The sequence below is a fragment of the Brevundimonas sp. DS20 genome (assembly GCF_001310255.1).
Lineage (GTDB): Bacteria > Pseudomonadota > Alphaproteobacteria > Caulobacterales > Caulobacteraceae > Brevundimonas > Brevundimonas aurantiaca.
Window position 1 is genome coordinate 2,162,470 of the sequence record NZ_CP012897.1, and the last position, 110,123, is coordinate 2,272,592.

The window sequence follows — 110,123 nt, forward strand, 5'->3', positions numbered from 1 at the left end:
GCCCAAGAGCTTCAGATAGGCGTCCGCTGCGGCCAGGACGTCGGCCGCCGCATCCGGGTCGGCCTTGCGGTCCAGCAGCCACAGGGTGGCGTCCTCCACCGCCTCGACGGCCGTTGCGAACCGTTCGACCGGCTTGCCGGCATAGAGGCCAGAGAGGTCGGCCAGCGTCGTCTTCATGTCGGCGATGAGGGCCTTGGCCGCCTCGCCCCCGTCCATCGACAGTTTGCGCCCGACCAGATCCATGGCCTGGATGCCGTTGGTGCCCTCGTAGATCGGGGCGATTCGGGCGTCGCGATAGTATTGAGCCGCGCCCGTCTCCTCGATGAAGCCCATGCCGCCATGGACCTGGACGCCCAGGGAGGCGACTTCGCATCCGACGTCGGTGGACCAGGCCTTGGCGATCGGGGTGAACAGGTCCTCGCGGGCCTTCCAGCGGCGGCGCGCCTCTTCCGTTTCGGCATGACGGGCCAGGTCGGCGGCGACGCCGGTCGACAGGCACAGGGCGCGAGCGGCCGCGGTCTTGGCCTTCATCACCCCCAGCATCCGGCGCACGTCCGGATGATCGAAGATGGGGGCGTTGGCTTCTCCGGTCCAGACCGACCGACCCTGGCGGCGGTCCAGCGCATAGGCCAGGGCGTGCTGATAGGCGCGTTCGGCGATGCCGACGCCTTCGACTCCTACGGCCAGGCGGGCGGCGTTCATCATGACGAACATATGGGCCAGGCCCTCGTTCGGACGTCCGACCAGTTCGGCGCGCGCGCCCTCATAGGCCATGACGCAGGTGGGCGAGGCGTGGATGCCCAGCTTGTGCTCGACCCCGACGGGACGGAAGGCGTTGCGTTCGCCCAGGCTTCCGTCGTCCTTGACGAGGAATCTCGGCGCCAGGAACAGGCTGATCCCCTTGGGCCCCTTGGGCGCGTCGGGCAGGCGCGCCAGGACCAGATGGATGATGTTGTCCGTCGCGTCGTGATCGCCCCAGGTGATGAAGATCTTCTGGCCGTGGATGGCGTAGGTCCCGTCGCCGTTCGGCGTCGCCGTGGTGATCAGAGAGCCCAGGTCCGAACCGGCGCCCGGCTCGGTCAGCACCATGGCGCCGGTCCATTCGCCGCTGACGAGCTTGGTCAGATATTTCGCCTTCTGCTCTTCCGTGCCGACCTGCTCCAAGGCCTCGATGGCGGCGAGAGACAGCATTGGACACAGGCCGAAGGCCATGTTGGCGGCGTGGACGGTCTCATAGGCCGCCAGCTCCAGGGCCTTGGGCAGGGCCTGGCCGCCCGCCTCGACCGGGGCCGACAGACCGGTCCATCCGCCGGCGGCGAACTGGCGATAGGCGTCGGCGAAGCCGGGAGCGGCCGTGACGGCGCCGTTGGCGTAGAGCGAGCCCTTCTGGTCCCCGATGCGGTTCAGCGGGGCCAGCACCTCCTGCGAAAACTGTCCCGCCGCCTCCAGCACGGCCGAGGCGACGTCGGAATCGTAATCCGGAAAGGCGCCGGTGGCGGCGACGTCCGCCATGCCGGCTACGGCCTCCAGGGTGAAGGCCAGATCACGAACGGGGGCGCGGTAGCTCATGGGTTTCCTCAATGTCCTTTCCGGCTTAAGTGCCTCGCCGAAGCCCCCCGTCGCAAGAGAGACTTGGCGCAGGCGGGGCAGTCGGGGCACAGTGACGCCCTGCCGCGAGGGAAGGGAAGTCGCCATGGCCGAGCCGCGCAATCGCTATTCGTCGGTGTCACTGGCTTTGCACTGGATCATCGCTGCGGCGATCCTGGTCCAGGTGCTGCTGATCACCGCCCATGAGAGCACGGAAGGACCGCTGTCCGGGCAGTTCGTCATGCTGCACAAGTCGCTGGGCGTGTCGATCCTGATCCTGACCCTGGCCCGCATCGGCTGGCGACTGGCGCACCCGGCCATTCCCTTGCCCGCGCAGATGCCGCGCTGGGAGCGGCTGGCGGCGCGCGCCACCCATGTCCTGTTTTACGTCGTCCTGATCGCCATGCCTCTGTCGGGCTGGCTGGCCACTTCGGCGGCGGGACGCGACTTCGCCTGGTTCGGCCTGTTCGACTGGCCCCTGTTGCCGGTGGGCGGCGGGCGCGAGGCCGCCGGTCGGTTCATGGACGTCCATGAGACGGTGATGAAGGGCCTCTACGTCCTGATCGCCCTGCATGTGGCCGCGGCGCTGAAGCATCAGTTCATCAACCGCGACAATGTGCTGCATCGGATGATCCCCCTGATCCCGCGGCGGCCGTGAGGGACGCGGGCGACCCGCCGGATCAGGCCGCCGCCGCCCTGCGACGCGGCGAACTGATCCTGCTGCCGACCGAGACGGTCTATGGCCTGGGCGCCGACGCCGCCGATCCGCGAGCGGTGGCCGCCATTTTCGAAGCCAAGGGAAGACCTCGGTTCAACCCCTTGATCGCGCATGTCTCTGACGCCGCCGCCGCTGAGGCGATCGGCCTCTTCGACGCCGCCGCCCGTTCCCTGGCCCAGGCCTTCTGGCCGGGGCCGATGACGCTGGTGGTCCCGGTGCGGGATCGGACCCGCGTCTGCGATCTGGCGCGCGCCGGGCTGGACAGCGTCGCCGTGCGCGTTCCCGGCCACGCCCAGGCGCGGGCGGTGCTGTCGATGTTCGGCGGTCCCGTCGTGGCGCCGTCGGCCAACCGCTCGGGCCGGCCCAGTCCGACGACCTTCGCCGACGCCGTGGAGGAGACCGGCTTCGCCGTCTCGGCCGCCGTGGACGGCGGGCCCTGCGCCGTCGGTCTGGAAAGCACCGTCGTCTCGGTCCTGGAAGGACGGGTCGCCCTGCTGAGACCCGGCGCCGTCACCCGAGCAGAGATCGAGGCCGTGGTCGGCCCCCTGGACGAGGGTGGCGACGGGCGACGCTCGCCGGGCCGGCTGGCCGTCCACTATGCGCCTGACGCCCCTGTGCGGATCGAGGCGACCCAGCCGCGTCCGGGCGAAATCCTGCTGGGGTTCGGGCCGGGCGTCGGCGACCCCCGCTGGAGTCTCAGTCCTTCCGGCGATCTGCGAGAAGCCGCCGCTAATCTGTTCAAGTTGTTCAGAGAAGCAGACCGAGCCAAGCCGGCGGGCATAGCCGTGGCGCCCATTCCTTCCTCCGGACTGGGCGAGGCGATCAACGACAGGCTTCGGCGAGCGGCGGGCTTCGTCGGCTAACCGAACCGCGCCTGAAGATCGACGCTGGAGCGGCGTCCGACGCTGGCGAGACAGGTCTCCAGCCAGTCGTCCGCAGCCGCCCGGCCACGGGCTTTCAGGTCGGTCAGGAAACTCCATTCCGTGTTGAACTTCGACCTCAAGGACAGGTCCGACAGCCAACCGTCGGCCTCGATGGCGTGCAGTCGCAATTGTCGATAGGGCCCCGAGCCGTGTTTCAACTGGCCCTGGCTGATCATTTCGCCGGCCATGGCGATGGCGCGCAGCTCGGCCAGGAGCGGCGCGTTGAAGAGGATCTCATTCAACCGATCGACGATGTCGCCCGCCGCGCGGGGCGTCTCGTCGCGCACCATCGGGTTCAGCGTCACCAGCAGCACGTCGTCCGGCGTATCATCCCCCGTCAGGGGCCAGAGCGGCGGATTGGTCAGATAGCCGCCGTCCCAGTACGGCTCCCCCTCGATCTCGACGGCCTGGAACAGGTGCGGCAAACAGGCCGAGGCCATCAGGACGTCGGCGGTGATCTCGCTGGACGCGAAGATGCGGGCCCTGGCCTGGCGCACGGCCGTGGCGGCGACGAACAGTTTGACGTCGGACCCCTGGACCGCCTGAAAATCCACGGCCGTCTTCAGAACCCGCTTCAGAGGATTGTGGTTCAAGGGATTGAATTCATACGGGCTCATTGACAGAGCCAGGGTTTCTCCGGCGCGCCAGAGCGGCGTGTCCTTCAGCCAGTCGGGCGCCTGGGCCGGATTCCACAGGGCGCTGTCGCCGAAGACGTTGCGCCCCCCCGACTGATTGATCTCGCGCCACAGCCGGTCCAGGGCGGCGCGGGCGTCGCCGCTCGCCAGGCCGGAAATCAGGGCGGCGCCGTTCATGGCGCCGGCGGACACGCCCGAGACCGCGCGGATATCCAGCCGATCGTCTTCCAGCAGTCGATCCAGCACCCCCCATTGGAAGGCGCCGTGCGCCCCGCCGCCTTGAAGCGCCAGACAGAAGGGCCGCCGGCCTGTCGAAGCGGCGGCGAGGTCCGTCGGCTCGGCGGTCTTGCGTTTGAAGATCGCCATAGGTCGGCCCTCGCTGGGATGATCTTATTGAGCGGTCCAGCCGCCGTCGATCGAGAAACTGGCGCCGTTGGCCGAGGCGCCCAGGTCGCTGACCAGATAGAGGAACAGCCCCGCCAACTGATCCGTCGTGACGAACTGTTTGGTCGGCTGGGCGGCCAGGATCACGTCGCTCATGACCTTTTCAGGACTGATGCCGCGGGTGCGGGCCTGGTCTTCGATCTGCTTTTCCACGATCGGCGTATGGACGAAGCCGGGGCAGATGGCGTTGCAGGTGATGTTGTCCTTGGCCAGCTCCAGCGCCACCGTCTTGGTGAAGCCGATGACGCCGTGTTTGGCCGCGACATAGGCCGATTTGAAGGGGCTGGCGACCAGGCCGTGGGCCGAGGCCATGTTGACGATCCGACCACGCCCCTGGGCCTTCATGATCGGGATGGCGGCGCGGGTAGCGTAGAAGGCCGAGGACAGGTTGATGGCGATGATCTGCTCCCACTTGTCGGTGGGAAACTTCTCGACCGACTCCACATGTTGAATGCCGGCGTTGTTGACCAGAATGTCCAGGCGGCCGAACTCGCGTTCGGCGAAGGCGACCATGTCGGCCACCTCCTCGCCGCGCGTCATGTCGGCGGGGTGATAGCGCACCCGCGCGCCGGAAGACGCCTCAAGCGCGGCGCGGGTGCGCTCGATCTCGGCCGGATCGCCCAGGCCGTTCAGGACCACGTCGCCGCCCCGCGTCGCCACCGCGCGCGCCAGGGCCAGGCCGATGCCCGAGGTCGAGCCCGAGATCACCGCCGCCTGACCCTTCAGATCGCCGATGTCGCGGAAGTCAGGGGACTGGGGCGAGGTGGACATGGATGCGCCTTTCGTTCTTTCGCGAGAGACTAGCGGGGGCGCCCGGCGAAGATCAAGAATTTCCCGACCTGATGAATATCCATTCGGTCTCGGTCGAGGCCGCCTTGTCGAAACCGTAGCCGTTCCGATCAAAAGCCTTCAGATCCTCGACTCGTTCCAGCCGTTCGTCGATGGCGAAGCGGCTCATGGCGCCGCGCGCCTTCTTGGCGAAGAAGGAGACGATCCGCGTTTCGCCGTTCTTCTCCTCGCGGAACTGGGGCGTGACGACCGGTAGTTTCAGAGCCTTGGCGTCGACGGCGCCGAAATATTCCTGGCTGGCCAGGTTGACGACGACCGGATCGGGCGATCCCTGGGCTCTGAGGTCTTCGGCGTCGGCGTTCAGCTGTTTGGAGATCCGATCGCCCCAGAAATCATAAAGGCTGGAGCCGCGGCGGGTCTTCAGCCGCGTGCCCATTTCCAGCCGATAGGGCTGGATCCGGTCGAGCGGACGCAGCAGCCCATAGAAGCCGGACAAAATCCGCAGATGGTCCTGGGCGAAGGCCAGGGCGGCGGCGTCCAGCTCTCGCGCCTTCAGCCCCTCATAGACGTCGCCGGCGAAGGCGAAGGCGGCCTGGACGCCGTCCGTCGATTCCGGATCGAACGCCCTGAACCTTTCCAGATTCAAGGTCGCCAGATCATCCGAAATCCCCATCAGGCGACGCAGGTCGGCCTTGGTCTGACGCCGCGCCGTCGCCGCCAGGCTGGCGGTGTCTTCCAGAAAGCGACGCTCCGTGCCGGGCAGGGCCGGATCGGCCGGCGAGAAGTCGAGCCGTTTGGCGGGAGAAAGAAGGATCAGCAAGGGACGGCTCCGTGATGGCGCCGCTCACATAGGCCGCTTCTGCGAAGATTTGAACGGGCGAGGCCGGAATGCCGCGGCTCAGCCGCCGAAGCCGCCCTGATCGAGGAAGGCCTGCTCTTGCGGCGTCGTCGCGCGGCCCAGGGCGAGGTTGCGGTGGGGAAAGCGGCCGAAGCGCACGATGATGTCGCGGTGCAGGCGGCCCCATTTCTCCAGCTCGGCGTCGCCGGCGACCAGGGCCAGGTAGCGGTCCTGATCCTCGAGCCGTTCGGAATGTTCGAAGGGCAGCAGGAGGAAGTTCTTCAGCTCGGGTTCGACCCGGAGGTGCCAGCCGCGCGCCACCGCCTGTTCGGCGAACATCAGCGCCAGGGGATCGGTGGCGAACTGATGGGCCGTGCCGCGGAAACTGTTCCTCGGATACTGATCCAGCAGGATCAGCAGGGCCAGGGCGGTCTCAGGGGCCTCGATCCAGTCGTCGCGTTCGCGCCGGGCGGCCGACAGGTGCAGATCCTGGCCGCGCGACCGAAACTGGGCGTCGAAGGCCTCGTCCTTGGCGAACCACTTTTCGGGCCCGGTCTCTTTCCAGAAGGCGACGACGTCGAATGCGGTTATGAAGGGGGCCATGACCAACATCTTAGCCAATCCGCTGCCCGTCTTCCATGACCGCGACTGCGACCTTTCGATCATCCGCGGCAAGCGCGTGGCCATGATCGGCTACGGCAGCCAGGGACGCACCCATGCGCTGAACCTGCGCGATTCGGGCGTGACCGACATCGTCGTGGGTTTGAAGGCGGGGTCGAAGACGCGGGCCGTCGCCGAGGCCGACGGATTTACGGTGATGACGGCGGGCGAGGCGGCGGCGGGGGCGGACGTGGTCGCCGTCATGACCTCGGACGAAGCGCACCGCGACCTGTGGCGCGACGAGCTGGCGCCGACTGTGCGGCCCGGCGCGGCCCTGGTCTTCGCCCACGGCCTGTCGGTGCGGTTCGGCCTGGTGGAGCCCCGCGCCGACCTGGACGTGATCCTGGCCTCGCCCAAGGGGATCGGGCCGCGCATTCGCGACCTGTACGAGGCCGGGGAGGGGGTCTTCTGCCTGTTCGGGGTGCATCAGGACGCGACGGGCGGGGCCCATGCGCTCGGCCTGTCCTATGCCGCGGCCCTGGGCTGCGGACGCAAAGGCATTCTGGAGACGACGATGCGGGACGAGTGCGAGAGCGATCTGTTCGGCGAACAGGTGGTGCTGTGCGGCGGGATCGCCGAACTGATCGATTCGGCCTTCATGAAACTGGTCGAGGCCGGCTATCCGGCCGAGGTGGCCTGGTTCGAATGTTTCTACGAGGCCAAGCTGGTCACCGACCTGATGTACGAGCGCGGCATAGCCGGCGCCTTCGCCAAGATCTCCAATACGGCGGAGTACGGGGCCTACCGCACCGGCCCGCGCGTGATCGGCGCCGAATCGCGCGCCGCCATGGATCAGGTCCTGGCCGAGGTTCAGGGCGGAGGATTCGTGCGGGATCTGATGGCGGACTATGACGCCGGCTCGCCCGACCTCATGGCGCGGCGCGCGGCCCTGGGGCGGCGGCCGATCGAGTCGGTAGGGGCGCGTCTGAACGAGGTGGCGCGCCTGGCGCGGGAGACGGCGGCGAACGACGACTGAGGCGCGGGAGATGACTCGTCATCCTGTGCGTCCTCATCGACGCAATGCGGCGGACGGGCCGGCCCTCGGGTCGAGCCCGAGGGTGACGATCACTAGAGGGATGAGAGAGAATGGTCGGAGTGAGAGGATTCGAACCTCCGACCCCTGCGTCCCGAACGCAGTGCTCTACCAGGCTGAGCCACACTCCGACCGTGGGGGCTGGGCCGCAAGGCGTCGCCCCGAAGTGAGGACGCGGCTTATAGCCATGGGTTTCGGAGGCCGCAAGCGTCCATTTCGACCTTCTTCGCAGGCGGCGAAAATTGTCCTGAATGGGGGTGTTGCATCCGAAAACGGTTTGGCCTATCTGACCGCCTCCGCCGCACGAGAGTGCAGCGGACGCCGGACCTGCTGGGGAATGGTGTAATGGTAACACTCCGGTTTTTGGTACCGTCATTCTAGGTTCGAGTCCTAGTTCCCCAGCCACCGCCCTCACTGCATTTGAGCCCTTTTGACCTCTCCTGAGGGAGGTGGGTTTTACACTGGGTTTTACAGTTGGCCTTCTGTTCTGCCCTTCCTGAAGCCGGGCGATCATACCCAATCCGATAGCTTCCCCTGTGACGTAGCGCCGGGCGATCTCCTTCACACGCTGCAACTCCCACCCCAGGATCGTGGCCACGTCGTCGAGCGGCAGGCCGGCGAGGATGTAGTTCGTCGCCGCGGTGCCTCTCAGGTCATGGAAGCGCAGTCCATCCAGACCGGCGGTCGCTTCCGATCCTGAACGCGTCTGCGCCGCTTCCTCAGCATCATTGCGGGCGCGTTGTACGCCGCTGTCCAGACCGCGGCCTGGCGGTGTCCACGGTTCACCGTCGGAGGTGGACAGCACGGTCGGGCAACTGCCGCGCTCAAGGGAGCCCAGTACCTCCCGGACAGCGTCCGTGATCGGAAGGACCACGCTCTTTCGGCCCCGGCTTTTGCCGGTTTGCCAGATGATGGCGTTCTCCTTCACCGCCGCCCAAGGCAGGGCGATGAGGTCGTTCTTGCGCAGACCCGTGACCGCAGCCAGTCGGATCGCCGCCGCGATTGGCGGGTCAGCGTAGGCCAGGATGGTCTCCAGATGCTGCGGCTCCCAGATTATGTCGGCCCGGTTGACCTTGTAGATGCGCGGGAAGTTCGCGACGGGATTCGTAGCCAACTCACCCCGGTTCACGGCCCAGTTCAGAACCAGTGACAGCGCGCCCAGAAGCTCGTCGGCGGTCTTGGGCGTGTTCGCTCGCTTGTCGCGCCAGGTGAGCAAGAAGGATCGCGCCTTAGGTGAGGGCGGCCAGCGTTAGATCACCCAATTCCGTCCGTACGAGGTCAAGATGTTTGCGGCGATCCGTCTTGGTTCGAAGAGCCAGTGATTTGTCCTGGTTCATCAGGTCGAGGTAGCGCGTGATCAAGCCGTAGAGTGTCGGCTCGTCGGTCGCGCTTTTCTCGGTCTTGATCTGCGCGCGATAGGCCTCCATCGCCGCCGGCGCCTTTCGGGCGACCTCTCGCGCGAGGGAGCGCAGGCTGGAAGCTTGCGCCGCCAGGATTTGCGGACCGCCGCGCCACGCGTACCAGTATTCAAAAACCCGGTTCGCCTTGGCGCGCTTGATCCTATGGACCCCGGGCAGCATCCGGGTGATCGGCAATGAAGCGGGCGAGTTCGGCATCGGCCTTGTTCACGTTCAGTTCCGCAGAAGAATCCAGTCCGGCCAGCCGGTCAAGATGGGCGTCCAGAACCTTGCGGTCGTATCGATGTCGTGTTCCGAGCCGCACGTGCCCGAACGATAGTTTGCGGACGCTGGCCGCTGGCAGGCCCAGGTACTCTGCGGCCTCCTTTTCAGTGAAGAGCCGAGGCTCGGTCATGTGACGCCTCCTGAGCCGCTGCGCGAGGATCGCGAGAAGCTGAGTCGAGCGCGATGTGCAGACAAGCGCTACCCGTAGGTTTCCGGTAGCCACAGTGACGTGACCCCCTGAAACTCCTCCAGGAATAGCTAGAGTCCGCCCAACGAAGGACGGACAGAATGAAGCGATCGAGGTTCACGGAAGAGCAGATCATCGGGATCCTGCGGGAGCAGGAGGCCGGTGTAGCGACGGCGGAGGTGTGCCGACGCCACGGGGTCAGCTCGGCGACCTTTTACAAATGGAAGGCCAAGTTTGGCGGGCTCGACGTGTCGGAGGCTCGGCGGCTCAAGGCGCTCGAGGATGAGAACGCCCGGCTGAAGCGGATGCTGGCGGACGCGATGCTGGACAACGTGGCCCTGAAGGACCTGCTGGGAAAAAAGTGGTGACGCCCGCCGGCTATCGCGAGGCGGCTGGCCATCTGCAGGCCGCCTACGAGATGAGCGAAAGGCGGGCGTGCCGTGTTCTGGGCGTCGATCGGACGAGCGTGCGCTATCAGGCGACGCGCCCGGACGACGGCGCTCTGCGCGACCGGCTGAAGGCCCTGGCCCAGGAACGTCGACGGTTCGGCTATCGTCGCCTGCACGTGCTGCTGCGGCGCGAGGGCCATGCGGTCAACAGGAAACGGGTCCAGCGGATCTATCGCGACGAGCAACTGACGGTGCGCCGGCGCGGCGGCCGGAAGCGAGCGATGGGCACGCGGCGACCGCTGGACCTGCCGCTGGCGCCCAACCAGCGCTGGTCGCTGGACTTCGTCGCAGACCAGCTGACGGACGGGCGGCGCTTCCGCATCCTGACGGTGATCGATAACTGTACGCGCGAGTGCCTGGCGCTGGTGGCCGACACCTCGCTGTCGGGCGCGCGGGTCGTGCGGGAGTTGGACGCCGTCATCCGGCAGCGAGGGCGGCCCGACACCATCGTCAGCGACAACGGCACGGAGTACACCTCGAACGCGGTCCTGGCCTGGGCCGACGACACCGGCGTCGGCTGGCACTACATCGCGCCGGGCAAGCCCCAGCAGAACGGCTTCAACGAAAGCTTCAACGGGCGGCTGCGTGACGAGCTGCTGAACGAGACGCTGTTCCGCTCGCTGCCGCACGCTCGCGCCGTGCTGGAGGCGTGGCGACGCGATTACAACGAGCAGCGTCCGCACTCGAAGCTCGGGTGGCTGACGCCGCAGGCTTATGCAGAAGCGCTCACCGGACACATCGGCCGGCCTGCTGCGCTGGTTGATGGCTGCGCAGACCGGCCTCTTGCCAACCCAGCCGATCACAGCTCAGATCAACCTAGGACTCTCGTTATGGCTGGATGAGAAACGGGGGTCACGTCAACAGACTTTTACGAGCCTGACCGTTTGACGCGTGCAGCCAGACGCCTTCCTTGCGACCTGTGGTGACGGGACTGAGCTTCGGGTGATCGTCGCGTTTTAGGCCTCGTCGAACCCGCCGCGCAGAATGCTACAGGCGCCAGACGTCACTCCGCGTTGACTGGTCGTCCGATGGCGGGCCGATCGGCAAGCAGGACTTTCGGCGCTCTGCCTTCTACAGCCGGACGCCCTTAAGCCGTAGGGCGTTGGAGATGACGCTGACAGACGACAGCGACATGGCCAGGGCGGCGATCATCGGACTGAGCAGCAGGCCGAAGGCCGGATAGAGGACGCCCGCCGCCAGAGGCACGCCGAGCGCATTGTAGCCGAAGGCGAAGCCGAGGTTCTGGCGGATGTTGCACACCGTGGCGCGCGACAGGCGTCGCGCCCGGACGATGCCGTTCAGGTCGCCGCTGAGCAGGGTGACGCCCGCGCTCTCGATCGCCGCGTCCGAGCCCGCGCCCATCGCCACCCCGACGTCTGCGGCGGCCAGGGCGGGCGCGTCATTGACCCCGTCGCCGGCCATGGCGACGCGACGGCCTTCAGCCTTCAGGGCTTCGACCACGGCGGCCTTGTCGGCGGGGCTGACGTCGGCGCGGACCTCATCAATGTTCAGGCGGGCAGCGATGGCACGGGCCGTGGTTTCGTTGTCACCGGTCAGCATCAGGATGCGAACGCCCTCGGCGTGCAGGGCCGCGACCGCCTCGGCCGTGGTCGCCTTGACCGGGTCGGCCACAGCCAGCAGGCCCGCGGGCGCGCCGTCCACGGCCACGATGACCACGGTCGCTCCATCGGCGCGCAGGGCGTCGGCCGGGGCGGACAGGCCGGAGGCGTCGACGTCTTCGTCCTTCAGGAAGCCGACTGAACCGATCAGCACGCGGCGGCCCTCGACCAGGCCCAAGGCCCCGCGCCCGACGGGGCTGTCGAAGTCCTCGGCGGCGGCGGGCGTGATCCCGCGCGCGGAAGCGCCCTCGGTGATGGCGCGGGCGATGGGGTGCTCGCTGGCCCGCTCGACCGCGGCGGCGAGGCGCAGCAATTCGGCCTCGTCGAAACCGGGCGCGGGCTGGACGGCGGTCAGGGCGGGGCGGCCCTCGGTCAGGGTGCCGGTCTTGTCGACCACCACTGTGTCGACAGAGGCGAAGGTTTCCAATGCTTCCGCGTCGCGGATCAGTATGCCCGCCTGGGCGCCGCGCCCCACCCCGACCATGATCGAGATGGGCGTGGCCAGACCCAGGGCGCAGGGGCAGGCGATGATCAGCACGCTGACCGCCGCGACCAGCGCATAGGCCAGACGCGGCTCCGGCCCGATCACAGACCAGACGATGAAGGCCGCGACCGCCGCCAGCACCACGGCGGGCACGAACCAGGCGGAGACGCGGTCGGCCAGCCGCTGGATCGGCGCGCGGCTGCGCTGGGCCTTAGCCACCAGGGCGGCGATCTGGTTCAGCAGGGTGTCGGCTCCGACCTTCTCGGCCTCCATCACGAAGCCGCCGGTGGCGTTCAACGAGCCCGCGATCAGATCGTCGCCGACCTGCTTCGTCACCGGCAGGGATTCACCGGTGACGAGCGACTCGTCCAGCGATGCCCGGCCTTCGATCAGGCGGCCATCGACCGGGACTTTCTCGCCCGGCCGCACGCGCAGGCGGTCGCCCACGGCAATGTGTTCGACGGCGATCTCCTCGTCCGTTCCGTCCAACCGGATGCGCAGGGCCTGTTTTGGCGCCAGGTCCAGCAGGGCTCGGATGGCGCCGGAGGTACGTTCGCGGGCGCGCAACTCCAGCAGTTGGCCCAAGAGCACCAGGGTGACGATGACGGCGGCGGCCTCGAAATAGAGGGGCGGCTGGCCGTGCATGTCCTTGAAGGCGTCGGGGATCAGGTCGGGCGCGACGACCGAGGCCGTGCTGAAACCCCAGGCGACCAGGGTCCCGAGCGCGATCAGGGTGAACATGTTCAGGTTCCAAGTCCTGACCGAGGTCCAGCCGCGCGCGATGAACGGCCAGCCCGCCCACAACACCACCGGCGTCGCCAGGGCGAACTGGACCCATCCGCTCCAGCCGTGGGGTAGGGGAATGTGCAGACCGAGCAGGTGCGAGCCCATCTCCATCACGAACAGGGGGACCGTCAGGACGGCGCCGACGACGAACCGGTGGGTGAAGTCGGCGATCTCGGGATTGGGGCCGGCGCCGGCCGTGGCGTCTTCCGGCTCCAGCGCCATGCCGCATTTTGGACAGGCTCCCGGGCCGATCTGGCGCACCTCGGGGTGCATGGGGCAGGTGTAGATGACGCCGGGCTTGACGGGTTCGGGCGCGGCGGGCGTCAGGTATTTCGCCGGATCAGCGACGAACTTCGCTCGGCAACCGGCCGAGCAGAAGTGGAACTCGTGCCCGTCGTGCGTCGTATGGTGGGTCGTCTTCGCCGGATCGACCGTCATGCCGCAGACGGGATCCTTCGCTGTGGCGTTGGTCGAGGATTGGGCGTCGGGGCCCTGGGAATGACGGTGATCGTGCGGGCTATGGTCATGCGACATGGGCGATCCTCGACCTTAACTATGGACCGCAATTATACCCCCATAGGGTATTTTGCAAATGGGTGATCCACGCTATGATCCGACCATGCATCACCACGACAAGCCCGCGCTGACCAAGCGTTTGAACCGCATCGAGGGCCAGGTGCGCGGCGTCTCGCGTATGGTGGAGGACGGCCGCTATTGCATCGACATCCTGACCCAGGTCCGGGCCATTAAGGCCGCCTTGGGCCGGTTCGAAAACGAGATGCTGAAGGGGCACCTCAGCCACTGCGTCGAGGACGCCATCGTCTCGGGTGACCCAGCGGAGCAGCGTCGCAAGATCGAGGAGATCATCGCCCTGTTGGATCGGGTAGGTTGATTGGCGCAATGCGCGCCGTTAGCGCACACTTTGTTCCGGCTCGGCTGTCTTCTGACGCATCCGATACGAGCGCACTTTTCGAATGCCGAAAGCGCGCGACCCGGATGTTTTCCGACGGTCACTGAGGTCCTGAAGACGGAGATATCGGCCCCTTAGAGCCGATATCCGATCCGCAGGGCTATCAACAGGGATGTGAAATGCCGGGGTCAGCCTTGGGGAAATCCCCTGGCACGCGGGCAATCACCTTTATCTCGAAATCGAACCCTGCCAGCCAAGTGGCTCCGATGGCGGTCCAGTTGGGGTAAGGCGGTCCGCCGAGAAGCTCTGCTCGGACAGCCATCACCGTCTCCAGTTGGGCGTCTGGGTTCGTGTGGAAGGTGGTCACATCGACGATGTCGTCGAACCCGCAGCCGGCGGCGGTCAAGACTCCTTCGAGATTTGCGAACGCCCTTCTGACCTGATCCTCAAACGAAGGCTCGGGCGAGCCGTCTTCGCGACTGCCGACCTGTCCGGACACAAAGACGAGGTCACCGGACCGAATGGCGGCGGAATAGCGATGAAGATCGTAAAGGGCGTGACGATTGGGTGGGAAGATCGCTTCGCGGTCAGACATTGGAGTTACGTCTCGGTTGTTGAGGTTTTGCGCCGAGCTTGTCGGGGCTGATCGAAGGTAGGAGACGTCGATTTGATCGGTTAGACGTTCAATTCCGCACGAGTTGATGAAATAATCCCACGAATGGCCCGCCCGTCGCTAAACGATCTGATGACCTTTGCGACGGTGGCCCGCCTTCGCAGCTTTCGGCGGGCGGCGGATGAGCTGGGCGTGGCTCCCTCGACGCTCAGCCACGCCTTGCGGACGCTCGAGACACGTCTCGGTGTGCGCTTGCTGAATCGGACAACGCGGAGCGTCTCACCCACTGAGGCGGGAATCCGTCTGCTCGAAGGCCTGGGCCCAGCATTCGACCTGCTTGACGACGCGTTGGAGAGCGTCGCTCCATTCCGCGGGCAGGTGCAGGGCGTGGTCCGTCTGAATGCACCGCGTCTGGCCGTGGCGATGTTTGTCCGCGACATCCTGCCGAAGATGGCCGAACGGTTTCCCGAGGTGACCGTGGATATCGTCGCGAAGGATCGTCTCGTCGATATTGTAGAACAGGGTTTCGATGTCGGCGTACGGCCGCATGACATGATCCCCAAGGACATGATCGCGGCGCCCATGCCTGCCGGGCTTCGATACGTGTGCGTCGCGGCTCCGGCTTATCTCGAGCGCGCCGGCACGCCGGACACGCCGGAAGCTCTGAATCGCCATCGCTGCATCGGCCACCGATTGCCGAGCGGCAAACCCTATCGCTGGGAGTTCGAGCGCAACGGAACTCCGCTAGCGCTCGCTATCAGCGGCCGTCTGGTCCTTGATGACGAGGCGCTGATGGTGGACGCCGCCGTCGCTGGTTTGGGCATCGCCTACGTTCCAGAGTTTGCGGCGTCCGGTGCGCTGACGCGGGGACGTTTACGCCAGGTCCTTTCGGACTGGATGCCGGGCGAAGAGAGGCTGGCGCTCTACTTCCCTGGGCATCGGTCTATCCCCCCTGCGTTGCGCGCTCTGCTGGATGTCGTCAGGGATGTCGGAGCCAGCCGAAAGCCTGGCGCGGCCTGGGCTTCAGCCCGCGATTGATGCGACGGACCATGGGGATCGTGCTCGGTGATGATCGGCGGATCCCTCAGCTTTAATGCGGTGCGTCCGGGCCAATGATCTCATGGGGCGCTGGCCGCCATGACGCCTCCGGCTGCAAGAACCGGAGGCGTCTTAGGGATCACGCTGTGGCGCCGCCGTCTGCGGTCAGGACGGAGCCGGTGATGACGCCGGCGGCCGCACTGGCCAGGAAGGCCACGGCGTTGGCGATCTCGGCCGGCTCGGCGAAACGTCCCAGCGCCGTCAAACCACGCTGGAACTCAGCGCTCTCGCCGTCCGCCGGGTTGGCCTCGGTATCCGTCGAGCCGGGGGCGACCAGATTGACCGTGACGCCCTGTGGCCCCAGTTCGCGGGCAAGACCACGCGTCAAAGACAGAAGCGCCGACTTCGACATGGCGTAGGCGGTCACGCCCGGGAACGGGACGCGATCCCCCAGGCTGGAGCCGATAAAGATGATGCGTCCGCCCGAGGTCAGATGCGGGATGGCGGCCTTGGAGAACAGCACCGGGGCCCGGACGTTGATGTCCATCATCGCCTGGTAGGCGTCCACATCGAGATCGGCGATCAGGCCATTGAAGCCCACTGCGGCGCTGTTGACGAGGATGTCCATCCCGCCAAGTGCTGTGACGGCCTCCGCGACGGACCGTTCAATCGCCTTGGGGTCGGCGCTGTCGGCCTTGATGGCGAAAGCCCTGCGCCCCTTGACTGCGATCGCGCCTCTGACGCCCTCTGCGCGATCGGGGGAGTTGGCGTAGGTGAAGGCGACATCGGCACCGTTCTCGGCCAGGGCCAGAGCGATCGCCGCCCCGATGCCGCGAGAGCCGCCGGTGACGAGGGCGCGTTTCCCACTCAGATCAATCATCGTCTCATCCATTTATGCAGTGACTGGTGCATAATTAGGTAGGGACGTTGAAAATGGGCGTCAACGGAATTATACATCATTCAATGCAGAATTTAGATTCACCCCTTTCCGAGGCGCTTCCGGCGCGGCGCGGCCGCGGCCGACCGCGGGCGTTTGATCGTGACGCCGCGCTCGACACGGCGACCACCCTGTTCTGGTCCAAGGGTTATGAAGCGACCTCCATCGCGGACCTCACCCAAGCCATGGGCATAGGCGCCAAGAGCCTCTACGCGGCCTTTGGATCGAAGGACGACCTCTTCACCCAGGCGCTGCATCACTACGTGCGGAAATATGAGGGTCTGGCCTGGGATCGCGCCCGCCAGGCGACGACAGCACGCGAGGCGACCGCCGCCTTTCTTCACGATTCAGCCGCCGCCTTCTCAGGCGCGGTCTTCGACATCCCGCGCGGCTGTATGGCCACGATCGCCTCCATGGGGTGCGAGGGCCTGCCCGCGCTTCAGGCCTTCGCCAAAGACGTGGAGACGACGTTCAGCCGATTGAAGGCCCGCATCGATCGAGGCGTGGCGGAAGGAGATTTGCCGCAGGATCTCGACACCGCGCGACTGGCGCGCTTTGTGGAGACCGTCCAGGCGGGCATGTCGATCCGGGCCCGCAACGGCGCCGACCGTTCCGAACTCGACAGCGTCGTCGATGTCGCGATGGCGGGGTGGGACGGCATTGTCAGCGCGGCCTCCGCTGCCGGTCGATCATAGGCGACATGGTCTGTGATCAACTCAGGACCTCTGCGAGTTCGATGAGATTGCCGAAGGGGTCGCAGAAGAACGCGAGCTTGCGGTTGATCGCGGGGACGACGAAGGGATCTGTCACGATCGTCACCGCGCGTGCGCGCAGTCGCTCGATGGTCGCGTCCACGCTGGCGACGGCGAAACAGAGGTGATGATAGCCGCGATACTGCAGGCTATCGCTCAAATCTGCGTAGGGGCGAGTCTCGACCGGTACTGGCGCGCCGCCTCCCAGAATCTCGACGTAGAAATGGTCGTCAGCGGGCGGGGCGATATAGGCGAGCAGGCTGTCGCCGTGAGGCCAGGTCGCAACGATGCGGAAATCCAGAACGCCGACGTAGAAGTCGAGAGCTTGCTGCAGATCGGGCGTGCGGATGGCGACGTGGTGGGCGCGCATGTCGGCGAAAACGGAGCCGTGATTCACAGCGGGCGGCGCGAAGTCAGGCATGGAAGACCTCCTTTTCAACGCGCAGCGACGGCGGGACGTGGGTGGGGCATCGGTGGCTCGCTCGCTCCCAAGGGCAGGGCTCGGGCTGGCCAGCCGGGGGCTCGCCGAGGCGGGGTCTAGACGTCGTCGGACAAGGGCTGAGCGGCGACGACCGCGATTGTGGATTTCGCCTGGTTGATCGCCGCTTCTCGGGCGTCCGGTCCAAGGCTGATCCGCTCAGCCTGGACGAACGCGACATCGCTGATCCCGATGAAGCCGAGCAGGAGGCGAAGATAGGGTTCCTGAAAATCCAGGCTCGCCAAGGGGCCTTCGGTATAGAGGCCGCCGCGGGACTGGATCACGATCGCCCTCTTGCCCGTGACGAGGCCCTGGACGCCCGCCTCGCCGTAAGCGAACGTGATCCTCGGCCGTATGACGTGGTCGAACCACGCTCTCAAACCGGTGGGTATGCTGAAGTTGTACATCGGCGCGCCGATCACGATGACATCGGCGGCGAAGACCTCGCCGATCAACTTGTCGGAGAGCCGACGCGCCGTCAGCTCCGGCGCGGTATTGGCCACGGCGCGCACGCCCGCGACGGTCTCGGGCGTCAGATGAGGGATCGGGTCCTGGCCGAGGTCGCGTCGCGTGACCGCCCCGCCGCTGTGAAACTCCACCAACTGTCGAACGGCGTAGTCGACCAGGAGGCTCGAGACCGAGGCGTCGCCCGCAACGCTGCTGGTGAGCGCGAGAATATTGGGCACGTCGGGCTCCGGGCTGCTGCGAGAAGCTCGACTATCCCTGTTCCGATCGGGGATGAGTAGTCGCGCGGCGAGCGCCTCGGTGTCGCCATTCCGGCAACGCGGGGCGTCGGCTATCTGGGGCTCAAACAGCCCGACTGGAGTTGGCTCCGGCCGTGCGACCCTTCAGAGCTAAACGCACATCTCGATGAGCAACTCGGTCAAGACGCGAATCTTGCGGGACGGATGCTGGCCGGGCGGCCTGAGGACGTAAGCCCCGCCCGGCGGCACCGGAAACTGCGGCATCACCTCCACAAGTCTGCCGGCCTCCACGTGGGGCCGGGTGAAATCGTCCGGCAACCAGGCCAGCCCGAGCCCAGCCAGGGCCGCCGAGACGAGCGCGGTTCCGTTGTCAGCCTTGAACCGGCCGCGGGGACGGATCGAGACGGTTCGGTCGCCATCGATGAACTGCCAGGTCTCGGACCCCTGCATCAGAGCCTCGTGGTCCATGATGTCGTCCGGCGCCTGTGGCGCGCCATGGAGGCGGATGTAATCGGGGCTGGCGACGAGCTTGCCGTACACGGACCCGAACCTGCGGGCGATCAGGGTGGAATCCTGCAGATAGCCGACCCGAATGGCGCAATCGAAACCTTCGGCCACTAGGTCGACGAAACGATCCGAGTAGCAGGTCTGCAAGGTGAGCTTGGGGTGCCGTCGCGCCATTTCAGCGAGGGCAGGCGCATAGTGGGTCGGGCCGAAGGTGAGGGGCGCGGCGACACGCAGACGGCCCTGAAGCTCCCCCTGTGGCGCGATCGTCTCCCGCGCCGTGTCGACCTCAGCGCAAATCCGGGCCGCATGGTCCCGAAAGGCCGCGCCCGCCTCGGTGAGGACGGCGCCGCGCGTGGTTCTCGACAGGAGTTGCACGCCCAGATCCGCTTCCAGCCTGAAAAGGCGGCGGCTGACGACGGACTTGGCGACGCCCAGCCGCCGCGCAGCGGGCGAAACGCCGAGGGTGTCCGCCACCTCCACGAAGGTGCGCAGTTCGTCGATGTGCATGATTGTTCCTCCTTGGGCGACACTGCGTAGCCCCATGGGGCCATACCGCATCGAAATCGGAACTGCCAATGTCGCAAGGGTCGGCGCTGTCGGCGTCTGCTCCACCTCCAACAAGAGAGATTCGGCATGGCGTCCCGCCACCCCTTCGACCCGACCAATCCCTCTTCCTTCCTCGCCATGGCCGGGCGGCGCAGCGGGTCGCTCCGTCGCGGGGCCGAGAAGCCCTTCGCGCGTCGGCTCTGCTGGAGAGGATGTCTGACGGGGATCGCGGCCATCGCCGTTTCGGCGCCGGCTGCCTGGGCTCAGGCGCCGGCGAGCGTGGGCGGCCCCGGCATCACCATCGAGCGATACAGTGAGGATTGGTCGGTTCTTGCGGACCCGCGGAGGCGCACGGGGCGCTGGACCGAACCGTTCAAATACCTTCCGCTCAACGACGCCGGAGACCTGTATCTGACCACCGGCCTTGAGGCGCGGACCCGATATGAATCCTACCAGCACGGGCAATGGGGGCAGCAGCCACGCAACGACTATCTCTGGAACCGTGTGATGCCCTACGCGGACCTGCATATGGGTCAGCTGCGCGTGTTCGCCCAGCCGATCATCTCAGACATTTCCGGAGCCGATCGCGTCGAGACGCCTGTGGATACGACGGGCGTCGATTTCCTGCAGGGCTTCGTCGGCCTGGAGATGGAGATTGCGTCGGGGACCACATTGGATCTAGCCGCTGGGCGGCGGCTGCGATCCTTGGGCGGCGGGCGTCTGGTGGATACGCGCTACGGCGTGAATGTGCCGTTGGCGTTCGATGGCGCCGATGTCTCCCTGACCCGGGGAACGCGTCGGATCACCGCCCTGGGTCTGCGGCCCGTCGAAAACCGTGTTGGCGACTTCGATGACCGGTCCTCGGACCAGAAGGCGTTGTGGGGGCTCTATGGAACCCAGTGGCTTGCCCAAGACCGCCGGACCGGCGTTGATCTCTATTGGTTGGGATTCCGGGATCGTAACGCGGTCTATGACCAGGGCTCGGGTCGCCAGACCGTTCACTCCTTCGGCATGCGCTGGTTCGGGGTCGAAGGCGGATGGCGATGGAACGTCGAGGGCGTCATCCAGCGCGGCGAGTTCAACGATGCCGCACAGCGGCCTGGGGCGTGGGCGGCGAAATCCGTCGCCGATTTGCGACAGCTCCGCTCAGTCCCGAAGTCGTTATGATGATCGACTACATCTCCGGCGACGACGACCCCGACGACCCCGAGCTGAACACCTTCAACGCCCTGTTCCCCCGTGGGCGGTACTTCGTCGCCCAGTCGCCGATCGGTCCTCGCAACCTCATTCACCTCCAGCCTTCGGTCACCCTTCGTCCCCGTGACGACCTGGACGTCACCTTGATGGGGGCGGCCTACTGGCGCGAGAGCACTCGCGACGGAGTCTATTCCATTCCAGGAGCGCTCGTCCGCAGCGGCCGCGGCAGCAACGCTCGCTATATCGGCACCCAGATCGAGCTGTCAGCGACATGGCGCGCGACACAGGAGTTGGCGCTGGCGGTTTCGGCCGGCGCCCTCGGGGCCGGTCCCTTCATCCGCGAGACCGGATCATCGCAGACCATCTTTCTCGCCAGCGCCATGGCGACCTTCAAATACTAATAAGCGCCGCCCTGGTCGGAAGCGGCTCGGATTCCGGGCGCATCGGCATCCGTCGCGTCCAGCCGCCGCGCTCGTCGCGTCTTCCTCACCAACAAGGCGCAGGGCGACCCTGGCGGGATCGGGGATCATCTCGAGGAACGGTCCCGGCCGTCGGGAATTTGCGTTGCAGACGAACAGACGGAAGCCGCACCATGAAGATGCAGGGATTCATATTCGCCGACGCCGCAATGGAGCGCTCGCCCGGCCAGAAAGACGAGATTGAAACCGGCGATGTCGTTAATGACGCCGACGGCGCGCCGATCAGCATCGGCTACGGGCGTTGGGGGGCGGGATCGAGACTGACCGAAACCATGCGGGTTGATGACGTCATGATCGTGCTGGAGGGCGGACTTGAAGTAACGTCAGAGGGGAAAACCGTTTCGGCCGCGCCCGGCGCAATCGTGCACATGCCCAAGGGGGTGGAGGTGACCATCACCGCCGGGGCCGACGGCGCCAGGACGGCCTATGTGACCTATCCCAACTGGCGCACGGCCCGCAGTTGAACGGGACCGTATCAGGGCCTCTTCCCCGCTCATCGGTCCGTCTTCAGGGTGGTGGAAGGCCGGCTGGTGAACCGTCAGGCCCAAGCCTGCCCCAAACCGCCCCGATCAGGGCGCCGAGGGCCAGGAACTCCAGCAGGAATTGGCTCCAGCTGAACAGGCCGATCCAGGGGTTGTCGCCGGTGAAGACGCCATAGAGGACGGTCCCGCCCACGACGCCTTTGATGAGGGCCGTCAGGAGCGCCAGCGAGGCCAGTCGCGCCCATAGCCGGGCCGGCAGACGATCCCAGATCAGCGCGGTCAGGATGACGGCGCCGACGACGGCCTCGATGAAGCTGACGTAGGCGGCGACGGTGACATGGAAGGGATAGGGGAAGACGAACAGGGGGGCGCGCGACAGATGATCGAAGGTGTCGAGCCAGGGGTTCAGAAACGGATGGATCAGGCGTTGGGCGCCGGTCGCCACGGCCGCCGCCGCGAGCGCCGCGGCCATCGCCGAGATCGGTCCACGCGCCCAACGCACCGCCACCGCGCAGAGCAGTGCGAGGATCAGGGACCGGAGCAGGGGCTTGATGAGGCCGATCGCGCCATAGGCCCAGCCGCCGGTGACCACGCCGTTCATGACCGCGACCCTGAAGGTCTCCTGCAGCAGCACCAGTATGGCGAAGGCGAGCAGCGTCCGGCCCGCCAAAGATCCACCAAGTCCCCGCGGTCCCGCGGTTGCAAGCGCCATGATCAGGCCGCCCGCGACCAAGGCGGTGTGCAGCCATGTCGCCCACAATGGCGGGGTCGGAATGGGGAAGGGGACGCCTGCGGCGAGCAGGCCGACATGGATGCTCAGCGCGATGAAGCCGGCGACGAGACAGGCCGCCGCAAGCACGCCCGTTCGGCGGAAGTCGGAAACTGAGAAAAGCATATGGCCTCGCCGTGCGTTGTTTCCGCCCGCGCACCGAGTTGAGCCTCGCCTTCGCCCGACGCTAGCGCCTTTTCGTGCGCCACCGCGTCTCCATTCGGGGAAGGTTGGAAAGGCAAGAGAGTGAGGCAAGCCGCCTGAGGGCGCCGTCGCAAACGCCGTCCGTAGCCGGAGGCCGGACCGATTGGCCCCTCCATCCGGGCAGACGCCGCCCGAGCCGACGCGAACAGCCGCCAGGGGCAAATCCGGTCGCTACAGCCTCTGTCCTGCCAAGCTGACGGTTGGATCCCGGGGGGCGAAGCGCTGGAACGGCGTGCGCCGGCAGGCCAGCTTGCCCGGTACGTCCACAGAGGGGAAGGCGAGGCGGCTCTAGATCGTTTCGCCGCCACCGTACGCGTTCCTCGCACGGCGACACAGTGTGCCGGTGTCGCGGTCTATCCCGGAGGGAGGAGGCTGCGAGAACCTGTGCATTGGGGCTGCTCAAGGCCTCGCACCGAACTTCGGCGCTCCGGCTCGCGCCGGACCGGCGCCCCTTGCGAGTGAAACGAGGACAGAATGATCAGGACACTTCTCATCGCCGTCGTTGCGGCGGTCTCGTTCACCACTGCGCACGCGCAGACCGCGCCGGTCGCCGGCGCGGGCGCGGACCTGATCGTGGTCAATGCGAAGATCTTCACCGGCAATCGGTCTCAGCCGGAAGCGTCGGCGCTCGCCGTCCGAGGCGGGCGGATCTATTCGGTCGGCTCCGACGCCGAAATCCGCGGCCTGTCGACTGCGCAAACGACGGTGATCGATGCGCGCAGCCGCAGGCTCATTCCCGGCATCGTCGACGCTCACACCCACGTCCTCAATGACCTGGCCTACAACTACAATGTCCGTTGGGACGGCGTGCCGACGTTGCGGCAGGCCCTCGACATGCTCAGCGAGCAGGCGCGACGCACGCCGGAGGGCCAGTGGGTCAAGGTCATCGGCGGATGGTCGCCCTATCAGTTCGAAGAGAACCGCTTCCCGACGATCGATGAGCTGCGCGCGGCGGTTCCGGATCGTCCCGCGATTGTTCAGTACGCCTACAACCGGGCCCTTTTGAACGACCAGGCCATGGCGGCGCTCAACGTCGGCTCCGAACAGTTCGCGCAACTCCCGGATATCGAGATCGAGCGTGACAGCCGGGGAAATCCCACCGGCGTCATCCATGGCTACACATGGCTGTTTCTCGCGCTGGAAACGATGGTGCCCCAACCCAGTGTCGAGGAGCAGGTCAGCTCGATCACCTACAGCGTTCGCGGCCTGAACCGTCTGGGGGTGACCTCGATCATCGACAACGGCGGCCGGTGGCCGTACCCGGAAGCGCAAGCCCGGGTCGATGTGCTGGCCCGCGACAATCGCCTGAATGTGCGCATGCCGTTCGTGGACCTCCAACTCGGCGACGGCGGTCCGGTCAATATGGTCGATCTGGAGATCGAGGCCATCACGAGGACCGCTCCGATCAGTCCGGGACAGAACCTGCATCCCACGCTCCAGCACGGTCATGAGTATCGCGGGGCGGGCGAGGTGCTGAACGGAGCGGTGCACGATCACGAGAATTTCGATCGGCCGGCGGTGATCATCGATCCTGACACGATGCAGCGCTTCGTCGAGGAGGACGTCTCTCGGCTGATCGCGCGACGCATCCCCTTCCGGATGCACATCTCCTACAACGAGAACATTACGCCCTTCCTCGACGCCTTGGAGCGGGTGAATGAGACTGTGCCGATCGACGGCTTGCGCTGGAGCCTGGAGCACGCCGAAACCATCAGCCCGGAAAACATCGAGCGCGTCAGGCGACTGGGCGGCGGTATCGCCCTGGACGCCAAGATGGCGCTGCATGCCGATGGCTTCATCAAGACGCACGGGCGGGAAGCGGCCTTGCAGACCCCGCGTCTGCGTATGCTGGTCGACAGCGGCATCCCCCTGGCGATGACGACGGACGCCTTCCGGGCCGCCACCTTCAACCCTTGGGTCGGCATCAGTTGGATGGTGACCGGCAAGTCCGTGTCCGGCTCACAGGCGCTCGCCGATGACAACCGGCTCACGCGGGCCGAGGCGTTGAGGCTGTTCACCCGGGGCGGCGCCTGGTTCATGAATGCCGAGGCCGAGCTGGGCGCCATCGCGCCCGGGAATCTGGCGGACTTCGCCATCCTGGACAGGGACTACTTCTCCGTCTCGGAGGATGAAATCGAGGCCATTTCATCGGTCCTGACGGTCATGGACGGCAGGGTCGTTTTCGGCGTGGAAGACTACGGTGATCTGACGCCGGCCTTGCCGGCAGCGCTCCCGGCGTGGTCGCCATCCAACCATTTCGGCAGCTACTACGGGGACAAGTGACGGCGAGCCGGGCCCCCTCTTAAGAGGGGCCTTGCTTTCATCTGATCATCCGACCGGACGTTTATCCTCTTGATAGGCCGTCCGCCCATGGCTGGCGGCGTTTTGTCCTCGCGTTGCGCCGCCTGCATCGCGGTCGTTGCCGAAGGCGGAGGCGAGCGGGCGGCGCCACGCTCATCACGCGTCGATGACGGACCTTGAGACCAGAAACTCGGCGAAGAGGGCGAGCAATTCCCCGTCCTTGATTGCGGATGGTTCCAGCAGGCGCTGGAACATGGCGCCTTCGTGGACCGCCAGAATGAGACGAGCGACGCGAGAAGACGCGTGGGGGCGGCCGGGCTCGATTCCGCTCCAGACGCGGCAGACGGCCTCTTCGATAACCGAGAGGATGCGAGCCTGCCGTGCGGCGTAGTGGCTCGCCACTGCGGGGTTGCGCAGGGCGTGCAGGCCGAACTCCGCCTGCAGCAGATACCAACTGCGGTCGAAGGCGTAGCCGGCGATGAACGCCCTGACGAAGTTCTCCACCGCCGGTCCCGGTCCGGACAGGGCCGATGCGATCGAGGTTTCGAGATGCCGTTCAAGCCGTTCGATCGTCCGATCGTAGATGGCGAAAAACAGCTCCTCCTTGGACCGGAAATTGGAGTTGTACGCCCCCCGGCTCAATCTGACCCGTTCGCAGATGTCCTCCTGTGTCGCCCCCTGGAAACCGCGTTCGGCGAAGGCTTCCAGGGCGCCGTTGAGGATACGCTCGCGCGTCTGGGCACGCGTGGGACGGCTCCGGACAGGCCTTGGGCTCAAGAGAGCAGTCTTCTGGATCATTCGATACAGGTATGTATTGAGATGGATCGATGTCAACGCTACGGTCGGCCAAGGAGAACCTCGCTCATGACCTTGCGACCTTCCATCCTGCTGATCCTGCTGATCTCGTCGACCTGTGCGGCCGCCTACGCTCCCGCATCCAAGGCCCAGATCTCTGACGCCGAAACCTCCGGCCTCCAGACCGTTGGTCCTTTGCCCCTGACCTATCCCGACGCGCAGGCCAGGCTCCTGCAACGCTCGGACGCCATTGAGGCGTCGGACGCCGATGTCCGCAGCCGGGAAGCCCAGGAAAACGCTGTAAGGACGCTGCGGCTGCCCACGGTGGAGTTCGAGGGCCAGATGATGCGGTATCAAAAGACCCTCTATCTGCCGCTGGGGCCCTTGGCGGATGTCGCTCAGGACTACGCCATCAGCGATCCGTTGCAGTTCCAGATGGAACGCGACAGCACGCGGCCGATCATCACCGCCACCGTCCCGCTTTATTCCGGCGGCCGGATTCCGGCCGCCCAGGCGGCCGCTGAGGCTCAACTCGGCCAGTCCCGGGCTGAGCGCCAGATCGTCGTCGATAACGCCCTGTTGCAGATGACCGAACTCTATTTCGGGCAACAGTTGCTCACCCGGGTTCGGGACGTCCGCCGCGACGTCCTGGCGGGCCTCGAACGCCACCTGGCCGATGCGACGATTCTGGAGCGCGGCGGGTTCATCAGTCGCGCCCAGCGCCTGCAGGTGGAGGTGGCGCGTGACGACGCGGCGCGCGAGCTGGAGACGGCCGAAGCCAATCTGGCCAGCGCGGACACGGCGCTCTCTGGGACCTTGAGGGCGCCGTCGGGGATCGATCCGGCTACGTCTCTCTTCGTGCTTCTCCGGCCGCTCGAGCCGCTGGAGACCTATCTGCAAGCCGCCTATCGCGCCCACCCGCAGCTGGAGCGGCTCCAGGCCCTGGAAGACCAGGCGGAAGCCGGGGTCACCGCCCAGCGCGCCGAGCTTCTGCCGACGGTCTATGGCTTCGCCCAGTACAACTTTGATCGTCAGGACACCTTGTTGACCGATCCGGACTGGTCCGTGGGGGTCGGTCTCCGTTACACCCTCTTCTCCGGCGTCGATCGCTCGCAGAATGTCCGCGCCGCGCGCGAGAAGGTCGCCCAGGCCCAGGCGGGGCTGCGCGAGGCGCAAAGCCAGATCGAGATCGGCGTGACCCGATCCTGGAACGACGCGGAAGCGGCCCGGCGGCGGTTCCAGAGAACCGACAGCGCCATCGTCGCCGCCGAGGAGAACCTGCGCGTCCAGATGGTCGGCTACCAGGTGCAGCAAACCACCTCGCTCGACGTCATCGACGCCCAACTCGGCGTCGGACGCGCGCGGATCCAGCGCGCCCAGGCCGCCCATGACTTCGTGGTCGCGCTCGCCCGCCTTCTTCATGTCAGCGGCCGGATCGAGGACATGCCCGACTATATCGACCAGGGCGAAAGGATCGCGCCATGACCGACACCCAGGACACGCCGACGCCGAACACGGAGCCGGGCGGGGAACGGGGCGACGCCGGACCGTCTCGACGGCGCCGAAAACTGCTGCCCCTCGGCATCGGGGCGCTGATCGTGGCGGGGCTCGGCGTCGGCCTCTGGCTCAGCTACCGACCCGTTCCCGATCAGCTTCAGGGGATGGTGGATGCGCGGGAGCTTCGGATCACCAGCAAGGTGACGGGGCGGATCGCCGACTTCCATGTGGAGGAGGGGCAGCCGGTCCGGGCCGGCCAACTGCTCTACACCCTCGACAGTCCCGAGGTCGCGGCACGTTCAGAACAGGCGGGCGGCGCCCTCGTCGCCGCCGAGGCCACGGCCGACAAGGCCGACGAAGGTGCGCGTCCGGAGGATATCCGGGCCGCGGAAGCGCAATGGCGGCGCGCGCAGGCGGCGGCGGATCTGGCCCAGACGACGTATGCCCGCACCCAGGAGATGTACGATCAGGGCGTGATCGCGGGGCAGAAGCGCGACGAGAGCCGGGCCAATGCGGTGGCCTCGACGGAGGCCGCCCGCGCCGCTCGCGCCCAGTATGACCTGGCGCTGGCCGGGGCGCGCCGACAGGATCGCCAGGCGGCCGGGGGACAGGTGCGGCAGGCGCGCGGCGCCGTGGCGGAGGTCGAGGCGGCGGAGCGCGAAACCCGGGTGCTGGCGCCGTCGTCCGGCGAGGTGGGCCGGCGGCTCGCCCAGCCCGGCGAACTGGTCCCCCAAGGGTTCCCGGTCTTCATGCTCACGGACATAGAGCATCCCTGGGTGACGCTCACCCTGCGCGAGGATCAGTTCAGCGGGATTCGACGCGGACAGACTCTGACGGGTCGTATTCCCGCTCTGGAGAACCGCACGGCCCGGTTCCGGGTGACCTTCATCGCTCCCGCCGGAGATTTCGCTACCTGGCGTGCGACCCGGCAGTCGAGCGGCTTCGACGTCAAGAGTTTCGAGGTGCGCGTCGCACCGGTCTCGCGCGTCGACGGGCTGCGGCCGGGCATGACCGTCCTGTTCGACTGGCCGCAATGATCGCGGCGTTTCTCGCCGGCGCCCGACGCGAGATCGCCTTTCTGCGCGGGAGCTTCTGGGATCTGTTCCTCGTCGTCTGGCTACCGCTGGCGCTTCTCGCCCTCGTCGCCGTGCAGATGTCGGCGGGGGTTATGCGCGATCTGCCGGTCGCCGTCGTCGACGCCGACGGCGGAAGCGTCGCTCGCGATCTGGTTCGTCGTCTGGACGCCTCGCCCGGCCTGCACGTGGCGGCCCGCCCCAAGGATATGGCCGAGGCCGAGAGCGTGGTGCGGTCCAACCGCGCCTATGCGATCGTCATGCTGCCGCAAGGGCTCGAACGCGCGGTGCTGCGCGGCGAGGCGGGCAGGGTGCTGGTCTTCTACAACGCCAGCTACTCCACGCCCTCGGGGTCAGTGCTGCGCGAGGTCGGCGCCGTGATCCAGAGCCAGGCCCGGACCCTGGCCGCGCAACAGAGCGCGGCGATCCTCGGCCCGGGCCGGGTGCGGCCGGCGCCGATCCAGGTCCAGAGCCGCATCCTCTACAATCCCCAGGCCAGCTACGAGCTGCAACTGGTCGCCCTGATCCACCCGGCCTTGCTGCATCTGCTGTTCATGGTGGCGGTCGTCAGCGCCCTGGGACGCGAACTGCGAGACGGGACGATCGGCGGCTGGCTGGCCGGGCCGCCGCGCGAGGCCGCTGCGGCGGTCGTGGGCAAGATCGCGCCCTATGTGGCGATCTTTCTCGTCTGGGGCGCCCTGGCGACCATCTATCTCGCGGCGTTTCGCGGCTGGCCGGTTGAAGGCAGCGTCGGCCTGCTCCTGGCGGGCTATGTCGGCCTCTATCTCGCTTATGCGGGTATGGCCACGCTGATCGTCGGCCTGACGCTGTCCATGGGGCAGGCGCTGTCCATGACCGCCCTCTATGCGGGCGCCTCCTTCGCCTTCGCCGGGGCCGTCTTTCCAATCGAATCCGCTTCGGCCTTCGCGCGCGTCTGGAGCGCGCTTCTGCCCTACACCACCTTCGCCCGTCTCGTCGCCGAACAATGGATGATGGGCGCGCCCGCGGCGATGTCGGTCAAACTGCTGCTGATCCTGATGACCTTCGCGGTCGTGGGGTTCGGGCTGGGCCTGCCGCGATATCTGGCCGCCTCCCGCAAACCCGATGTCTGGGGGCGACGTTGATCGGCCGGGCCTTCATCGCGACGTTTCGCGCGGTCCTCGCCGACCGGTCGGCCTTCATGCTGATCGTGGTGTCGACGATCCTCTATTCCTTCTTCTACCCTTCCGCCTATTCCGGCGAGGTCGCCGTCCGGATCCCGGTCGCCGTGGTGGATCTGGACAACACCGGGGCCAGCCGTTCGCTGGTGCACAAGCTCTCGGGTCTGCAGCAGGCGGATCTCGTCGCCCGCCTGCCGTCGCCCGAGGCGGCGGACGACTGGTTGCGGACGAGAGGGGCGGGGGCGATCGTCGTCGTGCCTGCGGGGTTCGAACGTCGCATCCTCACCGGCGGGCAAGGGACGGTGGCCCTCTATGGCAACGGCGCCTATCTGCTGCGCAGCAGCACGGCGCTGGCCGGCATAGGCGCGGCGATCACGGCCGAGGCGGGCGAGGCCGCCGTCGATCAGGCGATGGCGCAGGGCGCGCCGGCGCCGCCGGCCCTGTCGGTGATCGCGCACCCGCTGTTCAACACCCGCGAAGGATACGGCAGCACCGTCTTTCCGGGCGTCGGCTTCCTCATCATTCATCAGACGCTGCTGATGGGACTGGCAATGCTGGCGGCCACCCTGCGTGGCGAGGGGGAGCGGCTTCGGTTTGCGTCCCGTCGTCTCCTCGGCGTCGCGCTCGCCTTCTTCGTCATCGGCTGGATCGATGTCGCCTACTACGCCGGCTTCGTCTTCTGGTTCCAGGACTATCCACGGGCCGCCGCCGCGCCCGGAACGCTGATCGTGGCCGGCAGCCTCTTCGTGGCGGCGACGGTTGCAGCGGCGCTTGCCCTGGCGAGCGTCTTCCGCACCCGCGAGCGGCCCCTGCAACTGCTCATGGGCACCTCCCTGGTCATCTTCTTTCTCGCTGGACTGTCCTGGCCCGCGGAGGCGACGCCGACCTGGCTCGCCTTCCTCGCCCGACTGCTGCCCACGACGCCCGGAATCCATCTCATGGTCGGGGTGAACCAGATGGGGGCCAGCCTCGTCGAACAGGGGCGCGAGGTTCTCAACCTCCTGGGCCTCATCCTCCTTTACGGCGGCGTGGCGTGGTGGCGCTTCACCCGGCCGTCCGGAGCGCCCTCGACCGGAGCGTGAACTGCGGCTGGGAATGATCGCCCGCCGCAGCCTAGGCCGGCGCCGGGCGTCCCGGACCGATCGCGAGGGCGGCGTCCTGTCCGCTGGCGACCGGCCTTCGGGCGACGAAGCCGGAGGCGACCAGATCTTCGAAGAGCGCTTCCAGGAAACCGCGCCCGTGAGGCCGCTCGCGGGGGAGGGCGACGGCCTGGTCGATGGCCTGGAAACTGTCCGGGAGCAGGCGGACGCCGGCCCGGTCGCGCGCCGCCGCCTCAACCGTCTGGCGCACACCGGCGCAGACATCGGCGCCGCCCTCCAGGAAGAGGGCGACGGCTGCCTGGGAGGAGGGCGTATGAATCCGTCGGGCCTGTTTCAGCGAACGGTTGAGAAAGAGGTCGTAGGCGGTGTTCAGGCCCGACGCGATCGTCACGTCCGCAACGTCCACGTCGCGGACGGAGCGGAAGCGGGACTCGGAGGGGACCAGATAGGAGGCTTCGATCCGGACGTAGGGCGCGGTATAATCCAAGACGGTGCGACGATCCGGATCGATCGCGAGGAAGGCGAGATCGCAGGCCTGATCCTGAAGCGCCGCCACCGCCGCTCCCGCCGTGGCGAAGTTCGACAGCTCCATCTCCACGCCGAGGCGCACAGCGATCTCCCAGGCGAGATCGACCGACACGCCAGCGAGAGTTCCGTCCGCCGCCCTCTGCGCCAGGACCGGATTGCCGAGATTGATCGCCACGCGCAACCGCCCCAAGGGCGCCAGTTCGGACCGGATGATGTGCATCGACACGTCCATTCCCTTCTCTTGGAGGGAACTGGACGGCGCTGCGCCGTCCAGCCCTTGAGAAAGCCGTTGCCGTCGGCCTGCGGCGGGTCCGCTTCGGTGATCGTCGTCAGCCATCCTTCACCTTCCTTCGGGACGACGTCGCGCTTCGCTCACTCCGATATCAGGTGAAACTCCTCGATCAGTTTCGCAATCTCGGTGCCTTCAAGCTTCTTCATCAGCAGTTTGCGCAGGAAGGCGGGGCCGGGGACTTCTATGCCTTCGCCATCCCGCAGAGGCGTGACGGCGGCCAGCAGGGTGCGGATGTCATAGGTGGAGTTGAACACTTCCGGCACGCCGCGTTCCACATTCATCAGCGTATAGACGGCCTCCATCGGCGTACGCACCGAATATTCGGTGGTGAAGATGCAGTCGCGTTGTTTCGATTCCGCGAACTGCCCGATGAAGGCGAAGTTGACGGCGCCTTCAGGCACCACGTCCGGCCGGTCGCCGGCTTGGCGCGGCATGAAGAAGGCGGTGATGTAGGGCATCATGGTCGGGACGGTGCTGGCGCCCTTGGCGGCGAGTTCCGCAATCTCCTCCACCGGGACGCCGAGGTGATAGAGCCATTCCTGGGTGATCTCCTCGCCGGTGCAGTCCTGCATGGGCTTCTTCACATAGTCGCCGGGGGTGTCGACGAAGAGGGCGTAGAACCAGGCGATCATCTGGTCCTTGGGCTGTTTCTTGAAATGCGGCTGGCGATGCACCGTCCAACTGAGCAGCCAACTGGAATCCTTGACCGTGACGATGCCGGCGGAGACGATCTTGCCAGTGAACGGGTTCCGCTTGGTGATCTTCTCGACATAGTGGGCGATCCGCGGATCGAAGGCGGTGATCGAGGCCGAGGCCCATTTGGTCTCGGGAATATGGGCGCCGAACACGTCCGGACGTCCGAAGGACGGATCCTTGGCCGCGATGCGTCGCCACAGGTCCCAGGCGGGAGCAGGGCCTTCCTTCAGCTTCGCCGGCGTGTGATGGTCGCCGTTGTCCGAGTTTTCCGTCAGCGATCCGATGGTGATGAAGACGAGATCGTCGTCGCCGAGATCGACCCCGCCCTCCTCGCCCTTCTCGATCCAGTGAATGCGGGTGGCCTGTTTGCGTCCGTTCTGGATGTCGAAGTCCACATCCGTGACCTCCACGCCGTAGCGGAACCGGACGCCACGTTCGGTCAGCCATTTGACCAGCGGCAGGACCATGGATTCATACTGGTTGTAGCGGTTGAACTTGAGCGAGGAGAAGTCCGCCAGGTTGGCGATGTGGTGGATGAAGCGGTGGAGATAGAGCTTCATCTCCAGCGCCGAGTGCCATTCCTCGAAGGCGAACATGGTGCGCCAGTAGAGCCAGAAATTGCTCTTGAGGAAGTCCTCGCTGAAGACCTCGTTGATCCGCTTGTTCTCCATCTCCTCGCGGGTCGCCAGAAAGATGGAGATTAGATCCTTCTGCGCCCGGTCATTCAGCGTCAGCAGATGCTTGTCCGGGACGTCCTGGCCCTGGTTCTGGGTTGTACGCTGCAAGGAGAAGTTCGGATCGTCCCTGTTGAGCCGGTAGAATTCGTCAAGAACGCTGGCGTCCTCGATTTCTAGCGAGGGGATCGAGCGATAGAGATCCCACAGGCACTCGAAATGCTCCTCCATCTCGCGACCGCCGCGGATAACGAAGCCCTTTTCCGGCACGTCCAGCCCGTCGAGCGCCCCGCCGGGAATCTCCAGTTCCTCAAGGATGGTGATGCGATCACCGGGCACGCCGCCGTCCCGGATCAGGAACGCGGCCCCCGCGAGACCGGCCAGCCCCGATCCCACAAACCACGCCGTCTTCCTGTCGGCGCCCTCGGGTTTGCGGGGACGAACAAAGGCCTCATAGTTTCCACTGCTGTAGTGCACGGCGAACTCCTTCGGTTGGGCGTGGGGGAGGATTTGGTCAGGGCTCAGTCGGTGGATTTGTAGCTGTAGAAGCCTTCGCCGGAGGCGACGCCCAGCCTGCCCTTGTCGATGTAGTTTTCCTTCAGCCAGGCGGCGAGCGCGCGGGCGCGGGCGTCGCCCTGCGACAGGATGTTGTAGGGCGTGTTCAGGCCGATGACGTCGTACATCTGGAAGGGGCCCATCGGCGCGCCCGTCGCGATCCGCCAGACCTTGTCGACATCGTGGGGATCGGCATAGCCGCCCGCCGCCAGATCGGCGGCGGCGTTCAGGAATGGTGCCAGGAGGGAGTTGAGGATGTAACCGGCCTTTTCCTTGCGGATCGGGATCGGCTCCATGCCGATGTCCGCAGCGAACTTCAGGACGGTCTCGAACACCGACGGATCGGTGTCGTCCGTTCCCATGACCTCCGCGGTGTTGAACTTCCAGATGTTGTTGGCGAAATGCAGCGCGAGAAACCGGTCGGGTCGGCCGGTGAACGCCTTTAATGCGCTCGGCAGAAGGGTGGAGGAGTTGGTGGCGAAGATCGTCCTGGCCGGCGCGAGCGTGGCCAACTGTTCATAGACCGCCTGTTTGAAAGCCAGAACCTCGGGCACGGCCTCGATCACGAGATCCGCATCGGCGACGGCGGCCGCCAGATCCGTCGACAGCGTCAGACGCCTTATGGCCTCCGCCTCCTTTCCGCCGACCGCGCCCGGAACCTCCTTCCGGTACGTCTCGACCAAGGCCGCCAGTCGCAGGCGCGCCTTGGCGAGGACGTCGTCGCTGACGTCGCAGGCAATGACGTCGAAGCCGCTGTAGGCGGTCTGAAAAGCGATCTGGCTTCCCAGGACGCCCGTCCCGATCACGACCACCTTCTTGATTTCGCCCATCGTCGGATTCCTGTTTCAGTTGTCCTGGAGAAGGAAACGGCGCCGCCATGTCAGGCACGACGCGAACAAGCTTGTGGGTGCATCGATCGATCACGGCCCATTCGGCCAGGCCCGCGACGACGACCCGGCCCTTGACGTCAATGAAGTCGATCCGGCGCCGGTAGCGCGCGCCGCGGAGCGAGTCCTCGACCCAGGTGACGGCGGTCACCGCCTCTTCGGCCGCGATACTGCCGCGGTAATCGACCTGATGACGCAGAACCACCGAGACGTAGCGGTCCACATCGCCCGGGGAGGCCATGGCGAACCAGTGCGCCACCGAGGCGTCCTGGATCCAGACGATCCAGACCGCATTGTTCACATGGCCGAGTTCGTCGATGTCCTCGTCCTGCGCCTGGAAGCAAAGGTGGAACCGCCGCTGTTCGTCCACCTCGCCCTTCAGGGGCGCGCCGGACGGATGACAGCCGATTCGACGATGCCTCGGCAGGACGGAGGTCATCCCCGGACGCTTTCGAGAGGGCTGGCCTGCAGGCCCGCGGTGGCGCGAAAGAAGGCCAGCAACATGGCGTCCCGGGCGGCGGCTCCTTCGATATCCCCCTGGACCGCCAGCCCCATCCAGAGGCCGTAAAGACCGATCCCGGCCTGGAACGGCGGCAGGAGAGGGCGCAGGTCGAACCTTTGAGCCAGTTCCTCTATGAGGTCGCCGAACAGTCGATAACAGGACGCCTTGCTCTCGCGATGTCGTTCGGCGAAGTCGGGATCCCGACGGGCGTGTAATTGCAACTCCACGGACAGCAGGGACCATTCGGGTTGGGCCGCCAGATCGGACAATCGGCCCGCCAGACCAAGCAGGGTCCGTTCGATGTCGTCTCCATCGGCGCGGCGGATCAGATCGCGGAGGAACATCACCTCGTCATGGATGTGCGTCTCCATGATCTCGACGAGCAGGTCGTCCTTGGTGGCGAAGTTGGAATAGAAGGCGCCCTGGGAATGACCGGCCGCGCCGCAGATGTTGCGGATCGACAGGGCGGCTACGCCCTCCTCGACGATCGAGGCGTGGGCGGCCGCCAAGAGGCGACGTCGGGTCCGCCCTTGCGCTTCCTTCCGGTTGACCCTCATAGCGTCGTGACCTTTGCCGTCGTCGTGGAACATCAACTCACATATCACACGATATTCGAGTCGCATATCGTGTGATATTTGAAATATGGCAGCCAGGAGAGTGTTTCGCCCGGCGTCCGGGCCGCCGGGCCTGGACAGGTTCAGGCGTTCCTGCCGGCGGCTATTCATTCATCGATGAACGAAGCTTGCACGATGCTGCGCTGCAACATAAGTTCGGTGTCGCCCTTCCTGGGGCGTTTTCCTCCCTATGAACTTCGGGGCCGCATGACGGCCCCTTTTTTCTGCCGAGAAACCATCGCGGGCCTGTCCGCCTGCTCCGGACGTCGCCTCCAGGCCGATCGGGCTCGCGCCGATTGGCGGCGGTTACTGGGGCCGCCTGACGAGCGCCACTTCCATTCCGCGTCGCGTCACCAGGATGCTGAACAGGTCCGGACTGGCTGCGAAGCGCAGTTGCGCCAGGAGTTGCGCTTCTGCGGGGTCGACCGCCTCAACGGTTTCGGCCATCAAGTCGGTGCTGCGTCCGTCGTCTAGGATGAGTTGATATTCAGCCATCCGCCCCCTCCATCGCCTTCCACGGTCATCCAGGCGAACAGCCTATGAAGAGGCGCGGCCGGTGTCTTTGACTTTTTTGAACCGAGAGGGCGGCGCTCCTGTTTCGTCATACCCGGACATCTGCGGTAAGCATCGCCGCGGGCTCCTCAGTTGGACCCGTCGGCCCAGGCGGAGAGTCAGGGAATGATTCAGAGCTTTCGGTGCCTTTCGACGCCACTTCCGAATCTACCACTAAAACACTGACTTACAAGAAAAATATGTTCGCTGCCTCTCGGTATCTATCGAGGGGCAGCGAACCCGTGTGTCGGTATGCCAGACGGTCTTTCTCCCGTTGCCTCTCGACCCCCCGATTCATACCCTCATAGGGCTGAGGGCGTCCTGACGGTCTTTTTTCTGAAACAAGCCTATGAGTTTCTTGAAGAAATCGCTGCCGAAGACCCCGAAAACGCCTGACGGTCTTTTGGAGTAAAATTCGCATGCTAACCGACGCAGAATTGCGAAATACGCGAGGGAAATCAAAAGCGTACAAAAAGACCGACAGGGACGGTTTGTACGTGCTCGTAACACCGACAGGCGGCATCGCTTTCCGGTACGACTATCGCTTCAACGGGCGGCGCGAGACGGTGACCTTCGGTTCCTACGGTCCGGCGGGACTCTCCCTGGGGGAGGCGCGGGAAAAGCTGCGTGAAGCGAAGCGCCTGATCGCCGAGGGCGTTTCACCGGCGCTGGACAAGCAACGCGTGAAACGCAGGCTGAGAGAGGCCCAGCGGTTTGAACAGGTGGCGATCCGGTGGATGGACCACGCTCCGATGGCCGACAGCACGCGCCAGATGCGACGGTCGATCTTCAACCGAGAGGTTTTGCCCGAATGGCGAAACCGGCTCCTGAACGAGATCACGCCGAACGACCTGAGAGCGCACTGCATGACCATTGTGGATCGCGGCGCCCCGGCGACGGCCATCCATGTTCGCGACATCGTCAAACAAATCTACGCCTACGCCATCCTGCACGGCGAGAAGATCGACAATCCCGCCGACGGGGTCGGGCCGGCGTCCATCGCGACCTTCCGGCCGCGGGACCGGTCGCTGTCGCCGAGCGAGATCCGGATCGCGCTGAACCTGCTGGGGGAGGTGGCCACCCTGCCGACCATCCGTCTCGGGCTGAAGTTCATCCTGCTGAGCATGGTGCGGAAGAGCGAATTGCAGGACGGGACCTGGGACGAGGTCGATTTCGAGAACGCAGTTTGGTCGATCCCGAAAGAGCGGATGAAGCGGTCGCGGCCGCATAACGTCTACCTGTCGACCCAGATGCTCGACATCCTGATCGCGCTGAAGACCTGCGCCGGGAACTCTCGCTACATCCTGCCGTCGCGCTATGACGCCGACGCGCCGATGTCGCGGGCGACTTTCAACCGGGTGACCAGCGCCATCGCCGAGCTGGCGCGCGAGCGCGATCTGCCCCTGGAGCCCTTCACGGTTCACGACCTGCGCCGGACGGCCTCCACGCTCCTGCACGAGATGAGTTTCAACTCGGACTGGATCGAGAAATGCCTCGCCCACGAAGAGCGATCTTCCCGCGGCGTGTACAACAAGGCCGAATTCGAGGCCCAGCGGCGCCACATGGCCCAGCAGTGGTCAGACGCCGTGGACGCCTGGGAGGCGGGGCGCGGATTCACGCCGGATCTGACTATCCCGGAAACGGCCGGCCCTCGTTTCGATCCGCGGCTCTGACCGGGCGGGTGATCCGCTTGCGGACATCGGGCGGCGGCGCCCGGCGGATCGGCTTGGCCCGCCGAAGCGCCAGCCAGGCTTCCACCTCGGCCAGGTCCCAGACCACGCAGCGCGGGGTCAGCAGGAAGCGCCGGGGAAACTGGCCGCGCTGCTCCATCTCAGATGGTGCTGTCCGCCAATGGCACCATCTGACGGAGCTGCGGCTTCTTGATCGTGCGCCTCAGCGGCGGGTCGGCCTGGGCCATCGAAGATCTCCATGTTGTCATGGGAATCGAACTCGAAAGGCTGCGGCAGGCCAACCCGCCAAACTCTCCACCGTAAGCTTACGGCCGGCTGCAGAGCGGGGATTGCACATTTCTATAGTTCGACTAGTTCGGAAATATGGAAACCGCAGCCTCGATTCTTGCTCTCGCCGCCCTGGCGCAGTCGACGCGGCTGGAGGCGTTCCGACTTCTCGTGCGGCACGAACCGGCCGGTCTGCCGGCCGGTGACATCTCCAACCATCTGGCGATCCCGGCCAATACCCTGTCGTCGCATCTGGGGGTGCTGTCCCGAGCGGGACTTATCAAATCGGAGCGTCGCAGCCGGTCGATCATCTACCGGGCCGATCTGGACCGGCTGCGCGACCTGGTCCTGTTCCTGCTCAAGGACTGCTGCGGCGGCCGGGCGGAGCTATGCGAGCCTCTGCTGGCCGAACTGACCCCCTGCTGCGCCTGAGGATCCCGTGGACGTCATCATCTATCACAACCCGGCCTGCGGGACGTCGCGCAACGCTCTGGAGCTCATTCGCCACGTCGGCATCGAGCCGCACGTCATCGAGTATCTGAGGTCGCCGCCATCGCGCGTCATGATCGCCTGGCTGGCCGAACGAACCGGCAAGCCGCTGCGCGACCTGTTGCGCGACAAGGGCACGCCCTTCGCCGACCTGGGCCTCGGGGACCCGGGCCTGACAGACGATCAGTTGCTCGATGCGATCGAGGCCCATCCGATCCTGCTCAATCGCCCGATCGTCGTCAGTCCTCTCGGCGTCGGCCTGTGCCGACCGTCCGAGGCCGTTCTGGACCTCCTGCCCGCCGATGATCTCAAGCGGTTCACCAAGGAGGACGGCGAGGTCGTCATCGAGGCGGCTGGCCTTCGGGTGGCGCGATGATCGATACGCCGGTCACCGACGCGGCCCCGCCGCGCCGCCTGTCCTTTCTCGACCGCTGGCTGACGGGATGGATCTTCGCCGCCATGGCTTTGGGCGTCGCACTGGGGACTCTGGTTCCCGGCCTGCCCGCCTGGGTCGACGGCCTCTCGGTCGGGACCACCAACATTCCGATCGCCATCGGCCTGATCCTGATGATGTATCCTCCGCTGGCCAGGGTCCGGTACGAGGAACTGCCGCGCGTCTTCGCCGACAAGCGGGTGCTGGCCCTGTCCCTGTTCCAGAACTGGGTGCTGGGCCCTGTGCTGATGTTCGCCCTTGCGGTCATCTTCCTGCGCGACCAGCCGGAATACATGACCGGCGTGATCCTGATCGGGCTGGCGCGCTGCATCGCCATGGTGCTGGTCTGGAACCAACTGGCGCGGGGCGACGACCAGTATGTCGCCGGTCTCGTCGCGTTCAACTCGATCTTCCAGATCCTGTTCTTCAGCCTCTACGCCTGGGTCTTCCTCACCGTCCTGCCGCCCCTGTTCGGCCTGCAGGGCAGCGTGGTGGACGTCAGCGTCTGGACCATCGCCGGTGCCGTTCTCGTCTACCTCGGTCTTCCCTTCCTGGCCGGCTTCCTGACCCGGCGCAGCCTGATCGCCCGCCGCGGGGCCGACTGGTACGAGCGGCGCTTCCTGCCGCGCATCGGACCGATCACCCTGATCGCCCTGCTGTTCACCATCGTGGTCATGTTCAGCCTGAAGGGCGGCGAGGTGGTGGCCCTGCCGCTGGACGCCCTGCGCATCGCCATTCCCCTGACCATCTACTTCCTCGTCATGTTCGTGGTCAGCTTCCTCATGGGCAAGCTGATCGATGCCGACTACCCGCGCACGACCGCCCTGGCCTTCACCGCCGCCTCGAACAATTTCGAGCTGGCCATCGCGGTGGCCATCGCGGCCTTCGGGCTGACCTCGCCGGTCGCCTTCGCTGCGGTCATCGGTCCGCTGGTCGAGGTGCCGGTGCTGATCCTTCTGGTCTCGGTCGCGCTGTGGATGGGCCGACGCTGGTTTCCGGACACGGCCCCGCCGGCGGACGCCGCCTGATGGTCGTGCTGCATCTCCTGGACGCGGATGACGCCGGCCTGATCGCGGCCCTGCAGGGCGAGGGCCTGCCGGAGCCCGGGGCCGGCCGCTACTTCCGAGCCGACGACGACAGCGCCCTGGCCGGCTACGTCGGCCTGGAAGGAGAGGGGCGGGACCTGCTGCTGCGCTCCCTGGTCGTACTCGCTGGCCTGAATTCGCGGGGGCTCGGGAGCCGGATCCTGAGCGCCGCCGAGGCCGCGGCGAGCGAGCTGGGCGGAGAACGGCTCCACCTGCTCACCACGACGGCCGAGCCCTTCTTCGCCCGGCGCGGCTTCGCCGCCGCAGATCGGGCGGCCGCGCCCGCCGCGATCCGGCGAACCCGCGAGTTCGCAGACATCTGCCCGGCCTCGGCCGCCTATCTGACCAAGGATCTCGGATGATCTTCGCCCGCCTGCGGCCGCTGCCGGATCCCGATCATCTGCCGGCCCTGGACGCGGCCTATCTGTCGAGCAACCCGGCCGCCGGCCTGGGTCCGCACGACCACCCGCCACGCATCCTTCTCCTGTACGGGTCGCTGCGCGAGCGCTCCTATTCGCGGCTCTGCGTCGAGGAAGCGGCCCGCTTGCTGCAGCGCATGGGATGCGAGACCCGCATCTTCGACCCCTCCGACCTGCCTCTGCCGGGCTCGCCCGGCGACGACGACCATCCGGCGGTGCGCGAGCTGCGCGAGCACGCCCTGTGGTCGGAGGGCATGGTCTGGTGCAGTCCGGAACGGCACGGCCAGGTCTCCGGACTGATGAAGCTGCAGATCGATCACCTGCCATTGAGTTTGGGCGGCATGCGCCCGACCCAGGGCCGCACGCTCGCGGTGATGCAGGTGTCGGGCGGTTCCCAGAGCTTCAACGCCGTCAACACCCTGCGCCTTCTGGGCCGCTGGATGCGGATGATCACCATTCCCAACCAGTCGAGCGTGGCCAAGGCCTTTCAGGAGTTCGACGAGGCCGGCCGGATGAAGCCTTCGGCCTACTATGAGCGCATCGTCGATGTGATGGAGGAGCTGGTGCGCTTCACTGTCCTCACTCGACCGCACGCCACCCAGCTCGTGGACCGCTACTCCGAGCGCAAGGCGGCCGGCAGTCCGGTCGAGGCCGCAGCGGATCTCTCCGCCATCGCCATCGCGCGTCAGGCGTGAGGCCGCGTCGGCGGCGCCTTGCGGCGTCGCGCGCCTGGCAAAGGTGGTAATTCGCCACTTCTGGCGAATTAGGCGGGTTGTTGGCGGTAACTCGCCAGATGTGGCGAATTGCGATCCTCCCTGTTGAGGCTCGGGTCTTGAGCGACCGACCTGGCGAAGTGCCGTGCCGGCGTCGTGCGGTCCCGCCTATCCTCGATCGACCAGCGAATAGCTTGTGCTGCGCCCGCCGCCTTCATCCTTCACGAGGATGCCCCGCCCCACCAGATCGTTGATGTCGCGCAGGGCCGTGTCGGGCGAGGACCTCGTCAGCGCCGCCCATTTGGTCGAGGTGAGCTTGCCTTCGAAGCCGTCGAGCAGCCGGTTGATGACCGTGCTCTGGCGCTCGCTCAACGTCTGACCTGCTAGCGCCTCCCAGAAGCGCGCCTTGCGCATGACATGCGTCAGGGTGGTTTCCGCGCCATCGAACGCGCGATCGAGGCAGCCGAGGAACCAGTCCAGCCAGAGGGACACGTCCAGCGCGCCTTTCTGGGTCGCCTCCAGGGTGGCGTAGTAGTCCTTGCGCTCCAGCCTGATCTGGGCGGACATGCTGTAGAAGCGTTGAGCGCTTTTCTCGGAGCGGGCGAGCGCCATGTCGGCGATCGCCCGCGCGATCCGGCCGTTCCCGTCGTCGAACGGGTGGATGGTCACGAACCACAGGTGGGCGATCGCGGCCTTGAGGACCGGATCCGTCCGCGGCTCGTCATTGAACCAGTCGAGGAACGCCCGCATCTCGTCCTGCAGACGGTCGGCAAGGGGCGCTTCATAGTGCACGCGCTCTCGTCCGAAGGGGCCCGAGACGACCTGCATCGGGCCGGAGCTCTCGTTGCGCCAGGCGCCGACGACGATCCTCGTCATGCCGCTGCGCCCGGTCGGAAACAGGGCGGCGTGCCAGGCGAACAGCCGTTCCTCGGTGAGCGGAGACGCAAAGTTCTGGGTCGCGTCGAGCATCATTTCGACGACGCCTTCGACGTTGCGATCCGCGTCGGCGAGGGCCCCGATATCCATGCCGAGGCGGCGGGCGATGGAGGATCGCACCTGATCCTTGTCGAGCAGCTCGCCTTCGATTTCGCTGGATTTCAGGACATCTTCGGTAAGGGTCTCGAGGACGGCTTCAGCGCGGAGGTCGAAGCCGAGCGTGTGCATCCGGCCAAGCAGAAGGCCCTGGCGATGACGGACGGCTGCGAGGCGATCGGCAAGCGCGTCAGCGCGCCAGTCCAGACGCGGCCAGCCTTCGATCTCATGGATGTATTGCGCCATTCCCCGCACTCCTTGCGGAGAATATGGGCGCTATTCGCCGCAAGAGCAAGGTTATTCTCCGCGCGAAGTGCGGAGAATAGGGCGCCTAATCTCCGCACCAAGGGTGGTCTCCGCACGCTATCGGCTGCGGCCCCGCACCTTGGGTATCCGCGGACTGCGCGGCTATCGGCGCCCAAGCAGCTCCGAAACCCTGCCAACGGGTCGCAGTTGAGGGCCTCAGACGCCCGCTCAAGAGGCTGGGCGCGCGCCTTTCGGCGCCGCATGCCGGGAGAAGCCGACCACGAGGATAGCGATCGTCAGAAGCTGAACGGCGACGCCTTCGACCGTCGGATAAAGACCGAGGATCTCGATGCGGGGGATCCACGCCAGCGGATGGACATCGAGCCAGCCCGCCTCCTGCAGCGCCGCCACCCCCTTGCCGACGAGGACGACCGACAGGATGGCCATCAGGATCGAGCTCAGGGAGAAGAACCGGCCGATCGGGAGGCGCTTGCTGTAGGCCAGCAAGGCCCAGGCCACCACGGCCAGGATCGCCACCGCCGTAAGGGCGCCGGCCAGCATGCCGAGATGGCCGCCCTGGCTCCAGATCGCCGCATAGAACAGGATGGTCTCGAACACCTCGCGGTAGACCACCACGAAGGCCAGCAGGAACAGGAACCAGGCCGACCGTTTCGACAGGGCGTGAGAGAGCTTGTCGCGGATATAGGTCTGCCAGGCGTCGGCGTGCGACTTGCCGTGCATCCAGATGCCGACCGAGACGAGCACGACGGCCGCCAGAAGCGAGCCGAACCCTTCGGTCAGCTCCCGGCTGGCGCCGCTGATGGAGATGAAGAAGGTCGCGGCCGCCCAGGTGGCGCCGCCGGCGACCAGCGCGGCCACCCAGCCGCCGTGGACGTAGCGCAGCACCTCGGGACGTTCGGCCTTCCTGAGGAAGGCGATCATCGCCACCACGATGAGGATGGCTTCCAGACCTTCGCGCAGCAGGATGGTGAAGGCGCCGAGGAAGCTGGCGAGATTGTCCGCCTCCTGGGGCGCGAGTGCGCGTTCGGCCGTGTCCAGCAGGGCGTTCGCGCGGGCGACCCGGTCCGCGACCTCCTGGGCCGGCGCGCCCCTGCTGATCGAGACGCGCAGGTCGGTCATGGCCGTCTCGACCCGCCGCAGCAAGGCGCCGTCGCGGGCGCCCAGCGCCGGCTCCATCGGTTCGACGCCGTCGAGATAGGCCGACAGGGCCAGGTCGGTCGCGGCCCTGCGATCGCCCCGGCGATAGGCGGCCTCGCTTTCGGCCAGTCGCGTCCGGGCCAGGGACAGGGTCGATCCCTCGGCGCGGACCGTCGCCTCCGGGTGGCGGCGCAGGTAGGCCGTGACCGCCCGTGCCTTCGTCTCGCCGATCCTTGTCGCCAGCTCGGCCGGCGTCGCCTGGGTGAGGGCGGCCAGGTCCGGGAAGACGGCGCGGATCGCCGGGTCGCTCTCCCAGAGGCGTCGACCTTCGGCGGCTTCGGCGTCGGTGAAGGCGAACCGGCCCACGTAGAAGGCCAGGGCCCAGCGGTCCTCGGCCGGCAGATGGGCGAAGCTGGCCATCGCCGTGCCCTCCAGCCCCTGATCGATGACCTGGTAGAGGCCGAACACGCTGCGCTGACGGGCGCGCTCCACATCCGCGAAGGCGATCGCGGGCGGATCAAGCCCCTCGGCGCCCGGGCCGTCGGCGCGTCCGGTCACGCCATGGCAGACCGAGCATTGCTCGGCATAGAGCGTCGCGCCGCGGGCCAGATCAGGCGGGAACGAAGGCGCCAGCGGGCTCGGATAGGCCGTCAGCACCGCGCCGGCGAGCGCCTTGGCCCGGTCGCCAACGACGCGCGGATCCGCCTTGTCCCTGATGGCCGCCTGCAGGGCCTCGGCGTCGCGGACCAGACCGGCCTTGGCCGGATTCGGCGGCAGGGCGTCCAGGCGGGTCCGGATCTGGCCGCCGAACTCGATCATCTCCCCGTATTCGGCCGGATTGGTCACCTGACCGTCGGCCACCGCGCCGGCGTAGTCGACCGCTACATAGTCGAGCAGCCGCCAGGCGACCTGGGCCTCGGAGGCGGACGGCGTCTGGGCCAGGGCGGGCGCGGCCAGCCCCAGGGCGAACAGCAGGGCAAGCAGACGGAGCAGAGGACGCATGGTCAATCCAGATGTGAACGGCTCGCATTAGCATTCAGGCGGCGACGCTGTCGCGCTTTATTCGCGACGCGGCCGGGCTCGTAGGCGGCTACGGGTCCTCTACGCCCGCCGGGACGCCTCGGCGCCGCGCGGCCAGCCCGGGCAGCCACGCGACGGGCGGTCGTTACAGGTGGATCGTGCGGTCGGCCACAGCCAGGCATGCCTCGCGCAAGGCTTCCGGAAGCGTCGGATGCGCATGGCTCGTCCGCGCCACGTCTTCGGCCGCCGCGCCGAATTGCATGACGGCGACCGCTTCATGGATCAGGCTGCCCGCGTCCGGCCCCAGGATGTGCACGCCGAGAATCCTGTCCGTGCCGGCGTCCGCCAACACCTTGACCAGCCCGTTCTTCTCCAACCGCGCCTTGGCCATGGCGTTTGCCGAGAACGGAAAGCGCCCGACGCGATAGGCCACGCCGGCCGCCTTGAGGTCGTCCTCGGTGCGCCCGACTGAGGCCAGTTCCGGCCAGGTGTAGACGACGGCCGGGATCGTTCCGTAGTCGACATGGCCCGCGGCGCCGGCAAGGCGCTCGGCAAGGGCGATCCCTTCTTCCTCCGCCTTGTGGGCCAGCATGGCGCCGCCGATGACATCGCCGATGGCGTAGACCCCTTCGGCGCTGGTTCGAAAGCCGTCGTCGACCGGAATATAGCCCCTTGGGTCCGGCTTGATGCCGACCGTCTCCAGATCGAGTCCGTCGGTGGCGGGACGTCGGCCAATGGACACGAGCACGACATCGGCCTTGATGGTTCCTCGCGCGCCGTCTCCCATGGGCTCGACCTCAAGGACGACGTCGTCCGCCTCCATTCGCGATCCGACCACCTTGTGCGCCAGGCAGAATTGGAAGCCCTGGGCCTCGAGCACCTTGTGCAGCGCCGTCGACATCTCTGAATCAACGCCGGACGCGATCCGGTCGAGCACCTCGACGACGGTGACCTCGCTGCCGAGACGGCGCCAGACGGAGCCCAGCTCCAGTCCGACATAGCCGCCGCCGATCACCGCCAGATGGCGCGGCGCCGCCGTCAGGCTGAGGGCGCCCGCCGAGGTGACGATCCGCTGCTCGTCGATGGGCAGGTCCGGCAACGTCGCCGCTTTCGATCCGCTGGCGAGCACGATCGCCTTGCGGACCTGCACCTCGAAGCTGCCGTCCGGGGCGCTCACTTCCACACGGTCGCGCGACAGCAGCCGGCCGCGGCCCTGCAGGCGGGTGACCTTGTTCTTGCGCAGGAGGTAGGCGACCCCTTCACCAAGCTCCGTCACGACCCTGGCCTTGTGCCGCATGACGCCTGCAAGGTCGGCCCGCACATTGTCGACCAGGACGCCGAAAGCCTCGAGATTGCGGGCCATCTCCAGCCGCTCTGTGGCCTGCAGCAGCGCCTTTGACGGAATGCACCCGATGTTCAGGCAGGTTCCACCGAGGAGTTCCCGGTCGTCGATAACCGCCACCGACATGCCGAGCTGGCTCGCCCGGATGGCGCAGGGGTACCCGCCCGGCCCGCCGCCGATTATCACCAGGTCATAGGATGTCATCGAAGCCATCGCGTCAGCCTTCGCTGTAAGTGAAAGAGGGACGAAGGCGCCGGCCACCCGCATGAGCAAACATCAGGCGCCGCCCTCACGCGGGGAAGTCCGACGCGTCATCATTCGGAACCCGCTCCTGGGGAGGGCCGGAAGGCGGCGGAAGTCGATCTCCAGATCCTGAGCCGGCAGCCGGTAGTTCAGGCCGGCGAGCAAGCCGAGGGCCCGCTCCATCAATTCGACGACGATGCTTTCGCCGGGACAACGGTGACCGGTCAGGGCGTTCCCGCCGCCTTGGGGAATCAGGCCGAACGCGTCCCCGGAGCCGTCGATGAAACGCTCTGGCCGGAATTCGTCGGGATCGGTCCAGACGGCAGGATCGTGATTGGAGCCATAGAGATCGAGGATCACCTGCCGACCCACCGGGAAGTCAAGGTTGCGCCAGCGAAACGGCGCGCGCACACGCCCGATCACCGCCGGGAAAAACGGATAAAGGCGTCGCACCTCCTGAACGAAGGCGCGGCGGCGGCCGGCGTCCGCGGTGGCCAGACGGGCCGCCGCGGGGTGCGCCTGCATCGCGTGCGCCACAAACACGATATAGACCGAGGTCGCCACGGTCGGCCTCAGCACATTGGCCAGTTCGACCGCCGCCGTCCGGGCCGCCAACGGTTCGCCATCATCCGCGCTCGCCCAGGCCCAGGCGTAGGCGGCGGTGTCTGGATCCGGCGCCAGTCGTCCGGCGCGAATGCCCTCGATGATCGAGGCCAGCCAGGCGTCGACGCGTCGCCGCGCGTACCTCGACCACAGGTGGCGAGGCCCCCGCGATCCTGCCGCGTCAAACAGCGCCCTGAGGTGACTGACCCGTTTCGCTTCGTCGTCGGGATTCAGCGGCACCCCCGCCCAGCGGCAGACGGCGCGGGTGAGCACCGGCTGCAGGGCGTCGTACAGCACGATCTCTTCCTGGCCAGCCCATTCAACGGCCGCGCGTCGCCATTCCGCCTCGAACAGGTCGCCCAGCCGCGCGATCCGTTCCGGCGACATAAGAGCCATGAACACGCGTTTGCGGGCGCGGTGCGCTTCGCCATCCAGGCCCTGGACGCCGCCTTCGCCGAGCAGTGTGCGTCGGACAGGCGCCGGCATGGCGCCCGCGCGCGAGATGCGGGTCTCGTCGTAGAAGACCTGGGCCGCTTCGCGCCCTCTCAGACAGGCCGTCTCCTTCAGCGCCAGACGGGTCTCGATTGCGTCCGCGCCGGCCTGCTCGAACAGGCGGGAGATGCGCCTGTACGGGTCCGTCAAAAGGGCGAACGTCTGATCGGCGTGTCGCTGTGTCGATCGATGCGCCATCGAAGTCCTCCATGGACGAAGGGAGCGCGACGAGGGCCGCGGGATTACTCAAAACGTCGCGGTGACCCAATGGCTCCTGCATCATCCCGGGCCCGTTCTGACCTTCAGCGCCGACCTGCACGGCGAGGCCGAGGAGCGGTGCAAACCCGGGTCGGGTTCGTCTTCAAACCGGCGCCGAGGGATCGTGCAGGGCTTCGATCACCTTGCAGGCGGACACGCGGCCGCCGGCACATTCCGCCGTCATCCGCGAAAGCTCGCGTTGCAGGGCCCGGAGTCGGGCGATCTTATGCGTCACCTCCGCCAGATGACGTTCGGCGAGGATGCTGGCTTCGGCGCAGGGCCGATCAGGGTGATCGGACAGATCCAGCAGGGAGCGGATCGAGTCCAGATCGAAGCCCAATTGCCGTGCATGCCGAATGAACGACAGGCGGCGTTCCGCCGCGTCGTCATACATCCGCCGGTCGCTGGCGGTGCGCGGGGCGGCGGGAAGCAGGCCGATCTCCTCGTAGAAGCGGATGGTCGGGACCTTGACGCCGGTGGCCGCGGCGAGCTTGCCGATAGGGCGCAGGCCGGACGAGGCCGGGGAGGGCAGGGTCATCGCATCATCTCGCAGCAGCGGGCTGAAGGGCGGCAGGCGCAGGACGGAAAAGGATCATCGGCCCAGCCCCATGAGGACGATGGCGGCGCCGAAGGCGGCGATCGTGGAAGCGCCGGTAAGGGCCATGCCGAAGGCCCTGGCCGCCGCGCCCCGGGCATAACCGTGGGCGAACAACACGCGGCCGATCAGATAGAGGGCGACCAGCACCGGCAGCACGACCATCTCCTCGCCGCGCAGCACGGTGGCGAGCACCAGGTGGGCGCCCACCGCCAGGACCGTCTGCTCCAGGGTGTTCTGAAGCACGGCGGCAGGCACGGCGAGCCTCGAGCTGGGCGCCGCATAGGCGGAACCCGGCCGGTCGGCGTCGGACCGGAACCGGATGCTCGCCACGGCCCTCAAACAACCGGCGAGCCACAGGAAAACGAGGAGGTCCGCCTTCAGGGCGTAGGCCAGCCGATCAGCTGTCGCCATGTCCGGCGCGGCGCCCAGGAGACGTGGCGAAAGCCATAGCCAAGCTGACGCCACCGCCGCAGCGGTGATGAGAATCGCCAACCCCGAACGGACGGCGATCGCCTTCTGTTCGGCGGAAAAGGTCATCGCGCCGCCCGTCCCAGGGTCGACGTCGCCGGGCGGCCGTCCGAGCCCCGGACGGTCAGGAGGAGCAGCGCCACGCCGCAAACAATGGCCGCATCGGCGAGGTTGAAGGTCGGCCAGTGCGCGTCGCCCCAATGAAGATCGATGAAATCCGTCACCGCGCCGGAGCGCAGACGATCGAGCAGGTTCCCGAGCGCTCCACCGGCGATGAGGCTCGCCGCGACCGCCGTGACGGCGCTTCGCGTACGCCAGATCCAGGTCAGCAGGACGCCGATGATCAGGAATGCCACGGCGCTCAGGGCCCATCGTCCCACCGCGCCCGAGTCTGCGAACAGGCCAAAGGTGACGCCGGGATTGAATCCCAAACGCAGCGCGAGGAACGGCGTGAGGTCCACCGGGCTCTCGAGTCGGGCGCGAGCCGCGGCCTTGGCGGCCTGATCCAGAGCGGCGATCAGCATGAAGAACGAGAAGGCGATCGCCCGCATGCGGCTGGGACCGCGTCGCGACGGGTGCATCGTGATCATGAGGCCTCCTGTGGATTTCGTCCGATTGTGCGTCCTCTAGCTACTAGAGGATCAAGTCGGTTCCGCCAAACCGCGTCTTTTTGGGCGAGGCATCCATTTTTGTTCTTGATCCTCGAGCGACTGGAGGATGCATTCTCGTGGTGAAAGGCGGACTTCGATGACTGACTCCCTCTCGTCCCCCGAACCGGCGGCCGCCGGCTGCGGCTGCGGCGCGGCCGTCAAGTTCGACGGCGCCACGCCGGCCTATCGCCGCATCCTGATGGCGGTGATCGCTATCAACGGCGCCGCCTTCCTGGCCATCGCCGGCGGCGCGGCCCTGCAGGGCTCGGCCTCGCTGGGTGCCAACGCCCTCGACTTCCTGGCCGACGCCGCCACCTACGGCATCAGCCTGGCCGTGATCGGGCGCTCGGTCGCCGTGAGATCCGGGGCCGCCATCATCAAGGGCGCCAGCCTCGCGGCGCTGGCGCTGTTCATCCTTGGCTACGCGATCTGGCGGGCGACCTCGGGGGCGCCCCCGGAAGGCGTCGTCATCACCGGCCTGGGCGCCCTGGGCTTTTTCGCCAACGCCCTGGCCGCGCTGCTGCTGGTCCGCCATCGCGAAGGCGACGCCAATGTCCGTTCGGTCTGGCTGTGCACGCGCAACGACCTGATCCAGAGCCTGGTGGTCGCGGCCACGGGCGTGGCCGTCTGGTTGACCGCCTCTCGCTGGCCCGACCTGATCGCCGGCGCGATCCTGGCGGTGGTCTTCCTGCAATCCGGCTGGTCGATCATTCGTCAGTCCCGCGAAGAACTGAAGGCCGCCGCGTGACCGCGAACTTCACCCCCGCGCTCGGCCATACAGCCCTGAGCGGGCTGTATGATCCGGCCATCGCGCTTTTGACCCGGGAACCGCTGTGGCGGAGCCGCCTTCTCGAACAGGTGGCTCCGTCCCCTGGCGAGACGATCATCGATCTTGGATGTGGAACCGGCTCATTCGCGATCGCCATGGCGAACCGGGCGCCGGACGCGCGCATCTTCGGCCTCGATCCCGACGGCGACATCCTCAGGCGGGCCGAGACGAAGACGGCCGCTGCAGGTCAGGCCGTCCGTTTCATCCAGGGGTTTTCGCGCGATGTGGCGGCGCTCCTGGGCGAGGACGCCGCCGACAAGGTGGTCTCCAGCTTGGTCTTCCATCAGCTGCCCATGGCCGAGAAGCGAGCGGGCCTCGCCGCGAGCCTGCGGGCGCTCAAGCCGGGCGGAACGCTGCATGTCGCGGACTACGGCCGCCAGTCGGGTGCGATGCGCGTGCTCTTCCGCCTGGTGCAGTCTCTGGACGGCTACGAAAACACCCAACCGAACGCCGACGGCGTTCTGCCTACGCTGATGGCCGAGGCCGGCTTCACACAGGTTCAAGTGCTCGATGTCATCCCGACCGCCACCGGATCCATCTCTCTGTATCGGGCGGTGCGACGATGAGGCGATTGATGTCGCGGCGCACCGTGTTATGGGACGGCATGGGGTTTCCCTCGACTAGGCATGGGTGGATGGCGGCGCTGCTCGCGTCGTTCCTGGCCCTGTTCGTCCTGGTTTCCGCAGCCGACGCCTTCGCCTGCGCACCCGAGACCGGAAGCTTGCAAGGCCTGGCCGCGTCGGACGTCGTCGCTGTGTCCGATACAGGTCACGGCGAACGCAAGGACGCAGCAGGTCAGGTCGCCTGCGCCCACGGCCATTGCCACCATTGCGGCATTACCGCGCCGCCGGCGATTGACGACATGAGGTCGATGGCCCTCGATCGCGCGCCCTTGGCGCCATCGCTCGATCAGGCGCCGGCCTCCCGGATGCCCGCCGGTCCCATGCGCCCGCCCAGAACCTGACGTGACCTCGCGTTCGCGCGCGCCCTTCACGTCAACCTTCCGGGACATGAGACATGCCATCCCCTATTCGCCGCTTGCCGCCTTTCGCGGTCGGCTGCGCTGTGGTCGCCCTGACGACCGCCTTGACCGGCCCGGCCTGGGCCGATCCCGCGCCATCCTTCCGGACCCTGCTTGAGCGCATAGGGGCCAGCCCCTCCGCGGCCGAGGCCGACGCCTTGCTCGAAGCGGCCGAGGCCCGGGTGCGCCAGGCGCGCGTGCGGCCCAACCCGACCGCCGCCCTCGAGGCGGAGAACGCCTTCGGCAGCGGTCCCTTTTCCGGCTACGACAACGCCGAGACCACGCTCTCGCTCACCCAGGACCTCGAACTGTGGGGCCGGCGCGGCGCCCGGGTCGAGGTGGCGCGGGCGGAGGCCGGAACGGCTTCGCTGCGTCGCGATCAGGCGGTCGTCGACGCCGCCGGACGGCTCGCACTCGCCTACGCCGAAGCGGAAGCCGCCGAGCGGCGCTTCGCCCTGGCCGAGGAGGCGCTCAGCCTGACCATCGCGGACGCCCGCGCCGCCCTGGTGCTCGTGGAGGAGGGACGCGAGCCCATGCTGCGCGGCATCCAGGCCGAGAGCGAGGCGGCGGCGGCCCGCGCGACCCGTGACGAGGCGCAGGCCGAGCGGGACGCGGCGTTCGCCCGCCTGACGGCTGTCGCGATGCTGCCCGCGCCGGTCACCTCGATCGTCGACAGCCTGCTGGACGACGCGCCGACCCGGACGGCCATCGAAGCCGCTCCCGGGGCGCCGGCCGTTCGCGTCGCCGAGGCCGAACGCGAAGCGGCCGAACGGCGGATCGCCGTCGAGCGAGTGCGCGCGCGGCCCGATGTCAGCGCCAGCGTCGGCGTTCGGCGTTACGAAGCCGAGGATGCGACAGCGCTGACCTTCGGCATCAGCATGCCGCTGCCCCTGTTCGACCGGAACCGCGGCAATATCGACGCGGCCCAGGCCGAGTTCCGCGCCGCGGACGCCCGCCTGGCCGGCGCGCGCCAGGAGGCCGAGGCCGACGGTCAGGCCGCGGTCGCCCGGCTGAACGCCTCGGTGAGCCGCGTCGCGGCCGCCGACGCCGGCGTGACCTCATCCGAGGAAGCCTATCGCCTGTCCCGGATCGGCTTCGAGGCCGGCCGCATCTCGCAACTGGAGCTGCGCGGAACCCGCGCCGCCCTCATCACCGCCCGCAACGCCGCCGTCGACGCCCGCCTGGCGCGCGTCCGCGCCGAAATCGATCTCGCGCGCCTGCAAGCGCGCGCACCCTTCGGAGGGGTCCAATAATGCGCAAGCCGCAATCCAACAGAACGCTGCTCATTGGCGGCGTCGCCGCCGTCGTCCTGCTCGGAGGCGGCGGGCTGTTCCTGGCTCTCAATCGCGACGCGCGGCCGGCCGCCGAGGGCGAGGCCGGTCACGCGGAAGAGGAGGGGCACGCGGAAGGCGAGGGCGCCGAGGCCCCCGAAGGCGTCGTGGCGCTCACGGCCGAACAGATCCGCGCCGCCGGCATCGCCGTGGTCGCCGTCGGCGCCGGCGGCGGGTCAGAGACCCGGCTGGCGGGACGCGTCGAGCCCATGGTCGATGCGCGCGCCGCCGTGGCCGCCTCGGTCGGCGGCCGGGTCGAGCGCGTGCTCGTCGCGCCGGGGCAGTCCGTGCGCGCCGGTCAGGCCCTCGCCACATTGGTCAGCGGCGACGCCGCGACCTTCCGCGCCGACGCCGACGCGGCGGTGGCGCAGGCCGAAGCCGCGCGCCAGGCCTATCACCGCGATCGCAACCTGGCCGACCAGGGCGTGGTGGCCCGGCAGGAGGTGGAGACCTCCCGAGCCCAGTCGCTCAGCGCCGAGGCGTCGGCGCGCGCCGCCCGCGCCAGGGCTTCGGCGGCCGGATCGCCAAACGCTTCGGGACGGCTGAGCGTGACCAGCCCGATTTCGGGCGTCGTCACCTCGGTGCAGGTCGGCCCCGGAGGCTTTGTCCCCCAGGGCGGCGTCGTCGCCGAGGTCACCAACCCCGCGCGGATTGAACTGGTCTTCAACGCGCCGCCGGCTCTGGCCGCCCAGGTCCGCGCCGGATCGCGCCTGAGGGCGACCGGGCCCAACGGGGAATTCGAAGCCGTCGTCACCGGCGTGGCGCCCGGCGCCGGCGCCGAGAGCGGCGCGACGATCATTCGCGCCCGGCCGGCGGGCGTGTCGCTGCCGCCGACGGGATCCGCCGTCACCGGCGCCATCGTTACGGGCGATGCCGTCCCCGGCGGCCTGACGGTCCCCAGCGAAGCCGTGCAGACCATCGAAGGCGCGACGGTCGTGTTCGTTCAGGTCCAGGGCGGCTTCCGGGCCGTCCCGGTGCTGGCCGGTCGTCAGGCGGGAGGGCGCACGGAGATCCTGCGCGGCCTCGACGAGGGTGAACGCATCGCCGCCGCCAACGCCTTTCTCTTGAAAGCCGAACTCGCCAAGGGCGAGGCCGGCGATGACGACTGAGGCGCGGCATGTTCAAATCCATCATTGAAGCCTCGGTGCGCTTCCGCTGGTTCGTTGTGTTGGCGACCGCGCTGGTCGCCGCGCTCGGTCTGTTCGAACTGACCAAGCTGCCGATCGACGCCGTTCCGGACATCACCAACCGGCAGGTCCAGATCACCACCGTCGCCCCGGCGCTCGCGCCGGAACAGATCGAGCGGCAGGTCACCTATCCGCTCGAGACGGCCATGGCCGGCATTCCCGGACTGACCAGCACTCGCTCGTTGAGCCGCAACGGCTTCAGCCAGATCACGGTCATCTTCACCGACCAGACGGACATCTATTTCGCGCGCCAGCAGGTGGCCGAACGCCTCGCCCAGGCGCGCGAAAGCATGCCCGAGGGCGTGGAGCCGGCATTGGCGCCGATCACCACCGGCCTCGGCGAGGTCCTGATGTGGACCGTGGACTATCTGCCGTTCAACAGCCGCAACCTCGCCCGGCCGGGACAACCCGGCTGGCAGCCAGGCGGCGTCTACCTGACCCCCGAGGGGGAGCGGTTGACCACGCCCGAGGCGCGCGCCACCTACCTGCGCACTGTTCAGGACTGGATCGTCGCGCCGCAGATGCGGACGACGCCCGGGCTCGCCGGCGTCGACACCATCGGCGGCTATGTGAAGGAATACGCCGTCCGCCCCGACGCCGCCCGCCTGTCAGCGTATGGGCTGGGGCTGGGCGACCTCGTCACGGCCCTGGAGCGGGCCAACACCCAGGCCGGAGCCGGCTACGTCCAGCGCGGCGGCGAGGCGCTGACCGTCCGGACCGACGCCCTGGCCTCCACCGTCGAGGATCTTGCCCAGGCCCCGGTCGTCAACCGGGGCGGCCTGGTGGTGCGCGTCGCCGATGTGGCGACGGTCGAGGTCGGGCAAGCTCCGCGGCTGGGCGGCGCGAGCCGCGATGGCCACGAGTCGGTGCTCGGCACGGCCTTGATGATCGCCGGCGGCAACAGCCGCACCGTGGCCCAGGCCGCCGGAGAGCGCCTCGAGGAGGTGCGCGAGACCCTGCCCCCCGGGATCGAGGCGGTGACCGTGCTCGACCGAAGCGCCCTGGTGAACTCCACCATCGGCACGGTGGCGCGCAATCTGACCGAAGGCGCCCTGCTCGTCATCGTCGTGCTGTTCCTGCTGCTGGGGAACCTGCGGGCGGCGAGCATCACCGCCCTGATGATCCCGATCAGCTTCCTGTTCGCCGTCATCGGCATGAACCGCTTCGGCATCAGCGGAAACCTGATGAGCCTCGGCGCCCTCGACTTCGGCCTGATGGTCGACGGGGCGGTGGTGGTGGTGGAGAATACCCTGCTGATGATGACCCGGCGGCGCGCGGAATTGGGCCGCATGCTCAGCCGTCACGAACGACTGGACGTCGCCATGGCCGCGGCCCGGCAGATGGTGAAGCCGGCCGCCTTCGGCCAGCTGATCATTCTGCTGGTCTTCACCCCCCTGCTGATGCTCGAGGGCGTGGAGGGTAAGACCTTCATTCCCATGGGGGCGACCGTCATGCTCGCCCTGGTCGGCGCCTTCATCTTCTCCTTCACCTTCGTCCCGGCCATGACTGCGCTGCTGGTACGCGACCCGAAAAGCGCCCACCTCGACGCCAACGACCGCGTGCAGGAGCACGAAACCCGCGTCCTGCGCTTCGCCCGCCGCTGGATCCAACCCGCGATCAGCGCCGCCGTAGACAAGCCCCGTGTCGTGCTCGCCTCGGCCCTGGGCGCCTTGGTCGTCGGCAGTCTGGCCTTCGCCACCCTCGGCCGGGAGTTCATTCCCACCCTCGATGAGGGCGATATCGCCATGCAGGCCCTGCGGGTGCCGTCCGCTTCGCTGGACCAGTCCTTGGCTATGCAGATGGCCCTCGAGCGGGTCGTCAAGGCCCAGCCCGAGGTGGAGACGGTGTTCTCGCGCACCGGCACGGCGGAGGCCGCCGTCGATCCCATGCCGCGTAACATCTCCGACAGCGTGATCATCCTCAAGGACCGAGGCGACTGGCCAGACCCGGGCCTCGAAAAGGAGGCGCTCATCGAGCGCATTGAGGAGGCGGTTAGTCAGCAGATCGGCAATAATTTCGAGTTCAGCCAGCCGATCGAACTGCGCTTCAACGAACTGATCTCCGGCGTCCGGACCGATTTGGCGGTGCTGGTCTACGGCGACGACTTCGACACCCTGCAGAGGGTCGGCGAGCAGGTGGCTCGCGCATTGGAGGAAACACCGGGTTCCGCCGACGTTCGAGTGGAACAGGCGTCGGGGTTGCCGACGCTGACGGTCAGCGTCGACCGCTTCGCGGCGGCCAACTACGGCCTGTCGGCGGCGGACGTCTCGGAGGCGGTCTCCACCGCCATCGGCGGAACAGAGGCTGGACGCATCTTCGAAGGGGATCGGCGCTTCGACGTTGTCGTCCGTCTGCCCGAGGCGACCCGCAACGATCCAACCAGCCTGGCCGCCCTGCCGATCGTCTCCTCGACCGGCGTGGTGGTGCCCCTGTCCTCGGTGGCGCGCATCCAGACCGCCGAGGGGCCCAACCAGATCAGCCGCGACAACGGCAGTCGGCGCATGGTGGTGCAGGCCAACGTCCGCGGCCGGGATCTCGGCGGTTTCGTCACGGATGCGCAGACGCGGGTGGAGCGGATCGATCTTCCGCCGGGCGTCCGGCTCGATTGGGGCGGTCAGTTCGAGAATCTCAAGCGCGCCGAACAGCGTCTGGGCCTCGTGGTTCCGATCGTATTCATCCTCATCGGGGTCCTGCTTTTCATGGCCCTCGGCTCATTCGCTGAAGCCGGTCTGGTGTTCGCCTGCGTCCCGCTCGCCTTGGTCGGCGGGGCCCTGGCGCTGCTCTTGCGCGGCATGCCCTTCTCCGTCTCGGCGGCGGTCGGCTTCATCGCCGTCTCGGGGGTGGCGACCCTGAATGGCCTGGTGCTGATGCAGGCCATCCGCGAGCGGCTGACGGCGGGCCTGGCGCCGCGTGAGGCCGCGATCGAAGGGGCGTCCAGCCGCCTGCGGGCGGTTCTGACCACCGCCCTGGTGGCCATCGTGGGCTTTATTCCCATGGCCATCGCCCACGGGGCCGGGGCCGAGGTCCAGAAACCATTGGCCACAGTGGTCATCGGGGGCCTTTTGACGGCGACTGCGTTGACACTGCTGGTGTTGCCCACCTTCGCCGCCAAGGCGGTGAAGCATCGCAAGGCGGAAGGGATCGAGGATTGATGAGCGAACGAGACGAGACGGAAGGCGTCCAGCGCCGCACCCTGCTGGTGGTGTTGATCCTCAACGCCGCCCTGTTTGTAGGGCTCGGGATCGGCGGCTTGCTCGCCGATTCCAGCGCTCTGCTGGCCAATGCCCTGGACAATGCGTCTGACTCCGCCGTCTACCTCATCAGCTTTCTGGCGGTGGGCCGCGCCCTGATCTGGAAGACCCGCGCCGCCCGGGCCTCCGGAATCCTGCTGCTGATCTTCGCTGCGGGCGTCCTGCTGGACGTGCTGAGACGAACGCTGATGGGGACGGAGCCCATAGGCTGGACGATGATGGGCATGGCGGTGGTCGCCGCCATCGTGAACCTGGTGTGCCTGGAACTGATCCGGCGCCAACGCAGCGAGGATGTGAACATGAAGGCCGCCGAGACCTTCAGCTTCAACGATTTCGCCTCCAACGGCGGCATCCTGATCGCGGGTGGCCTGGTCCTGTGGCTGGATCAGTCCTGGCCGGATCTGGTCGTGGGCCTAATCGTGGCCGGCATCGCCGTGAAGGGCGGCGTCGACATCCTCCGCGACTCCCGGGCCGAAACGAGAGCGGGGGAAGAAGCCTGAGTGACGACGGCGGCTACGCCCATGATCACACGGCCGGGGCCAAAGCCCGGGTCGGTGGCGAAGTGAGCGGCCCGCGCTGATAACCATTCCTTGCCCCGTTGCGGACTAGGCTGCGCCCATGGTCCGCAGCGACGCCGCGCCGATGAAGTCCCGCCCACCGCGCATCGCCCGCGGCGGCTGGCTCGACGCGCTCCGCTTCATCGTCGGGGCGCTGATCATCCTCTACCATTTCCGCGAGGCCTCGCCGGTCCCGCTGCCCCAGCTGCATCCGGTGATCGACCGCGGCTATCTGCTCACCGACTTCTTCATCATCGACTCCGGTTACGTCCTGGCGCGCATCTACGGCGACCGGCTCGCCGCCGGTCAGGCGTCGCTGCGCGCCTATGCGCGCCAGCCGCTGCTGCGGGTCATTCCGGCCCACCTCGTCGTCAGCCTTATCCTCGTCGTCCTCGTCGGCGGCGCGGCTCTGGCGGGGATCGCGCCCAGCAACCCGCGCTGGTTCGACTGGTCGCAGCTGCCGGCCCAGGTGCTGCTGCTCCAGGCCTGGGGCGTGCCGGGCGGGCAGGGGTGGAACGCCCCGACCTGGACGCTCTCGGCCCTGATTGCCTGCTACCTCCTGCTGCCCTGGATCTGCCGGGCCCTGTGGCGCTGGCCGCCGATCGCCGTGGTGATCGGCGCGACGCTGCTGGTCGTCGGCGCCGACCTCGCGGCCTCGCTGTGGCTCGGCGATCCGATCTACCGCCTGCCGATGCGCTACGGCGTCCTGCGCGCCTTGCCGCTGTTCCTGCTCGGGGTCGCGGCGGCCTTCTACGGTTCACGCGTCTATGTCGCATCCCGTCTGGCCGGCGCGATCGGGGTCGGCGCCGCCATCGCGCTTGTCATCCTTCAGGCCTTCGGCGCCTTCAGCCTGTTGTCGCTGGGCCTGATGACCGTGATCATCTGGGCCGCCGGGGCCGTATCGGTGCGCAGGCCGTCACGCCTGATCGAACATCTGGCCCTGATGTCGTTCTCGATGTTCCTGACCAATGAGGTCACCCGTATCGTTTGGTTCGGCCTGCTCGACGCCCTGGGCCAGGACGCCCTGTCGTCGGGGGTTCGCTGGGCGCTGTGGTCGATCGGTTTCATCGGCGCCTTCGCGGCCGCGGCGGTGTTCCGCTATGGCTTCGACCGGCCGGTGCAGAGCTGGCTCAACCCGTCGCGCGTCAGGCTGGCGGCTGCGGACAGGAACGCACCCGCGACGCCTCGGGCGTCAGGCGCCGTTGTGGCGGCCGAACACGCGGGTTGAACCATCGTTGAGGATCAGGACGGTCGTATAGGGTTCGCGCCCGGCGGCTTCCATGCCCGGCGAGCCAGCCGGCATGCCGGGGGCGCTCAGCGCCCGGGCGCCGGGGCGTTCGCTGAGCAGCCGGTCGACGTCGCCGGCCGGAACATGGCCCTCGATCGCATAGGGGCCGACGACCGCCGTGTGGCAGGAGGCCAGCCGGTCCGGAACGCCATGTTGCGCCCGGGTCGGCGCGAGATCTTCGCGCTCGACGACCTCGACGGTCCAGCCGGCCTGGCGCATGTGGGCGATCCAGCCGCCGCAGCAGCCGCACCAGGGCGTCTTGTAGGCGGTCATCCGCTTCGGCGGCGCGGCGAGGGCCGGGGCGGCGAAGGCGGCGAGGGACAGGCCGCTCAGGATGGACCGGCGGTCAAGGATGGTCGGAGAACGGTTCATGGCGGTCCTGGGTGACGATGACGCCGCGGCTTAGCCGGGCGTGTGACCTGCGTGCCCGCCGCTCTGCGGCGTTTCGGGAGCGGGCGCCGGAGCCGGGGCGGGTGCGTCCGGAGCCGGGGCCGGAGCGTTCATCTCGTCGCAGCACTCCATGGCGGCGCCGGGGGCCATGTCCTTGCAGCAGGCGCAGGCCTCCGCCGCGAGCACCGCGCCGGCGCTGAGGGCGAGGAAGGCGGCCGCCGCGGCGGCGATCTTGAGGGTCATCGCGGGTCTCCTTGAAATCGAGCCGCCTTGATCGGCCCGCGGGCGTCCGCCGTCAATGGGCGACCCCTGCGGTCAGGTGTCCACCCGTTCGACCGCGACCCAGCGTCCGCCGCGCTTCTCGACCACGAAGCGGGCGGACGTTTCCTCGAAGGCCGGCACGTCGCCGTCCCGGAACCAGATCCACGGGCGCGACCGGCTGTCCGGGCGCACGAAATAGGCGCGGCTGGAGCCGGCGTCCTGCCATTCGATGGTGACGGTCTTGCGGAGGGGCATGGCAAGAACAAAAGCAGAACACGAAGCGGGGTCAAGCCGGCTTCGCGCGCCCGCCGTCGTCATCCACAGGCGCACGCCGGGACGCCGCCCAGAAGGCTAAGGGCTCCGCCCTCGCGCGGGTCAGGGTGAAGCGGCTGCGCCGCCGGACCGGCCGGTCTCCCCGACCTTCCGCGCGGTCATGCTGTTCATTTTCATCATCGTCGTCGGCTTGTGCAGGCCGGGCGATCCCCCTCCGGCCGGTCCGCCCTGGCCCTTGCTACCCCGGTCTCGCCGACGGGCAGGGTTTCAGGCGCGCAGTTCGCGTCCCTGCAACCCATGCCCAAAGGAGGCAGACATGACTGCTCAATCCATCGAAACCGCCGCGACCGAAGCGACCGCGCCGCAGCACGGCTCGGAGATCACCGTGCCGCTCAACCGGCTCAAGGCCTCGCCGAAGAATGCGAGGAAGACGCCGCACAGCCCGGCGACCATCGAGGCCTTCGCGGCCTCCATCAAGGCCAAGGGGGTGTTGCAGCCGCCCGTGGTCGAGATCGAGCGGGACGGGGAGGGCGCGCCCACCGGAAACTACCTCGTCACCATCGGCGAAGGGCGCCGTCAGGGGCTGCGGCTGCTGGCCAAGCGCAAGGCCATCAAGCGGACCCATCCGGTGCGGGTCATCGTGGACGCCGAGAACGACGCCCACGAGATCAGCCTCGACGAAAACATGACCCGTGAGGCCATGCACCCCGCCGACCAGTTCGAGGCCTTCCAGCGGCTCGCCGCCGAGAAGGGCTACGGACCCGAAGAGATCGGCGCCCGGTTCGGAGTGTCGGCCCATGTGGTGCGCCAGCGGCTGCGGCTCGGGTCGGCGGCGCCGGAGTTGATGACGGCCTATCGGGAGGGGACGCTGGCGCTCGACCAACTGACCGCCTTCTGCGTCAGCGAGGACCGCGAGCGGCAACGGCAGGTGCTGGAGCAGATCGGGCCGCACACCCCGGCCTACGCCATCCGCCGCGCCATGACCGAGGCCAAGGTCCGCGTCGATGACCGGCGCGTCCGCTTCGTCGGCGTGGAGGCCTACGAGGCCGAGGGGGGCGGGGTGCTGCGCGACCTGTTCACCGAGGACGGCGGCGGCTGGCTGGAGGATGTGGTCCTGCTGGACCGGCTGGTCGGCGACAAGCTGACCGGACTGGCCGACGAGGCCCGCGAGCGCGAGGGCTGGAAATGGGCCGAGGCCTGTCTGGACTACCCCGACGTTTCGGCGTTCGGGCGGGTCTATCCGGTGGCGGTCGAACGGTCGGACGCGGACGTCGCCGAAATCGCGGCCCTGTCCGAGGAATACGACCGCCTCGTCTCTGAAACCGACGCGGCGGAAATGTTCCCCCCCGAGGTGGACGCCCGGCTGGAGGAGATCGACAAGGCCTTGCAGGCCTTCGGCCCGGACTTCGCCTATGCCGGCGAGGCCAGGGCGCGGGCCGGGGTCGTGGTGACGCTGGGTCACGACGGCCTCGCCCGCTTCGAGCGCGGACTGGTCCGCGCCGAGGACGTGCCCGCCGATCCGCCGTCGCCGTGGCAGGAGGAAGAGGCGGCGGACGAGAGTGCGGACAATTCGCCGGGCTCGGAGGCGGAGGCCGCCGAGGACGAGGCGCCCTCGGCCTTGTCGGATCGTCTGCTGATCGACCTGACCGCCCACAAGACCATGGGTCTGCGCGACGCGGTGCAGGCCGATGTGAATGCGGCGCTGGCGACGGTGGTTCACGCGCTCGCCCTGCAGGTCTTCTATCCGGGCTACGGCGTCTGGACGCCGTTGCAGCTTCGGTTGACGACGACCGGGCTGGAGCGGCTGGCGCCGGGGGTGGAGGACGGCCCCGCCGGACGCCGGGTCAGCGACCGGTGCGAGGCGTGGGGCGCGCGCCTGCCCGAGCGCCCGGAAGACCTCTGGGGCGTGGTGGCCGCGCTGCCGCCTTCGGAGCAGTTGGACCTGATGGCCTGCTGCGCCGGGGTCGGTCTCTACGCGGTGCGCGATCCGCACGACCGGCGGCCCGGCGCCTTGGCGCAGGCCGAGACGCTGGCGACGGCTGTAGGGCTCGACATGGCCGGGACGTGGACGGCGACGGCGGCCAGTTACTTCTCGCGGGTGGCCAAGGCGCGGGTGCTGGAGGCGGTGACCGAGGCCGTCAATCCGGAGGAAGCGGGCCGGATCGCCGGGTTCAGAAAGGACGACATGGCCGAGGCGGCGGAACGGCTAGTGGAGGGTCGGGGCTGGCTGCCGTCGGTGTTGCGGACGCAGGCTGGTGTGCCTGCGGAGGCGCAGGAGGCAGGCGAGGGTGCTGACGACGAAACCCGCACCGCGCCGAACGACGACGCCTATGCGTTCGCGGCCGAATAGCCGCAGCGCACAGATCGAGCGAAAACTCGCCGCGCGCCCTTTGGGGGCGCGCGGCTTTTTCATGGCTTGATGGCGGCTCGTGACTCTGAGCCGTCGTCGATCTGGTCTGCTTTGCGGGAGCGGGTAGCTAAGCAAATCGAGTATCGAGATCTTGGGGTGCGGACTCTGTTAATTTTGACCGCTGACGCAGGTCAGTCTGATCCTTCACCCTCCGTGAGGGCTGCCTCAGCGACCCGGTTCCAGAAGGTGCAAACCGCATCGTTGTATCGGTTCATGTCAGCCTCGCTGACGATGAACTGAGACAAGGGCTCTTTCGCGGGCATGTACCAAGGGCGCAGTCGGATGATCTCGCTATCGGGTGCCCACAGTTCCGGATGGGCTTCCCAAAGTTCGGTCAGGGAACGTCCCGGACCGTGCCTCACCGCATTAGCGACGAGGTGCAGTTCCCGGAGCGTGGCGTATTCCGGGAATGTCGAGAGGCCGCATCCCCGTAGGCGGCGGACGTGCTTGTCGACCGCTTCCGGCGACGCGCTTTTCCTGAATTTGGAGAAGTCCGTGGCACCTGATGATCCGAAGGCCTGGGTTTCGCACAACCATTCCACCACGTCGTTCTGCCACTGGCCGTTCAACGTCAGGGCGATGGCCTTGAGCAGATTGTTGCTGAGGGTGGGGATCCACCACTGACCTTCGCCACCGAGGTCCTCGTAAGCGTGACGGACCGCCTCGTGGTGACCCTTCATGCTGAAATAGAATAGTTCACCCGTCCGGTTCGCATAGCGCTGGACCGCGTGATCCAGCGTCCGGGAAATCCAGTCTTCGGGAACATCGAGACGTGCCTTCGTCATTAGCTTACGGTCACAGGTCGCGATGGATCGCTCAGGGGATGCCCAAACAGAACGCCCATTTCGTCTTGGTCGATGGGGACAAGCGCCCGGATCGTTCCGAGCTCCGCGTCGGCGCAGACGCAGACATCGGCGGTCCCGACAATGAGGAAGGCGAGCGGGCGTCGCTGCTCACGTCGCGACTTGAGCCAGGACGCCCGGTCGATCACCGAGGGGGTCGGGCGGAGTTCCGGGTGGGAATGCCATTCGCCAATATGGGTTACCAGACCGCCAGACCGTCTCCATGCTGCATCCGCAAAGGCCTGGTGACCGGCTGGAGATCGCCAGAACCGTGTCGGGGACCAACGGTCGCTGTTCTGAGGAGCGGAAGCGTCGATGACATGAAGATCGCGGCCACGATAGCTCCCCAACAGAATCCCACCGACCTCGTGTCGAAAGGCTGCGGCTTCTGCGATGGCCTTGATGCGGCTCAACACCATGTGTTCGACAAGGACGTTGCGGGGGGCCGAAACTCAAGTCACCGGGCCTTGGCAGGCCGGACAAAGCGGCTCGATGGGCCAGTTTCGGTCCTTCGGAGGAGCCGTATGCTCGAGATCCAGCACCCGAGTGCGGACGCGAGGACCTGGCATGTCGGGTGCCGCCGCCCATTCAAGGGCGGCTTGAACGACAAGGGTGGCAGCGAGCATCGGCGCCGGGGCTGCATAGTTGATATGAGCGCCATCGCCGCAGGTGCCGCTCTCGACCGCCGTGGTCACGCCGGGTTTGAGGGGATTGGCTTTGAGTTCGCCGTGGTTAGGCCGCAAGCACTTTAGACAGGCATGGGCTGAGCGGGTGACCAGCACGGTCTGGGCCGCCAGACCATTGCCGTGGATGGCGGCGTGGATCACCGGGGGGAAGGGCTTGCCTAGGCGGCGGGTCGTTACGGCCAAATCGTTGAGATGAAGGCCCACAGGTGTTGAGCCAGTCGCGTCGATGACGAGGTCGTAGTCTTGGAGTCGGGCTGTGACCCCGAACACGTCGGTGGCCACGCCCTCCACCGTCAGGTCGGGATGGAGCCGTCGAACTTCGGCGGCGAGAGCGCCGGCCTTGGCGAGGCGAACCGCGGAAACCGGCAGGACATGGCGGCCAAAATTGGCGGTCGAGAACTGATCGCCGTCGATGATCAACATGGGGCGCTGAGATTGACCGGCGCCGGACCTCGCCAGCTCTAGGCAGACTCGGGAACCAATTGCGCCCGCGCCCACGACTGCGACGGCCTTTCCGATAAGGGGAGAAGGCGCGCTGAGCCGGCCGTTGACCAAGTCCGGGAGAGCGACGCTGTCGGCAAGGCCACGATCGAGGGTCATCTCGTTCTCTCCGTGAGATATGGATCGGGCGCGACGATTCTGGGGCGCTTTCGCATAGGCGATCCTGGCGAACTCGGGCCATTTGAATGACGCGGCGACGACCCCGTTCTCGGCCGCAAGGATGATGTGCCCCTTGTCCACCAAGGCAGGCGCAAATGCGTGGGCGATGGCGTCCGGCTCATCGACGAAATGCGCGATCCAAGTCTTTAGCGTGGCGAGGGTTTTGCCCGGCCCTCCGCCTCGCCGAATGTCGAAAGGGCGGTTGCCGCGCAGCACATATGCCTGCCGTACATCGTCAGGCTTGTCCCGGCTCCATCGGCTAACCCGTTCTGGTGTCGTGATCACCAAACTGTCTCGCCCGCCGACCCTGTTCCAGGTGCAGCAGCGCGCGCGACCGGAGAACCCTGCGGGGAGGTCCGTATAGAGATAGGTGTCAGGGTTCCAGTAGGAGACGAACTCCCTTTGGCGGTCGGCGAGCGTGGAAGCGTGGAGCACTTGGTCGAGCGTCTCTTTGGCGGACTCGAGCACCCTAAGGATGGCCCCTCCGGCATTGTAGGGATCATATTCCTCGACCTCTTTCTCGGCGAAGCAGAGGCTGTCATCGGCGTTCAGGTGGGCCAAAAGGCGCCTGCGGATCGCGAGGTCTTCGACATAGATCTTCGGTGGCGTCGTCATCACCGGATCAGTCACGCAGACCGCGACCGCGATGGTGGTCCTCCCCGACCGGAGGTCGCCGCGATAGCGGGTGATCCCGCGTCGGCTTTGCACATAGGCGAACCCTCGCGCCTTGAGGGCGGCGTCGAGGGCCGCCCAAGCGCGGGTCTCCAGAGGCGTCACCCGGAGGTCTGGGACCCCACCCGGGGCGATGGGCTTTGCGCTGCAACGGTGGAGCGCACCTGGCTTGCGGATGCGATGGGCGACACAAGAGCGGCGTTGTCCGGCACCCGATGACCGAAGAGCCTGCGGAAGCGCTCGACGACATTGAAGATGCTGGTCTCGTTGTTGAGAGCACCGTCCAATTCACTGGCGAGGGCGCGCGCTTTGAGTTCGAACTGGTTCTGCTCGGTTGTGGTCCAGTTGTCGTTCAGGGCCTTGTCGTCAACCACCGGGTTCCACACCACGCCCGCGATCTTGGCGGACAGGGCGCGGGCCACCACCAGCAGCCCGTCGTCGTCCCGCCCAGGCTGGGGCGGGGTATTGGCTTCGTCCAAGGCTTCAACAGCGCAGACCATCAGGACCAGAGAGCTCAAACGACAGCTGTCCCAGTGGTAGTCCCGCCACGCCTTGAGATAGCGAGTAAGCCGCTTTAGGTCGGTCCAGCTGGCATGACGCGCCGCCGCATTGACGAACCAGTCCTCGAGTTCCAGCGGGTCCGACTGCTCCCAGCCTGTAGTCCGGTGGGCGACATAGATCTCGCTCGGATCGAGCCGGATTTCGGGCGGCGGGGACGAGAACGCGGAGCCGTCAATTGCGCGATTGGCCGCCGCATGAAAGGCTTTTTCAAGTAGGGCCATCTTCACGTCAGGGATGGCGTAGATGTTGAGGTCGAGGTGCGCTTCCGCATCAATCACGACCCGGACGCAGATGCTTTTGCTTGTGTCGAGGGTCCAGCCTTGGGCGTCGCAGAGGGCGCCCAGGATGCGTTCGACGATCGCGAACAGCGTGTTCGAGGCCACGGCCGGGTTGAGCCCGACGATCGACATGGGGACATACATGCCGTCATCGAGGTCGAGTTGCTGACAGGCCTTCGCGGGCTGATTCAGCGTGCCGTACGCCCAAGATCCTTGGGTGCGGAACTTCGGGGTAAAGGACAGGGCGGCGGGGTCCGGAACCCCGTGCGCCTTGACCAGAGGGACCTCGTCCTGGGTCAGATAGGCACCGGCCACCCGCAGCCCTGCACGAAGCGCGTCGCGGACCAGCTTCTGTGCGGTCTGGAGTTTGTGCTTCTGCGCGTCGGTGATAACCAGTTCGCATCTCAGGCACGGTTGATTCGCCGCCTGATGAAGAAGCCGATGTGCATTATACCGCATGTTGTTGTCCTGAGCGCGCCCGAACCCTACATCTAGGGTTAAAGATTGTGACCGCAAGGGGGCGAAATGCATTCCGTTCTGGGTTGGAAGGCTTGGCTCACGGCAGCTTTGGCGATCTGCGTCGCGATCATTGGCGCGCGCTTGTTGGTCGGAAGCGAAATCCTCCCGTCATTGCAAAGCGGTATGAGCCTGACCTCGCTTTTAGTGACGGTTTTCGTCGCGACGCCGATCTGGCGGCTGCTGTGGCTTGTCCCCTATTTTCAACGCAAGGCTCCGCAGCTTGACGGGGAGTGGTCGGGCGTGGTCGCCTCGAATTGGTCCGTCGTCGAGCGGCTTAAGGAGGCGGCCAAACAGGCTGGCGCACCCGCTCTCGACGTGGATGACTTGGCTAGGCCCTTGCCGGACTTGGTCGAGGTTCCCGTGTCGGTGAAAATCCGGACCACCTTCGCCCGGATTTATCTCGAACTCGAAAGTGCCGACGATCGCTATCAGATATCAACCCTGAAGGCCGTTGAACTAAGGCCGGCGAACGAAGCCGGGGACGCCGTCCTCAGCTATGTCTTCGAGGGGCGGGTGTTGAACCCCAAGGCCGGCGATGTCGGCTGTTTCGACGGAGCCGCAACCCTGTCCTTGCGCTCACAGGCAAGTGGAGGTCTGGCTATGGCCGGGCCGACTTGGACTAACCGGGCTTGGAGTCGGGGCCTGAATACCGCAGGTGTCCTGCGTCTCACTCGGATCCGCGCCGACTTTTGGACGCCTCTGACATTCGGCTTGATAAAGCGCTAGCAGGTCGCCATCGCGGGGTCGGGCCGTCACCAGAACGGGCCTTTCGGCCCAGCAGAAGCGGCTTTCTGAATATCAAGCCCGGTATGGGAGCGAGGAGCGCCAGATTTCGAGCCCGTGAGACTGGAAGAAGTCGCTGGCCTCAGGGGCGGCGTCCGCAGACATGGTCGGGCCCATGCCGACGCTGACTATCGCCGACGAACCATCCTGGCGGGCGAGGGGCACATCCACATATCGCGTCGGCCCGAAACGGCCGGCGCGAAGACCCACTGGAAGCGCAGGTGTCTTTTCTCCGCCCGTCCGATTTCCACCAACGTCCTCGAGTGCGCCGTCGCCATTGCGAACTAGCATCCGCGATATCCGCACTTCGCGCTCGTCCGCGAAGCCAGGGTGTTTCATCGAAAAGAGGTCGACGCACAGGCGCCGCGCATAGTCCGAAAGCGTCGGGTGATCGTCAGGATCATCCTCTAGCTGTTGCTGGACGACGCCCAAGCCGAGACAGAGCATTCGGTCGACCAAGGCTTCGTCGTAAACCACGGTCCGGATCGCGACGCCGGCGTCGTGTTCGAGATGCCGTGCGTCCAAGCCCAGAACGCACCCGCCACCATCGCCCGCGTAGCTTCGCCACTGCCCCAGATCGTCGCGCCGAGGAGTCAATGACCCGATCATGAGGCCGGTGTTTGCGGTCAGCCCCTCAAGCTCCGACACGACGAAAATGCGGGTCGTGAGGTCCGTGTAGACCTGTCGATCCCGCATAAGGCCAATCAGTCGATCACGAGCATACGAAAACTCCGAAGCGTCGTTCAGCGCGGTATACTCGGAGAGCCGAAAGGTCCGGTTTTCAACGATCGCCCGCGCCGCCTCGATCGAGGTGTAGTGGTATACGACCGGACAGTGGTCCGAGCTGAAGTCCCAAGGCAAGGCCATGCGGAAGTTATGACCTGCCGTTGCTAAAGAGAATATGGCTGGAAGGGATTGGAAGTGTCGCTCACGCAGATCCGGATTTGACATCCGCTATAGAGCCGTCGCTCTTGGTTCGCTTGTGGCGCTCTCCGCAGTACCCAGCGCAATGAAGGCCGCTGCATTGTCGGCCTCCCGGCGGCAGGTCCTTCAAAAACAAGATCGCGCTTCGGGGAGCAGGGCGTCAAACCGCTTCGAGTTGCTGAACCCCGGACTTCCGATGCCTACTCAATCTCCAATTGGACACGGGCGGGTCTACGCTTCAGCTTGACCGTATGTATCTAACTGAAGCTCAAGCCCGCGCTCGCGCTGGCGTAGCAGAGGACGAGCCCGCTCATGTGCTGGCGTTCGCGCTCGCTCTCGACTCCGCGCTGAGCGCCCTGACAGATCGCTTCGACATTTTCCTCTCCCATTCCGTTCGGGACGCTAGTCTCGTCATGGGGGTGAAGCGGATCCTGGAGGAGGCCGGAAAGACCGTCTACGTGGACTGGATCAGCGATCCGAACCTTGACCGAAACGCAGTCACCGGCGCTACGGCAGAGAGGTTGCGGCATCGTATGAGGAAGTGCGACGCCTGCTTCTATCTCTTTTCCCGACATTCGAGGCGGTCGAGGTGGATGCCGTGGGAGCTCGGTTTTTTCGACGGCCATAACGGCAACGTCGCGATCCTTCCGCTGATCCCTCCAACGGGCGAACTCGACTTCACAGGCGAAGAGTATCTAGAGATTTATCCCAAGATAGACTTCGCAAACCTAAGCGGCAGCCCCAGCATATTCGTGAACCAAGTACGACGCACGGAGATGGGGTCGTACAAGTCCTATGATGAATGGCGGCGTGGCGCTGATAAGCTTAGACCCACGACCTAGCTACCCACCCGTCAGCCATTTCCGGAGAGGCGTTGCGGTGTTCGCTTTGTGATTTAGTACCATCCAGATGTCTTGGTCGCTGCCCTTCATCTGGCCCCAAACGATCCGGCGATAGAGGCCCAGATATTCCCATGAGGCCCAGGTCGAGTCGTGCAGATCGTCCGAGGACGGAAACAGAGCGATTTGTCCGAGGCCCTTGTAGCCGTCAGCCACTCCCAGCTCCCAAGGCACCCAGCGCGACTCCTTACTGTTCTTGCTCGTCAGAAGAACGAACCTGCTGCTCTGCTTGATGCGAGACTTCAGCAAATTGGCGGTTTCGTCCGTGGTGTAGGGAGGCATCTCCGGGTCGATTTCATCGATGTAGACCACGGCGCCGTGGTTCTGCAGGACGATCGTGGCACCCACGACAAGATCCTGGTCCTTGCTGGAGTGGGACAGGAAAGTTGAGCCGGCAGGGCTTCGCGCCGAAGCCGTGCGAAGCACGGAGGCCTGTTCGGTCAAAGTGATGTTCGCGGCGAAACCCCGAAGTTCCGCCCTTGTTACGAACCGGGTCACCTCAGTTGTCGTCCTGTGGCTTCGCCAGCCGTTGGAGTATCTCTCGAACGAGCTTCAGGAGCTTGTCGGGTGTTGTGGCCTGGTTTGACAGGACGGCTAGCTCTTCGTCGGTTGGCCTGGCCGCGCTTGCGCCCTGCGATGGGATAGCGGACCCAGTCAGATCTTGCGCGATTTGCTCGGCCGCGCCTCCGGTCGCACCGATGGGCAGTATGAAGGCCCCGGCCTCGCGCGCGACCTCGAACTCCTTCAACACGCCGTCCGCAACGATCTGAGAGCCGCCCTCGAGCTTTGCGCCGCCTAGGAAAATCACAATCCCGGCCTGTCGCGCCATCTCGGCGCGAAGCGCGGTCCATCGTTTCTGGTCCGGCTCCCTATCCGTCAGCGGTTGAGGGAAGGGTCGGACGATCAGCCGGCGGTCCAGATCCCACCCGCCGTCCTGACGGAGACGGTCGATAAAGCCCCCAATCACAGCTGGGCCGACCAGTAAGCCCGATCCGCTCACCAGATCCCGCCCGGTGTCCGCGATCAACCCGCCGACCGCCTCGGAAAGGCGATACAGATCGCCGGCGCGACCGTCGTCGCCGTCGAGCGGCCAGCTTCCACTGACCCATACCCGCATCGCGGCGACGCGGCGCTCTACCTGGCGCATCAGTTCGGGAATTTCGTCGTAATGCTCTACCTCGATTGTCCTCAGTCCGTAGCGGCGAAGGTCCTTGGCCCAGTGCTTATGCTGCGCCGTGCGGGCCCTGAACTCGTCCTCGGAAGAACAGTCCGCCAGGCTGGGCGGCTTCACGATTGCGAAGTGCTCCGGCGGCGCTTCAGTGAAGCTCTCACGAATGAGGGATAGCACGTGCCGGACATTGGGATCGGTCAGGCTGAGCCCGATGAAAAGAACGGACATGCTGCTGAGATGCGCCTGCAGCAGGGGGAGGAAGGCCCCACGCTTGGACCGATAGAGTTCGTAGTCGTCGGTCGAGATGACGATGTCGTCCATTCGGTCGACGGACCCATGCATCTTGTAGAGCCGTGCCGCGCCGGGCCGGGCGCGGAGCGAAAGGTCGGCCGCCCCGGAGACAACATCGACAGGCCGATTGATCACGGCGAAGGCGCGCTCGACCAGACGGTCGTAGTTCGTCGTCCAGATCTGCCGAACGGGGAGGCGCGCCAGCACCTCCAAGGTCGGCGGAACCGGTCGATCTTTGCCGATCTCTTGCCGGATCACGTTGCGGACGCCGGTCGCGGCACCGCTCTCGCTGATGTGCCACTGGGCCAGTGCGGCGAGGTCCTGGATGTCGCTGGAGCGGACACCGAGTTCCTCGCCGATGTCCTTAAGAAGCTCCGCCCAAGTCGGATATCCCGCGGCCTTCGAAACACCGGCGCCGACGAACACTGCGCCAACGCCTTCGTGGAGGGCAGCTGGAAAATCCTTGAGAAAGCGATTTCGGCTTGACGTAGGCATCCTACCGTCCGGCCCGCTTGGCCGCCTCTTCAATCCGAGCCGCCAACCGGGCGTGATCGGCATACTTGTAGACGGGCGCCCCGGCCCTCGTAAGAAGAGCCGGGGTAGCGCCGGCAAGATCCGTATTTCCGAGCCTATCCTTGAGCTCGTGAATCTGGATGCCCACTATCCCGTTGCCCCGCGCGATCGATTGGCTGATTTCGTAGTCGATGTACTTGCGGCCCGCTGAGGCCGCGCCGATGCAAACAACCGTAACCGACGTGTTGAGCAGCGCGTCGTCGATCATCTTCTTGATCGCCGTATCGCCCTTCTTTTTGGCTTCTTCCCAGAGCGAGGCGTCATGGAACCCGACCGCCGCGGTGCCCACGATCTCGCCGATGTTGCGAATCTGATTCACACGCCAGATGTCGCGTTGATAGTGAAAACTGAAGAACACCCGACGTGCCATGTTTCCCTCCACGGGTCTGAATCGCCCCTTGCTAACGCTTGGGTTGCGCTCGGCGGTCCTCCGAGTCAACGGCTACGGTTGTCGGATATTCCCGCCACTACGGGTTCGCGATCGGACAGCCAGCCATACGATGTATGTTGGTCCGCCGCCGCGTGCGGACAACTTCGATTTTGTCGAAACATCTAGTTCTCGGCGGCGGACTGATGTCCGCTCTTTGGCGCTTCACCGCAGTCTTATCTGTCCGTAGCCCCAGAGAGGAGGCGATGGTCATCCGCGGGATATCCGGAGGCGTCGCCATTCGGAACCCCGTCGCGGCGCTTGGGTTGGACTCCGATCAACCAAGGAGCCCTCCGATGCAAATCCAACCAATGATCAGCACCCATCCCGACGTGCGCGGAAGCGTCAACGACAGTCTCGTTCGCGCGATCGAAGCGGCTTACGGCTGCGCCGCGGTGTGCCACATCTGCGCCGATGCCTGCCTGGCCGAGGATATGGTGAAGGATCTCACCCAGTGCATCCGCCTCAATCTTGATTGCGCCGACGTCTGCCTGGCCACGGCCGGCCTCGCCGCGCGTCGCGCCGGCAGCCACGAGACACTGATCCAGCGCATGCTCGAGACTTGCGCCGAGGCCTGCGCGGATTGCGCTGTCGAATGTGAGAAACACGCCGAGATGCACGAGCATTGCCGCATCTGCGCCGAGGAATGCCGCCGCTGCGAAAACGCTTGCCGCGAGGCTGCCTCCTCGATCACACCGTCACGCCATTGAGGCCGATCGCCGTCAACGGCACTCGACCGTCAGATGCCCGAGCTCGTGGACCGGCCTCAGCCGGTCGCGAACGGTCGCGACATCCACAGCCCCGGTCACGCTGACGATAGCCGAGTGCGCGTCCGGCCCGATGCGCCAGACGTGCAGATCGGTGATCCGGGCGTCGCCCGGCCCCTCGACGAATTCGCGGACCTCGGCCTCGATGGCGGTGTCCGTTGTGTCGAGCAGCACCGCGGCGGTGTCGCGCATCAGGGACCACGACCACCGGGCGATGACGATCGCGCCGACGATGCCCATCAGCGGGTCTAGCCAGACCCATCCCATATAGCGGCCCGCAAGCAGGGCGATGATCGCCAGCACCGAGGTCAGGGCGTCGGCCAGCACATGGATGTAGGCGGCGCGCAGGTTGTTGTCGCGATGGCCGCCATGACCGTGCTGGTGATCATGGTCGTCGTGATGATCGTGGTCGTGGTGATGGCCATGCCCGTGGCCATGACGACCGTGGTGGTGCCCCCCGCCGGACAGAAGGACGGCGCTGACCAGATTGACCACGAGACCCAGGATGGCGACCAGCGTCGCCTGGCCGAAGGCGACCGAGCGCGGATCGATCAGGCGGCCGATGGACTCTCCCGCGATCCCGAGCGCCACGATGCCCAGAACCAGCGCCGAGGCGAACCCCGCCAGGTCCCCGACCTTGCCGGTCCCGAAGCTGAAGCGCCGGTTGGCGGCATGCCGCTTGGCGTAGGCGTAGGCGCCGGCCGCAACGGCCAGGGCGCCGGCGTGGGTCGCCATGTGAAAGCCGTCGGCCAGCAGGGCCATCGAGCCGTAGACCAGGCCGGCGATGATCTCCCCGACCATCATGACGGCCGTCAGGCCGACCACCCACAGCGTTCGCCGTGCGCTGTCGTCGTGCGAACGGCTGAGGAAATAGTGGTCGTGGGTCAGATAGTCGGTCTCGGACGCGGACATGGCGCGGGCCTTACTTTGAATAGCGGCGAATGATGGCGATCAACTCGTCGGCGCCGCCCTGCCGGGCGTCCTCGCTCAGATCGGGATGAGCGACGTGGTGGCGCAGATGGTCTTCAATCAACTCTTCCAGAAGCCCGCCCATGGCGCCCCGCGCGGCCGCGACCTGCTGCAGGATTTGCGAACACCCGGCTTCAGACTCGATGGCGCGCTCTATTGCGCTGAGCTGACCCGAGATCCTCCGGACCCGCGCGACGAGCTTCTTCTTGTTCGTGGAGGTATGCGCCATGGATACTCCCCTATAGTATCTTGCACCGGCGCGCGACACCTCCTATGAGGCCGCTTCCTGTTGGGGAGTAGCTTCCGGCGTCTGATCGCCGGGGTCGGATCAACACACTCGCGTTTCGGCGCGCGGTCCGACCAGCGGAACCGCCGCCTAGCGAGACCAGCGCGTCCCACCGCCGCACCGGCCGGGGAGGGAAGCGCTGTTCGTTGCCGGGTGGATGCTCGTCATGACTCCTGTCGCCATCGCCGTTCTGTCTCTCAGCATGTCTACCGACGCCTTCGCCGCCGCCGTTGGGCGTGGTGCTTTGCATCGACCGAACCTGGCCGGCGCCGTGAAGGCAGGCCTGGTATTCGGGTGTATCGAGGCCATCACCCCGGTGATTGGCTGGGGGCTCGGCATGGTCGCTGCAGGCCTCGTCGAACGCGTGGATCATTGGATCGCCTTCGGCCTCCTCGCCGCTGTTGGCGGCAAGATGATCTGGGAAGCGACCCGTCCCCTGGCTGAGGATGCCCCACGCCGGTCCGGACCTTGGGCGCTGATCGCCATGGCGGTCGGGACCAGCATCGACGCGGCGGCTGTTGGCGTCGGCCTGGCCTTCATCGGAGCCAATATCTGGGTTATCGCGGCCTCAATCGGCGTCACGACCTTCCTGCTGACCACGATCGGCATGCTGATTGGCCGGGCCGTCGGCCAGCGTTTTGGCAAGATCGCCGAGCTTCTGGGAGGGCTCGCGCTTGTCGCGCTCGGTCTGATGATCCTGCTTGAGCACCTCGGCGTCATCGGCGCGTGATTGCCAGGACCCTACCGGCTCGACAGGGTGCGCAGGTCATCACCTATGCGATCGATCCGAGTTCTGCGATCACCGGACACCGAACCCGCCCGCCTTCGCTGCAGTCCGCGACGGCCTGCTTAAGCACCGTCCGGAGCCGCTCCAGATCCGCGATTTTGGCGTCCACGCTGGCGATGTGGTCCTGGGCCATGTCGCGGACTTCGCAGCAGGCCTGGACGCCCGGCTCACTCAACGCGATCAGCCGCCGAATGGCGTCGATGCCGAATCCCAGTTCGCGGGACCGGCGGATGAAGCGCAGGCGTTGGGCGTGTTCCGGCTCATAGCTCCTGTGTCCGCCCTCGGTGCGGGCCGGGGCGGGCATCAGGCCGATCCGCTCGTAGTAGCGCACCGTTTCCAGGTTCACCCCGGCGCTCTCTGCGAGGCGCCCGATCGTCAAACTTCGTGCGGACATGGCTCTTGATCCCGTAGCGGCTACGGGTTGTAGCCTGTAGCAGAAATCGAACGGGAGGCCCCATGGCCATCGATCAAGACCGGCCCAACATTCCTGAGGTCGCCGTCAGCGCCTCGGCCGCCATCGGCGGTGTGGCCTCGGTGTTCGCCTGGGCCGCGTGCTGTGTACTGCCTCTGGCTCTCTCGGTGGCGGGCGTGTCCTTCGCCGGCGCCGCGGTCATCGCGGGCGCGCGAACCTGGCTGACGCTTCTGGCCGCCGTCATCTTGGCCGCCGGCTGGCTGCTGCATTGGCGTCGCCTGCGGATGTGTCGGAAGGACGCATCCTGCCGCCGGCCCTCGCGTCTGGCGTTCTGGCTGCTGGTGATCGCCAACCTGCTGATCGTCCTGTCCCTGGCCTGGCAGCCCTACATCGAACCATGGGCCATGCCGCGACTGGCGGCCATGCGATGAGCCCCGCCATCGTTCTGGAATCGACGCTGACCTGCCCGCACTGCGGTCACGTCGCGACCGAGACCATGCCCACCGACGCCTGCATCTGGTTTTACGATTGCCTCGGTTGCGGCGTGAAGCTGAAGCCTCAACCCGGCGATTGCTGCGTGTTCTGCTCCTATGCCGACGTGCCGTGTCCGCCGATCCAGGTGGATGGAAAGGGCTGTTGCGGCTAGGCTTAGGCGGCACTGCTGCATTCCGGAGTTCGCCGTGACCGATCACGCCACGCCCAACCTGCCGTCGCGGGATTTCGAAGCTACGTCCCAGTTCTACACTCGACTGGGCTTCCAGCAGGGCTGGCGCGACGAAGGGTGGATGATCCTGAAACGGGGCGGGCTGACGCTTGAGTTCTTCCCGCACCCGGAACTTGATCCGCTGACCAGCAACTTCAGCTGTTGCCTGCGGCTTGACGATCTCGACGCGTTCTACGCCGTGTGCCTTGGCACCGGACTGCCGGAGACGTGCTGGGGCCAACCCCGATTGCACGCGCCCAAGATCGAGGAGTCGGGCATGCGGATCGGCGCGCTCATCGACCCGGACGGAACCCTGATCCGCCTGATCCAGAACTGAGGCTTCGCGCCTTGCCCCGATGCACGCGTTGCGCGAGACTCGCGTCATGAAGACTTCGATCGATCATCTGCCGCCGCGCAAGCAGGTGGAACTGCGCCGGGTGGTCGAGGTGATCCGCGAGTCGTTCGCCGAAACCGTCTCGACCCGTCGGGCCGAGCGGCTGAAGAACGGCAAGATCCTCAAGATCATCCTCTACGGATCGTATGCGCGCGGCGATTGGGTCCATGATCCGGTCGGACGCTACTTCTCGGATTTCGATCTGTTGATCGTTGTCGATCATGAGGATCTGACCGACGGCGAGTTCTGGCATGACGCCGAGAACAAGCTGATGCCGGGCGAGACCCTGATCCGCACGCCGGTGAGCCTTATCGTGCACAGTCTGGAAGACGTGAACGAGCAGTTGGGCCGCGGGCGATACTTCTGGGCCGACATCGTGCGTGAGGGCATCGTTCTCTTCGACACGCCCGGCGCCAAGCTGCGCAAGCCGGCTGACCTGAAAGCTCAGGTTGCCCTTAAGGAAGCGGAGGAGTTCTTCGGAGATTGGACGCAGAGTTCGACCAGCTTTGCTCGTGGCGCGAAATTCTATATGGGCGAGGGCGCTGATCCTAAGCTCGCCGCGTTCAACCTTCATCAATCGGCTGAACACCTCTACCACTGCGTTTTGCTGGTTGTGACGCTCTACAGCGGCAAGGCGCACAACCTCGCCTTCCTGCGCAAGAAGTGCGAGGCGATCGACGCCCGCCTGGCCGAGGCCTGGCCGCGCGAGACCAAGTTCGAGCGCCGCTGCTTCGAGCTGCTGCGCGAGGCCTATGTGAAGGCTCGTTACTCCAAGCACTACAAGATCAGCGTCGAGGAACTGACCTGGTTGACCCAGCGGGTTGAGGTGCTGCGCGCGCTGGCGACGACTGTGTGCGAGGAACGGCTGGCCCATCTGCGCGAAGCGGCGAGCGATGACCCTTCCGCGTGATTTGATCCCGCCCAGCATGCGCGCGACGCTGGACGCCGCAAGACGGATGGCCGATCCCTTTGAGGACGTCCGCCGACAGCACGATATGCTGCGGGCCAGCGGCGTGCTCGGCATCGCCGAGCGCATGAAGCTGGAGACCCCGCTGGCCTTGGCCGCGATGGGTCGTAACCCGTTCATGGACCGGATGCAGGGCGTCGGCGCCCTGATGAGGGCTCAGACCGACGCGGACCGCGTCTATCGCGCCGCGTTTCCGAATGGCCTGATCGAGCAGGCCGAGCGGATCGCGCAACTGTCCGCCGGCTTCGCCTTGCCGGATGGTCTCGAGCGCTTCAGGACGCCGACGGACAGTTTCGTCGATCGCATCCTCCGACTGTCGGACAGTGGTCTTGGCGCGAGCGCCCTGGCGATCGGGCGACCCGCCCAGATCGAGGCCTTCGCGCGGGCCTCGGCGATGGCCGACATGTTCGCCGAGAGCGACCGGCTGACGCGGGGAGTGCGAGAGGCGGTCGGCGCCTTCTCCATCACGGAGATGCCGCAGTTCGCCAATCTGGCCGGTTATCGCAGTTTCCTCGACGCGGCGGGACTGCGGCTTGCGCACTGGCCGAGACGGCGTCTCCTGACGATGGCGGAGAAGCGCCGTCGCCTGAAGGCCCGCCTTCAGGCCAACTCGGCCCCGCCGCATGTGAAGCGCGCCAAGACTCTGGTTCACCGCTACGAACTGACCTTGAGGGAAATTCTAGATGCCGTGATGGCCGAGACCTACGGTGAGGACTGGGCGGACGAGCGCCTGCCGCTGTGCGACTGCAAGGATTTGCTGGGGAAGTGGAAGAAGCGGGGAGGCGAGGTTTTCGACCATGCCGACTACACCCACTACGCGCGGATCATGAGCCATCCGGAGCATTTCCAGGCGATCTTCGAGGCTGGTTTCGACGACCCAGAGGCGGTGTTCGATCTTCTGAAGCAGGCCGGGAAGCTGCGCGCGGCGTCGCACCATGCGCACCTGTTCACGCCCGAAGATCTGAAGGCGCTCCGCCTGACCTGGAACCAGATCGAAACAGGCTTGATCGCGCTCACTCCGGATTTCGAACTCGAGTGGACGGGTTAAAAGGCGACGAGGTCGGAATCGCCGTCCTCTTAGTGGAGCACTTCCCCGCCGACCGGATCGACCTGACGCAACTGGCCGGCCGCGTCCTGGACAAAGACTTCCACTTGCTCGCCCTTGTCGATCAGCGTCGTCGCCTTCACGAGCGCGGACTCTATGGCGTCGACGCTGAAGTCGAAATGCCCTGAGGGTCGGCCATCGCGAAGCACCCGCCAGTCGCCGTCGCCCCGGATCACCGTGAACTGGATGGTGTCGGACTGCCTCTCCAAGGGATCCCTCCTTCGCTCCAATCCGCGATGCGGATGGCGCCATGAACCTACCGCGACACCGCTTGAGCGTCATAGCATGTAGCCCACATCCGATGCGCCCGTCGGATAGGCGAACATCGTGGTCTTGAGGTCATCCGCAGTCAGTCCATGGCGGATCGCCAAAGCGAAAATATTGATGACCTCGTCCACGTTCGGGCCCACGAGGTGGGCGCCCAACACCCGTTCCGTCCCTTCCTCGACCAAGACCTTGAAGCCGAAGGTGGGTTCGGCCGCTGCGCGTGCTGTGAACCAGTCGGAGGCCTTCTGATTTTTGACTCGGTAGAGCAGACCCTGATCCTTAGCCTCCCTCTCCGTCAGCCCGACCGCCGCGATAGGCGGGATTGTGAAGGCCACGCTCGGGACGCCGCGATAGTTCGGCCTTTCGGAGTTACCGTTCAAAATGTTGGCCGCCACGACCTTGGCGTCGTGGCTGGACACGGGGGTCAGCGGCGGACCGACCTGGGCTGCGTCGCCCGCGGCATAGACGGCTGGATTGGAAACGCTCTGCAGAAATTCGTTGAGCTTCAGGCGGCCTCCTTCATGCTCGACCCCGGCGGCGTCAAGGCCGAGATCGTCGATCGCAGGTCCTCGTCCGGCGGCGTGAATGACCAGATCAGCATGGACATCGACGGCTTTCCCCTTCGTCTGGGAGTGAACCCGAAAGCCTGCGCGCGTCTGCTCGACCGCCTGGACTGTCGTTTCGAGGCGCACGTCAACGCCGAGTTGGCGAAAGCTTTCCATGAGCCAACCGACCACGTCCGGGTCGAACTGGGGAAGCAATCGCTCGCCACGCTGGAGGATTACGACTTCGGCGCCAGCCCGCGCGGCGATGTGGGAGAACTCGGCCGCGATATAGCCTCCGCCGACCAGCACAATGCGCTTTGGCATGTCACCCAGCTCGAGGAAGCCCTCGTTGGTGACCAGATGCTCTTCCCCCGGGATGCCGAGTTTCCTGGGTTCGGCTCCGGCGGCGATGAGCAGGTTCGAAAACTCCAGCGTTTCCTCGCCCACCTCAAGGCTGTTGCGGCCGGTGAGGCGCGCCCGTCCATGAAAAGTGTCGATGCCTCTTTCAGAGTACCGCTCTTGGTGCTTTTGGGGAACGGGATCGGTGAAACCCCGCTTGAAGGCCATGAGGTCGGCCCAAGCAATTCGGGCGTCGCCGGCGACACCCCTGCCTCGCATCCGCCATGTATGATCGACGGCGTTGGCCCCGCTGATCAGCATTTTTTTTGGATCGCAGCCCCGGAGCGCGCACGTGCCTCCAAAGGGACGAAAATCGACAACCGCGACGCTGCGACCAGCAGCGCGAACCCGCATGGCTCCGACCATGGCGGCGGTCCCGGTCCCGATCACCACAAGATCATAATGTTTGGTCATCGATGTATGCTCCGCGCTCGCTCTGTAGCGGCTACCTTGGGACGGACGAGGCGGTACAGTGCCTCGGTCACCACCGCGTTGACGGCGCCAAAGAGAAGGTGCCCGGCGACCCCTCTAGCCTGGGTGAGCAGGGGGTTGTCTCGATTGGGAGCACTGTAGCCGAACACAGGCGTCAGACCTTCGTCGATCATCAAGAGCATGGTCGCTCCAGCACTTCCTCTTCCCGTACTTTCGGCGGCTTGATCTGGTAGAGCGCCGTCTGCGCCCTCTCGGTTACCCTCGTGGCCACGAGACCGGCGATGACGCCGAGGGCTGTCTCCGCAGCCAGCGATTTTGATGGAGTTGCGCATTGTTCTGACTCCCGATGAGCACGCTCCGGCCGCCTCATCCGGCTGGCTTACGACACCGCGACTGTCCCTCGAACGGAACGCTCGGAAGGGGAACGAAGCTGGAGTTGCTTCAGGTTCCCTTCATAGCAGGAGACACCTCAGATTCATGCCAGGCGTGGCCGCGCCCGTCGCCATGCCGCGCGTCAGCTGCGACGACGCGGAAGCGGTGAATCCTGGGCACGTCTTTGGTGGCGGAGCGGATGCACCGGCATTGGCGGCACGATCCCTACGAGCGCCGCGATTGGCCGCATGGTTCAAGCGGCGGTGACCAGCCGTCTCTCCTGCGACGCGCCAAGCCTTGCGCGGCCTCTCAATGGCCTGATCTGACCGAAGCCCGTCCGGCTTCCGCAACCGTTCGCGCGACTTTCTTCCCCGGCCTGACGGCCTTCCTCGCGAGGCAAGAAAGTCGCGCTCCCGGTCCTCCGCTGCGCTGCGGGGCTCCCTGTGCTCGCCTGCGGGCCGCCCGGCCTCCGGTCCGCCGATCGCCATCGAGGCCGCGGCAGGCGTGGCCCGAGATCAGCAAGGAGAGACTTCCATGGCCACCATCGGTTCCTTCACCCAGCAAGCGGACGGCAGCTACAGCGGTTCGATCAAGACCCTGACCCTCAACGTCAAGGCGGCCCAACTCCGGGCCAATGACAAGACCGACGACAAGGCTCCTGATTTCCGCATCTTCTCCGGCCAGACCGAGTTCGGCGCGGCCTGGAAGAAAACGAGCCAGCAGAACCGCGACTACCTGTCGGTCAAGCTCGACGATCCCAGCTTCCCGGCCCCGATCTACGCCTCGCTGGTCGAGATCGATGGCGGACACAGCCTGATCTGGTCCCGCTGAGCGAGCCGCGGCGGCGCTGACGACAGCGCCGCCGCCCCTTCTTCAAATCCCGTCTTGAGGAGGCCGCCATGTCGCGCCCCAACGAACCCTCACGTCCCGACCTCTACACCCGCATCACCCACCAGATCGTCGCCCAGCTCGAAGCCGGCGTCCGGCCCTGGAGCCAGCCCTGGGCCGCATCCGAAAGCGTCAGCCGACCCCTCCGGCACGACGGCACGCCTTACCGCGGCGTCAACGTCGTCCTGCTGTGGGGCGAGGCCGCCGCCCGAGGCTTTCAGTCCTCCACCTGGATGACCTTCCGGCAGGCGCTGGCCCTGGGCGCTCATGTCCGCAAGGGCGAAAAGGGTTCCACCGTCGTCTACGCCGACCAGCTGGTCCGCATCGACGATGACGACGCCGGGGAGGAGACGACCCGACGCATTCCGTTCCTGAAGGCCTACACGGTCTTCAACGTCGAACAGATCGAGGGTCTCCCGGCCTCGTCCGCCCCGGCGCCCGCGCCGGTCCTGAACCTCGGTCAACGGATCGCCCGGGCCGAGACGTTCTTCGCCGCGACGGGCGCCGACGTCCGTCATGGCGGCGGCTGCGCCTTCTATGCGCCGGGACCGGACTTCGTGCAGATGCCGGTGTTCGAAAGCTTCCGCGATCCGGAAGCCTACTACGCGACGCTGGGCCACGAGCTGACGCACTGGACCAGGCACCCCGCTCGGCTCGACCGCGACTTCGGACGCCGCCGGCATGGAGACGCCGGCTACGCCCGGGAAGAACTGGTGGCCGAAATCGGCGCCGCCTTCCTCTGCGCCGACCTGGGGCTGGCTCTCGAGCCGCGCGAGGATCACGCCGCCTATGTCGCCTCATGGCTCGAGGTGCTGCGCGACGACAAGCGATTCATCTTCTCGGCCGCCGCCCACGCCCAGCGCGCCGTGGACTTTCTTCATGCGGCGGCGAGGGCGGCTGACGCCGGGGACGTAAAAGATGCAGGGGCGCGCGCCGGTCATGGCTGGCGCGCGCGTCACCTGCGCTGTAACCTTGGGGTCTTGCTGGACGTATTGAGCTTGATGATCGGACGTCGAACAACTGCGGCCTGGGCGCCGGCCATTCTGGCCGTGTTCGCCCTGCTGTTCGCGTCGAGCCCGGTCACGGCCTGGGAGACTCCGGCCGCGGCCATGTCGATGCCGATGGCGCCCGCCGACGGCTCCAGTCCGGATGCCCCCTGCGATCCCGTGAAGATGAGCTGCGCTCGGCTGTGCGCCGTGCTCTGCCATGGCCTGGTTCCGACGCCCGCCGCGGCCGTCCCGGTAGCGGCCTCCGCCGATGTGCACGATCGTTTACCGGCCGACGCCCTCGCGGGGGTGGAGCCGGAAGCGGAGGACCCGCCCCCTCGAACCTGATCTCCACCGACGATCCTTTTCTCAGAAAACCGATCCATGGAGATCAACAATGAAACGTGCTTTTTCGCTCGCGGCCCTCGTGCTGCTGACCTCGGCCTCGGCTGCCTTCGCGGCCGCGCCCGACTCGGTGGTCAAGGCCGCCGCCTCCTGCTGCGAGCTTCTCGCGGCCTGCTGTAACGGCGGACCCTGCTGCTGATCCGCTGACGGAGGACGCCCGCGCGAAAGCGCGGGCGTCTGCCTCCGAGGCCGCTTCCCTCCTCATGATCCGTCCGGCTGGGGCGTCCGACAGGACGGCGGGCGAGCGGCCGTGCAGCGGTCGCCGAGGGGAGGACGTGCAGCACCGGAGGCCTACGGGGCGAGGGGGGTGACGGTCTAGGGCAGGATAGGCTTTGCGCCGGCAATGTCTGACAGACCCGCTCTCCCATGGACCGCCTCACCCTCCGCGTTTCGCCCGATTTGATCCGCCGGTTCGACGCCGCCGCGGCCGATCAAGGCGGGCGCTCGCGGCTTCTCCGGAGGCTCATGGACGGCGCCGCTCAGGCGGCTCTTCCGGCGCTGGAGGAAGCACCGGTGGCGGTGCGGTCGGGCAAGCTGACTCTGCGTCTTGGCGAAGCAGACCTGCGTCTCCTGGAGCGCGAGGCGGCGGCGACGGGCCTGTCGCGAACCCAGTGGAGCGTGGCGCTCATCCGTCGCCGCCTGCATGATCGGCCGCAGTTCAGCCGGCCCGAAGCTCTGACCCTGATCGAGGTGCGCCGCGAGCTCAGGCGGATCGGCGTGAACATCAATCAGATCGCCCGCGCGCTAAACACCGCCGTGATGGACGGTGCGGTGCTGGATCTGGAACTGGCCCAACTCGGCGCTTTCCAGGCTGAGATCTCGGCCTGGGTCGAGGCGCTCGGCGAGGCCTTCGAGGGCAATCTCGCCTATTGGGCGCCGGCGTCGTGACCGACTTCCGGTCATCGCGCGGTTTCGAGGAGGTGCTGCGTCCGCCCGTCGAAATCCGGCGCGCCCGGATCACGCCTGCGGTGCTGCGTCCGTCTCGCGGGGACGGCGGCGATCCGTCCGTCCGGTTCGCGCGGGTGGCTCGCCGCGTACCCGAGGTGATGGTGAAGATCACCGGACGGACCCGGGACAACGCTCATCTGAAGGCGCACCTAGACTACATCAGCCGTAACGGAGCGCTGGCGCTGGAAGGGCCCGATGGAGAGCGACTGGAAGGCCGTGGGCAGGTGCGAGAACTGGCGCGCGACTGGGCCGAGGAGTTCGCCCTCGAGCCGGGACGTCGGCGGGATGCGTCGATCACCCTGTCGATCGTGCTGAGCATGCCGTCCGGGACCGACGCCGCCCGTTTGCAGGACGCGGCGCGGGCCTTTGCGGCCGGGACGTTCGGCGAGCGCTTTCCCTATGTCTTCGCCCTGCATGATGAAGGCCGACATCCGCACGTCCATCTGACGGTGCGAAGATTGGGGCGGGACGGCGAGCGGTTGAATCCTCGCAAGGCGGACCTGCAGATTTGGCGGGAAGGCTTCGCGCGCGCCCTTAGCGACCGGTCGATCGAGGCCGAGGCGACGCCGCGCCGGTCCCGGGGCGTCACTCGCAAGGCCGAGCGCATCCCGGTGCGCAAGATGCGCGAGCGGTTCGCGGCGGGGCAGGGGCCGTTGCCCGAGGTCCTCGCCGCGGCCTATCGGGCCGCGCTCACAGTAGGCGGTGGCGAAACGCCCTGGCTGGACGCGATCCGGATACGTGAGCTGTCCATCCGGCGCACCCTTGTGGCCGAGGCCCTTCGTCTGTCGCGATCGGAGCAGCCCAGGGACCGCGCGCTCGCCGCTTTGGTGGAGCGGTTCGTCCGGGAACGGCCGGCCCCGATGACGCGAGATCAGGCGCTGCGACAGGGACGGGAGGCCCGGCGCGATGCCGGCCGGACGCGTGAGCGATAGGTCGGACATTGCAGGCGGGCGCATGGTGTTTGCGAAGTGTCAGAAGCTGACCTATATTTCTGACACAGAGGTTGTGATGCAAACACTCGCCGATCAAATCATGAAGCGCGCCTCGACGCTGCCGGAAGGCGCGCCGATCGCCGCCAAGGGGTTGTTGCACCTGGGCAGCCGCGCGGCTGTGGATCAGGCCCTGTCGCGGCTGGTGCGCCGGGGCCGGCTGCTGCGCGCCGGTCGCGGCGTCTATATGCGCCCGCTGGAAAGCCGGTTCGGCGCTCGTACGCCCTCGATCGAAAAGGTGGTGCGAGCCGTCAGCGAGCAGCGTGGCGAGGTCGTCGCCTCCAATGGCGCCGCCGCAGCCAACGCCTTGGGCCTGACCACCCAGGTGCCGATCCGCATGGTCTATCTGACCAACGGTAAGAGCCGTATCTTCAGCGTCGGCAAGCAGACGGTGGAATTCCAGCACGCGCCCGCATGGCAACTGCTCCTGGCCGATCGTCCCGCCGGCGAGGCGGTTCGCGCCCTAGCCTGGCTCGGGCCGGAGAAGGCCGGAACGGCGCTCGAAACCTTGAAGCGCAAGCTAGGGCCTTCGGCGTTCGGAGAACTGGTGTCCGTCGGACCGCGTCTGCCGACGTGGTTGGCGCGTTCGGTGAGCCAGGCGGCGCATGTCTGACGTCTTCCTGCAGTTGTCCGCCGAGGACCGGATCGAGGCGCTTGCGACGGCGGCGGCCGAGTCCGGCCGTCCCGCGCATCTGCTGGAGAAAGACGTCTGGGTCGTGTGGGCGCTTCGGGCTCTGTTCGACGCGCCGTTGGGCGAGGCGCTGGTCTTCAAGGGCGGCACGTCCCTGTCCAAGGCCTATGACGTCATCCAGCGCTTCTCTGAAGACATCGACCTGACCTATGACATCCGCCGGCTCCTTCCGGACCTGGCCGACGCGCCCGAAGACCCCGTGCCGGCGACCCGCGCCGAGGAGCGGCGTTGGTCGCGCGACGTTCACCGGCTGTTGCCGCTCTGGGTCGAGGGCGAGGTCCGGCCGGTGCTCGAGGCGCGCCTGGCCGCCGACGGAGTCGCCGCCGAGGTGCGGATCGAGGGCGCCAAGGCCTTCGTGGACTACGCCCCGACCAGCACCGGCACGGGCTATGTCTCGCCCAGCGTGATGCTCGAGTTCGGGGCTCGTGCGACCGGCGAACCGAGCGCGCCGCGTCCGGTGGTCTGCGATGCGGCCGCCCATCTGCAGGGCGTGACGTTCCCGATCGCCACGCCCCGGGTGATGGCCGCCGAACGAACCTTCTGGGAGAAGGCCACGGCGGCCCATGTCTATTGCGTTCAGGGTCGCCTGCGCGGGGATCGCTTCTCGCGTCACTGGCACGATCTGGCCCGTCTGGACGCCGCCGGTTTTGCGGGGACGGCGATCACCGATCGCGCGGTGGCCGAGGCGGTCGCGCGGCATAAGGCGATGTTTTTCCGCGAGACCGCCGACGGGGCGGAGATCGACTACGGTCGGGCGGTCGCCGGCGGTCTTCAGTTGAAGCCGGAGGGAGCATCCCTGGAGGCTTTGGGCGAGGACTATCGTCGGATGGTCGAGGACGGTCTGCTCGAGGCGGACGCCGAACCGTTCGAGGCCTTGATGGAGACCTGTGCGGATCTCGCCCGGCGAGCCAACGCCGGGGCTGTCGCCTGACCTGAATGCAAGCGGTGGTTTGGCCGGACTGATCGGACCCTTACGCGACGGCGTCCCGGGCCCTATCTGATCGCGATGGCCAAATCCCGCGTGTCCCTCTCTGCCTTGCGTAGCCCGCTCGCGTCGCTATCCCCGGCGGGGTTCATTTTGGCGCTGCCGACAGGCGCGCTGGCGCCGGAAGAGATGGACAAGCTTTGCGGTTTGCTGCTCCGATCGGGCGATCTCTTCTCCAAAACTCCGAACTTGGCGCGCCAGTCCCGACGCGATGCCTTTGCCGCCGACATCGTTGCGCACGTCACGACGACGACGGGCCAAACCGAAGGGCAGCGCCTGGCGGCGGTCTTCGCGGTGCATCGGGAAATCGAGGCCGGTTACCACAGCCTGGGCGGACATCTGGCCGCCTTGCCGGTCCGGTCCCGTTCGCCCGAAGACCAGGCGGCCATCGCCCTGGCCCTGATTGCGGTTCGGTCAGAGGGCCTTCACACAGAGGCGGACGCGGCCCTTGCCCGCATGACGGCGCTGAATCTCGGCAACGAAATTCGGGGCCTGGATTCTGATGGTCAGCCGTATTCCATCGACGGCGTGACCGGGGCGTTGTTGAGCGGTCTCCGCATCACCCTGACCATGCTGGCGTACGAGCGCCACTGGTTTGACAAGGCCGGCGTCGCGGTTTTCCCGGCATCGTTGGATCTCCAGGCCGCACAGCCCCAGGACGGACACGGCTGCGAGATCATGGCCGCCTTCTGGCGGCGCTGGGAACGGGTGGAGGAACGTCGGCGATTCTGGGGCGGGGACTGGACGCTGACGTCAGGTCCGACAGATCCGCGCACGGCGAAAGAGGGCGAGGCGTCCGCGCCGCCGCCCGGGCCGTCGGAGGTGCTGCAGTATCATGCGACCGAAGAGGAGGTTCTCGAMTGCGAYCGMMRAKGARSKKSYCRAMKRGRTCGCMATCMWGARCKKSSCAAAGAGGYCRYWWTSSMKAGCTTCGCRMGMSRGGCCGTGTCGGAGTCCGGCGCCTGGCTCACCCGTTCCGCTGGCGCCGCTGGCGGCGCTGCGAGCCCCCGAGATCGTGGGCGCCGGCTACCTCGCAACGGTGCTTGGCCAGAACATTTTTCAGGACGTCCGACGCTTTGCGGGGCTCAGGCTGGTCGAATGGTTGCGGGGCTATGCAGCGCTGGGGTTTTTCGCGGAAGAGGCGCTGTCGGCCAGGACGGGGGTGGATCGGTGGGTGGTTCGGTTCGCGCCGGGCGATCTGGAGGCAAGACTGGGGACCGTTGGGTTGGATCTAGCGACCGCTGAGGCCTTCGTCGCCCACGCCAGCTTGCACAAGCGCAGCGGCGACCTGTTCGATACGCCCTTGGTCCGCCTCGATGACGGCGGATTTTTCCTCATCTCTGCCGCATCGTTCAACGCGGACCCGGGCAAGACCACGCTCTCTCGACTGAATGCGATGGGCGCCGCGCCCCAGGACAAGGGCACCGTTTTTGAGCAGGCCGTGCACGACCTGTTTGTCGCGCAGGGGCTGAAGCCGTTCACAATCGACACCACTCGGGACGGCGAAGATTATGAGCTCGATGTCCTGGTGCCGTGGGGCGACAGACTTTTCGTCTTCGAGTGCAAGAACCGGGGGGCTGTCCGACGGCAATCCCATGGCCGGGTACTGTTTCGGCGAACAACTCGACGATTTCGTCAGCCAGATCGAACGTCAGATCGGCGGCTTGCGACGCCATCCGGATATGGCGCTTGCCGCCGGCGGCATTGATATCGCGGACTACACGATCGTCCCCTGCATTCTGTTCAGTGAGCCGTTCGCACTCCCCGAGGGCCGCGATGGCGTGAAAATCTGCGACTGGTCGAGCCTGACGCGCTTCTTCCAGGAACGTCACGTCTTTCGTCTTCACCCCTATGAGTTGGCTCCCAACCAGAGGGCCGTTCACCGCGTCGCCCTGTATGATCAGTGGGGCGCGACGGCGCCGACGGCGACCAGCCTGACGGATAGTCTGGATAAGGCCGTGCAGGTCCAGGTCATGCTCTCCCGTCTGGACCCCCGGGACGAGACCTTTCCTCTCAGCAACACGCGCATTGTTCATGCCGTCGAATTCTCAAAGGGCGACGAGAATCTCGATGAGTTGTCCACGGTCCTTGGCTTTGACCCGAACTGGGTTCGCGCCGAGGCGAAGCGCGGCGTCGCTGAGGTGAAGAAAATCCGGAAGGCGTTGAAGACGACCAAACCGCCGTCGAAATCCAAACGCAAACGCTGAAGGGCTGGCTGCTGAACCTGCCCGTCAGAGGGGTCCGTCGGAATGCTCCGTGCCGCCGCGTTGGACGATGGTCAGGACGCCCGCCGGCAGCGGCCGCTGAAGGGCCTTGGCCTCGTCCCAAGGCGCCCGCATCCAGACGTCGCGCTCCTCCGCTGTCCGCAGGATCACCGGCATCGCCTTGGGATGAAACGGCGCCACATCGGCGTTCGCGTCCGTCGTCAGGAAGCCATAGGTGTCCAGCTCTTCCCACCCCTTGCTGATCATCCGAACGCAGGCGTGCTGGGTCCAGACGCCGGCGAAGAAAGCGAGCGGCAGGTCTTCGCCGAGGGCGTACCAGACGCTGTCGCCGCGGTTGACCTGGTCGGGTTCATTGAAGGCGGTGAAGGGGACCAGACATCGGTTCTCCGGAGCGAGCCAGGGCCACCAGTGCCGGCTCTCGGTGCGGCGAATATTCGTGGTGCCCTTGTCGGGTTCCATCCGCAGCAGTTCTTCAAAGTCGAACGGCTTGCCCTTGTGACGTGACCCCCGTTTCTCATCCAGCCATAACGAGAGTCCTAGGTTGATCTGAGCTGTGATCGGCTGGGTTGGCAAGAGGCCGGTCTGCGCAGCCATCAACCAGCGCAGCAGGCCGGCCGATGTGTCCGGTGAGCGCTTCTGCATAAGCCTGCGGCGGTCAGCCACCCGAGCTTCGAGTGCGGACGCTGCTCGTTGTAATCGCGTCGCCACGCCTCCAGCACGGCGCGAGCGTGCGGCAGCGAGCGGAACAGCGTCTCGTTCAGCAGCTCGTCACGCAGCCGCCCGTTGAAGCTTTCGTTGAAGCCGTTCTGCTGGGGCTTGCCCGGCGCGATGTAGTGCCAGCCGACGCCGGTGTCGTCGGCCCAGGCCAGGACCGCGTTCGAGGTGTACTCCGTGCCGTTGTCGCTGACGATGGTGTCGGGCCGCCCTCGCTGCCGGATGACGGCGTCCAACTCCCGCACGACCCGCGCGCCCGACAGCGAGGTGTCGGCCACCAGCGCCAGGCACTCGCGCGTACAGTTATCGATCACCGTCAGGATGCGGAAGCGCCGCCCGTCCGTCAGCTGGTCTGCGACGAAGTCCAGCGACCAGCGCTGGTTGGGCGCCAGCGGCAGGTCCAGCGGTCGCCGCGTGCCCATCGCTCGCTTCCGGCCGCCGCGCCGGCGCACCGTCAGTTGCTCGTCGCGATAGATCCGCTGGACCCGTTTCCTGTTGACCGCATGGCCCTCGCGCCGCAGCAGCACGTGCAGGCGACGATAGCCGAACCGTCGACGTTCCTGGGCCAGGGCCTTCAGCCGGTCGCGCAGAGCGCCGTCGTCCGGGCGCGTCGCCTGATAGCGCACGCTCGTCCGATCGACGCCCAGAACACGGCACGCCCGCCTTTCGCTCATCTCGTAGGCGGCCTGCAGATGGCCAGCCGCCTCGCGATAGCCGGCGGGCGTCACCACTTTTTTCCCAGCAGGTCCTTCAGGGCCACGTTGTCCAGCATCGCGTCCGCCAGCATCCGCTTCAGCCGGGCGTTCTCATCCTCGAGCGCCTTGAGCCGCCGAGCCTCCGACACGTCGAGCCCGCCAAACTTGGCCTTCCATTTGTAAAAGGTCGCCGAGCTGACCCCGTGGCGTCGGCACACCTCCGCCGTCGCTACACCGGCCTCCTGCTCCCGCAGGATCCCGATGATCTGCTCTTCCGTGAACCTCGATCGCTTCATTCTGTCCGTCCTTCGTTGGGCGGACTCTAGCTATTCCTGGAGGAGTTTCAGGGGGTCACGTCATTCAGATTGAAGTTGAAGTGATCGAGCGTCGCGATCATCGTGAACATCACCAAATACATGATGATGAAGTGGACGATGAGTTCAATCGCGAGGTTGCGACAGCTCTTTTCGTGCATGAGTGACCTCCCGCCGGCGGACAGACGCCGACGATCGACGCCGTTCAAAAGCAAATACGCACGGGCAGACCAGTCCCCGCGCGTATTCGTCCCGCGTCAGGCTCCGGGCTGGACCGAACCCGAAGCGGGGGTTGCCGCGGCGGACCGATGTTGCGCGACCCACTGCTCCAGCGCCGTGATCTCCTGGCGCTGCATCGTAATCGTCTTTTCGGCCATCTCGCGGAGCGCAGCGTCCGGGTTCTCGCGCATCAGAACCTCCGACATGGCGATGGCGCCCCGGTGGTGCTCGATCATCTTCAGGGCGTAGGTCTCCTGCGGGTCTGCGCCGTGCGCCTGCATCATGGCCTGATGCATCTGCTGTTCAGAGGTGGAAAAGGGCGTCTCGGGCCCCGCCATCGGCTGGACCGCCGGAACGCTGTGTTCGGCCGCCGACCCCGAGTCGGCAGTCGCGGTTCTATCGGCCTGTCCCGCAGGATTGCACGCCGTGAGGAGCACGGATAGCGCGGCGGTCGCCAGACCAACGTTCAGTTTGATCGACATCTTCGTTCTCCGAAAGTGATGATCAACGAACAGTTCTGGCTGCGGGACGTTCCGGTCCTCGCGCTTGCGTGGCCACGCAGTCGGGTTTTTCCCAGGCGGGACGGCTGCCGGCCCTCGCACCCCGTTCGCCAAGACAGGGCAAGATTTCAAACCTTTTCACCCTGAAAGGCCGAAATGATCGGACACGGTCCGCTGTCGTTCGCCGCGCAAGCGCTCGCCAGTCGGCGCAACGCCGCTCTCGCCCCCTCAAGATCGGAGATGGTTCGATCCAGCGCCTCCAGCCTCTCCGCGGCCAACGCACGGGCGCGCGTGCGATCCTCGCCAGCGTCGAGCGACAACAGCTCTTTGATCTGCTCGAGGGTGAAGCCCGCCGTCTGTGCGGAGCGAATGAACTTCAGCTGGCGCACGTCCTCCTCGCCATAGCGTCGAACGCCCGCGCCAGCGCCATCACGCGACCATTTGTCAGGCGTCGAAAGCAATCCGCGACGCTGATAAAAGCGGACAGTCTCCACCCCGACGCCGCCGTCTCGCGCCAACCCTGCGATCGTCCGAACGTTCATGCTTGACTCCGTATCTAGGTACGGAACCTAAGAGCTGTAGCTCGGATTTGAAGATCAAGGAGCCTGCAATGACCAAGACCGCTGTCATCTATCGGATGGTGATGCCCGACCACACCTGTCCGTGGGGGCTCAAGGCCCGGCATCTTCTCAAGAGCCGGGGCTACAAGGTCGAGGACCACTGGCTCACGACCCGCGAGCAGACCGACGCCGTCAAGGCCGAGCACGGGGTGAAGACAACGCCGCAGGTGTTCATCGACGGCCAGCGTGTCGGCGGCCACGACGATCTGCGCCGCTATCTCGGTCTCAAGGTCCGCGATCCCAAGGCGACCACCTACACGCCGGTCCTCGTCGTCTTCCTGACCACCGCCGTGATGGCGACGATGCTCAGCCTGACGATTTTTGGCACGCCGTTCACCGTGCGGGCAGGGGAGTGGTTTATCGCCCTGTCTATGATGGCCCTCGCCATGCTGAAGCTCCAGAACATCGAGAGCTTCTCATCCATGTTCCTGAACTACGACCTGCTGGCCAAGCGGTGGGTGCCATACGGCAAGGTCTATCCGTTCGCCGAGTTCGGGGCAGGCGCGTTGATGGTCGCGGGCGTCCTGACCTGGTTGTCGGTCCCGGTGGCCCTGTTCATCGGCGGCATTGGCGCGGCCTCGGTCTTCAAGGCTGTCTACATCGACAAGCGCGAACTGAAATGCGCCTGCGTCGGTGGAGACAGCAATGTGCCGCTTGGCTTCCTATCCCTGACCGAGAACCTGATGATGATCGCCATGGCGATCTGGATGCTGGTTATGCACTACGCTCTGCCGGCGTCAGCGATGGCGATGTAGGTTCTGTTCATGCTAGTCTAGCGGAGGCAAGTGAACGCGCAAGAATCGATTGTTAATTCGAGTTTGAGATTGTCAATACGTCTCGAAAGATTGCGCGATCACGCGGTTTTTACATCGGTCTATTTATCTAATGTTTTCAGAACCAAGCCGAACGGTCGGGCGGCGAGCCGGTGTTAAAGTAGGTGGGCCGCGAAAAAACCAACTGATTCATGATTTTATCCAGCTTAGAGCAATCGAGTGGGAATGGTCTATCTGATCGTGCTGGAGGCGGACGGACGCCTCCATCCGCGCTGGCTGTCCGGCCGGTCTTTCGAGGCCGCCCGTCGTGAAGGCCTGCGGTGGATCCGCTGTCGACCTGACGCCGTGCAGGCCTTGTTGTTTGAAGGTTCCCGGTTGCGCGCGGTGCTCGATCAAACCAGCGAAAAAGCCCGTGACGATCATCCGGTGTCTGAGCGCGACCTTTACAAGGCGTCCCGCGCCGGATCCCGCCTTTCGACCATCCAATCGCGGGCGCCGGTCGTCACGGTAAGGCGGGCGGAAAGAATTTCGTCGGGCGGGGGGGGGCTAGGGTCAGCGCGTCACCTCGCCCCCGGCAGGAGAAAATGGGTGATGCCCAGTCTTTGCCGCCTATGAGCGGATTGCCGCCCAAATGCGATCCGGCCTCAATCTGACCAGGTGGCGGGGCCGATGCCGGCGATCTTCGACCCATCGCGGCCATAGACGCCGGCGATGTCTTCGATCGATCCGATCTCGACATAGAGACAGCCGTCCGCTGCGGTCTTCAGATATCCCAAAGGGTCCACCGCGAACCGGACCTCCCGTTGGTAGGCATAGGCCATCAGCTTGGACCGGATCGCCTGCAGGCCGTCCCCGGGCGGATAGTAGGGGTCGAAGTAGTCGTTCTGGACGAGACTGTACGTCCCGCCGGGCGCAGCATCAGCCAGGACGGGCGCCGCGCGTTCGAAAAAAGGCCCGAACATCGAAGACGACCAGAAAGGCGTCCTCGTCAGGGTCCGCGCTGGCGAAGGCGTCGAGCAATCGCGGGTCGAGATCGGAGCTGAAGGACATCATCCAGTAGGGATGATCGACCAGCGCGCCGGCGTCTTCGGACCGGCGTTGTCGCGCGAAACTCACGTCTCCGATCGCCTCGATCGCGCGACCGTCTTCGGTGGTGATCCGCAGGACCTGTCCGGGTCTCTGGTAGGCCTTGGCCATCTCGTCGTCGGCGCGGGCGGCGTCCAGGCGGGAGTCGTCATAGGAGGCCGCCGGCGCAAAGCGAAGCTGTCCCGCCTGAAGCATCTGCATCAGGTATCGTTTCTGGCTCAGGCGCACGAGCAGTTCCCCGCCGCCGGTGTTGACGCCGCGCAGGGCCGGGGCGAGCACGATGGGCGGCGGGATGACTGGGGCCGGCACGGGCGTCAAACCGCGACGCTCGAACTCCAGGAGCGTCAGGTGACGCGCCCGCCACCACCACCACGGGCTCTTCCATCCGCTGAACGCCGTGTGGCCGGCGGAGACGGGCTGGCCGGTGTCGAGATACTGGATGTTGGTCTCGATCGAATCCAACCGCTTCTGCAGCGCGGCGTCGTCCACATTGACCAACCGACTCACCCCCGACTTCGACAGATCGATCTGATCGGTGAAGGCCCAGACTTCCGGGTCGAAATGGCGGGTGTCGACGCGGCGCAGCGCGAGAAGCTCGTTAAGCAGAGGCGTCCCTGGCAGATGGGCGCCGATATGCAGAAACTCCATATCGGCGGGCGCGATGTCGAAGCCCGCGATCGGACGAACAGGGCTAAGTCCGTATGTCCTTTCCCTCGTCCGGCGTGATGTCCCGGGGTTCGGCTCTGCGAGATTGATATAGCCGCTGGGAGGTCGGTCCGGGCTCAGGCTTTGGGCTATGAGGGTCATGCGCGTTCTGATTCCCGCATTGGTACTTCTCGTCGGCTGCGCGCCGGAGCCGCCTACTGTCGAAGGGCGGGCGTCGGTCATCGATGGCGACACCCTGGAAGTCCACGGCGTCCGCATCCGGCTGTGGGGTGTGGATGCGCCCGAGGGCCGGCAGGTCTGCGACGATGCGCAGGGCAGGGCCTATGCCTGCGGGCGGCTGTCCGCCAATCGGCTGGCGGCCCAGGCGCCAAGGCGCCGATAGCCCTCCTGGTAACGCTTCAGGCCGCGCAGGACATGAACGTGCTCCTCCGTCGAGGTGAAGGCGCTCGGCCGCCCCGATAGGACGACCTTGGCCTTGCCGTGCGTGAGCCGGTTCAAGCTCGCGATCTGGGCCCGAAAGTCGCCCCACGTCATGGCATGCTTCATCTCATCGAACCCGTCGAGGGCCACCAACAACCGGCCCTTGTCGCTGAGTTCCAGGAAGTGATGGACGTTGAAGCCGTCCACCGGGAAGTCGTGGGTGAACTTGCCACCCAACAGGCCTTCTAAACTGGAATATCGCGCGTACTCACCGAGACCGATTAGGATCGGGCGGCGTGCGTAGGGATCGGACAAGGCCCGTTCGGCCTGGTTGGCGACTAGGCGCTTGATGAAGCTGGATTTGCCGGCACCGTAGCCGCCCAAGATCGCGATCGGTTGATAGTCCTCGCCGTCGATCCAGGTCGTGACGGCTTCGAACAGCAGGGTGTCCGTCTCGGACAGGGTGCGGTGATCACTTTCGTATCTGGCCAGGCGCGCGCGGCCGGGAATGTAATAATCGCTCAGGCCATCCTGGTGGAAGAGGCCGGTCAGGGAGCGGACGTAGTCGGTCAGCCCCAGGATCTCGTTCTCAAGTTCCCAAATGGTCTGATGACGCAGGCCTGCCTGCTCATCGACATAGGCCTGGGCGTCCGTAGACAGACCTTGGCGCGTGATCACCAGCAAAGTGGCCGGCGCGGATTTCTGGACGATGCCGCTATAGTCGGCCCAGATGGTGACTAGGTCGGACCGGGTGGCCGATCACAGGCTATCTCGATGCGCTTCGCCCGCCTCCCGGGTGGAAGACCGAACTGGCGCTTCTGGCCGCCTATTCCGCTGATCCGATCTCGATCGTCGCCGCGCTCTTGGCGCTTATCGGGCGAGACGATGAAGACCGTCCGGCGTCCCGTCGCGACCTCGCGGACGCCATTGAAGCGCTACGCGGCAAGACCCGGGTCATTATTCAGCGCGGGCGTCTGGCGAAGATGGCCAGGGTTCCCAGACTGACGGGGGTTCTGGATCAGTTCGTGAGGGACGTGCCCTTCGATGAGCGTCACCAGAGCTGGCATCCCAAGGCGGCCCTTGTTCGGATGCGGTCGGAAAAGGCCTTCGAGTGGCGATTGTGGGTCGGAAGCCGCAATCTCACCGCGCCGGAAAACCGGGACCTTGGTCTGGTTCTCGTCAGCGGCCAGCAAGCCAAGGGCCGCCTCGTGCCAGGGGCGGACGATATCGCGCGGCGCCTGGCCGAGAGGGCCGGTCTGGGCGGTTTGTCGCCAAGCCGCTTGGCGACGGAGGTTTCTGCGCTGAAGTGGCGGGSSSCCGACGGGGGTGCGTGTAGATCGCCTCCGGATCAGCCGGGGTCAGAGCGAATGGAGCCTTCCGATCTTGCCCGAAATGGTGGACGCCCTGACCGTTGTCAGCCCGTTTCTCGATGCCGGCTTCCTTCAGCACTTGTTGAAGACGAGATGCCGAACGGGGGAACAGGGAGGCGAAAATCCGTAAATTGCTGGTCGCCGAGAGTTTGAGGCTCAAAAGCTCGACCACATCGGAGGAGCGCCTTTTGGGGGCGCTCGTCGAACGATTTGTCCGATCGCGAGCGGATCCGCAGACACGTGAGGAGGCGCTCCAACGGCGAAACGCGGAGCTTCGCGAACGGGACGGCGTGGATCGGGGGCGCTAGAGGGCGCGCTGTCGTGTCCTCATAAAGGGGGTATCTACAACTGATTTTGGTTGTTAACTGTTGATACAACCAAAATCAGTTGTATGGTCATCGTCAAAGCGTAGGGTCAGGGTCAATGAAGTTTGGCGCCGTCGAGATGATAGGAGGCGCGGTCGTCGTGGCGGCGAGCTTGAGCGCTTGTAGTCGCCAAGCCGATGTCGCGCCGCCGACCCTGGTCCAGTTCACGTGCAGCTTCGAGCCGGCCGCCCCGATGACCATGGTCATCGACACCGGCCTGCGGACCGCCCGGTGGATGAATCTGCCGGCTCCGAGAGAGGGGAGCGCGTCGGTTTCGTCTCATCAGTACCGGATTGAGTTTCCGGCTCTGGAAGACGCGCCCCCAGTCCATGCGCGTGTGAACCGCTACGACGCCACGATCCTGCGGACAATCGGGGACGGCGCGACGGCGGTGCGCCAGACGGGGCGCTGTGTGAAAGACGAGACGGGGCCGCGCCTGTGATCACGCCGGAGAGCCTTTCATGACCACGCGCGCGGTTCTGACCGGAGACCTCGTCGGCTCCAGCCGGCTCACCCCCGCTTCTCTTGAGGGGGCCCGGGACGCTTTCGCGACCGCAGCCACGGAGATCGAAACCTGGCGGGCCAAGCTGGTCGGAGCGCCGGCCGACTTCTTTCGCGGCGACAGCTGGCAGATGCTGCTGACGCAGCCCGGGTTCGCTCTGCGCGCGGCGCTCTATATTCGCGCCAGCCTGAAGGCCGGGGACCCCGAGTGGGATACGCGCATCGCCATAGGCTACGGCGAGGTTGATCGCATCGACAAACAGCGGACCTCCCTGTCCTCAGGCGAAGCCTTTCTCCTGTCCGGTCGCGCCCTGGATGATCTTGGCGACACGGTCGACATCACGGTTCGAGGTCCTCAAACGGGTCTGAAGTGGGGCGCCTTGGGTCCGCTCTCTCACCTCTGCAGCGTGCTGATGGATGACTGGAGCCAGAAGCAGGCGCAGGCGGCCAGGCTGGCTCTGGCGCCGGAGGCGCCGACCCAGGCGCGCATGGCGGAGATGCTTGGGGTCTCGCAGCAGGCTGTGAGCAAGGCGCTTTCCGCCGCCAAGATCACCGCCTTGCTGCGCGCCGTCGACTATAGCGAGGCGTTGACCTGGAACCGGGTGAGACTGATATGACAACCCAATTCGGTTGTGATCGTCGCCTACAACCCAAATGGGTTGTTACAAAGCGCGGGAGCGTAGCACGGTGATCGAAACCTTCCTGCTGTTGCTGGCCGGTCATCTGCTTGGCGACTTCGTCTTCCAGTCGGACGCCCTGATTGCCCGCAAACAGACCTTGCGGGGCTTGGCGGACCATGTGGCCATCGTCACGGTCCTGACCTTGCTGATGCTGGCGCCGACCCGGCTGTCCATACTCGGCCCGGTGGCCATCATGGCCGCCAGCCATTTCGCCATGGACTGGCTAAAGGTCCACCGGCTGGGCGACCGGCTGTGGGCGTTCGGCCTGGATCAGGCCGTCCATATCGCCGTGCTGGTCGGTCTCGCCGTCGCTTGGCCGGCCATGGCCTCGCAAAGCCTGTGGGGGCTCCAGCCCTCGCCGGTGCAGGTCCAGATCTACGCCGCGCTCGCTGTGCTGTGCGGGGGCGTGGTCGCCGTCTGGGTGGGTGGCGTCGTCATCAAAAAGCTCGTCGAGCCGCTTTCACCGGCCGGGCGCGCCGCCAACACCCATCTGACGACCGGCGTCGCCTCAGGCCCGATCGTCGGCATGCCCAACGCCGGCAAATATATCGGCTGGTTGGAGCGCGGGTTGACGCTGACCTTTATCCTCATCGGCCATCCTGAGGGGGTCGGCTTTCTGCTCGCCGCCAAATCCATCCTGAGGTTCAGGGACGTCCAGGATCAGAACGATCGCCACCAGGCGGAGTACATCATCATCGGCACCTTCCTGAGCTTCGGCTGGGCGCTGGCCGTCGCCCTGGCGACCCAGGCCGCTGTGCTGCACTGGTTGCCCAAGGGCTGACATCGCAGCCTTAACCGCGGCGGCAGGGCGCCTTATCGTCTACGAGCGTTTTGCGCCGGAGATCCTCGCCTCAGATGTCTTTTTCGGTCGGACTGCCGAACTGTTTGACGAAGGTCGTATAGGGACAGCGGCCGATATAGCGGCGCTGAACGCCGAGTTCGGGTCGCTGAAGACATTCCGGGAGTGGCTGGCTTCCACGGGCAAACCGCTCCTTCAGGAAGCGGTCGGACGGTGATCTGAACTCTACGGGCCGCGCCAGTTTCGCGATTGAGAGGACCACCGAGTCCTCTCCGCGCCGCCAAATCGTAAAATCTGACCGCTCATGGCGTTTTACATCGTCTTGCTAAGTCATTGATTTCACTAGGTTCGGATAGCCGGGGTTTTACAGCCTAAGTGTCTGTTTCTTCTTCAGAGATTTCAGATTTTGGTACCGTCATTCTAGGTTCGAGTCCTAGTTCCCCAGCCACCGCCTCTCCCATAAGCAAAGGCCTGCCTTGGGCCTCCCTTGGCGTCAGGCCGTCGTCGCTGACCGGCTCTTGGCGTGGAATCGAAGCGCGCCAAGGCCGCTCGACGCCGGAACCTTCCCGACCGGCCTAGCCTCAAGACGCGGACGATTCAGCGCGGAGGCGGCTTTCTGGCGCGCAATTCCCAGGGCGGCGCGATTCGCAATGAACTGGTGGCCGAACGGTGTTGGGGTTACAGCGCCCCTTGTCAGGGGCGATCCAGCCCTCTAGAGCCCACTGCCTGCCCATGCGGATGTGGCGGAACTGGTAGACGCACTGGATTTAGGTTCCAGCGCCGCGAGGCGTGGAGGTTCGAGTCCTCTCATCCGCACCAAGCAAAAAGGCCCGGGATCGATCCCGGGCCTTTTTGTCTTTGTAGGGCAGGCTTATCGCGCTTCGCGCTGCTTGAGGCCATTTTGTGGGCCCATCGCGCGTGGCGTTAGTTGAGGCGCCGTTGGCGCGCCACTGTTTCCCTTGCGGCGAAGAAAAAGGCCGGGGCGTCGACCCCGGCCTTCTTTGCATCAGTCGCGTTCTTCCTTGGAGCCGGGGGCCGGGGCGCCCGGCATGGGCGGGACCGGGCCCACGGGAGCGTCCGGCGACAGTTCCGGAACATCCACCAGGCCGCGGGCGACGTGGCTCTTACGGAAGCCATAGGCGAAATAGATCACCAGGCCCACGGCGCCCCAGATGGGCAGAACCATCTTGGCGTCATGCGGCAGGTTCCAGAACAGGAAGGCGCAGCCGGCGGCCGAAAGCGGCGCGATGATCCAGACCAGGGGCGTCTTGAACGGACGTTTCCGGTTCGGATCGGTCTTGCGCAGGATCAGGACCGCGATCGACACCATGAAGAAGGCGAACAGGGTGCCCGAGTTCGAGATGTCCGCCAGTTGGCCGACCGGGAACAGGGCGGCGGCGATGGCGACGGCGACGCCGGTGAACAGGGTCACGACATAGGGGGTCTTGAACCGCTTGTGCATCTTGGTCAGGCCTTCCGGCAGCAGACCGTCGCGCGCCATGACGAAGAAGATGCGGGTCTGGCCGTAGATCATCATCAGGATGACCGAGGGCAGGGCCAAGAGGGCGGCGGTGCCCAGGGCGTTGCCGACCTGCGGATGGCCGATGACGCGCAGGACGTGGGCCAGGGCCTCGTTCGAGCAGACCAGGGCCTCGGCGTTGGCCGGCAGGGCGCAGGCGGCGACGAAGGCAGGCGAGCCCGGCTGGACGGCTTGACCGGCGGCGCCGAGGACCGGCTGGGCGCCGATGGCGCCGGCCGCGCCCAGGGCGACCAGCAGATAGAAGACGGTGCAGAAGGCCAGGGAGCCGATCAGGCCGATCGGCACGTTGCGCTGCGGGTTCTTGGTCTCTTCAGCAGCGGTGGAGACGGCGTCGAAGCCGACATAGGCGAAGAAGATCGAGGCGGCGGCGCCGACGATGCCCATGCCCGAATAGGCGCCGAACAGGCCGTTGGGCGCGAAGGGCGACAGGTTGGCGGTGTCGATGACCGGCAGGGTCAGGACAATGAAGACCGTCAGGGCCGCGACCTTGATCGCCACAAGGATGGCGTTGACGCGGGCCGACTCGGTGGTGCCCAGGATCAGCAGGCCCGTCACGGCCAGGGCCACGATGATGGCGGGAATGTTGACGATCCCGGCCGAGAAGTCCGGCGTCGGGATGAAACCGTTCATGCTCCAGGTCGGTCCGGCGGATAGGAGGTCCGGGAAGTCGAAGCCTATCCCGTTCTCTATCAGGCCCAGCACATAGCCGGACCAGCCCACCGACACGGCCGAGGCCGCAACAGCGTATTCGAGGATCAGGGCCCAGCCGACGCACCAGGCGAGCAGCTCGCCCAGGACGGCGTAGGTATAGGTGTAGGCCGAGCCGGAGACCGGGGCCATGGCCGCCAGTTCCGAATAGCAGAGCGCCGCCACCGCGCAGACCGCGCCGGCGATGACGAAGCTGACCATCATGCCGGGGCCGGCCTTCTGAGAGGCCGCAGCCGTCAGAACGAAGATGCCGGTGCCGATGATGGCGCCGATGCCGAGCAAGGTCAGTTGAACAGGTCCGAGCGACCGATGAAGCGACTTCTTCTCGGCCGTGGCCAGAATCGCGTCGAGCGACTTAACGCGCCACATAGAATACCCCCACGTTTACGGCGGCCCTCTGGCCGCGTCGGCGGGGACGCTAGCGGCGGAATGCGGGCCGCGCAACGCGCATGACGGCGGGGTGAAGCGCTCACGACGCTTTCGTGATCGTGGCGCATCGGGGGCGCATCGGGCTAGAGGCGGATCATGTTGCCGATCCACGCCGTTCTCGACCCGCTGAAATCCGCCCTTGCAAACGGAAATACGGCGGTTTTGGCCGCCCCGCCGGGGGCGGGGAAGACCACGGTCGTCCCCTTGGCCCTGCTGGACCAGGCCTGGCTGGGCGACGGACGGCTGCTGGTGCTGGAGCCGCGCCGTATCGCCGCACGGGCCGCCGCCGACCGGATGGCCGCCACCCTGGGCCAGGAGGCGGGCGGGACGGTCGGCTACCGCACCCGGCTGCAGAGCCGGATCGGGCCGAAGACGCGGATCGAGGTGATCACCGAGGGGGTCTTCACACGGATGATCCTGGACGACCCCGGCCTGGAGGGGGTGGGAGTGGTCCTGTTCGACGAGTTTCACGAGCGCAGCCTGGACGCCGACCTGGGTCTGGCCCTGGCGCGGGAAACGCAAGGGGCGCTGCGGGAGGATCTGCGGCTGCTGGTGATGTCGGCCACCCTGGACGTGGCGGGGGTGTCGCGGTTGCTGGACGGCGCGCCGGTGATCGAAGCGGAGGGGCGGGCCTATCCGGTCGACACCCGCTATCTGGGCCGCAATCCGACCGAGCGGTTCGAGGAGGCGATGACGCGGGCCTGTCTGACGGCCCTGGGCGAGGAGACGGGGTCGGTTCTGGCCTTCCTGCCGGGGCAGGGCGAGATTCATCGGGTCGTGCGGCAGATCAACGAACGGCTGAGGCTGCCGAACGTCGACGTGGTTCCGCTGTATGGCGGACTGGATCGGGCGGAGCAGGACCGCGCCATCGAACCGGCGGCGCCGGGGCGGCGCAAGCTGGTGCTGGCGACCTCGGTTGCGGAGACGAGCCTGACGATCGACGGGGTGCGGGTGGTGGTGGACGGCGGCCTGTCGCGCGTGCCTCGGTTCGAGCCGTCCAGCGGCCTGACCCGGCTGGCCACGGTTCGGGTCAGCCGGTCGTCGGCGGAACAGCGCCGGGGACGGGCGGGACGGACCGAACCGGGCGTCTGCTATCGGCTGTGGGACGAGGAACAGACGCGCGGCCTGGTCCCGCATCAGCGGCCGGAAATCCAGGAAGCGGACCTGACCGGCCTGGCGTTGGATCTGGCGCGATGGGGCGCGCGGTCGGTCGAGGGGTTGGCCCTGCTGGACCCGCCGCCGGCCGGAGCCCTGGGCGAGGCGCGCAAGGTGCTGACGCGGCTGGGGGCGCTGGATGCGGAGGGCGGGTTGACCGATCACGGGCGGCGGCTGACACGCATCCCCCTGTCGCCGCGCCTGGCCCATATGGTCGCCGTGGCCTCGGACGGGCACGACGCCATGACGGGCGCGCGGATCGCGGCGGTGCTGAGCGAGCCGGGATTGGGCGGATCGAACGTGGATCTGCACGACCGGCTGGTCGGCCTGGCGCGGGACCGGTCGCCGCGGGCGCGGGATGCGTTGAAACTGGCTGAGCGCTGGGCTCGGGCGGCGGGCGGCGGCGCGGGCGGGTCGGTCGATGAGGGACTGCTGCTGGCCGAGGCCTTCCCCGAACGGATCGCGCGGATGCGGGGCAAGGCCGGCGAGATGCTGCTGGCCAGCGGGCGCGGGGCCATGGTCGAGGCGACCGATCCCCTGGCGCGCGAGACCTGGCTGGCGGTGGCCGAGCTGGGGGGCGGCGAGGCGCGGGACCGGGTGCGGCTGGCGGCGGCGCTGGACGCGGCGACGCTTGAAACCGATCTGGCGCGGCTGATCGAAACCGAGGAACGGCTGGCGCGCGAGCCCTCGGGCCGGGCGGTGATCAAGCGCATCCGACGGATCGGCGCGATCGTTCTGGATGAGAAGGTGATCGGGACGCCTGACGCGAGCCAGTTGTCGGCCGTGCTGAAGGCCGAGGTCGAGGCCGAGGGGATCGGCGCCCTGCACTGGGGCGAGCAGGCCTCGGCTCTGCGGGCGCGGCTGGCTTTTCTGCACGGGCTGGACCCGGCCTGGCCTGATGTGTCGGACGATGGTCTCATGGCGGCGCGCGAGGCCTGGCTGTGGCCGGTGCTGGAGGGCGCGAAGTCGCTGGCGGCGACCAACGACGGCAGGCTGGCGGACGCCTTGCGGGGGCTGATCCCCTGGGATCTGCAACGCAGGCTGGACGAACTGGCGCCGCCGCGACTGACGACGCCGCTGGGGTCGGCGGGCATCGACTACGGCGCGGAGGGCGGACCGCGCGTTGAGATCCGCGTTCAGGAGTTGTTCGGCGTGACGACCCATCCGACGGTCGGCGGCGGCCGCGTTCCCCTGACCCTGGCCCTGCTGTCGCCGGCGCGGCGGCCGGTGCAGGTGACCCAGGACCTGCCGGGATTCTGGGCGGGCTCGTGGGCGGCGGTGCGCTCGGAGATGCGCGGCCGCTATCCGCGCCATCCCTGGCCCGAGAACCCGGCCGAAGCCCAGGCGACCAACCGGGCCAAGCCCCGCGGGACGTGAAGCGTCGAACCGGTCCCAAGCGGCTGCAACCGGGCGGCAAGCGCTGCGTTGAGCCAATCTCGCAGAGGACGCCCCATGGCACTTACCCAACTCGACCCCCCGCTGCCTGTCACCGTGCAGGATCGCGGCAAGGGGTTCGCCTTCGCCGTCATCGACTATGGTCAGGAGCACAATCTGATCTGGGTGACGGCCATTACCGAGACCGGAGAAATCTGGTGCGCGCCCAACCCGGTCGTGCGGATGCAGGCGAACTGGACCATGGGACGGCCGTCGCCCGCAGGTTGAGGCTTTTCAGCGGGGGAAGATGACGCGATATGGTCAGGCGCACCTGCGGTGCGCCAACCGGGGACGAAATCGTGTCGAACGCCAGGATCATATCGCCCACAGCCGGCAAGGCGCGGGTTCTTTTCGCCAGCCTGATCGGCACCACGATCGAATTCTACGACTTCTACATCTACGCCACGGCGGCGGTGCTGGTGTTTCCGCAGCTGTTCTTCCCGGGCGGAGACCCGACGACGGCCATGCTGTCGTCCTTCGCCACCTTCTCCATCGCCTTTTTCGCAAGACCGGTCGGCGCCCTGGCTTTCGGGCATTTCGGGGACCGGGTGGGACGCAAGGCGACCCTGGTGGCGGCCCTTATGACCATGGGCCTTTCGACCGTGGCCATCGGCCTGCTGCCGACCCATGCGACGGTCGGTATTGTCGCTCCCCTGCTGCTGGCCCTGTGCCGGTTCGGACAGGGGCTCGGCCTGGGCGGCGAATGGGGCGGGGCCGTGCTGCTGGCCACCGAAAACGCGCCGCCGGGCAAGAAGGCCTGGTTCGGCATGTTCCCGCAACTGGGGGCGCCGATCGGCTTCATCCTGTCGACGGGCGCCTTCATCGTCCTGACCTCGACGATGGGCGAGGCCCAGTTCGAGGCCTGGGGCTGGCGCTTGCCCTTTCTGGCCAGCGCCGTCCTGGTCTTCGTCGGTCTGTGGGTGCGGTTGAAGATCACCGAGACCCCGGAATTCCAGACGGCGATGGACCGGAAGGAGCGGGTCAAGGCGCCGGCCGTGACCCTGTTCGCCCAGCACAAGACCGCCCTGTTCCTGGGGACGTTCAGCGGGGTGACGACCTTCTCCCTCTTTTATCTGATGACGGTCTTCGCCCTGGGCTGGGCGACGACGGGGATGGGGCTTGAGCGCGGCGAGGTCCTGCCGGTCCAGCTGATCGGTGTGCTGTTCTTCGCCGCCTTCATTCCGGTTACGGCCCTGCTGGCCGACCGGTTCGGCCAGGTGAAGGTGCTGATCGCCTCGTCGGTCGGCATCGCCCTGTTCGGCGGCCTGTTCGCCCCCCTGTTCGGCGCGGGGCTGACGGGGCTGCTGATCTTCTTCGCCCTGGGCTTTGCCCTGATGGGTTGCACCTATAGCCCTATCGGCGCGGCCATGGCGCGGCCCTTCCCAACGGCCGTCCGCTATACGGGGGCGTCCATGGCCTTCAATCTGGCCGGGATCGTGGGGGCGTCGCTGGCGCCCTATCTGGCGACCTGGCTGGCCAAGACCTATGGGCTGGCGGCGGTCGGCGGCTATCTGGCCCTGTCGGCGGTGGTGACCATACTGGCCCTGTGGGGCATGGGGCGGGTCAGCCCGGAGACGGAACTCTGATACGGAACTCTGATACGGACCTCTAGGCTTCGTCCGTCGCCGCATAGACCATGATCCCGGTCGCTATGGCCAGGTTCAGACTGTCGGCCCGGCCGCGCATCGGGATCTTGACGTTGACGTCGCAGGCGGCGGCCAGCTGGTCGGTCAACCCGGCCTGTTCGTTGCCCATCAGGATCAGCGACGGCTTCTGCATCACCGCCGAGCGGTGGCTGACCTTGGCGTCCAGCCGGGTGCCGACGACGCTGCCGGGCCAGGTTCGGCGCCAGGCCAGGAAGGCCTCGGGGTCGGTTTTGGTGATGGAGACGGCGAAGACCGAACCCATGGTCGCGCGCACCGCCTCGACCGAATAGGGATCGACGCAGTCGCCGATCAGGATGACGCCGCCGCAGCCGGCCGCGTCGGCGGTGCGGATGATGGTGCCCAGATTGCCGGGATCGCGCACCTGCTCCAGGGCGACCCAGCAGGGGGCCGAGGCCGGGTCCAGCCTGTCCAGAGGGGCGTAGAGCTGATCGAACACGCCCAAGACCGTCTGAGGATTGTCGCGGCGGCTGATCTTTTCGAGGATGGCGTGGGTGACGACGACGATTTCGCCGCCGGCCTTGCGCGTCTCGGCCTTGGCCCGGTCCAGCAGGGGGTGGGGGCGGGCGTCCTCGCCGACCAGCAGCAGGCGCGGCGCGCGGCCCAGGTCGAGGGCCTCGCCGATGAATTTCAGCCCTTCGGCCAAAAAGGTTCCGGTGCTGTCCCGCTCCTTGCGCATATGCAGGGCGCGGACGGCCTTGACCGTGTCATTGGTCAGGGAGGTGATCACGCGGTGGGTGTCGTGCGCGCTCATCGGCTCCACCGGGCGAAGAAGGACAGGCCGATGGCGCGGGCGTTCGCACCGTCTTCGGACAGGGCCAGTTCGCCCCAGTCGATGCGGCCGCCGCGATCCGGCAGGGCCTCGGCCATCAGATGGGCCAGGGACAGGCCGGAGATGCGGGCGGCGTAGGCGTTCAGCAGCAGGAAATCGGCCTCGTCGGACAACAGGGCGGCGCAGTCCTTCAGCAGGGCCGGCATGTCCTCGAACAGGCGCCAGACCTCGCCGGTCGGGCCGCGTCCGTACTTGGGCGGGTCCAGGATTATACCGTCGTATTTCGAGCCGCGCCGGACCTCGCGGGCCACATATTTGCGGGCGTCCTCGACGATCCAGCGGATCGGGCGGTCGGACAGGCCGGACTGTTCGGCGTTCTCGCGGGCGTAGTTGACCGATTTCTTGGAAGCGTCGACGTGGGTGACCTCGGCCCCGGCGGCGGCGCAGGCCAGGCTGGCGACGCCGGTATAGCCGAACAGGTTCAGGATCTTCGGCGCTCGGCCGGCGTCGCGCGTGAAGGCGCGCACGCGGGCGTCCAGCCAGTCCCAGTTGGCGGCCTGTTCCGGGAAGAAGGCCAGGTGGCGGAAAGGCGTGAAACGGCCGGTGAACTTCACCTCGCGCCATTTCAGGGGAAAGGCGTCGACGGGGCCGTGCCGGTCGAAGCGCCAGCGGCCGGAGTCTTCCTCCTCCTGCTGCGGATCGAAGGCGGCGGTGGCCTGGTCGAAAGCGGCCGGGTCGCGCGGGGACCAGAAGCACTGGGGCTCGGGCCGGACCACCGTATAGGGGCCGTAGCGCTCAAGCTTCCTGCCCTCGCCGGAGTCCAGCAGGGCGTAGTCGGACCAGCCGTGGGTCACCAGGGTTTCGGGGGTGGGAGAGAGCAGGGGCGCCATCCTGCGGCTGATAGGCGGTCAGGCGGCCTTACGTCCAGCATCGACATGGGTGGAGGCGCCGCATTCGGCGTCATGGTCCGGCTCATGGATCGTCTTGTCCCAGACATAGGGCGATACGATCAGTCGCCACAGAGCCTGTACAAACGCGACGCTGAGCAGGGACCAATAGGCCGGCGCCAGCAGCATGTCGCTGAGACGATAGTCCAGACCGGCGCGGCGCGCCCCGACGGCGCAACTCATCCATGCGGCGACGACGCCCAGCGCCAGGACGGCGAGCGATCCGACCGGCAAGGATGGCGCCGCGCCCGCGTGAAGACCCAGGAGAAGGGCCGAGCCGATCCAGGCCAAGGCGGGAGCGTGGCAGGCGGCGGATATGACGGCGGCCCCCAAGGTCATGACAAGCGACAGCAGTCCGCGCTCGTCCAGGGCGGCGGGCGAGCGCGTATGGACGCCCCAGGTCTGCATATAGCCCTTCAACCATCGCGTTCTCTGGGGCAGCCAGCGCTCGAAAGGGCCGGGCGGCGTTTCCCAGGTCGGTCGGTGGATGACCCCCAGACGCCACCCCGCCGACCAGAGCCGAAAGCCCAGGTCGGCGTCTTCCGTCACATTATAGGCGTCCCAACCGCCCAGATCCCGGAGGATGGCCGTCCGAAGATGATTGCTGGTGCCGCCGAGGGGGAAGGGCAGGTTCAGCTTCGCCATGCCCTGAAGATTCACCTCGAAAAGGGCGGCGTACTCCAGGGCGAACTGTCGATCGAGAAACCCCTTCAGGCCGGCGCCTCTGCGAACGCGCAACGGCGCCTGAACGCAGGCCAGATCAGGGCTCTGGGCGAAGTGCGCCGCCGCTTCACGCAACTGCCCCGGGTCCGGCGCATCTTCGGCGTCATAGACGGTGACCAGTTCGCCCTTGATGAAGGGAAGGGCGTGGTTGAGGGCGCGCGGCTTGGTCTGGGGCGCGCCGGGCGGCACGATCAGGATCTGCAGCCAGTCAGGCCTGGCTGCGGCCGTCGCGGCCGCAATGGTTGACTGATCGTGCGCTTCCAGGATGAGGAACCCCTGCAACTGTCGGCGGGGGTAGTCCAGCCGAGACAGGTTCTGCACCAACTGCTCCACCACCGCCGCCTCGTCATACAAGGCCGCCAGGACCGTATAGCGCGGCCAGCGGCCCGGCTTGGGCGGCGGGGGCGGCGGAGAAAGACTGGCCGCCGCCAGGACGGCCCGCCAAACGGCCGTGGCGACGAAACAAGCCTGAAGCCCCAAGATCAGGGCCTCCAGCGTCGCCCGTGGCCAGAGGACGAGGGCGAGCGCCGCAGATGTCGCCAACCCGCCGACAACCGCCGCCTGCCAGGCCGTCGGCGTTCGACGCCCTGCGCCGCTGAGCGCATTCGTCTTGATCGTCATGGTTCCAAGCCCCCGCCCGAGCCAGATACAACTTGAAATATATTTGCGCTGCAACTGGATTTTTTGCGCCGATTGGCGCCGATGATCGATTGTCGCTATTCAGATCGCTCCTGACCTGGAGTCGCCTTTGCCCCTCGCGTCGCAATCGTCTCGTTCCCACCGCAAGCCCAAGGGGGAAGGCCATTCACGGCGCGGCGAAATCCTGGCCGCCGCCGAGCGGATTTTCGTCGAGCACGGCTATGAAGGAGCGACCATTCGCAAGATCGCGGATGAGGTCGGCCTGTCCTCGACCGCCCTCTATATGCATTTCCCCGATAAGGGCGCGATCCTGCAGGAGATCTGCCGCAACGCCTTCAGCGTCCTGACGGCGGCTGCGGCCTCCCTGTCGGCGGGTTCCGCGCCGCCGGAGGTCCGCCTGAGGGCCATGATCGAGGCCTACGCCCAGTTCGGTTTCGATCAGCCCAACGCCTATCGCCTGATCTATCTGACCCGTCCCATCGAGGCCCGAGAGGGCGCTCAGACCTTGTCCCAGGAACTGGGCGCCGTCGTCTTTTCCGCCTTTGTAGCCTTGGTTGAGGAGACCGTGGCCGCAGGGCGTATGGAGGGCGACGCCAGGGCGATCGCTCAGTCGATTTGGGCGGCTGCGCACGGCGTCGTATCGCTGATGATCACCAAACCCTATTTTCCGTGGGTGGAGCGGGACCAGTTGGTCAAGACGACCCTGGACGCCGTGTTCAACGGCCTGCTTAAACCGTGATCCCACGCGTCCGGTCGCTCGTTCTCTGTCTGGTCCTTGTGGGGCTGACGCCGGTCCCCGCCCAGGCTCGGCCCTTGCGGGTCATGGCCCTGGATCAGTGCGCCGATCAATATGTCCTGGCCCTGGCGCCCGACGCCGAACTGGCCCTGTCGCCACGCGCCGACGATCCTGACGCCTGGCTGAGGCGCGAGGCGGCCGGACACAGGCGGCTGCGCCCGACCCTGGAGGCGGCGGTCGGGTTCAAACCGGATGTGGTCGTACGCTACTGGGGCGGCGAACCCCGGCTGCTGGCGGCCCTGGAGCAGCGCGGGACCAAGGTGGTCACGATCGCGGACGCGACGGACTTCGACGGGGTGCGCGCCAATATTCGCGCCGCAGCGCAGGGTCTCGGACAGGCCGAGCGGGGGGCTCGACTGGAGCGGATCATGCAGGCCAAGCTGGATCGCGCGGCGCCGCCCGCCGGAAGCCCCACGCCCGGCGCCCTCTATCTGACCTCGGGCGGCTATACGTCCGGTCCCGGCACGCTGATGGATGCGATGATGCGGGCCGCCGGCTTTCGCAATCTGACGACCGCGCCGGGCTTCGGCGCCGTCAGTGTCGAGCAGATCGCGCTTCAGCCGCCCATCCGGTTCGTGCTGGGCTTTTTCGACCAGTTGCGGGCCGACTGGCGAGGCGCGGGCCGCCATCCGGTGGTGCGTCGCGCCGCCAAGGGGCGGACGGCGGCGAAGCTGCCGGCGGCCGTCCTGACCTGTCCCGCCTGGTTCGCCGCCGACGGGGTGGAGATGATGAAGGCGCGGCCATGAGTGGGACGGTTCGTCTGTGCGTGACGCTGGGCCTGCTCTGTACGGCGGCCGTGGCGACCGCCGTACTGTTCGGAGAGACGGGGTTCGACCGCGCCCAGTATGCGGCGGCCTTCGGCGATCCGTCTTCAGGTCCCTGGGCCGTCTTGTGGCAGGTGCGGGCGCCCCGCGCCGTCTGCGCCCTGGTCGTGGGGGCGGCTCTGGGGCTGGCGGGGGCGGTGATGCAGGGGCTGCTCCGCAATCCCCTGGCCGATCCTGGCGTTCTGGGGGTTTCGGCGACGGCGGCCCTGGGCGCGGCCCTGGCGATCGTCCTGGGCGGCGCGGGCGTTGCGGGCCTGGTGGAGATGTCGGCCCTGGCCGGCGCTGCTGTGGCCGGCGGGGTGCTGGTCGCGGCAGCCGGACTGATGCGGGCGCCGGAGGCCCTGATCCTTTTTGGGGTGGCCTTGTCGAGTTTCGCGGGGGCGGCGACGGCCCTGATCTTCAACCTGTCGCCGTCCCCCATCGCCCAGGCCGAGGTCATGGCCTGGCTCTTGGGATCGGTGCAGAACCGGAGTTGGGTCGATGTCGCCTGGGTGGCGCCGGCCCTGGCGATGGCCGCCGTTTTCGCCGGCCTGTCGGCGCGGGGACTGCGGATGCTCACCCTTGGCGATGAAACGGCCGCAACCTCGGGCCTCTCCATGGGGCGGTTGAGAGGCTTCGCCCTGATCGCGGCGGCGCTGGCGACGGGGGCGGCGGTGGCGGTCGCGGGCGTGATCGGTTTCGTCGGTCTGGCGGCGCCCCATCTGGTGCGGGCGGCGGTACGCGGGGACGCGGGGCGAATCCTGGCGCCCTCGGCCCTGGCCGGCGGACTGATCCTGGTGGTCGCGGATTTAGCGGCGCGGCTGACGCCGACGGATCAGGAGCTGAAACTGGGGGTGTTCACGGCCTTGATCGGGGCGCCCCTGTTCGCCCTGATCGCCTGGCGGGCGGCGCGGGAGTGGCGGCTGTGATCGCGCCGCTGACGATGTGGGACGCCCAGGCGGCCCTGGGCGGGCGCAAGGTGCTGGACGGTGCGAACGTCCAGGTCGAGCGCGGCCGATTGGTCGCCCTGGTCGGTCCCAATGGGGCGGGCAAGTCCAGCCTGATCAAGGCGTTCGTCGGACTGCTGGCGCTGGACGGCGGCGTCGCCCGCCTGAACGGCGACGACGTCACGACACTGTCCCCTCGAGAACGGGCCCGGCGCATCGCCTATCTGCCGCAGGAGCGGCGGATCGCCTGGAACCTGCCGGCGGTGGAGGTGGCGGCCCTGGGCGCGCCCTTCCTGGCCGGTCCCGAAGCCTTGGCGCGGGCCAAGCGGGCTCTGGCTGAAGTGGGCGGCGCCCA

Annotated in this window: 116 protein-coding genes, 3 tRNA genes and 3 pseudogenes (2 of these 122 only partly in view); 61 read left to right on the forward strand and 61 right to left on the reverse strand. The window is 66.7% G+C overall.

From position 1 onward, the window contains the following. On the reverse strand, positions 1-1,569 hold the 5' portion of the coding sequence (locus tag JL11_RS10525) for an acyl-CoA dehydrogenase (RefSeq protein ID WP_054765638.1). The gene continues 216 nt to the left of window position 1, outside the view; only the first 1,569 of its 1,785 coding nucleotides appear in the window; its start codon is at positions 1,567-1,569; the stop codon falls past the left edge of the window. A gap of 124 nt (positions 1,570-1,693) precedes the next feature. Here JL11_RS10525 and JL11_RS10530 point away from each other — a divergent pair, with 124 nt between their 5' ends. Beyond that, the gene (locus JL11_RS10530; protein ID WP_054765639.1) at positions 1,694-2,245 is read left to right on the forward strand and encodes a cytochrome b; all 552 of its coding nucleotides are present in this window, start codon (positions 1,694-1,696) and stop codon (positions 2,243-2,245) included. Continuing rightward, a complete protein-coding gene (locus JL11_RS10535) occupies positions 2,242-3,168 on the forward strand; it encodes an L-threonylcarbamoyladenylate synthase (RefSeq protein ID WP_054765640.1) in 927 nt (308 codons plus the stop codon). Before JL11_RS10530 ends, JL11_RS10535 begins: the two co-directional genes overlap by 4 nt. Here JL11_RS10535 and JL11_RS10540 read toward each other — a convergent pair. From JL11_RS10540 to JL11_RS10555, 4 genes are all read right to left on the reverse strand, one after another. Beyond that, positions 3,165-4,229, reverse strand: a complete 1,065-nt coding sequence (locus tag JL11_RS10540) for a patatin-like phospholipase family protein (protein WP_082382680.1) — start codon at positions 4,227-4,229, stop codon at positions 3,165-3,167. The genes JL11_RS10535 and JL11_RS10540 overlap by 4 nt on opposite strands. Positions 4,230-4,253: 24 nt before the next feature. Then, on the reverse strand, positions 4,254-5,078 hold the full coding sequence (locus JL11_RS10545; RefSeq protein ID WP_054765641.1) for a 3-hydroxybutyrate dehydrogenase: 825 nt from the start codon (positions 5,076-5,078) through the stop codon (positions 4,254-4,256). A gap of 52 nt (positions 5,079-5,130) precedes the next feature. Next, positions 5,131-5,916, reverse strand: coding sequence for a peroxide stress protein YaaA (yaaA, locus tag JL11_RS10550; protein WP_054765642.1), 786 nt, complete (start codon positions 5,914-5,916; stop codon positions 5,131-5,133). A 78-nt stretch (positions 5,917-5,994) separates the two neighbouring features. After that, on the reverse strand, positions 5,995-6,537 hold the full coding sequence (locus tag JL11_RS10555; RefSeq protein WP_054765643.1) for a DUF924 family protein: 543 nt from the start codon (positions 6,535-6,537) through the stop codon (positions 5,995-5,997). Here JL11_RS10555 and ilvC point away from each other — a divergent pair. Beyond that, a complete protein-coding gene (ilvC, locus tag JL11_RS10560) occupies positions 6,536-7,570 on the forward strand; it encodes a ketol-acid reductoisomerase (RefSeq protein WP_082382681.1) in 1,035 nt (344 codons plus the stop codon). The two genes, JL11_RS10555 and ilvC, sit on opposite strands and share 2 nt — an antisense overlap. Before the next feature lie 111 nt (positions 7,571-7,681). Here the strand turns inward: ilvC and JL11_RS10565 are convergent. After that, positions 7,682-7,758, reverse strand: a tRNA-Pro gene (locus tag JL11_RS10565). 200 nt (positions 7,759-7,958) lie between these two features. Here JL11_RS10565 and JL11_RS10570 point away from each other — a divergent pair. Then, positions 7,959-8,032, forward strand: a tRNA-Gln gene (locus JL11_RS10570). A gap of 181 nt (positions 8,033-8,213) precedes the next feature. On the opposite strand, the pseudogene JL11_RS18245 reads toward JL11_RS10570, so the two are convergent. The 3 genes and pseudogenes from JL11_RS18245 to JL11_RS10580 all read right to left on the reverse strand — a co-directional run. Then, positions 8,214-8,756 (reverse strand): annotated as a pseudogene (locus JL11_RS18245) (tyrosine-type recombinase/integrase); the annotation flags it as partial. A 100-nt stretch (positions 8,757-8,856) separates the two neighbouring features. Further along, positions 8,857-9,243, reverse strand: coding sequence for a hypothetical protein (locus tag JL11_RS10575; RefSeq protein ID WP_197273297.1), 387 nt, complete (start codon positions 9,241-9,243; stop codon positions 8,857-8,859). Further along, a complete protein-coding gene (locus JL11_RS10580) occupies positions 9,188-9,439 on the reverse strand; it encodes a helix-turn-helix domain-containing protein (protein ID WP_003167202.1) in 252 nt (83 codons plus the stop codon). Before JL11_RS10580 ends, JL11_RS10575 begins: the two co-directional genes overlap by 56 nt. A 158-nt stretch (positions 9,440-9,597) precedes the next feature. On the opposite strand from JL11_RS10580, the gene JL11_RS10590 reads away from it, so the two are divergent. Then, positions 9,598-10,787 (forward strand): IS3 family transposase gene (locus JL11_RS10590; protein ID WP_165906610.1). Its coding sequence is split into 2 segments (ribosomal slippage): positions 9,598-9,850 and positions 9,850-10,787, totalling 1,191 coding nucleotides; the frame shifts between segments, so codons are not numbered across the junction. Positions 10,788-11,016: 229 nt separating this feature from the next. On the opposite strand, the gene JL11_RS10595 is transcribed toward JL11_RS10590, so the two are convergent. Beyond that, positions 11,017-13,368, reverse strand: a complete 2,352-nt coding sequence (locus JL11_RS10595; RefSeq protein ID WP_054765645.1) for a heavy metal translocating P-type ATPase — start codon at positions 13,366-13,368, stop codon at positions 11,017-11,019. A gap of 58 nt (positions 13,369-13,426) precedes the next feature. Here JL11_RS10595 and JL11_RS10600 point away from each other — a divergent pair, with 58 nt between their 5' ends. Next, positions 13,427-13,726 (forward strand): metal-sensitive transcriptional regulator, encoded by a 300-nt coding sequence (locus JL11_RS10600; protein ID WP_174523843.1) that lies wholly within the window; start codon positions 13,427-13,429, stop codon positions 13,724-13,726. A gap of 181 nt (positions 13,727-13,907) precedes the next feature. Here JL11_RS10600 and JL11_RS10605 read toward each other — a convergent pair whose 3' ends face one another. Further along, on the reverse strand, positions 13,908-14,339 hold the full coding sequence (locus tag JL11_RS10605) for a RidA family protein (RefSeq protein ID WP_003167198.1): 432 nt from the start codon (positions 14,337-14,339) through the stop codon (positions 13,908-13,910). 123 nt (positions 14,340-14,462) lie between these two features. On the opposite strand from JL11_RS10605, the gene JL11_RS10610 reads away from it, so the two are divergent. After that, positions 14,463-15,395 (forward strand): LysR family transcriptional regulator, encoded by a 933-nt coding sequence (locus JL11_RS10610; RefSeq protein ID WP_054765646.1) that lies wholly within the window; start codon positions 14,463-14,465, stop codon positions 15,393-15,395. 139 nt (positions 15,396-15,534) lie between these two features. On the opposite strand, the gene JL11_RS10615 is transcribed toward JL11_RS10610, so the two are convergent. After that, positions 15,535-16,275 (reverse strand): SDR family NAD(P)-dependent oxidoreductase, encoded by a 741-nt coding sequence (locus JL11_RS10615; protein ID WP_035283814.1) that lies wholly within the window; start codon positions 16,273-16,275, stop codon positions 15,535-15,537. Between the two features lie 53 nt (positions 16,276-16,328). On the opposite strand from JL11_RS10615, the gene JL11_RS10620 reads away from it, so the two are divergent. Then, entirely contained in the window at positions 16,329-17,027 is a 699-nt protein-coding gene (locus JL11_RS10620) for a TetR/AcrR family transcriptional regulator (RefSeq protein ID WP_197273298.1), read from the forward strand. Positions 17,028-17,043: 16 nt separating this feature from the next. On the opposite strand, the gene JL11_RS10625 is transcribed toward JL11_RS10620, so the two are convergent. The 3 genes from JL11_RS10625 to JL11_RS10635 all read right to left on the reverse strand — a co-directional run bounded on the left by JL11_RS10625 (position 17,044) and on the right by JL11_RS10635 (position 19,280). Beyond that, positions 17,044-17,505 carry a VOC family protein gene (locus tag JL11_RS10625; RefSeq protein ID WP_054765647.1) on the reverse strand — a complete coding sequence of 154 codons (462 nt, stop codon included), beginning with the start codon at positions 17,503-17,505 and terminating at the stop codon, positions 17,044-17,046. Positions 17,506-17,621: 116 nt separating this feature from the next. After that, positions 17,622-18,248, reverse strand: coding sequence for an FMN-dependent NADH-azoreductase (locus tag JL11_RS10630; protein ID WP_054765648.1), 627 nt, complete (start codon positions 18,246-18,248; stop codon positions 17,622-17,624). A 168-nt stretch (positions 18,249-18,416) separates the two neighbouring features. Beyond that, on the reverse strand, positions 18,417-19,280 hold the full coding sequence (locus JL11_RS10635) for a LysR family transcriptional regulator (RefSeq protein WP_003167192.1): 864 nt from the start codon (positions 19,278-19,280) through the stop codon (positions 18,417-18,419). Positions 19,281-19,457: 177 nt separating this feature from the next. Here JL11_RS10635 and JL11_RS17970 point away from each other — a divergent pair. Then, positions 19,458-20,917: pseudogene (locus JL11_RS17970) on the forward strand (alginate export family protein). Positions 20,918-21,108: 191 nt separating this feature from the next. Next, positions 21,109-21,459 carry a hypothetical protein gene (locus JL11_RS10650; RefSeq protein WP_003167189.1) on the forward strand — a complete coding sequence of 117 codons (351 nt, stop codon included), beginning with the start codon at positions 21,109-21,111 and terminating at the stop codon, positions 21,457-21,459. A 43-nt stretch (positions 21,460-21,502) separates the two neighbouring features. Here JL11_RS10650 and JL11_RS10655 read toward each other — a convergent pair whose 3' ends face one another. Then, the gene (locus JL11_RS10655; RefSeq protein ID WP_054765649.1) at positions 21,503-22,372 is read right to left on the reverse strand and encodes a hypothetical protein; all 870 of its coding nucleotides are present in this window, start codon (positions 22,370-22,372) and stop codon (positions 21,503-21,505) included. Positions 22,373-23,155: 783 nt separating this feature from the next. Here JL11_RS10655 and JL11_RS10660 point away from each other — a divergent pair. Further along, entirely contained in the window at positions 23,156-24,733 is a 1,578-nt protein-coding gene (locus JL11_RS10660; RefSeq protein WP_224761437.1) for an amidohydrolase, read from the forward strand. A gap of 174 nt (positions 24,734-24,907) precedes the next feature. Here the strand turns inward: JL11_RS10660 and JL11_RS10665 are convergent, their stop codons facing one another. Continuing rightward, positions 24,908-25,585 (reverse strand): TetR/AcrR family transcriptional regulator, encoded by a 678-nt coding sequence (locus JL11_RS10665; protein ID WP_197273299.1) that lies wholly within the window; start codon positions 25,583-25,585, stop codon positions 24,908-24,910. A 30-nt stretch (positions 25,586-25,615) separates the two neighbouring features. Between JL11_RS10665 and JL11_RS10670 the strand changes: the two genes are divergently transcribed. The 4 genes from JL11_RS10670 to JL11_RS10685 are packed head-to-tail and all read left to right on the forward strand — an operon-like array spanning position 25,616 to position 30,358. After that, complete coding sequence (locus tag JL11_RS10670) at positions 25,616-27,031, forward strand: TolC family protein (RefSeq protein WP_054765651.1); 1,416 nt, start codon at positions 25,616-25,618, stop codon at positions 27,029-27,031. Beyond that, the gene (locus JL11_RS10675) at positions 27,028-28,080 is read left to right on the forward strand and encodes an HlyD family secretion protein (protein ID WP_017505076.1); all 1,053 of its coding nucleotides are present in this window, start codon (positions 27,028-27,030) and stop codon (positions 28,078-28,080) included. The genes JL11_RS10670 and JL11_RS10675 overlap by 4 nt, the downstream gene beginning before the upstream one ends. After that, positions 28,077-29,240 (forward strand): ABC transporter permease, encoded by a 1,164-nt coding sequence (locus JL11_RS10680; protein ID WP_054765652.1) that lies wholly within the window; start codon positions 28,077-28,079, stop codon positions 29,238-29,240. Before JL11_RS10675 ends, JL11_RS10680 begins: the two co-directional genes overlap by 4 nt. Then, positions 29,237-30,358 (forward strand): ABC transporter permease, encoded by a 1,122-nt coding sequence (locus JL11_RS10685; RefSeq protein ID WP_054765653.1) that lies wholly within the window; start codon positions 29,237-29,239, stop codon positions 30,356-30,358. Before JL11_RS10680 ends, JL11_RS10685 begins: the two co-directional genes overlap by 4 nt. A 31-nt stretch (positions 30,359-30,389) precedes the next feature. Here JL11_RS10685 and JL11_RS10690 read toward each other — a convergent pair whose 3' ends face one another. From JL11_RS10690 to JL11_RS10710, 6 genes and pseudogenes are all read right to left on the reverse strand, one after another. After that, on the reverse strand, positions 30,390-31,136 hold the full coding sequence (locus JL11_RS10690; RefSeq protein WP_054765654.1) for a transporter substrate-binding domain-containing protein: 747 nt from the start codon (positions 31,134-31,136) through the stop codon (positions 30,390-30,392). A 140-nt stretch (positions 31,137-31,276) separates the two neighbouring features. Beyond that, positions 31,277-33,043: an oleate hydratase gene (locus JL11_RS10695; RefSeq protein ID WP_054765655.1), complete on the reverse strand. Its 1,767-nt coding sequence runs from the start codon at positions 33,041-33,043 to the stop codon at positions 31,277-31,279. A gap of 44 nt (positions 33,044-33,087) precedes the next feature. Next, the gene (locus JL11_RS10700) at positions 33,088-33,951 is read right to left on the reverse strand and encodes a 3-hydroxyacyl-CoA dehydrogenase (protein ID WP_003169322.1); all 864 of its coding nucleotides are present in this window, start codon (positions 33,949-33,951) and stop codon (positions 33,088-33,090) included. 49 nt (positions 33,952-34,000) lie between these two features. Further along, positions 34,001-34,447 (reverse strand): annotated as a pseudogene (locus JL11_RS18205) (acyl-CoA thioesterase); the annotation flags it as partial. Beyond that, positions 34,444-35,067, reverse strand: a complete 624-nt coding sequence (locus tag JL11_RS10705; protein ID WP_035285090.1) for a TetR/AcrR family transcriptional regulator — start codon at positions 35,065-35,067, stop codon at positions 34,444-34,446. The gene JL11_RS10705 and the pseudogene JL11_RS18205, both read right to left, overlap by 4 nt. Before the next feature lie 363 nt (positions 35,068-35,430). Beyond that, positions 35,431-35,619, reverse strand: a complete 189-nt coding sequence (locus JL11_RS10710; RefSeq protein ID WP_003169318.1) for a hypothetical protein — start codon at positions 35,617-35,619, stop codon at positions 35,431-35,433. Positions 35,620-36,095: 476 nt separating this feature from the next. Between JL11_RS10710 and JL11_RS10715 the strand changes: the two genes are divergently transcribed. Next, positions 36,096-37,349, forward strand: a complete 1,254-nt coding sequence (locus tag JL11_RS10715) for a tyrosine-type recombinase/integrase (RefSeq protein WP_054765656.1) — start codon at positions 36,096-36,098, stop codon at positions 37,347-37,349. Here the strand turns inward: JL11_RS10715 and JL11_RS10720 are convergent. Beyond that, positions 37,306-37,506 carry a helix-turn-helix transcriptional regulator gene (locus JL11_RS10720; RefSeq protein ID WP_430641175.1) on the reverse strand — a complete coding sequence of 67 codons (201 nt, stop codon included), beginning with the start codon at positions 37,504-37,506 and terminating at the stop codon, positions 37,306-37,308. The genes JL11_RS10715 and JL11_RS10720 overlap by 44 nt on opposite strands. A 224-nt stretch (positions 37,507-37,730) precedes the next feature. On the opposite strand from JL11_RS10720, the gene JL11_RS10725 reads away from it, so the two are divergent. From JL11_RS10725 to arsH, 5 genes are read left to right on the forward strand one after another with little or no spacing between them, the layout of a single operon-like run. Continuing rightward, entirely contained in the window at positions 37,731-38,066 is a 336-nt protein-coding gene (locus tag JL11_RS10725) for an ArsR/SmtB family transcription factor (RefSeq protein ID WP_003169314.1), read from the forward strand. A gap of 7 nt (positions 38,067-38,073) precedes the next feature. Then, a complete protein-coding gene (gene arsC, locus JL11_RS10730) occupies positions 38,074-38,499 on the forward strand; it encodes an arsenate reductase (glutaredoxin) (protein WP_003169312.1) in 426 nt (141 codons plus the stop codon). Further along, positions 38,496-39,584, forward strand: coding sequence for an ACR3 family arsenite efflux transporter (arsB, locus tag JL11_RS10735; RefSeq protein WP_054765657.1), 1,089 nt, complete (start codon positions 38,496-38,498; stop codon positions 39,582-39,584). Before arsC ends, arsB begins: the two co-directional genes overlap by 4 nt. After that, the gene (locus JL11_RS10740) at positions 39,584-40,003 is read left to right on the forward strand and encodes a GNAT family N-acetyltransferase (RefSeq protein WP_003169309.1); all 420 of its coding nucleotides are present in this window, start codon (positions 39,584-39,586) and stop codon (positions 40,001-40,003) included. The genes arsB and JL11_RS10740 overlap by 1 nt, the downstream gene beginning before the upstream one ends. Then, the gene (gene arsH, locus JL11_RS10745) at positions 40,000-40,755 is read left to right on the forward strand and encodes an arsenical resistance protein ArsH (RefSeq protein ID WP_003169308.1); all 756 of its coding nucleotides are present in this window, start codon (positions 40,000-40,002) and stop codon (positions 40,753-40,755) included. The genes JL11_RS10740 and arsH overlap by 4 nt, the downstream gene beginning before the upstream one ends. Positions 40,756-40,941: 186 nt before the next feature. On the opposite strand, the gene JL11_RS10750 is transcribed toward arsH, so the two are convergent. From JL11_RS10750 to lspA, 7 genes are all read right to left on the reverse strand, one after another. Further along, complete coding sequence (locus JL11_RS10750; protein WP_003169307.1) at positions 40,942-42,051, reverse strand: Fic family protein; 1,110 nt, start codon at positions 42,049-42,051, stop codon at positions 40,942-40,944. Between the two features lie 228 nt (positions 42,052-42,279). Further along, positions 42,280-44,211: a cytochrome c/FTR1 family iron permease gene (locus JL11_RS10755; protein ID WP_003169303.1), complete on the reverse strand. Its 1,932-nt coding sequence runs from the start codon at positions 44,209-44,211 to the stop codon at positions 42,280-42,282. Between the two features lie 163 nt (positions 44,212-44,374). Further along, positions 44,375-45,775 (reverse strand): dihydrolipoyl dehydrogenase, encoded by a 1,401-nt coding sequence (lpdA, locus tag JL11_RS10760; RefSeq protein ID WP_197273300.1) that lies wholly within the window; start codon positions 45,773-45,775, stop codon positions 44,375-44,377. Positions 45,776-45,847: 72 nt separating this feature from the next. Then, a complete protein-coding gene (locus JL11_RS10765) occupies positions 45,848-46,903 on the reverse strand; it encodes a cytochrome P450 (RefSeq protein ID WP_231681268.1) in 1,056 nt (351 codons plus the stop codon). A gap of 367 nt (positions 46,904-47,270) precedes the next feature. Next, complete coding sequence (locus JL11_RS10770) at positions 47,271-47,705, reverse strand: MerR family transcriptional regulator (RefSeq protein ID WP_054765660.1); 435 nt, start codon at positions 47,703-47,705, stop codon at positions 47,271-47,273. Positions 47,706-47,759: 54 nt separating this feature from the next. Further along, positions 47,760-48,302: an MAPEG family protein gene (locus JL11_RS10775; RefSeq protein WP_054765661.1), complete on the reverse strand. Its 543-nt coding sequence runs from the start codon at positions 48,300-48,302 to the stop codon at positions 47,760-47,762. Next, complete coding sequence (lspA, locus tag JL11_RS10780) at positions 48,299-48,823, reverse strand: signal peptidase II (protein ID WP_082382684.1); 525 nt, start codon at positions 48,821-48,823, stop codon at positions 48,299-48,301. The genes JL11_RS10775 and lspA overlap by 4 nt, the downstream gene beginning before the upstream one ends. A gap of 157 nt (positions 48,824-48,980) precedes the next feature. Between lspA and JL11_RS10785 the strand changes: the two genes are divergently transcribed. From JL11_RS10785 to JL11_RS10820, 8 genes are all read left to right on the forward strand, one after another. Next, a complete protein-coding gene (locus JL11_RS10785; RefSeq protein WP_054765662.1) occupies positions 48,981-49,631 on the forward strand; it encodes a cation transporter in 651 nt (216 codons plus the stop codon). Beyond that, entirely contained in the window at positions 49,628-50,278 is a 651-nt protein-coding gene (locus tag JL11_RS10790) for a class I SAM-dependent methyltransferase (RefSeq protein WP_054765663.1), read from the forward strand. Before JL11_RS10785 ends, JL11_RS10790 begins: the two co-directional genes overlap by 4 nt. Before the next feature lie 68 nt (positions 50,279-50,346). Continuing rightward, a complete protein-coding gene (locus JL11_RS10795) occupies positions 50,347-50,676 on the forward strand; it encodes a hypothetical protein (RefSeq protein WP_066624846.1) in 330 nt (109 codons plus the stop codon). A 53-nt stretch (positions 50,677-50,729) separates the two neighbouring features. Next, positions 50,730-51,986, forward strand: a complete 1,257-nt coding sequence (locus tag JL11_RS10800; protein WP_054765665.1) for a TolC family protein — start codon at positions 50,730-50,732, stop codon at positions 51,984-51,986. Further along, positions 51,986-53,173 carry an efflux RND transporter periplasmic adaptor subunit gene (locus tag JL11_RS10805; protein WP_054765666.1) on the forward strand — a complete coding sequence of 396 codons (1,188 nt, stop codon included), beginning with the start codon at positions 51,986-51,988 and terminating at the stop codon, positions 53,171-53,173. Before JL11_RS10800 ends, JL11_RS10805 begins: the two co-directional genes overlap by 1 nt. Before the next feature lie 8 nt (positions 53,174-53,181). Further along, positions 53,182-56,403, forward strand: a complete 3,222-nt coding sequence (locus JL11_RS10810) for an efflux RND transporter permease subunit (RefSeq protein WP_054765667.1) — start codon at positions 53,182-53,184, stop codon at positions 56,401-56,403. Then, on the forward strand, positions 56,403-57,002 hold the full coding sequence (locus JL11_RS10815) for a cation transporter (RefSeq protein ID WP_054765668.1): 600 nt from the start codon (positions 56,403-56,405) through the stop codon (positions 57,000-57,002). Before JL11_RS10810 ends, JL11_RS10815 begins: the two co-directional genes overlap by 1 nt. A 118-nt stretch (positions 57,003-57,120) precedes the next feature. Then, entirely contained in the window at positions 57,121-58,287 is a 1,167-nt protein-coding gene (locus JL11_RS10820; protein WP_054765669.1) for an acyltransferase family protein, read from the forward strand. Here the strand turns inward: JL11_RS10820 and JL11_RS10825 are convergent. The 3 genes from JL11_RS10825 to JL11_RS10835 form a co-directional block, all read right to left on the reverse strand. Beyond that, positions 58,252-58,719 carry a DUF411 domain-containing protein gene (locus JL11_RS10825; RefSeq protein WP_054765670.1) on the reverse strand — a complete coding sequence of 156 codons (468 nt, stop codon included), beginning with the start codon at positions 58,717-58,719 and terminating at the stop codon, positions 58,252-58,254. The genes JL11_RS10820 and JL11_RS10825 overlap by 36 nt on opposite strands. 30 nt (positions 58,720-58,749) lie before the next feature. Next, positions 58,750-58,980, reverse strand: coding sequence for a hypothetical protein (locus JL11_RS10830; RefSeq protein WP_054765671.1), 231 nt, complete (start codon positions 58,978-58,980; stop codon positions 58,750-58,752). A 72-nt stretch (positions 58,981-59,052) separates the two neighbouring features. Next, positions 59,053-59,253: a hypothetical protein gene (locus JL11_RS10835; protein ID WP_054765672.1), complete on the reverse strand. Its 201-nt coding sequence runs from the start codon at positions 59,251-59,253 to the stop codon at positions 59,053-59,055. Between the two features lie 334 nt (positions 59,254-59,587). Between JL11_RS10835 and JL11_RS10840 the strand changes: the two genes are divergently transcribed. Then, positions 59,588-61,621, forward strand: a complete 2,034-nt coding sequence (locus JL11_RS10840; protein WP_054765673.1) for a ParB/RepB/Spo0J family partition protein — start codon at positions 59,588-59,590, stop codon at positions 61,619-61,621. A 191-nt stretch (positions 61,622-61,812) separates the two neighbouring features. Here the strand turns inward: JL11_RS10840 and JL11_RS17735 are convergent, their stop codons facing one another. The 4 genes from JL11_RS17735 to JL11_RS10860 are packed head-to-tail and all read right to left on the reverse strand — an operon-like array spanning position 61,813 to position 65,839. Next, a complete protein-coding gene (locus tag JL11_RS17735) occupies positions 61,813-62,466 on the reverse strand; it encodes a hypothetical protein (RefSeq protein WP_054765674.1) in 654 nt (217 codons plus the stop codon). After that, complete coding sequence (locus JL11_RS18250; RefSeq protein WP_081602746.1) at positions 62,466-62,942, reverse strand: Mov34/MPN/PAD-1 family protein; 477 nt, start codon at positions 62,940-62,942, stop codon at positions 62,466-62,468. The genes JL11_RS17735 and JL11_RS18250 overlap by 1 nt, the downstream gene beginning before the upstream one ends. A 33-nt stretch (positions 62,943-62,975) precedes the next feature. Next, positions 62,976-64,646, reverse strand: coding sequence for a ThiF family adenylyltransferase (locus JL11_RS10855; protein ID WP_054765675.1), 1,671 nt, complete (start codon positions 64,644-64,646; stop codon positions 62,976-62,978). After that, positions 64,643-65,839 (reverse strand): CBASS cGAMP synthase, encoded by a 1,197-nt coding sequence (locus JL11_RS10860; protein ID WP_054765676.1) that lies wholly within the window; start codon positions 65,837-65,839, stop codon positions 64,643-64,645. The genes JL11_RS10855 and JL11_RS10860 overlap by 4 nt, the downstream gene beginning before the upstream one ends. 66 nt (positions 65,840-65,905) lie before the next feature. Between JL11_RS10860 and JL11_RS10865 the strand changes: the two genes are divergently transcribed. Further along, entirely contained in the window at positions 65,906-66,625 is a 720-nt protein-coding gene (locus tag JL11_RS10865; RefSeq protein WP_054765677.1) for a hypothetical protein, read from the forward strand. A gap of 72 nt (positions 66,626-66,697) precedes the next feature. On the opposite strand, the gene JL11_RS10870 is transcribed toward JL11_RS10865, so the two are convergent. Further along, entirely contained in the window at positions 66,698-67,549 is an 852-nt protein-coding gene (locus JL11_RS10870) for a DUF2971 domain-containing protein (protein ID WP_054765678.1), read from the reverse strand. A gap of 371 nt (positions 67,550-67,920) precedes the next feature. Between JL11_RS10870 and JL11_RS10875 the strand changes: the two genes are divergently transcribed. Beyond that, positions 67,921-68,448, forward strand: a complete 528-nt coding sequence (locus JL11_RS10875) for a toll/interleukin-1 receptor domain-containing protein (RefSeq protein WP_054765679.1) — start codon at positions 67,921-67,923, stop codon at positions 68,446-68,448. Here the strand turns inward: JL11_RS10875 and JL11_RS10880 are convergent, their stop codons facing one another. The 3 genes from JL11_RS10880 to JL11_RS10890 all read right to left on the reverse strand — a co-directional run bounded on the left by JL11_RS10880 (position 68,449) and on the right by JL11_RS10890 (position 70,910). Continuing rightward, positions 68,449-68,949 carry a toll/interleukin-1 receptor domain-containing protein gene (locus JL11_RS10880; protein ID WP_197273301.1) on the reverse strand — a complete coding sequence of 167 codons (501 nt, stop codon included), beginning with the start codon at positions 68,947-68,949 and terminating at the stop codon, positions 68,449-68,451. It abuts the gene before it with no gap. A 55-nt stretch (positions 68,950-69,004) separates the two neighbouring features. Next, a complete protein-coding gene (locus JL11_RS10885; protein ID WP_224761456.1) occupies positions 69,005-70,393 on the reverse strand; it encodes an SIR2 family protein in 1,389 nt (462 codons plus the stop codon). Positions 70,394-70,463: 70 nt separating this feature from the next. Next, on the reverse strand, positions 70,464-70,910 hold the full coding sequence (locus JL11_RS10890) for a TIR domain-containing protein (RefSeq protein ID WP_054765682.1): 447 nt from the start codon (positions 70,908-70,910) through the stop codon (positions 70,464-70,466). Positions 70,911-71,263: 353 nt separating this feature from the next. Here JL11_RS10890 and JL11_RS10895 point away from each other — a divergent pair, with 353 nt between their 5' ends. Further along, positions 71,264-71,677 carry a four-helix bundle copper-binding protein gene (locus tag JL11_RS10895; protein WP_054765683.1) on the forward strand — a complete coding sequence of 138 codons (414 nt, stop codon included), beginning with the start codon at positions 71,264-71,266 and terminating at the stop codon, positions 71,675-71,677. A 12-nt stretch (positions 71,678-71,689) separates the two neighbouring features. Here the strand turns inward: JL11_RS10895 and dmeF are convergent, their stop codons facing one another. Together dmeF and JL11_RS10905 are read right to left on the reverse strand one after the other, a co-directional pair. Next, complete coding sequence (gene dmeF / locus JL11_RS10900) at positions 71,690-72,646, reverse strand: CDF family Co(II)/Ni(II) efflux transporter DmeF (RefSeq protein ID WP_054765684.1); 957 nt, start codon at positions 72,644-72,646, stop codon at positions 71,690-71,692. A gap of 10 nt (positions 72,647-72,656) precedes the next feature. Next, on the reverse strand, positions 72,657-72,932 hold the full coding sequence (locus JL11_RS10905) for a metal/formaldehyde-sensitive transcriptional repressor (RefSeq protein ID WP_054765685.1): 276 nt from the start codon (positions 72,930-72,932) through the stop codon (positions 72,657-72,659). Between the two features lie 223 nt (positions 72,933-73,155). Here JL11_RS10905 and JL11_RS10910 point away from each other — a divergent pair, with 223 nt between their 5' ends. Then, positions 73,156-73,719 carry a manganese efflux pump MntP gene (locus JL11_RS10910; RefSeq protein ID WP_054766931.1) on the forward strand — a complete coding sequence of 188 codons (564 nt, stop codon included), beginning with the start codon at positions 73,156-73,158 and terminating at the stop codon, positions 73,717-73,719. Positions 73,720-73,762: 43 nt separating this feature from the next. Here JL11_RS10910 and JL11_RS10915 read toward each other — a convergent pair whose 3' ends face one another. Further along, positions 73,763-74,170 (reverse strand): MerR family transcriptional regulator, encoded by a 408-nt coding sequence (locus JL11_RS10915; RefSeq protein ID WP_054765686.1) that lies wholly within the window; start codon positions 74,168-74,170, stop codon positions 73,763-73,765. Between the two features lie 62 nt (positions 74,171-74,232). On the opposite strand from JL11_RS10915, the gene JL11_RS10920 reads away from it, so the two are divergent. From JL11_RS10920 to JL11_RS10940, 5 genes are read left to right on the forward strand one after another with little or no spacing between them, the layout of a single operon-like run. Next, on the forward strand, positions 74,233-74,619 hold the full coding sequence (locus JL11_RS10920; RefSeq protein ID WP_054765687.1) for a hypothetical protein: 387 nt from the start codon (positions 74,233-74,235) through the stop codon (positions 74,617-74,619). Next, on the forward strand, positions 74,616-74,834 hold the full coding sequence (locus JL11_RS10925; protein ID WP_054765688.1) for a GDCCVxC domain-containing (seleno)protein: 219 nt from the start codon (positions 74,616-74,618) through the stop codon (positions 74,832-74,834). The genes JL11_RS10920 and JL11_RS10925 overlap by 4 nt, the downstream gene beginning before the upstream one ends. A 34-nt stretch (positions 74,835-74,868) precedes the next feature. Then, positions 74,869-75,228, forward strand: a complete 360-nt coding sequence (locus tag JL11_RS10930; protein ID WP_054765689.1) for a bleomycin resistance protein — start codon at positions 74,869-74,871, stop codon at positions 75,226-75,228. A gap of 46 nt (positions 75,229-75,274) precedes the next feature. Next, positions 75,275-76,195 (forward strand): HEPN domain-containing protein, encoded by a 921-nt coding sequence (locus JL11_RS10935; protein ID WP_054765690.1) that lies wholly within the window; start codon positions 75,275-75,277, stop codon positions 76,193-76,195. Next, positions 76,179-77,300 carry a hypothetical protein gene (locus tag JL11_RS10940; RefSeq protein ID WP_054765691.1) on the forward strand — a complete coding sequence of 374 codons (1,122 nt, stop codon included), beginning with the start codon at positions 76,179-76,181 and terminating at the stop codon, positions 77,298-77,300. The genes JL11_RS10935 and JL11_RS10940 overlap by 17 nt, the downstream gene beginning before the upstream one ends. 29 nt (positions 77,301-77,329) lie before the next feature. On the opposite strand, the gene JL11_RS10945 is transcribed toward JL11_RS10940, so the two are convergent. Continuing rightward, complete coding sequence (locus JL11_RS10945) at positions 77,330-77,566, reverse strand: DUF2188 domain-containing protein (protein ID WP_054765692.1); 237 nt, start codon at positions 77,564-77,566, stop codon at positions 77,330-77,332. Positions 77,567-77,635: 69 nt separating this feature from the next. After that, positions 77,636-78,982 (reverse strand): dihydrolipoyl dehydrogenase family protein, encoded by a 1,347-nt coding sequence (locus JL11_RS10950; RefSeq protein WP_054765693.1) that lies wholly within the window; start codon positions 78,980-78,982, stop codon positions 77,636-77,638. Positions 78,983-79,906: 924 nt separating this feature from the next. On the opposite strand from JL11_RS10950, the gene JL11_RS10960 reads away from it, so the two are divergent. The 7 genes from JL11_RS10960 to JL11_RS10985 all read left to right on the forward strand — a co-directional run bounded on the left by JL11_RS10960 (position 79,907) and on the right by JL11_RS10985 (position 85,210). Continuing rightward, entirely contained in the window at positions 79,907-80,203 is a 297-nt protein-coding gene (locus JL11_RS10960; RefSeq protein ID WP_054765695.1) for a DUF736 domain-containing protein, read from the forward strand. 68 nt (positions 80,204-80,271) lie between these two features. Further along, positions 80,272-81,594: an ArdC family protein gene (locus JL11_RS10965; RefSeq protein WP_082382686.1), complete on the forward strand. Its 1,323-nt coding sequence runs from the start codon at positions 80,272-80,274 to the stop codon at positions 81,592-81,594. Positions 81,595-81,643: 49 nt separating this feature from the next. Beyond that, positions 81,644-81,790, forward strand: coding sequence for a hypothetical protein (locus JL11_RS17740; protein ID WP_169802110.1), 147 nt, complete (start codon positions 81,644-81,646; stop codon positions 81,788-81,790). A 326-nt stretch (positions 81,791-82,116) separates the two neighbouring features. After that, positions 82,117-82,539: a MobC family plasmid mobilization relaxosome protein gene (locus JL11_RS10970; RefSeq protein ID WP_231681270.1), complete on the forward strand. Its 423-nt coding sequence runs from the start codon at positions 82,117-82,119 to the stop codon at positions 82,537-82,539. Next, positions 82,536-83,531 carry a relaxase/mobilization nuclease domain-containing protein gene (locus JL11_RS10975; protein WP_231681272.1) on the forward strand — a complete coding sequence of 332 codons (996 nt, stop codon included), beginning with the start codon at positions 82,536-82,538 and terminating at the stop codon, positions 83,529-83,531. Before JL11_RS10970 ends, JL11_RS10975 begins: the two co-directional genes overlap by 4 nt. Before the next feature lie 76 nt (positions 83,532-83,607). Beyond that, on the forward strand, positions 83,608-84,201 hold the full coding sequence (locus tag JL11_RS10980; RefSeq protein WP_054766932.1) for a DUF6088 family protein: 594 nt from the start codon (positions 83,608-83,610) through the stop codon (positions 84,199-84,201). Beyond that, positions 84,194-85,210, forward strand: coding sequence for a nucleotidyl transferase AbiEii/AbiGii toxin family protein (locus JL11_RS10985; protein ID WP_054765698.1), 1,017 nt, complete (start codon positions 84,194-84,196; stop codon positions 85,208-85,210). The genes JL11_RS10980 and JL11_RS10985 overlap by 8 nt, the downstream gene beginning before the upstream one ends. Before the next feature lie 126 nt (positions 85,211-85,336). Here the strand turns inward: JL11_RS10985 and JL11_RS17520 are convergent, their stop codons facing one another. After that, entirely contained in the window at positions 85,337-85,603 is a 267-nt protein-coding gene (locus JL11_RS17520) for a hypothetical protein (protein ID WP_156314189.1), read from the reverse strand. A gap of 75 nt (positions 85,604-85,678) precedes the next feature. Then, entirely contained in the window at positions 85,679-85,930 is a 252-nt protein-coding gene (locus JL11_RS17525) for a hypothetical protein (protein ID WP_156314190.1), read from the reverse strand. A gap of 349 nt (positions 85,931-86,279) precedes the next feature. On the opposite strand from JL11_RS17525, the gene JL11_RS17530 reads away from it, so the two are divergent. Both JL11_RS17530 and JL11_RS11000 read left to right on the forward strand, forming a co-directional pair. Next, positions 86,280-86,972: a hypothetical protein gene (locus JL11_RS17530; protein ID WP_156314191.1), complete on the forward strand. Its 693-nt coding sequence runs from the start codon at positions 86,280-86,282 to the stop codon at positions 86,970-86,972. After that, positions 86,947-87,471: a hypothetical protein gene (locus tag JL11_RS11000; protein WP_156314192.1), complete on the forward strand. Its 525-nt coding sequence runs from the start codon at positions 86,947-86,949 to the stop codon at positions 87,469-87,471. Before JL11_RS17530 ends, JL11_RS11000 begins: the two co-directional genes overlap by 26 nt. Positions 87,472-87,495: 24 nt before the next feature. Here JL11_RS11000 and JL11_RS11005 read toward each other — a convergent pair whose 3' ends face one another. The 5 genes from JL11_RS11005 to JL11_RS11025 form a co-directional block, all read right to left on the reverse strand. After that, the gene (locus JL11_RS11005; RefSeq protein ID WP_231681275.1) at positions 87,496-88,083 is read right to left on the reverse strand and encodes an SOS response-associated peptidase family protein; all 588 of its coding nucleotides are present in this window, start codon (positions 88,081-88,083) and stop codon (positions 87,496-87,498) included. Next, a protein-coding gene (locus JL11_RS11010; RefSeq protein WP_231681277.1) for an IS3 family transposase occupies positions 88,083-89,194 on the reverse strand; the annotation gives its coding sequence in 2 pieces (ribosomal slippage) (positions 88,083-88,936 and positions 88,936-89,194; 1,113 coding nt in all). The genes JL11_RS11005 and JL11_RS11010 overlap by 1 nt, the downstream gene beginning before the upstream one ends. Positions 89,195-89,241: 47 nt before the next feature. Then, entirely contained in the window at positions 89,242-89,373 is a 132-nt protein-coding gene (locus JL11_RS18095; protein WP_257720132.1) for a hypothetical protein, read from the reverse strand. A 96-nt stretch (positions 89,374-89,469) separates the two neighbouring features. Then, a complete protein-coding gene (locus tag JL11_RS11020) occupies positions 89,470-89,913 on the reverse strand; it encodes a DUF305 domain-containing protein (protein ID WP_082382688.1) in 444 nt (147 codons plus the stop codon). A 146-nt stretch (positions 89,914-90,059) separates the two neighbouring features. Then, on the reverse strand, positions 90,060-90,473 hold the full coding sequence (locus JL11_RS11025) for a MerR family transcriptional regulator (RefSeq protein ID WP_054765702.1): 414 nt from the start codon (positions 90,471-90,473) through the stop codon (positions 90,060-90,062). A gap of 68 nt (positions 90,474-90,541) precedes the next feature. Between JL11_RS11025 and JL11_RS11030 the strand changes: the two genes are divergently transcribed. Further along, positions 90,542-91,306, forward strand: a complete 765-nt coding sequence (locus JL11_RS11030) for a glutaredoxin family protein (protein WP_054765703.1) — start codon at positions 90,542-90,544, stop codon at positions 91,304-91,306. A 243-nt stretch (positions 91,307-91,549) separates the two neighbouring features. Beyond that, a complete protein-coding gene (locus tag JL11_RS17540; protein ID WP_156314194.1) occupies positions 91,550-91,939 on the forward strand; it encodes a hypothetical protein in 390 nt (129 codons plus the stop codon). Between the two features lie 29 nt (positions 91,940-91,968). Here JL11_RS17540 and JL11_RS11040 read toward each other — a convergent pair whose 3' ends face one another. From JL11_RS11040 to JL11_RS11050, 3 genes are all read right to left on the reverse strand, one after another. After that, positions 91,969-92,286 (reverse strand): hypothetical protein, encoded by a 318-nt coding sequence (locus tag JL11_RS11040; RefSeq protein WP_054765705.1) that lies wholly within the window; start codon positions 92,284-92,286, stop codon positions 91,969-91,971. Further along, a complete protein-coding gene (locus tag JL11_RS11045; protein ID WP_156314195.1) occupies positions 92,243-93,298 on the reverse strand; it encodes a hypothetical protein in 1,056 nt (351 codons plus the stop codon). The genes JL11_RS11040 and JL11_RS11045 overlap by 44 nt, the downstream gene beginning before the upstream one ends. 99 nt (positions 93,299-93,397) lie before the next feature. Continuing rightward, entirely contained in the window at positions 93,398-94,180 is a 783-nt protein-coding gene (locus JL11_RS11050) for an NACHT domain-containing protein (protein WP_003170293.1), read from the reverse strand. A 1,109-nt stretch (positions 94,181-95,289) separates the two neighbouring features. Between JL11_RS11050 and JL11_RS11055 the strand changes: the two genes are divergently transcribed. The 4 genes from JL11_RS11055 to JL11_RS11070 all read left to right on the forward strand — a co-directional run bounded on the left by JL11_RS11055 (position 95,290) and on the right by JL11_RS11070 (position 98,030). Beyond that, positions 95,290-95,673, forward strand: a complete 384-nt coding sequence (locus tag JL11_RS11055) for a hypothetical protein (RefSeq protein ID WP_054765707.1) — start codon at positions 95,290-95,292, stop codon at positions 95,671-95,673. Positions 95,674-95,692: 19 nt separating this feature from the next. Continuing rightward, positions 95,693-96,349 (forward strand): hypothetical protein, encoded by a 657-nt coding sequence (locus JL11_RS11060; RefSeq protein ID WP_003170290.1) that lies wholly within the window; start codon positions 95,693-95,695, stop codon positions 96,347-96,349. Between the two features lie 70 nt (positions 96,350-96,419). Then, a complete protein-coding gene (locus JL11_RS11065; RefSeq protein WP_054765708.1) occupies positions 96,420-97,193 on the forward strand; it encodes a DUF3307 domain-containing protein in 774 nt (257 codons plus the stop codon). A 752-nt stretch (positions 97,194-97,945) separates the two neighbouring features. Next, positions 97,946-98,030 (forward strand) — tRNA-Leu (locus tag JL11_RS11070). Between the two features lie 187 nt (positions 98,031-98,217). Here the strand turns inward: JL11_RS11070 and JL11_RS11075 are convergent. Then, positions 98,218-99,828 (reverse strand): amino acid permease, encoded by a 1,611-nt coding sequence (locus JL11_RS11075; RefSeq protein ID WP_054765709.1) that lies wholly within the window; start codon positions 99,826-99,828, stop codon positions 98,218-98,220. Between the two features lie 156 nt (positions 99,829-99,984). On the opposite strand from JL11_RS11075, the gene hrpB reads away from it, so the two are divergent. The 3 genes from hrpB (at position 99,985) to JL11_RS11090 (ending at position 104,063) form a co-directional block, all read left to right on the forward strand. Beyond that, on the forward strand, positions 99,985-102,420 hold the full coding sequence (hrpB, locus tag JL11_RS11080) for an ATP-dependent helicase HrpB (RefSeq protein WP_054765710.1): 2,436 nt from the start codon (positions 99,985-99,987) through the stop codon (positions 102,418-102,420). Between the two features lie 75 nt (positions 102,421-102,495). Next, positions 102,496-102,705 (forward strand): hypothetical protein, encoded by a 210-nt coding sequence (locus JL11_RS11085; RefSeq protein WP_042823661.1) that lies wholly within the window; start codon positions 102,496-102,498, stop codon positions 102,703-102,705. Positions 102,706-102,776: 71 nt separating this feature from the next. After that, a complete protein-coding gene (locus tag JL11_RS11090) occupies positions 102,777-104,063 on the forward strand; it encodes an MFS transporter (protein WP_054766934.1) in 1,287 nt (428 codons plus the stop codon). 22 nt (positions 104,064-104,085) lie between these two features. Here the strand turns inward: JL11_RS11090 and JL11_RS11095 are convergent, their stop codons facing one another. Genes JL11_RS11095 through JL11_RS11105 form a run of 3 tightly spaced genes read right to left on the reverse strand, consistent with a single transcriptional unit; the run spans position 104,086 to position 107,204 of the window. Further along, a complete protein-coding gene (locus JL11_RS11095; protein ID WP_054765711.1) occupies positions 104,086-104,895 on the reverse strand; it encodes a TrmH family RNA methyltransferase in 810 nt (269 codons plus the stop codon). Continuing rightward, the gene (locus JL11_RS11100; protein WP_054765712.1) at positions 104,892-105,803 is read right to left on the reverse strand and encodes a class I SAM-dependent methyltransferase; all 912 of its coding nucleotides are present in this window, start codon (positions 105,801-105,803) and stop codon (positions 104,892-104,894) included. Before JL11_RS11100 ends, JL11_RS11095 begins: the two co-directional genes overlap by 4 nt. 18 nt (positions 105,804-105,821) lie before the next feature. Beyond that, entirely contained in the window at positions 105,822-107,204 is a 1,383-nt protein-coding gene (locus JL11_RS11105) for a glycosyltransferase (RefSeq protein WP_054765713.1), read from the reverse strand. Positions 107,205-107,331: 127 nt separating this feature from the next. Here JL11_RS11105 and JL11_RS11110 point away from each other — a divergent pair, with 127 nt between their 5' ends. The 4 genes in view from JL11_RS11110 to JL11_RS11125 are tightly spaced (each overlapping or abutting the next) and all read left to right on the forward strand, a layout consistent with a single transcriptional unit that may run on beyond the window. Continuing rightward, on the forward strand, positions 107,332-107,961 hold the full coding sequence (locus tag JL11_RS11110) for a TetR/AcrR family transcriptional regulator (RefSeq protein ID WP_054765714.1): 630 nt from the start codon (positions 107,332-107,334) through the stop codon (positions 107,959-107,961). Beyond that, positions 107,961-108,764 carry an ABC transporter substrate-binding protein gene (locus tag JL11_RS11115; protein ID WP_054766935.1) on the forward strand — a complete coding sequence of 268 codons (804 nt, stop codon included), beginning with the start codon at positions 107,961-107,963 and terminating at the stop codon, positions 108,762-108,764. The genes JL11_RS11110 and JL11_RS11115 overlap by 1 nt, the downstream gene beginning before the upstream one ends. Further along, positions 108,761-109,750: a FecCD family ABC transporter permease gene (locus JL11_RS11120; protein WP_054765715.1), complete on the forward strand. Its 990-nt coding sequence runs from the start codon at positions 108,761-108,763 to the stop codon at positions 109,748-109,750. The genes JL11_RS11115 and JL11_RS11120 overlap by 4 nt, the downstream gene beginning before the upstream one ends. Then, positions 109,750-110,123: the beginning of an ABC transporter ATP-binding protein gene (locus JL11_RS11125; protein WP_370513383.1), read on the forward strand. The gene runs 382 nt beyond the window's last position; the window shows 374 of its 756 coding nt (coding positions 1-374); it begins with the start codon at positions 109,750-109,752; the stop codon falls past the right edge of the window. The genes JL11_RS11120 and JL11_RS11125 overlap by 1 nt, the downstream gene beginning before the upstream one ends.

Excerpts from the sequence above, each read along its gene's own strand:
- JL11_RS10530 (WP_054765639.1), top strand. The coding sequence starts at position 1,694 with ATGGCCGAGCCGCGCAATCGCTATTCGTCGGTGTCACTGGCTTTGCAC.
- JL11_RS10540 (WP_082382680.1), bottom strand. The coding sequence starts at position 4,229 with ATGGCGATCTTCAAACGCAAGACCGCCGAGCCGACGGACCTCGCCGCC.
- JL11_RS10545 (WP_054765641.1), bottom strand. The coding sequence starts at position 5,078 with ATGTCCACCTCGCCCCAGTCCCCTGACTTCCGCGACATCGGCGATCTG.
- ilvC (WP_082382681.1), top strand. The coding sequence starts at position 6,536 with ATGACCAACATCTTAGCCAATCCGCTGCCCGTCTTCCATGACCGCGAC.
- JL11_RS10555 (WP_054765643.1), bottom strand. The coding sequence starts at position 6,537 with ATGGCCCCCTTCATAACCGCATTCGACGTCGTCGCCTTCTGGAAAGAG.
- JL11_RS10575 (WP_197273297.1), bottom strand. The coding sequence starts at position 9,243 with ATGCCGAACTCGCCCGCTTCATTGCCGATCACCCGGATGCTGCCCGGG.
- JL11_RS10580 (WP_003167202.1), bottom strand. The coding sequence starts at position 9,439 with ATGACCGAGCCTCGGCTCTTCACTGAAAAGGAGGCCGCAGAGTACCTG.
- JL11_RS10595 (WP_054765645.1), bottom strand. The coding sequence starts at position 13,368 with ATGTCGCATGACCATAGCCCGCACGATCACCGTCATTCCCAGGGCCCC.
- JL11_RS10600 (WP_174523843.1), top strand. The coding sequence starts at position 13,427 with ATGGGTGATCCACGCTATGATCCGACCATGCATCACCACGACAAGCCC.
- JL11_RS10605 (WP_003167198.1), bottom strand. The coding sequence starts at position 14,339 with ATGTCTGACCGCGAAGCGATCTTCCCACCCAATCGTCACGCCCTTTAC.
- JL11_RS10610 (WP_054765646.1), top strand. The coding sequence starts at position 14,463 with ATGGCCCGCCCGTCGCTAAACGATCTGATGACCTTTGCGACGGTGGCC.
- JL11_RS10615 (WP_035283814.1), bottom strand. The coding sequence starts at position 16,275 with ATGATTGATCTGAGTGGGAAACGCGCCCTCGTCACCGGCGGCTCTCGC.
- JL11_RS10620 (WP_197273298.1), top strand. The coding sequence starts at position 16,329 with ATGGGCGTCAACGGAATTATACATCATTCAATGCAGAATTTAGATTCA.
- JL11_RS10625 (WP_054765647.1), bottom strand. The coding sequence starts at position 17,505 with ATGCCTGACTTCGCGCCGCCCGCTGTGAATCACGGCTCCGTTTTCGCC.
- JL11_RS10635 (WP_003167192.1), bottom strand. The coding sequence starts at position 19,280 with ATGCACATCGACGAACTGCGCACCTTCGTGGAGGTGGCGGACACCCTC.
- JL11_RS10650 (WP_003167189.1), top strand. The coding sequence starts at position 21,109 with ATGAAGATGCAGGGATTCATATTCGCCGACGCCGCAATGGAGCGCTCG.
- JL11_RS10655 (WP_054765649.1), bottom strand. The coding sequence starts at position 22,372 with ATGCTTTTCTCAGTTTCCGACTTCCGCCGAACGGGCGTGCTTGCGGCG.
- JL11_RS10670 (WP_054765651.1), top strand. The coding sequence starts at position 25,616 with ATGACCTTGCGACCTTCCATCCTGCTGATCCTGCTGATCTCGTCGACC.
- JL11_RS10675 (WP_017505076.1), top strand. The coding sequence starts at position 27,028 with ATGACCGACACCCAGGACACGCCGACGCCGAACACGGAGCCGGGCGGG.
- JL11_RS10680 (WP_054765652.1), top strand. The coding sequence starts at position 28,077 with ATGATCGCGGCGTTTCTCGCCGGCGCCCGACGCGAGATCGCCTTTCTG.
- JL11_RS10690 (WP_054765654.1), bottom strand. The coding sequence starts at position 31,136 with ATGGACGTGTCGATGCACATCATCCGGTCCGAACTGGCGCCCTTGGGG.
- JL11_RS10700 (WP_003169322.1), bottom strand. The coding sequence starts at position 33,951 with ATGGGCGAAATCAAGAAGGTGGTCGTGATCGGGACGGGCGTCCTGGGA.
- JL11_RS10705 (WP_035285090.1), bottom strand. The coding sequence starts at position 35,067 with ATGAGGGTCAACCGGAAGGAAGCGCAAGGGCGGACCCGACGTCGCCTC.
- JL11_RS10710 (WP_003169318.1), bottom strand. The coding sequence starts at position 35,619 with ATGGCTGAATATCAACTCATCCTAGACGACGGACGCAGCACCGACTTG.
- JL11_RS10715 (WP_054765656.1), top strand. The coding sequence starts at position 36,096 with ATGCTAACCGACGCAGAATTGCGAAATACGCGAGGGAAATCAAAAGCG.
- JL11_RS10720 (WP_430641175.1), bottom strand. The coding sequence starts at position 37,506 with ATGGAGCAGCGCGGCCAGTTTCCCCGGCGCTTCCTGCTGACCCCGCGC.
- JL11_RS10725 (WP_003169314.1), top strand. The coding sequence starts at position 37,731 with ATGGAAACCGCAGCCTCGATTCTTGCTCTCGCCGCCCTGGCGCAGTCG.
- arsB (WP_054765657.1), top strand. The coding sequence starts at position 38,496 with ATGATCGATACGCCGGTCACCGACGCGGCCCCGCCGCGCCGCCTGTCC.
- JL11_RS10740 (WP_003169309.1), top strand. The coding sequence starts at position 39,584 with ATGGTCGTGCTGCATCTCCTGGACGCGGATGACGCCGGCCTGATCGCG.
- arsH (WP_003169308.1), top strand. The coding sequence starts at position 40,000 with ATGATCTTCGCCCGCCTGCGGCCGCTGCCGGATCCCGATCATCTGCCG.
- JL11_RS10750 (WP_003169307.1), bottom strand. The coding sequence starts at position 42,051 with ATGGCGCAATACATCCATGAGATCGAAGGCTGGCCGCGTCTGGACTGG.
- JL11_RS10755 (WP_003169303.1), bottom strand. The coding sequence starts at position 44,211 with ATGCGTCCTCTGCTCCGTCTGCTTGCCCTGCTGTTCGCCCTGGGGCTG.
- lpdA (WP_197273300.1), bottom strand. The coding sequence starts at position 45,775 with ATGACATCCTATGACCTGGTGATAATCGGCGGCGGGCCGGGCGGGTAC.
- JL11_RS10765 (WP_231681268.1), bottom strand. The coding sequence starts at position 46,903 with ATGCCGGCGCCTGTCCGACGCACACTGCTCGGCGAAGGCGGCGTCCAG.
- JL11_RS10770 (WP_054765660.1), bottom strand. The coding sequence starts at position 47,705 with ATGACCCTGCCCTCCCCGGCCTCGTCCGGCCTGCGCCCTATCGGCAAG.
- JL11_RS10775 (WP_054765661.1), bottom strand. The coding sequence starts at position 48,302 with ATGACCTTTTCCGCCGAACAGAAGGCGATCGCCGTCCGTTCGGGGTTG.
- lspA (WP_082382684.1), bottom strand. The coding sequence starts at position 48,823 with ATGATCACGATGCACCCGTCGCGACGCGGTCCCAGCCGCATGCGGGCG.
- JL11_RS10785 (WP_054765662.1), top strand. The coding sequence starts at position 48,981 with ATGACTGACTCCCTCTCGTCCCCCGAACCGGCGGCCGCCGGCTGCGGC.
- JL11_RS10795 (WP_066624846.1), top strand. The coding sequence starts at position 50,347 with ATGGCGGCGCTGCTCGCGTCGTTCCTGGCCCTGTTCGTCCTGGTTTCC.
- JL11_RS10800 (WP_054765665.1), top strand. The coding sequence starts at position 50,730 with ATGCCATCCCCTATTCGCCGCTTGCCGCCTTTCGCGGTCGGCTGCGCT.
- JL11_RS10805 (WP_054765666.1), top strand. The coding sequence starts at position 51,986 with ATGCGCAAGCCGCAATCCAACAGAACGCTGCTCATTGGCGGCGTCGCC.
- JL11_RS10810 (WP_054765667.1), top strand. The coding sequence starts at position 53,182 with ATGTTCAAATCCATCATTGAAGCCTCGGTGCGCTTCCGCTGGTTCGTT.
- JL11_RS10815 (WP_054765668.1), top strand. The coding sequence starts at position 56,403 with ATGAGCGAACGAGACGAGACGGAAGGCGTCCAGCGCCGCACCCTGCTG.
- JL11_RS10820 (WP_054765669.1), top strand. The coding sequence starts at position 57,121 with ATGGTCCGCAGCGACGCCGCGCCGATGAAGTCCCGCCCACCGCGCATC.
- JL11_RS10825 (WP_054765670.1), bottom strand. The coding sequence starts at position 58,719 with ATGAACCGTTCTCCGACCATCCTTGACCGCCGGTCCATCCTGAGCGGC.
- JL11_RS10830 (WP_054765671.1), bottom strand. The coding sequence starts at position 58,980 with ATGACCCTCAAGATCGCCGCCGCGGCGGCCGCCTTCCTCGCCCTCAGC.
- JL11_RS10835 (WP_054765672.1), bottom strand. The coding sequence starts at position 59,253 with ATGCCCCTCCGCAAGACCGTCACCATCGAATGGCAGGACGCCGGCTCC.
- JL11_RS10840 (WP_054765673.1), top strand. The coding sequence starts at position 59,588 with ATGACTGCTCAATCCATCGAAACCGCCGCGACCGAAGCGACCGCGCCG.
- JL11_RS17735 (WP_054765674.1), bottom strand. The coding sequence starts at position 62,466 with ATGACGAAGGCACGTCTCGATGTTCCCGAAGACTGGATTTCCCGGACG.
- JL11_RS18250 (WP_081602746.1), bottom strand. The coding sequence starts at position 62,942 with ATGGTGTTGAGCCGCATCAAGGCCATCGCAGAAGCCGCAGCCTTTCGA.
- JL11_RS10860 (WP_054765676.1), bottom strand. The coding sequence starts at position 65,839 with ATGCGGTATAATGCACATCGGCTTCTTCATCAGGCGGCGAATCAACCG.
- JL11_RS10865 (WP_054765677.1), top strand. The coding sequence starts at position 65,906 with ATGCATTCCGTTCTGGGTTGGAAGGCTTGGCTCACGGCAGCTTTGGCG.
- JL11_RS10870 (WP_054765678.1), bottom strand. The coding sequence starts at position 67,549 with ATGGCCTTGCCTTGGGACTTCAGCTCGGACCACTGTCCGGTCGTATAC.
- JL11_RS10890 (WP_054765682.1), bottom strand. The coding sequence starts at position 70,910 with ATGGCACGTCGGGTGTTCTTCAGTTTTCACTATCAACGCGACATCTGG.
- JL11_RS10895 (WP_054765683.1), top strand. The coding sequence starts at position 71,264 with ATGCAAATCCAACCAATGATCAGCACCCATCCCGACGTGCGCGGAAGC.
- dmeF (WP_054765684.1), bottom strand. The coding sequence starts at position 72,646 with ATGTCCGCGTCCGAGACCGACTATCTGACCCACGACCACTATTTCCTC.
- JL11_RS10905 (WP_054765685.1), bottom strand. The coding sequence starts at position 72,932 with ATGGCGCATACCTCCACGAACAAGAAGAAGCTCGTCGCGCGGGTCCGG.
- JL11_RS10910 (WP_054766931.1), top strand. The coding sequence starts at position 73,156 with ATGACTCCTGTCGCCATCGCCGTTCTGTCTCTCAGCATGTCTACCGAC.
- JL11_RS10915 (WP_054765686.1), bottom strand. The coding sequence starts at position 74,170 with ATGTCCGCACGAAGTTTGACGATCGGGCGCCTCGCAGAGAGCGCCGGG.
- JL11_RS10920 (WP_054765687.1), top strand. The coding sequence starts at position 74,233 with ATGGCCATCGATCAAGACCGGCCCAACATTCCTGAGGTCGCCGTCAGC.
- JL11_RS10925 (WP_054765688.1), top strand. The coding sequence starts at position 74,616 with ATGAGCCCCGCCATCGTTCTGGAATCGACGCTGACCTGCCCGCACTGC.
- JL11_RS10935 (WP_054765690.1), top strand. The coding sequence starts at position 75,275 with ATGAAGACTTCGATCGATCATCTGCCGCCGCGCAAGCAGGTGGAACTG.
- JL11_RS10940 (WP_054765691.1), top strand. The coding sequence starts at position 76,179 with ATGACCCTTCCGCGTGATTTGATCCCGCCCAGCATGCGCGCGACGCTG.
- JL11_RS10950 (WP_054765693.1), bottom strand. The coding sequence starts at position 78,982 with ATGACCAAACATTATGATCTTGTGGTGATCGGGACCGGGACCGCCGCC.
- JL11_RS10960 (WP_054765695.1), top strand. The coding sequence starts at position 79,907 with ATGGCCACCATCGGTTCCTTCACCCAGCAAGCGGACGGCAGCTACAGC.
- JL11_RS10965 (WP_082382686.1), top strand. The coding sequence starts at position 80,272 with ATGTCGCGCCCCAACGAACCCTCACGTCCCGACCTCTACACCCGCATC.
- JL11_RS17740 (WP_169802110.1), top strand. The coding sequence starts at position 81,644 with ATGAAACGTGCTTTTTCGCTCGCGGCCCTCGTGCTGCTGACCTCGGCC.
- JL11_RS10970 (WP_231681270.1), top strand. The coding sequence starts at position 82,117 with ATGGACGGCGCCGCTCAGGCGGCTCTTCCGGCGCTGGAGGAAGCACCG.
- JL11_RS10980 (WP_054766932.1), top strand. The coding sequence starts at position 83,608 with ATGCAAACACTCGCCGATCAAATCATGAAGCGCGCCTCGACGCTGCCG.
- JL11_RS10985 (WP_054765698.1), top strand. The coding sequence starts at position 84,194 with ATGTCTGACGTCTTCCTGCAGTTGTCCGCCGAGGACCGGATCGAGGCG.
- JL11_RS17520 (WP_156314189.1), bottom strand. The coding sequence starts at position 85,603 with ATGTCCGCCCAGGCTGTGGTAACCGGCCTCGATTTCCCGATGCACCGC.
- JL11_RS11000 (WP_156314192.1), top strand. The coding sequence starts at position 86,947 with ATGGCGCTTGCCGCCGGCGGCATTGATATCGCGGACTACACGATCGTC.
- JL11_RS11005 (WP_231681275.1), bottom strand. The coding sequence starts at position 88,083 with ATGGCTGCGCAGACCGGCCTCTTGCCAACCCAGCCGATCACAGCTCAG.
- JL11_RS18095 (WP_257720132.1), bottom strand. The coding sequence starts at position 89,373 with ATGCACGAAAAGAGCTGTCGCAACCTCGCGATTGAACTCATCGTCCAC.
- JL11_RS11020 (WP_082382688.1), bottom strand. The coding sequence starts at position 89,913 with ATGTCGATCAAACTGAACGTTGGTCTGGCGACCGCCGCGCTATCCGTG.
- JL11_RS11025 (WP_054765702.1), bottom strand. The coding sequence starts at position 90,473 with ATGAACGTTCGGACGATCGCAGGGTTGGCGCGAGACGGCGGCGTCGGG.
- JL11_RS11030 (WP_054765703.1), top strand. The coding sequence starts at position 90,542 with ATGACCAAGACCGCTGTCATCTATCGGATGGTGATGCCCGACCACACC.
- JL11_RS17540 (WP_156314194.1), top strand. The coding sequence starts at position 91,550 with ATGGTCTATCTGATCGTGCTGGAGGCGGACGGACGCCTCCATCCGCGC.
- JL11_RS11040 (WP_054765705.1), bottom strand. The coding sequence starts at position 92,286 with ATGTTCGGGCCTTTTTTCGAACGCGCGGCGCCCGTCCTGGCTGATGCT.
- JL11_RS11045 (WP_156314195.1), bottom strand. The coding sequence starts at position 93,298 with ATGACCGACGCCCGCCCTTCGACAGTAGGCGGCTCCGGCGCGCAGCCG.
- JL11_RS11055 (WP_054765707.1), top strand. The coding sequence starts at position 95,290 with ATGAAGTTTGGCGCCGTCGAGATGATAGGAGGCGCGGTCGTCGTGGCG.
- JL11_RS11060 (WP_003170290.1), top strand. The coding sequence starts at position 95,693 with ATGACCACGCGCGCGGTTCTGACCGGAGACCTCGTCGGCTCCAGCCGG.
- JL11_RS11075 (WP_054765709.1), bottom strand. The coding sequence starts at position 99,828 with ATGTGGCGCGTTAAGTCGCTCGACGCGATTCTGGCCACGGCCGAGAAG.
- hrpB (WP_054765710.1), top strand. The coding sequence starts at position 99,985 with ATGTTGCCGATCCACGCCGTTCTCGACCCGCTGAAATCCGCCCTTGCA.
- JL11_RS11085 (WP_042823661.1), top strand. The coding sequence starts at position 102,496 with ATGGCACTTACCCAACTCGACCCCCCGCTGCCTGTCACCGTGCAGGAT.
- JL11_RS11095 (WP_054765711.1), bottom strand. The coding sequence starts at position 104,895 with ATGAGCGCGCACGACACCCACCGCGTGATCACCTCCCTGACCAATGAC.
- JL11_RS11100 (WP_054765712.1), bottom strand. The coding sequence starts at position 105,803 with ATGGCGCCCCTGCTCTCTCCCACCCCCGAAACCCTGGTGACCCACGGC.
- JL11_RS11105 (WP_054765713.1), bottom strand. The coding sequence starts at position 107,204 with ATGACGATCAAGACGAATGCGCTCAGCGGCGCAGGGCGTCGAACGCCG.
- JL11_RS11120 (WP_054765715.1), top strand. The coding sequence starts at position 108,761 with ATGAGTGGGACGGTTCGTCTGTGCGTGACGCTGGGCCTGCTCTGTACG.